Origin of the sequence: Frondihabitans australicus, assembly GCF_003634555.1 — a bacterium.
Lineage (GTDB): Bacteria > Actinomycetota > Actinomycetes > Actinomycetales > Microbacteriaceae > Frondihabitans > Frondihabitans australicus.
On record NZ_RBKS01000001.1, the window covers coordinates 1 to 113993 of the forward strand.

Annotated in this window: 103 protein-coding genes (1 of these 103 running past the window's edge); 54 read left to right on the forward strand and 49 right to left on the reverse strand. The window is 70.6% G+C overall.

Going from position 1 to position 113993, the window contains the following annotated elements:
• Positions 1-223: 223 nt before the first annotated feature.
• The 5 genes from C8E83_RS00010 to C8E83_RS00030 all read left to right on the forward strand — a co-directional run bounded on the left by C8E83_RS00010 (position 224) and on the right by C8E83_RS00030 (position 5797).
• A complete protein-coding gene (locus C8E83_RS00010; protein WP_121367845.1) occupies positions 224-1447 on the forward strand; it encodes an Nramp family divalent metal transporter in 1224 nt (407 codons plus the stop codon).
• Positions 1448-1630: 183 nt separating this feature from the next.
• Positions 1631-2122: a CarD family transcriptional regulator gene (locus C8E83_RS00015; protein WP_121367846.1), complete on the forward strand. Its 492-nt coding sequence runs from the start codon at positions 1631-1633 to the stop codon at positions 2120-2122.
• Positions 2123-2265: 143 nt separating this feature from the next.
• Positions 2266-3777, forward strand: a complete 1512-nt coding sequence (arfA, locus tag C8E83_RS00020; RefSeq protein WP_121367847.1) for an arabinosylfuranosidase ArfA — start codon at positions 2266-2268, stop codon at positions 3775-3777.
• Positions 3770-4858, forward strand: coding sequence for a LacI family DNA-binding transcriptional regulator (locus C8E83_RS00025; protein ID WP_245981294.1), 1089 nt, complete (start codon positions 3770-3772; stop codon positions 4856-4858). Before arfA ends, C8E83_RS00025 begins: the two co-directional genes overlap by 8 nt.
• Positions 4859-4879: 21 nt before the next feature.
• On the forward strand, positions 4880-5797 hold the full coding sequence (locus C8E83_RS00030) for an aldose 1-epimerase family protein (protein WP_121367849.1): 918 nt from the start codon (positions 4880-4882) through the stop codon (positions 5795-5797).
• Between the two features lie 23 nt (positions 5798-5820).
• Here the strand turns inward: C8E83_RS00030 and C8E83_RS00035 are convergent, their stop codons facing one another.
• The 3 genes from C8E83_RS00035 to C8E83_RS00045 all read right to left on the reverse strand — a co-directional run bounded on the left by C8E83_RS00035 (position 5821) and on the right by C8E83_RS00045 (position 8384).
• Positions 5821-6726 (reverse strand): LamG domain-containing protein, encoded by a 906-nt coding sequence (locus tag C8E83_RS00035; RefSeq protein WP_245981296.1) that lies wholly within the window; start codon positions 6724-6726, stop codon positions 5821-5823.
• The gene (locus tag C8E83_RS00040) at positions 6723-7565 is read right to left on the reverse strand and encodes a signal peptidase I (protein ID WP_170159797.1); all 843 of its coding nucleotides are present in this window, start codon (positions 7563-7565) and stop codon (positions 6723-6725) included. The genes C8E83_RS00035 and C8E83_RS00040 overlap by 4 nt, the downstream gene beginning before the upstream one ends.
• A 168-nt stretch (positions 7566-7733) precedes the next feature.
• On the reverse strand, positions 7734-8384 hold the full coding sequence (locus tag C8E83_RS00045; protein WP_121367851.1) for a COG1361 family protein: 651 nt from the start codon (positions 8382-8384) through the stop codon (positions 7734-7736).
• Positions 8385-8632: 248 nt separating this feature from the next.
• Here C8E83_RS00045 and C8E83_RS00050 point away from each other — a divergent pair, with 248 nt between their 5' ends.
• Positions 8633-9172 carry a MarR family winged helix-turn-helix transcriptional regulator gene (locus tag C8E83_RS00050; RefSeq protein WP_170159798.1) on the forward strand — a complete coding sequence of 180 codons (540 nt, stop codon included), beginning with the start codon at positions 8633-8635 and terminating at the stop codon, positions 9170-9172.
• 93 nt (positions 9173-9265) lie between these two features.
• Here C8E83_RS00050 and C8E83_RS00055 read toward each other — a convergent pair whose 3' ends face one another.
• Positions 9266-11701, reverse strand: coding sequence for a right-handed parallel beta-helix repeat-containing protein (locus tag C8E83_RS00055; protein ID WP_121367853.1), 2436 nt, complete (start codon positions 11699-11701; stop codon positions 9266-9268).
• Between the two features lie 223 nt (positions 11702-11924).
• On the opposite strand from C8E83_RS00055, the gene C8E83_RS00060 reads away from it, so the two are divergent.
• The gene (locus tag C8E83_RS00060) at positions 11925-13313 is read left to right on the forward strand and encodes a hypothetical protein (RefSeq protein WP_121367854.1); all 1389 of its coding nucleotides are present in this window, start codon (positions 11925-11927) and stop codon (positions 13311-13313) included.
• Here the strand turns inward: C8E83_RS00060 and C8E83_RS00065 are convergent.
• Entirely contained in the window at positions 13202-14695 is a 1494-nt protein-coding gene (locus C8E83_RS00065) for a glycosyltransferase family 39 protein (RefSeq protein WP_170159799.1), read from the reverse strand. The genes C8E83_RS00060 and C8E83_RS00065 overlap by 112 nt on opposite strands.
• Before the next feature lie 135 nt (positions 14696-14830).
• On the opposite strand from C8E83_RS00065, the gene C8E83_RS00070 reads away from it, so the two are divergent.
• The 5 genes from C8E83_RS00070 to C8E83_RS00090 all read left to right on the forward strand — a co-directional run bounded on the left by C8E83_RS00070 (position 14831) and on the right by C8E83_RS00090 (position 24450).
• Positions 14831-15496: a hypothetical protein gene (locus C8E83_RS00070; RefSeq protein ID WP_121367856.1), complete on the forward strand. Its 666-nt coding sequence runs from the start codon at positions 14831-14833 to the stop codon at positions 15494-15496.
• A 170-nt stretch (positions 15497-15666) separates the two neighbouring features.
• Entirely contained in the window at positions 15667-20901 is a 5235-nt protein-coding gene (locus C8E83_RS00075) for a beta strand repeat-containing protein (protein WP_121367857.1), read from the forward strand.
• Entirely contained in the window at positions 20898-21956 is a 1059-nt protein-coding gene (locus tag C8E83_RS00080) for a glycosyltransferase family protein (RefSeq protein ID WP_121367858.1), read from the forward strand. The genes C8E83_RS00075 and C8E83_RS00080 overlap by 4 nt, the downstream gene beginning before the upstream one ends.
• The gene (locus tag C8E83_RS00085) at positions 21953-23422 is read left to right on the forward strand and encodes a lipopolysaccharide biosynthesis protein (protein WP_245981298.1); all 1470 of its coding nucleotides are present in this window, start codon (positions 21953-21955) and stop codon (positions 23420-23422) included. Before C8E83_RS00080 ends, C8E83_RS00085 begins: the two co-directional genes overlap by 4 nt.
• Positions 23419-24450 carry a glycosyltransferase family 4 protein gene (locus C8E83_RS00090; protein ID WP_121367859.1) on the forward strand — a complete coding sequence of 344 codons (1032 nt, stop codon included), beginning with the start codon at positions 23419-23421 and terminating at the stop codon, positions 24448-24450. Before C8E83_RS00085 ends, C8E83_RS00090 begins: the two co-directional genes overlap by 4 nt.
• 38 nt (positions 24451-24488) lie before the next feature.
• Here the strand turns inward: C8E83_RS00090 and C8E83_RS00095 are convergent, their stop codons facing one another.
• Positions 24489-25409, reverse strand: coding sequence for a glycosyltransferase family 2 protein (locus tag C8E83_RS00095; RefSeq protein ID WP_121367860.1), 921 nt, complete (start codon positions 25407-25409; stop codon positions 24489-24491).
• A gap of 47 nt (positions 25410-25456) precedes the next feature.
• Here C8E83_RS00095 and C8E83_RS00100 point away from each other — a divergent pair, with 47 nt between their 5' ends.
• Complete coding sequence (locus C8E83_RS00100) at positions 25457-26431, forward strand: glycosyltransferase family 2 protein (protein WP_121367861.1); 975 nt, start codon at positions 25457-25459, stop codon at positions 26429-26431.
• 20 nt (positions 26432-26451) lie between these two features.
• Here the strand turns inward: C8E83_RS00100 and C8E83_RS00105 are convergent, their stop codons facing one another.
• The 6 genes from C8E83_RS00105 to C8E83_RS19705 form a co-directional block, all read right to left on the reverse strand.
• Positions 26452-27606 carry a glycosyltransferase family 4 protein gene (locus tag C8E83_RS00105; RefSeq protein ID WP_121367862.1) on the reverse strand — a complete coding sequence of 385 codons (1155 nt, stop codon included), beginning with the start codon at positions 27604-27606 and terminating at the stop codon, positions 26452-26454.
• 4 nt (positions 27607-27610) lie between these two features.
• Positions 27611-29014 carry a Wzz/FepE/Etk N-terminal domain-containing protein gene (locus C8E83_RS00110; protein WP_170159800.1) on the reverse strand — a complete coding sequence of 468 codons (1404 nt, stop codon included), beginning with the start codon at positions 29012-29014 and terminating at the stop codon, positions 27611-27613.
• A 137-nt stretch (positions 29015-29151) separates the two neighbouring features.
• Positions 29152-30867, reverse strand: coding sequence for a glycosyltransferase family 39 protein (locus C8E83_RS00115; RefSeq protein ID WP_121367864.1), 1716 nt, complete (start codon positions 30865-30867; stop codon positions 29152-29154).
• On the reverse strand, positions 30864-31907 hold the full coding sequence (locus tag C8E83_RS00120; protein ID WP_121367865.1) for a glycosyltransferase family 2 protein: 1044 nt from the start codon (positions 31905-31907) through the stop codon (positions 30864-30866). Before C8E83_RS00120 ends, C8E83_RS00115 begins: the two co-directional genes overlap by 4 nt.
• A 198-nt stretch (positions 31908-32105) precedes the next feature.
• Positions 32106-32912 carry a putative protein N(5)-glutamine methyltransferase gene (locus C8E83_RS19700; protein WP_342768941.1) on the reverse strand — a complete coding sequence of 269 codons (807 nt, stop codon included), beginning with the start codon at positions 32910-32912 and terminating at the stop codon, positions 32106-32108.
• Entirely contained in the window at positions 32894-33373 is a 480-nt protein-coding gene (locus C8E83_RS19705; protein WP_211331635.1) for a VOC family protein, read from the reverse strand. The genes C8E83_RS19700 and C8E83_RS19705 overlap by 19 nt, the downstream gene beginning before the upstream one ends.
• Before the next feature lie 94 nt (positions 33374-33467).
• Here C8E83_RS19705 and C8E83_RS00130 point away from each other — a divergent pair, with 94 nt between their 5' ends.
• The 7 genes from C8E83_RS00130 (at position 33468) to C8E83_RS00160 (ending at position 41673) form a co-directional block, all read left to right on the forward strand.
• Positions 33468-34493 carry an ADP-ribosylglycohydrolase family protein gene (locus C8E83_RS00130; RefSeq protein ID WP_121367867.1) on the forward strand — a complete coding sequence of 342 codons (1026 nt, stop codon included), beginning with the start codon at positions 33468-33470 and terminating at the stop codon, positions 34491-34493.
• Positions 34490-35452: a PfkB family carbohydrate kinase gene (locus tag C8E83_RS00135; RefSeq protein WP_121367868.1), complete on the forward strand. Its 963-nt coding sequence runs from the start codon at positions 34490-34492 to the stop codon at positions 35450-35452. The genes C8E83_RS00130 and C8E83_RS00135 overlap by 4 nt, the downstream gene beginning before the upstream one ends.
• Positions 35453-35472: 20 nt before the next feature.
• Positions 35473-36507 carry a LacI family DNA-binding transcriptional regulator gene (locus C8E83_RS00140; RefSeq protein ID WP_121367869.1) on the forward strand — a complete coding sequence of 345 codons (1035 nt, stop codon included), beginning with the start codon at positions 35473-35475 and terminating at the stop codon, positions 36505-36507.
• Between the two features lie 105 nt (positions 36508-36612).
• A complete protein-coding gene (locus C8E83_RS00145) occupies positions 36613-38247 on the forward strand; it encodes a xylulokinase (protein WP_121367870.1) in 1635 nt (544 codons plus the stop codon).
• Positions 38248-38298: 51 nt separating this feature from the next.
• On the forward strand, positions 38299-39060 hold the full coding sequence (locus C8E83_RS00150) for an L-ribulose-5-phosphate 4-epimerase (RefSeq protein WP_121367871.1): 762 nt from the start codon (positions 38299-38301) through the stop codon (positions 39058-39060).
• A complete protein-coding gene (araA, locus tag C8E83_RS00155) occupies positions 39057-40571 on the forward strand; it encodes an L-arabinose isomerase (protein WP_121367872.1) in 1515 nt (504 codons plus the stop codon). The genes C8E83_RS00150 and araA overlap by 4 nt, the downstream gene beginning before the upstream one ends.
• A 169-nt stretch (positions 40572-40740) precedes the next feature.
• A complete protein-coding gene (locus C8E83_RS00160) occupies positions 40741-41673 on the forward strand; it encodes a hypothetical protein (protein WP_147430032.1) in 933 nt (310 codons plus the stop codon).
• 76 nt (positions 41674-41749) lie between these two features.
• Here C8E83_RS00160 and C8E83_RS00165 read toward each other — a convergent pair whose 3' ends face one another.
• Positions 41750-42040: a hypothetical protein gene (locus C8E83_RS00165; RefSeq protein WP_121367874.1), complete on the reverse strand. Its 291-nt coding sequence runs from the start codon at positions 42038-42040 to the stop codon at positions 41750-41752.
• The gene (locus tag C8E83_RS00170) at positions 42040-43221 is read right to left on the reverse strand and encodes an inorganic phosphate transporter (protein WP_121367875.1); all 1182 of its coding nucleotides are present in this window, start codon (positions 43219-43221) and stop codon (positions 42040-42042) included. Before C8E83_RS00170 ends, C8E83_RS00165 begins: the two co-directional genes overlap by 1 nt.
• Before the next feature lie 180 nt (positions 43222-43401).
• Between C8E83_RS00170 and C8E83_RS00175 the strand changes: the two genes are divergently transcribed.
• A complete protein-coding gene (locus C8E83_RS00175; RefSeq protein WP_121367876.1) occupies positions 43402-44754 on the forward strand; it encodes a glycosyltransferase 87 family protein in 1353 nt (450 codons plus the stop codon).
• A gap of 138 nt (positions 44755-44892) precedes the next feature.
• Here C8E83_RS00175 and C8E83_RS00180 read toward each other — a convergent pair whose 3' ends face one another.
• The 5 genes from C8E83_RS00180 to C8E83_RS00200 form a co-directional block, all read right to left on the reverse strand.
• On the reverse strand, positions 44893-46215 hold the full coding sequence (locus tag C8E83_RS00180) for an O-acetylhomoserine aminocarboxypropyltransferase/cysteine synthase family protein (protein WP_121371652.1): 1323 nt from the start codon (positions 46213-46215) through the stop codon (positions 44893-44895).
• A 130-nt stretch (positions 46216-46345) separates the two neighbouring features.
• The gene (locus tag C8E83_RS00185) at positions 46346-47026 is read right to left on the reverse strand and encodes a GntR family transcriptional regulator (RefSeq protein ID WP_121367877.1); all 681 of its coding nucleotides are present in this window, start codon (positions 47024-47026) and stop codon (positions 46346-46348) included.
• Entirely contained in the window at positions 47007-47714 is a 708-nt protein-coding gene (locus C8E83_RS00190) for a GntR family transcriptional regulator (protein ID WP_121367878.1), read from the reverse strand. The genes C8E83_RS00185 and C8E83_RS00190 overlap by 20 nt, the downstream gene beginning before the upstream one ends.
• Before the next feature lie 256 nt (positions 47715-47970).
• A complete protein-coding gene (locus C8E83_RS00195; protein ID WP_121367879.1) occupies positions 47971-48648 on the reverse strand; it encodes an endonuclease/exonuclease/phosphatase family protein in 678 nt (225 codons plus the stop codon).
• 62 nt (positions 48649-48710) lie between these two features.
• Positions 48711-49334 carry a TetR/AcrR family transcriptional regulator gene (locus tag C8E83_RS00200; RefSeq protein WP_121367880.1) on the reverse strand — a complete coding sequence of 208 codons (624 nt, stop codon included), beginning with the start codon at positions 49332-49334 and terminating at the stop codon, positions 48711-48713.
• A 74-nt stretch (positions 49335-49408) separates the two neighbouring features.
• On the opposite strand from C8E83_RS00200, the gene C8E83_RS00205 reads away from it, so the two are divergent.
• A complete protein-coding gene (locus C8E83_RS00205) occupies positions 49409-50863 on the forward strand; it encodes an MFS transporter (RefSeq protein WP_121367881.1) in 1455 nt (484 codons plus the stop codon).
• 140 nt (positions 50864-51003) lie between these two features.
• Entirely contained in the window at positions 51004-51546 is a 543-nt protein-coding gene (locus tag C8E83_RS00210) for a hypothetical protein (RefSeq protein ID WP_147430033.1), read from the forward strand.
• A gap of 233 nt (positions 51547-51779) precedes the next feature.
• Here the strand turns inward: C8E83_RS00210 and C8E83_RS00215 are convergent, their stop codons facing one another.
• From C8E83_RS00215 to C8E83_RS00235, 5 genes are all read right to left on the reverse strand, one after another.
• On the reverse strand, positions 51780-52313 hold the full coding sequence (locus tag C8E83_RS00215) for a GNAT family N-acetyltransferase (RefSeq protein WP_121367883.1): 534 nt from the start codon (positions 52311-52313) through the stop codon (positions 51780-51782).
• A gap of 55 nt (positions 52314-52368) precedes the next feature.
• Positions 52369-52797 carry a hypothetical protein gene (locus C8E83_RS00220; protein ID WP_121367884.1) on the reverse strand — a complete coding sequence of 143 codons (429 nt, stop codon included), beginning with the start codon at positions 52795-52797 and terminating at the stop codon, positions 52369-52371.
• An 85-nt stretch (positions 52798-52882) separates the two neighbouring features.
• Complete coding sequence (locus C8E83_RS00225) at positions 52883-54172, reverse strand: M1 family metallopeptidase (RefSeq protein WP_121367885.1); 1290 nt, start codon at positions 54170-54172, stop codon at positions 52883-52885.
• Positions 54172-58158: a Pls/PosA family non-ribosomal peptide synthetase gene (locus C8E83_RS00230; protein WP_121367886.1), complete on the reverse strand. Its 3987-nt coding sequence runs from the start codon at positions 58156-58158 to the stop codon at positions 54172-54174. The genes C8E83_RS00225 and C8E83_RS00230 overlap by 1 nt, the downstream gene beginning before the upstream one ends.
• On the reverse strand, positions 58155-58862 hold the full coding sequence (locus tag C8E83_RS00235; protein WP_121367887.1) for a 4'-phosphopantetheinyl transferase family protein: 708 nt from the start codon (positions 58860-58862) through the stop codon (positions 58155-58157). Before C8E83_RS00235 ends, C8E83_RS00230 begins: the two co-directional genes overlap by 4 nt.
• Positions 58863-58976: 114 nt before the next feature.
• On the opposite strand from C8E83_RS00235, the gene C8E83_RS00240 reads away from it, so the two are divergent.
• Positions 58977-59549 (forward strand): DUF6518 family protein, encoded by a 573-nt coding sequence (locus tag C8E83_RS00240; protein ID WP_147430034.1) that lies wholly within the window; start codon positions 58977-58979, stop codon positions 59547-59549.
• A gap of 37 nt (positions 59550-59586) precedes the next feature.
• Positions 59587-60585, forward strand: coding sequence for a magnesium/cobalt transporter CorA (gene corA, locus C8E83_RS00245; RefSeq protein WP_121367889.1), 999 nt, complete (start codon positions 59587-59589; stop codon positions 60583-60585).
• A 69-nt stretch (positions 60586-60654) separates the two neighbouring features.
• On the opposite strand, the gene C8E83_RS00250 is transcribed toward corA, so the two are convergent.
• Complete coding sequence (locus C8E83_RS00250) at positions 60655-61596, reverse strand: ferritin-like domain-containing protein (RefSeq protein WP_121367890.1); 942 nt, start codon at positions 61594-61596, stop codon at positions 60655-60657.
• Positions 61597-61814: 218 nt separating this feature from the next.
• Between C8E83_RS00250 and C8E83_RS00255 the strand changes: the two genes are divergently transcribed.
• Positions 61815-62168: a hypothetical protein gene (locus C8E83_RS00255; protein WP_147430035.1), complete on the forward strand. Its 354-nt coding sequence runs from the start codon at positions 61815-61817 to the stop codon at positions 62166-62168.
• A 48-nt stretch (positions 62169-62216) separates the two neighbouring features.
• Here C8E83_RS00255 and C8E83_RS00260 read toward each other — a convergent pair whose 3' ends face one another.
• Positions 62217-62840 carry an HD domain-containing protein gene (locus C8E83_RS00260; RefSeq protein WP_211331636.1) on the reverse strand — a complete coding sequence of 208 codons (624 nt, stop codon included), beginning with the start codon at positions 62838-62840 and terminating at the stop codon, positions 62217-62219.
• A gap of 85 nt (positions 62841-62925) precedes the next feature.
• Positions 62926-63375: a MarR family winged helix-turn-helix transcriptional regulator gene (locus C8E83_RS00265; RefSeq protein ID WP_121367892.1), complete on the reverse strand. Its 450-nt coding sequence runs from the start codon at positions 63373-63375 to the stop codon at positions 62926-62928.
• A 77-nt stretch (positions 63376-63452) separates the two neighbouring features.
• Between C8E83_RS00265 and C8E83_RS00270 the strand changes: the two genes are divergently transcribed.
• Together C8E83_RS00270 and C8E83_RS00275 are read left to right on the forward strand one after the other, a co-directional pair.
• Positions 63453-64409: a quinone oxidoreductase family protein gene (locus C8E83_RS00270; protein WP_121367893.1), complete on the forward strand. Its 957-nt coding sequence runs from the start codon at positions 63453-63455 to the stop codon at positions 64407-64409.
• A 16-nt stretch (positions 64410-64425) separates the two neighbouring features.
• Positions 64426-64788 carry a hypothetical protein gene (locus tag C8E83_RS00275; protein ID WP_121367894.1) on the forward strand — a complete coding sequence of 121 codons (363 nt, stop codon included), beginning with the start codon at positions 64426-64428 and terminating at the stop codon, positions 64786-64788.
• Positions 64789-64807: 19 nt separating this feature from the next.
• Here the strand turns inward: C8E83_RS00275 and C8E83_RS00280 are convergent, their stop codons facing one another.
• Together C8E83_RS00280 and C8E83_RS00285 are read right to left on the reverse strand one after the other, a co-directional pair.
• Positions 64808-65098, reverse strand: coding sequence for a hypothetical protein (locus tag C8E83_RS00280; protein WP_121367895.1), 291 nt, complete (start codon positions 65096-65098; stop codon positions 64808-64810).
• 165 nt (positions 65099-65263) lie between these two features.
• Positions 65264-65956, reverse strand: coding sequence for an SDR family NAD(P)-dependent oxidoreductase (locus C8E83_RS00285; RefSeq protein WP_121367896.1), 693 nt, complete (start codon positions 65954-65956; stop codon positions 65264-65266).
• Positions 65957-66057: 101 nt separating this feature from the next.
• Between C8E83_RS00285 and C8E83_RS00290 the strand changes: the two genes are divergently transcribed.
• Positions 66058-66906, forward strand: a complete 849-nt coding sequence (locus C8E83_RS00290; protein WP_121367897.1) for a helix-turn-helix transcriptional regulator — start codon at positions 66058-66060, stop codon at positions 66904-66906.
• Here C8E83_RS00290 and C8E83_RS00295 read toward each other — a convergent pair.
• The 3 genes from C8E83_RS00295 to C8E83_RS00305 form a co-directional block, all read right to left on the reverse strand.
• A complete protein-coding gene (locus tag C8E83_RS00295) occupies positions 66903-67397 on the reverse strand; it encodes a glutathione peroxidase (protein ID WP_121367898.1) in 495 nt (164 codons plus the stop codon). The two genes, C8E83_RS00290 and C8E83_RS00295, sit on opposite strands and share 4 nt — an antisense overlap.
• A 102-nt stretch (positions 67398-67499) precedes the next feature.
• Positions 67500-68381, reverse strand: coding sequence for an ABC transporter permease (locus tag C8E83_RS00300; protein ID WP_121367899.1), 882 nt, complete (start codon positions 68379-68381; stop codon positions 67500-67502).
• Positions 68378-69361 (reverse strand): ABC transporter ATP-binding protein, encoded by a 984-nt coding sequence (locus C8E83_RS00305; RefSeq protein ID WP_121367900.1) that lies wholly within the window; start codon positions 69359-69361, stop codon positions 68378-68380. The genes C8E83_RS00300 and C8E83_RS00305 overlap by 4 nt, the downstream gene beginning before the upstream one ends.
• A gap of 203 nt (positions 69362-69564) precedes the next feature.
• Here C8E83_RS00305 and C8E83_RS00310 point away from each other — a divergent pair, with 203 nt between their 5' ends.
• Entirely contained in the window at positions 69565-70425 is an 861-nt protein-coding gene (locus C8E83_RS00310) for a hypothetical protein (RefSeq protein ID WP_147430036.1), read from the forward strand.
• Positions 70426-70695: 270 nt separating this feature from the next.
• Here C8E83_RS00310 and C8E83_RS00315 read toward each other — a convergent pair whose 3' ends face one another.
• The 5 genes from C8E83_RS00315 to C8E83_RS00335 form a co-directional block, all read right to left on the reverse strand.
• Positions 70696-72378, reverse strand: coding sequence for a class I adenylate-forming enzyme family protein (locus C8E83_RS00315; protein WP_121367902.1), 1683 nt, complete (start codon positions 72376-72378; stop codon positions 70696-70698).
• A 171-nt stretch (positions 72379-72549) separates the two neighbouring features.
• Entirely contained in the window at positions 72550-72774 is a 225-nt protein-coding gene (locus tag C8E83_RS00320; protein WP_121367903.1) for a hypothetical protein, read from the reverse strand.
• 115 nt (positions 72775-72889) lie between these two features.
• On the reverse strand, positions 72890-74188 hold the full coding sequence (locus tag C8E83_RS00325) for a M18 family aminopeptidase (protein WP_121367904.1): 1299 nt from the start codon (positions 74186-74188) through the stop codon (positions 72890-72892).
• A gap of 45 nt (positions 74189-74233) precedes the next feature.
• Entirely contained in the window at positions 74234-74533 is a 300-nt protein-coding gene (locus tag C8E83_RS00330) for a hypothetical protein (protein WP_121367905.1), read from the reverse strand.
• A gap of 138 nt (positions 74534-74671) precedes the next feature.
• Positions 74672-75469: an alpha/beta fold hydrolase gene (locus C8E83_RS00335; protein ID WP_121367906.1), complete on the reverse strand. Its 798-nt coding sequence runs from the start codon at positions 75467-75469 to the stop codon at positions 74672-74674.
• A gap of 99 nt (positions 75470-75568) precedes the next feature.
• Here C8E83_RS00335 and C8E83_RS00340 point away from each other — a divergent pair, with 99 nt between their 5' ends.
• Positions 75569-76300, forward strand: a complete 732-nt coding sequence (locus C8E83_RS00340; RefSeq protein ID WP_121367907.1) for an NAD(P)H-hydrate epimerase — start codon at positions 75569-75571, stop codon at positions 76298-76300.
• 12 nt (positions 76301-76312) lie between these two features.
• Here the strand turns inward: C8E83_RS00340 and C8E83_RS00345 are convergent, their stop codons facing one another.
• The 3 genes from C8E83_RS00345 to C8E83_RS00355 all read right to left on the reverse strand — a co-directional run bounded on the left by C8E83_RS00345 (position 76313) and on the right by C8E83_RS00355 (position 80441).
• Positions 76313-77764 (reverse strand): MFS transporter, encoded by a 1452-nt coding sequence (locus C8E83_RS00345; RefSeq protein ID WP_245981302.1) that lies wholly within the window; start codon positions 77762-77764, stop codon positions 76313-76315.
• 87 nt (positions 77765-77851) lie between these two features.
• On the reverse strand, positions 77852-79558 hold the full coding sequence (locus C8E83_RS00350; RefSeq protein WP_121367908.1) for a hypothetical protein: 1707 nt from the start codon (positions 79556-79558) through the stop codon (positions 77852-77854).
• A 157-nt stretch (positions 79559-79715) separates the two neighbouring features.
• Positions 79716-80441, reverse strand: coding sequence for a PadR family transcriptional regulator (locus C8E83_RS00355; RefSeq protein ID WP_121367909.1), 726 nt, complete (start codon positions 80439-80441; stop codon positions 79716-79718).
• A gap of 197 nt (positions 80442-80638) precedes the next feature.
• Between C8E83_RS00355 and C8E83_RS00360 the strand changes: the two genes are divergently transcribed.
• Complete coding sequence (locus C8E83_RS00360; protein WP_121367910.1) at positions 80639-81607, forward strand: alpha/beta fold hydrolase; 969 nt, start codon at positions 80639-80641, stop codon at positions 81605-81607.
• Positions 81608-81619: 12 nt separating this feature from the next.
• On the opposite strand, the gene C8E83_RS00365 is transcribed toward C8E83_RS00360, so the two are convergent.
• Positions 81620-81907: a hypothetical protein gene (locus C8E83_RS00365; RefSeq protein WP_147430037.1), complete on the reverse strand. Its 288-nt coding sequence runs from the start codon at positions 81905-81907 to the stop codon at positions 81620-81622.
• A gap of 218 nt (positions 81908-82125) precedes the next feature.
• On the opposite strand from C8E83_RS00365, the gene C8E83_RS00370 reads away from it, so the two are divergent.
• The gene (locus C8E83_RS00370; protein WP_121367912.1) at positions 82126-85464 is read left to right on the forward strand and encodes a lectin; all 3339 of its coding nucleotides are present in this window, start codon (positions 82126-82128) and stop codon (positions 85462-85464) included.
• Positions 85465-85569: 105 nt separating this feature from the next.
• Here the strand turns inward: C8E83_RS00370 and C8E83_RS00375 are convergent, their stop codons facing one another.
• Complete coding sequence (locus C8E83_RS00375; RefSeq protein WP_121367913.1) at positions 85570-86427, reverse strand: HpcH/HpaI aldolase/citrate lyase family protein; 858 nt, start codon at positions 86425-86427, stop codon at positions 85570-85572.
• Between the two features lie 220 nt (positions 86428-86647).
• On the opposite strand from C8E83_RS00375, the gene C8E83_RS00380 reads away from it, so the two are divergent.
• Positions 86648-88042 carry a hypothetical protein gene (locus C8E83_RS00380; protein ID WP_121367914.1) on the forward strand — a complete coding sequence of 465 codons (1395 nt, stop codon included), beginning with the start codon at positions 86648-86650 and terminating at the stop codon, positions 88040-88042.
• Between the two features lie 45 nt (positions 88043-88087).
• Here C8E83_RS00380 and C8E83_RS00385 read toward each other — a convergent pair whose 3' ends face one another.
• Both C8E83_RS00385 and C8E83_RS00390 read right to left on the reverse strand, forming a co-directional pair.
• Entirely contained in the window at positions 88088-88885 is a 798-nt protein-coding gene (locus C8E83_RS00385; RefSeq protein WP_121367915.1) for a hypothetical protein, read from the reverse strand.
• Positions 88882-89085, reverse strand: coding sequence for a hypothetical protein (locus tag C8E83_RS00390; RefSeq protein WP_121367916.1), 204 nt, complete (start codon positions 89083-89085; stop codon positions 88882-88884). The genes C8E83_RS00385 and C8E83_RS00390 overlap by 4 nt, the downstream gene beginning before the upstream one ends.
• A 541-nt stretch (positions 89086-89626) precedes the next feature.
• Between C8E83_RS00390 and C8E83_RS00395 the strand changes: the two genes are divergently transcribed.
• On the forward strand, positions 89627-91225 hold the full coding sequence (locus C8E83_RS00395; RefSeq protein WP_121367917.1) for a S53 family peptidase: 1599 nt from the start codon (positions 89627-89629) through the stop codon (positions 91223-91225).
• A 27-nt stretch (positions 91226-91252) separates the two neighbouring features.
• On the opposite strand, the gene C8E83_RS00400 is transcribed toward C8E83_RS00395, so the two are convergent.
• Both C8E83_RS00400 and C8E83_RS00405 read right to left on the reverse strand, forming a co-directional pair.
• Positions 91253-91744, reverse strand: a complete 492-nt coding sequence (locus C8E83_RS00400; RefSeq protein ID WP_121367918.1) for a nucleoside deaminase — start codon at positions 91742-91744, stop codon at positions 91253-91255.
• Positions 91741-93177, reverse strand: coding sequence for a purine-cytosine permease family protein (locus C8E83_RS00405; protein WP_121367919.1), 1437 nt, complete (start codon positions 93175-93177; stop codon positions 91741-91743). Before C8E83_RS00405 ends, C8E83_RS00400 begins: the two co-directional genes overlap by 4 nt.
• A 92-nt stretch (positions 93178-93269) precedes the next feature.
• Between C8E83_RS00405 and C8E83_RS00410 the strand changes: the two genes are divergently transcribed.
• A complete protein-coding gene (locus C8E83_RS00410) occupies positions 93270-94673 on the forward strand; it encodes a glucose-6-phosphate dehydrogenase (protein ID WP_121367920.1) in 1404 nt (467 codons plus the stop codon).
• 41 nt (positions 94674-94714) lie between these two features.
• Here the strand turns inward: C8E83_RS00410 and C8E83_RS00415 are convergent, their stop codons facing one another.
• The gene (locus C8E83_RS00415; RefSeq protein WP_121367921.1) at positions 94715-95518 is read right to left on the reverse strand and encodes a nucleotidyltransferase domain-containing protein; all 804 of its coding nucleotides are present in this window, start codon (positions 95516-95518) and stop codon (positions 94715-94717) included.
• A 118-nt stretch (positions 95519-95636) separates the two neighbouring features.
• Between C8E83_RS00415 and C8E83_RS00420 the strand changes: the two genes are divergently transcribed.
• The 5 genes from C8E83_RS00420 (at position 95637) to C8E83_RS19710 (ending at position 100414) form a co-directional block, all read left to right on the forward strand.
• Positions 95637-96611, forward strand: coding sequence for an alpha/beta hydrolase (locus C8E83_RS00420; protein WP_121367922.1), 975 nt, complete (start codon positions 95637-95639; stop codon positions 96609-96611).
• Between the two features lie 42 nt (positions 96612-96653).
• On the forward strand, positions 96654-97379 hold the full coding sequence (locus C8E83_RS00425) for an SDR family oxidoreductase (protein WP_121367923.1): 726 nt from the start codon (positions 96654-96656) through the stop codon (positions 97377-97379).
• 112 nt (positions 97380-97491) lie between these two features.
• Positions 97492-98115 carry a hypothetical protein gene (locus C8E83_RS00430; RefSeq protein ID WP_121367924.1) on the forward strand — a complete coding sequence of 208 codons (624 nt, stop codon included), beginning with the start codon at positions 97492-97494 and terminating at the stop codon, positions 98113-98115.
• 242 nt (positions 98116-98357) lie between these two features.
• Positions 98358-100058: a sodium:solute symporter family protein gene (locus C8E83_RS00435; protein WP_121367925.1), complete on the forward strand. Its 1701-nt coding sequence runs from the start codon at positions 98358-98360 to the stop codon at positions 100056-100058.
• An 11-nt stretch (positions 100059-100069) separates the two neighbouring features.
• On the forward strand, positions 100070-100414 hold the full coding sequence (locus C8E83_RS19710; protein WP_211331637.1) for a hypothetical protein: 345 nt from the start codon (positions 100070-100072) through the stop codon (positions 100412-100414).
• 43 nt (positions 100415-100457) lie between these two features.
• Here the strand turns inward: C8E83_RS19710 and C8E83_RS00445 are convergent, their stop codons facing one another.
• Positions 100458-101069, reverse strand: a complete 612-nt coding sequence (locus tag C8E83_RS00445) for a DNA-3-methyladenine glycosylase I (protein ID WP_121367926.1) — start codon at positions 101067-101069, stop codon at positions 100458-100460.
• 70 nt (positions 101070-101139) lie between these two features.
• Here C8E83_RS00445 and C8E83_RS00450 point away from each other — a divergent pair, with 70 nt between their 5' ends.
• From C8E83_RS00450 to C8E83_RS00465, 4 genes are all read left to right on the forward strand, one after another.
• Entirely contained in the window at positions 101140-102093 is a 954-nt protein-coding gene (locus C8E83_RS00450) for an amidohydrolase family protein (RefSeq protein ID WP_121367927.1), read from the forward strand.
• Between the two features lie 37 nt (positions 102094-102130).
• Positions 102131-103117, forward strand: coding sequence for an aldo/keto reductase (locus tag C8E83_RS00455; protein WP_121367928.1), 987 nt, complete (start codon positions 102131-102133; stop codon positions 103115-103117).
• Between the two features lies 1 nt (position 103118).
• The gene (locus C8E83_RS00460) at positions 103119-103397 is read left to right on the forward strand and encodes an acylphosphatase (protein ID WP_121367929.1); all 279 of its coding nucleotides are present in this window, start codon (positions 103119-103121) and stop codon (positions 103395-103397) included.
• 237 nt (positions 103398-103634) lie between these two features.
• Positions 103635-103928, forward strand: coding sequence for a hypothetical protein (locus tag C8E83_RS00465; RefSeq protein ID WP_121367930.1), 294 nt, complete (start codon positions 103635-103637; stop codon positions 103926-103928).
• Here the strand turns inward: C8E83_RS00465 and C8E83_RS00470 are convergent.
• Entirely contained in the window at positions 103922-104677 is a 756-nt protein-coding gene (locus C8E83_RS00470; RefSeq protein ID WP_211331638.1) for a sulfite exporter TauE/SafE family protein, read from the reverse strand. The two genes, C8E83_RS00465 and C8E83_RS00470, sit on opposite strands and share 7 nt — an antisense overlap.
• Positions 104678-104794: 117 nt before the next feature.
• Between C8E83_RS00470 and C8E83_RS00475 the strand changes: the two genes are divergently transcribed.
• From C8E83_RS00475 to C8E83_RS00515, 9 genes are all read left to right on the forward strand, one after another.
• Entirely contained in the window at positions 104795-105031 is a 237-nt protein-coding gene (locus C8E83_RS00475; protein WP_121367932.1) for a hypothetical protein, read from the forward strand.
• Positions 105032-105038: 7 nt separating this feature from the next.
• Positions 105039-106196, forward strand: coding sequence for a winged helix DNA-binding domain-containing protein (locus C8E83_RS00480; protein WP_121367933.1), 1158 nt, complete (start codon positions 105039-105041; stop codon positions 106194-106196).
• Between the two features lie 134 nt (positions 106197-106330).
• On the forward strand, positions 106331-107458 hold the full coding sequence (locus C8E83_RS00485) for an ABC transporter permease (RefSeq protein WP_121367934.1): 1128 nt from the start codon (positions 106331-106333) through the stop codon (positions 107456-107458).
• Entirely contained in the window at positions 107458-108357 is a 900-nt protein-coding gene (locus tag C8E83_RS00490; protein ID WP_121367935.1) for an ABC transporter permease, read from the forward strand. Before C8E83_RS00485 ends, C8E83_RS00490 begins: the two co-directional genes overlap by 1 nt.
• A gap of 85 nt (positions 108358-108442) precedes the next feature.
• Complete coding sequence (locus C8E83_RS00495) at positions 108443-110065, forward strand: ABC transporter substrate-binding protein (protein ID WP_121367936.1); 1623 nt, start codon at positions 108443-108445, stop codon at positions 110063-110065.
• Between the two features lie 87 nt (positions 110066-110152).
• Positions 110153-111016: an ABC transporter ATP-binding protein gene (locus C8E83_RS00500; protein ID WP_121367937.1), complete on the forward strand. Its 864-nt coding sequence runs from the start codon at positions 110153-110155 to the stop codon at positions 111014-111016.
• The gene (locus tag C8E83_RS00505; RefSeq protein ID WP_121367938.1) at positions 111013-111834 is read left to right on the forward strand and encodes an ABC transporter ATP-binding protein; all 822 of its coding nucleotides are present in this window, start codon (positions 111013-111015) and stop codon (positions 111832-111834) included. Before C8E83_RS00500 ends, C8E83_RS00505 begins: the two co-directional genes overlap by 4 nt.
• A 117-nt stretch (positions 111835-111951) precedes the next feature.
• Positions 111952-113286, forward strand: coding sequence for an NtaA/DmoA family FMN-dependent monooxygenase (locus C8E83_RS00510; protein WP_121367939.1), 1335 nt, complete (start codon positions 111952-111954; stop codon positions 113284-113286).
• Between the two features lie 26 nt (positions 113287-113312).
• Positions 113313-113993, forward strand: the 5' portion of a protein-coding gene (locus tag C8E83_RS00515) for an NtaA/DmoA family FMN-dependent monooxygenase (protein ID WP_121367940.1). Its footprint extends 654 nt past the window's final position; the window shows 681 of its 1335 coding nt (coding positions 1-681); its start codon is at positions 113313-113315; its stop codon lies beyond the right edge, outside the window.

Sequence of the window (113993 nt, forward strand, 5' to 3'; positions counted from 1 at the left end):
CGGCCAGATCCTCACCCTCTCGGCCCGTGGCTCCGACCTCCTGGCGAAGTCGCTCGAGGCGAACCACCGCGAGCTGCGCCGTCGCTTCGAGAGCTGGACGGACGAGGAGATCGACGCGCTCGCCACGGGCCTGGAGAGGTTCAACGAGGTCGGCGACGTCTGACCGTGCGCCCGTGTCGGCGGCACCCCGTACTCTGTGAGTCCCGAGCGGAACGGAGAGCGCGTGACCCTTCAGGCCGCACGTGCGCGCCCGGCGCCGCGCGTCGCCGCGCTGCTCGGCCCCGCCATCGTCGCGGGGGTCGCCTACCTCGACCCGGGCAACGTCGCCAGCAACATGACGGCGGGGGCGCTCTTCGGCTACCTGCTCGTCTGGGTCGTGCTCGCCGGAAACGCGACCGCGTGGCTCATCCAGTACCTCTCCGCGAAGCTCGGCATCGCCACCGGCGCCAGCCTGCCCGAGCTGCTCGGGCGGCGCATCGGCCGGCGGGGCGCGCGGATCGCGTTCTGGCTGCAGGCCGAGGTCGTCGCGATGGCCACCGACATCGCCGAGGTGATCGGCGGCGCCATCGCGCTGAACCTGCTGTTCGGGGTGCCGCTGCTCGTCGGCGGCATGGTGACTGGCGTCATCTCGCTCGCGCTGCTGCTCCTGCAGACCCGGGGTCGCGCTCAGTCGTTCGAACGGGTGGTGACCGGCATGGTCATCGTGATCGCTGTCGGCTTCTGCGCCGGGCTGGTCGTGGCTGGGCCCGACTGGGGGCAGGCGGCCGGCGGGCTCGTGCCGCGGTTCGAGGGGTCGCGCTCGCTGCTGCTGGCCGTGTCGATCCTCGGCGCGACGATCATGCCGCACGCCATCTACGCGCACTCGGCGCTGGCGCGCGACCGGTTCGACGGGTCTCCCGCCCCGAAGCGGCTGCTGCTGCGGGCGACCCGCATCGACGTCACGGTCGCGCTCGCCGTCGCCGGAACGGTCAACGTGGCGATCCTGCTCGTCGCCGCGGGCACGCTTCGCGGGGTGGCGGGCACCGGCACTCTGGAGGGGGCGTATGCCGCGCTCCTGAGTCATCTCGGCATCGTCGTCGCCACCCTCTTCGCCGTCGGGCTCCTGGCGTCGGGCCTCGCGTCGACATCGGTGGGGGCGTACGCCGGGTCGGAGATCATGCACGGTCTGCTGCACGTGCGCGTGCCGATCCTCTATCGCCGTCTGGTCACGCTGGTGCCCGCCCTCGTGCTGCTCGGGGTGGGCGTCGACCCCACCGCCGCGCTCGTGATCAGCCAGGTCGTCCTGTCGTTCGGCATCCCGTTCGCCCTGGTGCCGCTCGTGCTGTTCACGGCGTCGCGCCGGGTGATGGGGGAGCTGCGGAACCGCTGGTGGACCAGCGTCGTCGCCGGCGTCGCGGCGGCCGCGCTCATCGCGCTGAACGTGATCCTGCTCGTGCTCGTCGCATGATCGATTTTTGAGGTTCGCTCAGAGCGTCGGCCGCCCGAGGGGGAGCGCGGCATAATACCCCCCATTTATCGGGTAGAATGGCAAGACTGCCGAGATGATGCCCGGCATTGGTCGAAGCACTCAGGCACGAGATCACCTCGTGCCGGGCGCGAACTCTCACAACAGATCAAGAGGCACTACTAGATGATTTTCGAAGTAGGGGAGACCGTCGTGTACCCCCACCACGGCGCAGCCACCATCACCGCGGTGAAGACCCGCACCATCAAGGGCGCCGAGAAGAAATACATCACTCTGAGCGTGCACGCCAGCGACCTCGTCATCGAGCTGCCGGTCGACAACGTCGACCTGGTCGGCGTCCGTGACGTCATCGACGCCAAGGGCGTCGAGGCCGTCTTCGACGTGCTCCGCAGCGACCACGTCGAAGAGCCCGGCAACTGGTCGCGTCGCTTCAAGGCGAACACCGAGAAGATGGGCTCCGGCAGCGTCTACAGCGTCTCCGAGGTCGTGCGCGACCTCTGGCGTCGCGACCAAGACAGCGGTGTCTCCGCAGGTGAAAAGCGCATGCTGCTCAAGGCGCGCCAGGTGCTCATCTCCGAGCTCGCGCTCGCGCAGAAGTCCACCGACGAGGAGGCCTCGGCACTCCTCGACGAGGTGCTCGGCACCGTCGCGGTCTGACCCCGGTCGCACGAAGGCCCCCTCGCCCGTCTCGGGCAGGGGGCCTTCGTCGTGCGGGGCGTCGCCTCGCCCCTTGACGCGCGTGTACATCGTTGTAGAGAATCGAGCATTACAACGATGTACACGAGCCCTAAAGGAGCCCCATGACCCACGCCCGCCTCAGCCTCGACCCGTCGTTCGTGGTCGCCCCCGTCTCGCGCAAGACCTTCGGCACGTTCGTCGAGCACCTCGGTCGCTGCGTCTACGGCGGCATCCACGACCCCGGCCACCCCACCGCCGACGAGGACGGTTTCCGCGGCGATGTGATCGACTTCGTCCGCGAGCTCGGCATCTCGACGGTCCGCTACCCCGGCGGCAACTTCGTCTCCGGCTACCGGTGGGAGGACGGCATCGGCCCGGTCGCCGACCGCCCCGCGCGCAAAGACCTGGCGTGGCACTCCACCGAGCCCAACACCGTCGGCGTCGACGAGTTCATGCGCTGGGCGGCGAAGGCGGGCGTCGAGCCGATGATGGCGGTCAACCTGGGCACGAGGGGCGTGCAGGATGCCGTCGACCTCCTCGACTATACGAACGGCCGGGGCGGCTCGTTCCACTCCGACCTCCGGAAGAAGAACGGCTCCGCCGACCCCTACGGCGTGAAGATGTGGTGCCTCGGCAACGAGATGGACGGCCCGTGGCAGATCGGCCACAAGACGGCGTACGAGTACGGCCGGCTCGCCGCCGAGACCGCCCGCGCGATGCGCCTCGTCGACCCCGACCTGACCCTCGTGGCCTGCGGCTCCTCCGGCTCGAGCATGCCCACCTTCGGCACCTGGGAGCGCCAGGTGCTCGAGGAGGCCTACGACGACGTCGACCTCGTGTCGATGCACGCGTACTACTGGGAGGAGGACGGCGACCTCGCCAGCTTCCTCGCCTCGGGCGTCACGATGGACAACTTCATCGAGGACGTCGTCGCCAGCGTCGACCACGTGCGTGCCGCGAAGAAGGCGAAGAAGCGGATCAACGTCTCGTTCGACGAGTGGAACGTCTGGTACCTCACCGGCGAGGCGTCGCAGAACCCGACCGGCGACGACTGGCCGATCGCACCCGTGCTGCTCGAGGACCACTACTCCGTGGCCGACGCGGTCGTGGTCGGAGGCCTCCTCATCTCGCTCCTGCGCCACAGCGACCGCGTCGTGAGCGCCAGCCTCGCCCAGCTCGTCAACGTCATCGCGCCGATCATGACCGAGACCGGCGGCCGCTCGTGGAAGCAGACGACGTTCCACCCCTTCGCCCAGGCGTCGCGGTTCGCGACCGGCGACGTGCTGAGGGTCGAGGCCCAGTCGCCGACCCACGAGACGAAGAAGCAGGGCGACGTCGCCACCGTCGACTCCGTGGCGACGCACGATCCCGAGACCGGAGAACTCACCGTCTTCGCCATCAACCGCTCGCTCACCGACTCGGTCACGCTCGACGTCGACACGCGGGCGTTCGGCGCGATGCGCCTCGTCGAGGCGACGCAGCTGTCGAACCCCGACCCGTACCTGAAGGTCACCGTCGACACGGCCGACTCGGTGGCGCCGGTCGCGAACCCCGACACCGCCTGGAACGGCGCGGTGCTCGAGGTGACGATGCCGCCCCTGTCGTGGAACGTGGTGCGCCTGGCCCGTGCCTGAACCGGACAGCGCTGACGAGACCGGAGGCGCAGGAGCCCGCGGAATCGACCCCGTGCCTCCTGCGCCCCGCCCCGACCCCACCATGCGCGACGTCGCCGCCCGCGCCGGCGTCTCGGTGAAGACCGTCTCGAACTTCTTCAACGACTACCCGCACATGCGCCCGGAGACCCGGGCACGGATCGCCGCGGCCGTCGAGGAGCTCGACTACCGGGTGAACGCCAGCGCGCGGAGCCTCCGCGCCGGCCGCTCGGGGATGATCGCGCTGATCGTCCCCGAGCTGCAGGCGTACTTCGCCGAGCTGGCGCAGGACGTCATCGAGGCGGCCGCGCCGCACGGTCTCACGGTGCTCGTCGAGACGACGTCGGGCGACCGCGAGCGCGAGATCGAGGCCCTCGCGGGGGCCAGGCGGCAGCGGATCGACGGCGCGATCTTCGACCCCCTCGCACTCGGGCCCGACGACGTCGAGCACGTGCGCACCGGCCTGCCGCTCGTGATCATCGGCGAGCGGCAGTTCGACGGTCTCGCCGACCACGTGCTCATCGCCGACGTCGAGGTGGCTCGCACCGCCATGACCCATCTGCTCGAGACGGGCAGGCGCAGGATCCTGGTGGTCGGCTCCGCCCGCACGACCCCGTCGCACACCGCGGCCCTCCGCACCCGCGGGTGCGACCTCGCCCTCCGAGACGCCGGCCTCGAGCTCGATCCCGGGCTGATCGCCGCCGCGGTGCCCTGGACCCGCGCGGGCGGAGCCGACGCCGTGACCGAGGCGCTGGGCTCCGGGACCAGGTTCGACGCGGTGCTCGCCTTCAACGACATCCTCGCGCTGGGTGCCCAGTTCGCACTCTTCGAGGCGGGTCTGCGCGTCCCCGAGGACGTCGCCGTGGTCGGGATCGACGACACCGAGGACGCCCGCTACGCCACCCCGCAGCTCACGTCGATCTCGCCCGGCCGGGCCGAGATCGCGCGTCGGGCGGTCGACCTGCTCGTCGACCGGATAGCGTCGCCGGGGGAGCCGTTCGTCCAGGTCACGGTCGACTACGAGCTGAAAGTCCGCCGCTCCAGCAGCAGCGCCTCCTCCTGACACCACCCCGAAAGGCCCGCCATGACCACGCCTCTCTCCGGCACCCCGATCACCCTCCGCCGCGGCCGCTACGAGGCGCACGTCGCCAGCGTCGGCGCCAGCCTCCGCAGCCTCACCGTCGACGGCCGCGACCTCGTCGTGCCGTTCGAGGCCGACGAGATCCGGCCCGTGTTCCGCGGCGCGATCCTGGCCCCCTGGCCGAATCGCATCGTCGACGGCACGTACTCGTTCGACGGCGCCGAGTACCAGCTCGCCCTCACCGAGCCGTCCCGCGGCCACGCCCTCCACGGACTCCTCGCCTGGGCCGACTGGGCGGTCGTCTCCGCGACCGACGCCGAGGCCGTCCTGCGGGCCCACGTCGTGCCGAGCGACGGCTACCCGTGGCCGATCGCTGTCACGGTCACCTACGTGCTCGGCGACGACGGCCTCACGACGACCGTCGAGGCCGTCAACGAGGGGCGCGACGCAGCCCCGTGGGGCACCGCACCGCACCCGTACCTCAGCGCAGGCATCGGTCGCGTCGACGACTGGACGCTCACCCTCCCGGCGGGGAGCTATCTCGAGGTGACCGACGACCGCCTCATCGGCGTGGGCGTGAAGCCGGTCACGGAGCGGGCCGGATTCGACTTCCGTGAGGGCCACGCCATCGGCGACCTCTTCGTCGACCACTGCTTCACCGACCTGGCGCGCGACGAGACGGGCGCCGCGACGGTGACCGTGGCGTCGCCCGACGGCGCCGGAGGGCGCATGACGTTCGGCACCGAGCTGCCGTGGGTGCAGATCCACACGGCCGACCGCCCCGAGGCCGACCTGAACCGTCTGGGGCTCGCCGTCGAGCCGATGACCTGCCCGCCCGAGGCGTTCACCACCGGCGAGGACCTCGTGGTCCTCGCCCCGGGTGCGTCGCATCGCGCGAGCTGGACGATCGCCGACCTCTGAGCGAGGCGCCGCCTGGCGCCGCGTCAGCGCCCGGCGTTGTAGTGGTTCTGGATCTGCGTCGTCGTGAGCACCGTGGAGTACACCGACGCCCAGCGCAGGCTGCCGGTGTAGAAGAGGTTCGACGGCGCGTTCGGCCAGCCGGAGAGCGAGTCGTAGCCGATCCGCCAGTAGCCGGTGAAGTTCTGCGCCACCGTGTAGGTGCTGTTCGACGCGACGAGGGCGCCGTCGAGGTACAGGTTCATGCCGGTGGAGGCCGAGAAGGTCGCCACGGCCTGATGCCAGGCGCCGTCGGTCACCGCCGACGGCGACGTGATCGTCTTCGTCGCGGAGTTGTACGTGCCGAACACGAGCTTGCCGGTGGAGTCGATGTACAGGTGCCGGTCGTAGCTCCCCGAGGCGCCCGTCTGGGACGATCCGAAGCCGATCAGCTTGCCTCCTGCGACCGTGGTCTTGAACCAGATCTCGAGGCTGAACGTCTGCGGGTTGGCGAACGATGTCGCGGTCGACACGTAGCTCGTCGAGCCGTTGAGCACGTAGGCGCCGCCTGTGTCGCGGGAGCACGCGATCGGGGTCGCGGTCGACGTCGTCATCGCGCCGCGGTAGGTGCCGGGGTAGGCGCCGGAGTCGGTGTCGACCGCTGTCGTCGAGTTCGACGGCTCGTTCAGCGGCAGGGTGAAGAGGGAGGAGGCGCGATCGGCGGCGAGGGCTCCGGCGCAGGTGAAGTACGGAGCCGTCCCCGACACGTTGGACGTGTTGGTCACGCTGGCGACGTAGCCCGAGAACGAGCCCGGTGCGGCGAACAGGCCCGCAGCCAGCGCGAGCGACGCCGCCCCGGCGATCAGGAGCCCCGAGCGCCGGAACAGCCCCGCGCGCCAGAACAGCCCCGAGCGCCGCAGGAGTCCGGAGCGCCGCAGGAGGCGAGCGCTCACGCGGCGGACTCCTCGTCCGGCGTCGACGGGAGCCCGACGATGAGCGTCCAGAGCAGAGGGATCGCGCAGATGGCGCCGAACAGGATCCACTCGAGCAGGGTCAGGTGGAGCGCCGACGAGAGCGCGTAGTGGCCGGAGCCGACGGAGGCCGGCACCGTGACCGTGCCGACCTGCCCGGCGGAGAGGTTCACGCTCGAGCCGCCCTGGGCGGTCGCCGTGATCGGCAGGATCCCGGTGGAGACGATCGTCGCGCTGACCCCGGCCTTCGTGGCCTGGGTGGTGAGCACCACGAGGCCGACGAACGGTCGCAGCACGTAGACGGTGACGGACAGCAGCATCGAGAAGCCGAGGATCCGGAACGACTGCCGACGCGCCCGGTTGGCGATGAGCCGAGTGGCGAACATCACGAACGCGAACCCGACGCCGAGGATCGGCAGCCCGCGCACGAGCCAGCCGACGGCCGGGAGGATCGTCGTGGTCTCGCCGATGAGGTCCTTCTGGTGCAGCTTCCAGCCGTCGTCGGCGCCGTTGATGTCGCCGCGGGTGGAGATGCCCGAGGCGTCGATCGCCGCGATGCGGTGGGTGTACACCGAGGAGGGCTCGGTGGGCGGGTGGAACGTGATGATGTCGCCGACTCGCAGATCCTGCGCCTTCACCGGCGTCGAGAGGACGAGCGTTCCGACCGGGGCGGTGGTGCCCATGGAGGGCGTCTCGACGATGAACCAGCGGCCGCCCTGGGCGTGGAACACGAGGGCGAGGACGACGAGGGCGGTGACGAGCGAAGCCCCCGCCCAGATCAGAAGGGTCTGAACTCGGTGGCCTCGGGGGGGATCGGCCACGGGTGTCGGACCCGAATGTCCGTCGCCCGTCGAGGCGGGGGGAACCTCGAGGGTGGTGACGTCCGACATGAGTTCTGTTCTCTTCTGCCCGGGTGGGGGCTTCGGGTGGTTCGCCGGGCGGGTCCGCGGGCTGTGCGGACCCGACCGGCGAGTCTTGCGGGCCTACTGCTAGCTGTTGTAGGTCCAGGTCATCGGCTGCGAGGCCGAGAGACCCTGGTAGGTGTTGCCGGCGCTCGAGGGGAGCGTGACGGCGATCGAGAAGGTGGTCGAGGCGCCCGCGGCCTGCACCGGGAGGCTGATCGCGCCCTTGGCGGCGAACGCGGCGAGGGTGCCGGTGAAGACGCTCGACGAGGTGGTCGTGTTGGTGATCGCGACCGTCATCTGCGAGCAGAGGTCGGTGGCGGTACCGTTCAGCGCGCCGTTGGTGCCCTGCGTGCAGGCGCCGCCGGTGAGGGTGAAGGTGTTCGCCGTGACGGTGCCGGTGTTGTTGATCTTGATCGAGGTGGTGACCGTCTGGCCGGGGATCATCGTCGTCGACCCGCCGTACTTGTTGATGGTCGCGCAGGAGTACGAGTTGGTCGAGATGCCGCCGGTGCCGTCGGTCGAGTTGCACGAGACGGTGCCGGCCGCGTTCTGCTCCTGCATCACCAGGGCGCCGGAAGCGGCGGTGTTGCTGGAGTTCGTGATGCTGGCGACGAAGCCCGACAGGGTGCCGGACATCGAGACCGAGAGGAGGACCGCGCCGAGCACGCCGGTGGCGATGGCGAGGGGGGCGAAACGGAGGCGCTTGGCCTTCGCGACGTTCTGGGTGCTGGACATGCCTGATTCCTTGATGGTTGAGGTTGTGGTCTCGAGTGAGAGTCTCGATGAGTGGTTTGTGGGAGCCGGTTGATTGCTCACTTGTGAAGCTACTCAATGATGGGGATACACGGTCGTCGGCCAAAACCCCCACTAGTGGGGCAAATCCGACCCCCCTCTCTCCTGCGAATATGTACGTGGGCCACAAAGCCCGTCCGTGTTCCCCCGCACGCGTATCCCTCCCGACTTCTCTGCACCAGGAGTGCCCCGTGACCATCCCCGTTCCCGTCCCCGAACCAGCGGACGAGACGCCGACCCCTCGCGACGAGCAGCTCACCCGCGAGAGCCCCGTCGTGCAGGCCGTCGCCGCCGCCACCGCGGCCGCCGACGCCGCACACCGCCGGCTCCGCACCGTCTTCGCCGCGAGCGTCGGCCTCAGCCCGCTCGAGTTCAACGCGCTCATGCACGTCGGCGCGGTCGCCGATCTGACCCCGAAGGCGCTCGCCGCCCACCTCGACATCACCACGGGCGCCGTGACCGCCATGACCGATCGGCTGGTCGGCGCGGGCCTCGTCGAGCGCGAGCCGAACCCGAACGACCGCCGCAGCCTCCTGCTGGCCCTCACGGCCACGGGCGCGCGTGCGCGTCAGAGCATGATCGACCAGTACCACGACGCCATCGCCCGCGCGCTCGAGTCGAGCCCCGACGTGCGCATCGAGCGCCTCGTCGCGGTCCTCGACAACACCGCCTCGGCGATCGGCGAGACCTCCGACGCCATCGAGGGCACGCCCACGATCCACCCGCGCTGAGCGCATCCCGCCGCACGACGAGAGCCCCGCCGACCGAGAAGGTCGAGCGGGGCTCTGTCGTGGGCGCAGGATCGGGGAGGCCGCCCGTCAGGGCTAGAACGCCCCGATGTGCTTGAGCCCCGCGGACTGCCCGATGAGCGTCGCGATGTCGGAGGGCAGGGGCGTCGCGGTCGAGGGCGCCGCGGCGGACAGTGCCGACGTCATCTGCGAGAGCGTGAGCGCCTCGTCGGTCTGCTGGTTGACCCACGAGACCCCGGCGACCTGGTTCAGCTGCTCGGGCGATTGCACGTGGACGTAGTCGCCCGTCGTCGCCGAGGTTCCCCAGGCGACGAGCGTGGGGTTGCTCGTCGTCACGCGGCGGTTGAACATGTTGCCCGTGATGGTCACCTGCTTGTCGACCATGTCGAGACCGTAGATCTGGTAGCCGTTGCCGCTCGTCCCGAAGGCGTTGTTCTCGATCTGCACGCCCTTCGTGAGCCACGGAACCGTCGGGTCGGGGTTCGGCTGCCTGGGGTCGTGGCCGGGCACGCTGGTCTGCGCCGCGGTCCGGGAGTCCTGGGCGAGCCGGATCGCGAAGGTGGTCGCGCTGCCGAGGGAGTTGTTGATGATCCTGACGTCGCCGGTGTCGATGATGTTGATGTCGGCGCCGGAGCCGGTGACCGTGTTGTCGGCGATGAGCACCTTCTGCGAGAGCTCGATCGAGAACCCGTCGTCGGTGTTGTCGGTGGCGGTGTTGCCGGTCACGGTGACGTCGTAGCAGGACTCGTCGCACCAGAACCCGGTGGAGTCGTTCCCGTCGAAGACGTTGTCGCTGACCGTCACGCCGCGCGACCTGGTCACCTTGACCCCGCCCGAGACGGGCGCGGCCTTGAAGTGCGAGAAGTTGTTGTCGTCGATCTCCGAGTTGGTCAGTGAGAAGCCGTAGGAGGCGTTGACGCCGACGCCGAGCATGCCGGCGCGCTTCACGGTGACGTGGTCGAGAGCGCCACCGTTGTTCGACACGTTGATGCCGATGTAGGAGGTGTCGTCGATCTCGACGTTCTGCACCTTCGCTCCGGTGTTCTCGAAGCGCACCGCCCCGATGGTCGCGGCGGTGCTGGCGTAGCGCCGCACGCCGATGCCGAGGAGCGTGTCGTTGGTCGACTTGAAGTAGAGCGCCTGGCTCTGGTTCGAGATGCGGAGGTCGTGGCCCGTGGGGTCGGTGCCGATCGTGATCGTCCGGCCCGAGGGGTCGGCGTAGAAGTCGCCGGCCTTCACGTCGGTGGCCGTCGCCACCTGCGTCATCTGCGAGCCGTCGAGGAACGCCATGTCCATGCGCGCCGCGAGCGGGTCGGTCGGCGACACGTAGCGGGGGTTGTCGGCGATGCCGTCGATGGCGTTGCTCGGGAAGAAGCTCCACGGGGTGGTCCAGCCGTGTGCCGTCCTGGTCCAGCTCGTCACGGCCTGCGAGCCGTCCATCCAGACCGCCTCGTGCGGGTACGCCTGGATCGTGAGCGACTTCGACGTCGGGACGGTCACCGACTCGTTGTAGACGCCGGCCCGCATCACGATCGTCTGCCCCGAGGCCGCCGCGTCGACGGCGTGCGCCAGCGTGCGGAACGGTGAGGTGAGGCCGCCCGAGGCGGAATCGTCACCCGCAGGGGAGACGTAGAGGGCGCCGGCGGGCGGGGCGTAGTCGGTGGTGCCGATGGTCGCTGCTCCTGCGCTGGGATCGGCGTCGGTCGGCGGCGTCGAGACGACCGGCGGGCTGGTCGTCGTCGGCCCGGTCGCCGACTCGGGGTCGGCGGTGGCGGTGAAGTCGTCGACGGCGTTCTGGATCACGGGGCGGTTCGACGCGCTGGCGTACTCCCAGAAGCCGAGGTGGCCGCGCGCGGCGATCCGCGAGGATGACGAGTCGACCGTCTGGATCTGCCACCACGGGGCGGTGCCGGTGGTCCAGGCACGGCCGCGGACCGTCACCGGCGACGTGCCGGTCACCTCGTACTCGACGTGGACGCTGGCCCACGGCGCGACCGTGAACGGCAGCTTCACCGTCGCCAGGTTGCGCTCGGCCTTCTTGTTGACGCGCGAGATCGAGAGGACGGCCGTGCCGGTGCTGCCGAAGGTGAGGCGGCCGCGGTAGCGCGAGCCGTCGCTCTGGGTGCGCAGCTCGAGCGCCGTGTAGAGGCCGGCCCGCTGGTTCGGCGCGGTCACGACCGCGGACAGGTCGAGGTCGCCCGCCGTCGCGCGGCCGAGGGTCGCCGTCGCCGAGTTGCCGTGCTTGAGGTTCGAGATGATCCCGCGCCCGCCGGAGACCGAGAACCTGGCCGACCCGGCCTTCGACGTCGACCATCCGCCACCCGTGGGGGCAGTGCCCCAGCCCGACGACACCGAGCGGGCGAAGAGGTCGCTCGCGACCGTCGTGGGCGTCGCGCTCGCGAGCTGGGACGGCACGATGGCGGCCACGAGCACGCCCACCGCGAGACCGAGAGCCGGCGCGATCGTCTTGCGGAAGCGCGCGGGCCTTTGGCGGTGGGCTGGAGACTTCACACGGGGCTCGTTTCGTTGACGGCGACGACTGGTGAGGAATGCGGAGCCATGACCCCCGGAAGGGGGACACCGAAAGATTCGACAACTATAGCCCCGATATGCATTCAGCCTTCCGGATCAGCAAAAATGCAGACAGCCCCCGTCGGGGTGGGGCCCGAACGGGGTACAGCGCCAGGGCACACGGGGGCTTCGACGAATCCTCGCCTGCGCTTATGCTCGTCGGATGACCGACATCGACGAGGCTCCCCGAAGAGTCCGCGCCGGGTCCCCGACCCGCTCGCTCGTCACGGCCCGGATCCTCCGCGGCCGCGACCGGGTGATCACCGACCAGGTGGTCCGCGCGCTCGCGGCCGCCAGCGTCGTGGTGCTCGCCATGCGCATCACCCTTCCCCAGAGCGTCCTGGTCGGCTACCTCGTGGCCGCCGCGTTCTTCCCGCTCTGGCTCGGCACCGTGCGCCGGTACCGCTTCGCCCCGCTGATCCTGGCCACGGGCGCCCTGGCCGTCGTCTCGAGCCTCTGGCTGCAGATCGCAGGATCGGGCACCCGCACGGTCGACACCAGCATCGCCACGTCGACGACCGTCCTCCTCATCGGGTCGCTGCTCGGCGTCGGGCTGCTGCTCTGGGCGCGCTCCGTCCTCTCGCCGTCCTGGGTCGCGTTCTGGTTCGGGATCGGCCTGTTCCTCTCCATCGCGCCGTCGTCGAGCCTGTTCCACTCGAACCCGTGGAAGTTCGGGTTCTACTTCCCGGTCGCGATCACGTTCCTCGCGCTGGCGAGGATGACCCGGCGCTGGTGGGCCGAGGTGCTGGTGCTTCTGGCGCTGACCGGGATCTCGGCGGTGACGGATGCCCGGTCGGCGTTCGGCCTGCTCCTGCTCGCCGCCGTGCTCGTCGTGGCGCAGCTACCGTTCTTCCGCGCCGGGCACAAGGGCTCGGCGATCCTGGTCTTCGCCGGTCTCGTCGTCGTGTCGATCGTCGTGTGGGTCGTCGGCCAGGCTGCCATCCTCGGCGGCTACCTCGGGTCGGCGACGCAGGCGCGGTCGCTGGCGCAGGTGCAGGCGTCGGGCTCGCTGATCCTCGGCGGACGCCCGGAGCTCGCCGCGACGCTCGGCCTGATGCGCTCGAACCCCGGCGGGTACGGCGCGGGCGTCGCCCCCAGCTGGGCGGACATCGGCGTCGCGAAGTCGGCCCTGGCGGCGATCGGCTACGACCCCGACAACAACTACGTCGACTCGTACATGTTCGGCGGGCACTTCGAACTGCACTCCGTCTTCGGCGACCTCTGGGCCGAGGCCGGCATCGTGGGGCTGCTCTTCGTGGCGGTGACCCTGATCGCCCTGCTGTGGAGCCTCAGCCGGCGCATCGCTGACGGCACGGCCAGCGGCATATCGGTCTTCATGACGGCGACGGCCATCTGGTTCACGCTCTTCGGCCCGTGGCAGACCGACGCGCCGTACATCGTCCTCGCGATCGCGCTGGCGGCGGTGCCGCGGAGGCCTCGTCAGCGGACGAACTCGACCACGCTGTCGGAAGGCCCGCGCCAGGTCGTCGAGGCCCGGAAGCCCGCTTTCTCCAGCAGCGCGTCGTCGGCGTCCGCGCCCGACGCCGGGTAGTCGCTCGGCCGGATCACCCACACGGCCGAGAGGCCGTCGAGCCGTGACGTCGAGGACGCGAGCGGGTACGACGTGCCGCGGAGCGTCGCATCCTGCGCACCCGTCGTGCGCAGCGTGACGTCGACGAGGCCGTCGAACGCGCTCGGGTAGGCCGTGTCGATGTACCGCGTGGTGCGGCCGATCGCGGTGTCGGCCGTCGGCTCCAGCGGCGAGAAGTAGACCCCCTCGCCCGCCTTCGCGCGCGCGCCGACGAAGCCGGCCACCTGAGACCAGTCGGCGTCGCTCTTGCCGGTGGTCTGGCGCTGCGACACGTAGATGGGCACGCTGAGGCCGGCGATCGCCACCAGCGCCGTGATCCGCCCGATCTCCCAGGGGATCGCCCGCAGGCCCAGGGCGATCGCCAGGGCCACCGCCGGTGCGGCGAAGGTGAAGTACCGCGAGTTGTAGAGGGGGCTCACCGCCGCCGAGTAGCCGATGGCGATCAGGGTGGGCAGCAGGATCCAGGGCAGCGTCGCCGCGACCCCCGGCCGAGCCCCCGGCTCGCGGAGAGCCCGCAGCACCCCGGCGACCACCAGCACCCACCCGATGACGGCCATGACCACGGCCGCGACGGCCCACGCCGACGTGCCCTGGTCGCTCTGCGTGACGGGGGTCGGCGTCGCGCCGAGGAACCACTGGTTGATCAGCGCCTGCCTCGCCATGGTGGCCAGCGAGAGCGCGTTGTCGCCGAGCTGTCCCTTCTGCGAGGCGGCCTCGAGGACGACCGGCGACGCGGCGAGCGTGCCGGCGGCGGCCGCGGCCAGCCAGAGGAGGCGGACTCGCCAGCGGGTGCGCGTGAGGAGCACGGTGGCCAGGTGCGCGACGACCAGGAGGGCGACGTAGATGTTGATCGCGATGCCGAGAGCGACGAGGACGCCGTAGACCGGCCAGCGCCAGCGACCGCTGCGGAGGGCGGTCACGAGGAGGACGGTCGCCCACACCGCGATCGTCGCGCTGAGTCCGAAGGAGCGCGCCTCGATGCCCATCCAGGTGATGCGGGGGAGCACGATCGCGATGATCGCCGCCTCGACGGCGACGTCGGCGCGGCCGACGGCCACCGCCAGGACGTACACGCCCACGACGGCGCCGCCGGTGGCGAGAGCGCTCGGGATCCGCAGCGCCACCTCGGAGTAGCCGAAGACTCCCGACCAGACGTGGATGAAGAGGTAGTAGAGCGCGTGGACGGCGTCGTGGTGGCTCACCAGGGCGAACAGCTCGGGCAGCGTGCGCCGGGCCGCCGAGATGGTCGCGGCCTCGTCGGTCCAGAGCGAGACGTTCCAGGAGCCGAGGAACGCCACCACCGCACCGACCGCACCGAGGGCCGCCGCGAGTGCCCCGGACACGGGTATCGGACGTCGGCGGCGGGCGTGCGATGATGAGGAGGCCACGGTCCGGTCATGCTAACAGCAGGTGTCGCTCGGCCCGTCGCGACACCGTCAGCCAGCGCCCGAATCGCTGCGTCTCGCCAAGGAGCCGGCATGTCCGACAACTCTTCCCCCCAGCCCGCCGCCCGACGGATCACGAGGCGCGGCGTCATCGTCGTCTCGGCCATCGTGGTCGTCGTCGCCCTCGTCGTCGTCTTCCTGATCCGGTCGCTCGACCCGTCGCACGACCCTGCGCCATCGATCTCGCAGTCGGTCCTGCCGACGCCGACGCCGTCGTCCGTCTACACGCCGGCCCCGACCACGAAGGCTCCGGCGGCGACCGGGAAGGTCGTCACGCCGACGGGCACGGCCAAGCCGGGCACCCAGGCGAAGGCCGTCCCCCTCACCGCCACGGCGACCCCGGTCTCCGGCGTCCACGTCACCCTCGCGCACCTCCAGGCCGTCCAGGGCAAGGGCGACGGGGTGGGGGAGATCTCCGGACCCGCGATCCGGTTCGACGTCGTGTTCCAGAACGACACCTCGGCCGCCATCCCGCTGTCGAGCGTCGTCGTCAACGTCACCTACGGCTCGTCGAAGACGCCGGCCGACGAGCTGACCAGCAACGAGAAGCCGCTTCCCGCCTCCATCGACAAGGGCCAGTCCGGCACGGGCACCTACACGTTCACGCTGCCGGAGGCCGACCGCTCCGACGTCCAGATCACGGTCGACTACCACGTCGGGATCCCGATCACGGTCTTCTCGGGCAGCGCCCCCAGGTAGGGGGTCACGGCGTGTCCCCCTTTAGGGGGGGATGGCACCTGAGTGGGGGTCATCTATAGTCGGGGTATTGCCATGGGACCCGAAACTCATGGCGACTGTGAGCCCGACACTCACCTCGCACCCACGTGATCCCGAAAATCACGGCTTACCCGAATCTGTGAGGCACCCCCATGGGGAAAACCCTGCCGTCCCGCATCGCCGCTGGAGTCGCAGCAGCCGCTCTCGCCTTCTCCGCCCTCGTGGCGTTCTCGACGCCGGCCAACGCGGAGGGGAACCCCGCTGATCCGACGAACCCGGCGACCCCCGCCACGGTCACGGACGACGCCCTCTCGGCGCCGCAGATCGACGGCGTCGTGTGGTCGCAGAAGATCGTCGGCAACACGGTCTTCGCGGGCGGCAACTTCGCGACGGCGCGACCCGCAGGCTCCGCCTCCGGCGTCAACACCGTGCCGCGGACCGACATCCTGTCGTACAACCTCACGACGGGTGTCCTCAACACCGGCTTCGCTCCGACGCTGAACGGCCAGGTCAAGACGGTCGCCGCCTCGGCCGACGGCAGCATCATCTACATCGGCGGCACCTTCACCACGGTGAACGGCGTCGCGCGCAGCCGCCTCGCCGCGCTCAACGCCACCACCGGCGCCCTGATCACGACGTTCAATCCGTCGCCGAACTACACGGTGGCGGCCATCGCGGTCAGCGGCAGCACGGTCTACTTCGGCGGCGGCTTCACCAGCGTGGGCAAGTCGACCCGCAACCGCCTCGCGTCCGTCAACGGCACGACCGGCGCGCTGACGACCTGGGCCCCGGACGCCGAGGGCGGCGCGCCGACGGCTCTCGCGATCTCGCCGGACGGCACCAAGGTCGTCGTCGGCGGCGCCTTCACGACCCTCAACGGCTCGAGCAACCCGGGCTACGGCCTGGGCGAGGTGGACGCGACGTCGGGCGCGCTGCTTCCGTTCGCCGTCAACGGTCTGGTGCGTGACGCCGGAACCCAGTCGTCGATCCTGAGCCTCGCCTCCGACGCCGACGGCGTCTACGGCTCGGGCTACGTCTACGGCGCCGGCGGCAACCTCGAGGGCTCGTTCCGCGCCACGTGGGACGGCGGCAACATCACCTGGATCGAGGACTGCCACGGCGACACCTACTCGGTCGCGACCACGGCCGACGCCGAGTACGTCGCGGGCCACCCGCACTACTGCGGCAACATCGGCGGCTTCCCGCAGACCAGCCCGACCTGGACCTTCCACCGCGGCCTCGCGTTCTCGAAGGCCGCCACGCAGACCATCACGAACGACCCGTACGGCTACTACAACTTCGCCGGCAACCCCGCCCCGTCGCTCCAGAACTGGTTCCCCGACTTCAACGTCGGCACCTTCACCGGCCAGAGCCAGGGCCCGTGGAGCGTCGCGACCAGTGCCGACAGCAACTACGTCGTCTACGGCGGCGAGTTCACGACGATCAACGGGATCCAGCAGCAGGGCCTCGTCCGCTTCGCGGTGAAGTCGATCGCGCCGAACAAGATGGGCCCGAAGAACTCGGGCGCCAACTTCGTGCCGAGCCTCGTCTCGACCCAGGCCGGGAGCGTCCGCGTCTCCTGGACCGCGAACTGGGACCCGGACTCGACCAACCTCACCTACAACGTCTACCGCAACGGCGACCTGACGAAGCCGGTGTACACGACGACCCAGGCCTCCAACGTCTACACGACGCCGCAGATGGGCTTCGTCGACACCGGGCTGACACCGGGTGCCACGGTGAGCTACCGGATCCGGGCGACCGACTCCGACGGCAACACCGTGATCGGTGACGGCGTCAACATCACCGTCTCCAACGCGAACCCGTCGGCCTACTCGCAGACCGTCGCCGCCCAGGGCGCGACCGACTACTGGCCGCTCAACGAGGCCAGCGGCACCACCGTCTACGACAACGCGGGCTTCAACGACCAGGTCGCAGGATCCGGGGTCACCCGCGGTGCCGCCGGCTCCTCGTCCGACGGGACCACCGCGTCGACCTTCGACGGCTCCACCTCCGGCTACTCCGCCGAGCAGGGCTCGCCGACGACCGGCCCGCAGACCTTCACCGAGGAGGCGTGGTTCAAGACCACGACAACCGCAGGAGGCGTGATCCTCACCTTCGGCGACCAGAACACGCAGCTGTCGAGCAACTACGACCGCCGCATCTACATGACCACCGACGGCAAGATCAACTTCGGCGTCTACGACGGCAACGCCGAGGTGCTGCAGTCGGCCGGCGCGCTGAACGACGGCAAGTGGCACCAGGTGGTGGGCTCGCTGAGCTCGGCCGGCATGGCGCTGTACGTCGACGGCAAGAAGGTCACGACGAACGCCAACGTCACGACGGCCCAGAACTACAAGGGCTACTGGCGCATCGGAGGCGACTCCGCCTGGAGCGGCGCGAACTTCTTCGCCGGCTCGATCGACAACGTGTCGATCTACCCGACCCCGCTCACCGCGGCGCAGGTCAACAGCCAGTACGTGGCCGCCGGCTACCCGTCGCAGCTGAACTCGTCGCCGAGCGACGCCTACGGCTCGCAGGTGTTCACCGACAGCCCCGTGGTCTACTACCGCCTCGGCGATGCGGCCGGTTCGACCTCCGCGGCCGACTCCAGCCTCACCAACACCCCCGGTGTGGTGTCGGGCGGCGTCACGTTCGGTCAGCCGGGCGCGATCTCGGGCACCTCGAACACGGCGGCGGCGTTCGACGGATCGAGCGGCCAGGTGGCTTCGGCGCAGTCGTTCAACGACCCCGAGGTCTACACCGAGGAGGCGTGGTTCAAGACGACCACGACCACCGGCGGCAAGATCATCGGCTTCGGCAACGCCCAGACCGGACAGTCGTCGAACTACGACCGCCACATCTACATGCAGGACAATGGCCAGCTGGTGTTCGGCGTGTGGACGGGCTCGGCCCAGACGATCACGACCCCGGGCGCGTACAACGACGGCAACTGGCACTACGTCGCCGCGTCGCAGTCCTCGGCCGGCCTCGCGCTCTACGTCGACGGCAACCTCGTCGGCACGAACCCGACCACCCAGGCGCAGGCGTACTCCGGCTACTGGAAGATCGGCGGAGACACGACGTGGGGCTCCACGAGCGCCTACTTCAAGGGCACCATCGACGAGGCCGCGGTCTACGACCACGCTCTGTCGGCCTCGGCGATCGCCGCTCACTACGCGCTCGGCACGGGCTCGTCGACGAACAAGGCCCCGACGGCCTCGTTCACGAGCACCGCGGCGAACCTCAAGGAGTCGTTCGACGCCTCGGCCTCGACCGACCCCGACGGCACGATCGCCTCGTACGCCTGGAACTTCGGTGACGGATCCACCGGCACCGGCGTGAGCCCGACGCACACGTATGCCTCTGCAGGCACGTACACGGTGACGCTCACGGTGACCGACAACTCCGGCGCGACCGGGACGGCGACCAACCAGGTCACCGTGGCGGCTCCGGTGAACCAGGCGCCCACCGCCTCGTTCACGTCGAGCATGAACAACCTCCAGGTCGCCTTCGACGGCACCGGCTCGTCCGACCCCGACGGCACCGTGGCCTCCTACGCGTGGAACTTCGGCGACGGCTCGACCGGCACCGGCTCGACGGTCAACCACACGTATGCCTCTGCGGGCACGTACAGCGTCAAGCTGACCGTGACCGACAACCAGGGCGCGACCGGCACGGCCACCTCGAGCGTGACGGTCGTGGCACCGCACGTGAACCAGCCGCCGAGCGCCGTGATCACGGCCTCGACGACGGGCCTCAAGGTGTCGGTCGACGGAACCGGCTCGTCGGATCCTGACGGCACCGTGGCCTCGTACGCCTGGAACTTCGGCGACGGCTCGACGGCCACCGGCTCGACGAGCTCGCACACCTACCTGGCGGGCGGCACCTACACGGTGACGCTCACGGTGACCGACAACTCGGGTGCGACCGGCACGGCCACGCAGTCCGTGACCGTCGCGGCCCCGAACCAGGCTCCGGTGGCGAGCATGACGCTCGGTGCGAACGCGCTCACGCTGACCGCCGACGGCTCGGCGTCGCAGGATCCGGACGGCACGATCGCGGCCTACAGCTGGAACTTCGGCGACAACACGGCAGCCGCGACCACGAAGACGGCGACGCACACCTACGCCGCCGCAGGCACGTACACGGTGACGCTGACGGTCACCGACAACCAGGGCGCGACGGGCACCTCGTCGCAGACCGTGACGGTCTCGAAGGCGCCGAACGTGCTGCCGACGGCCTCGTTCACGCAGTCGGCGTCGAACCTGAAGGTCTCGGTCGACGGCACCTCGTCGACCGACCCCGACGGCACCGTGCAGTCGTACAGCTGGAACTTCGGCGACGGAACCGCCGCGGTGACCGGCGCCACGGCGACGCACACCTACGCGTCGGCGGGCACCTACAAGATCACCCTCACGGTGACCGACAACGACGGCGGCCAGGGCTCCTCGTCGCAGAACGCGACCGTGACGGCTCCGGCGAACCAGCCGCCCGTGGCCTCGTTCACGACGACGGCGTCCGGTCTCGCGCTGAGCGCCGACGGCTCGGGTTCGACCGACCCCGACGGCACGGTGGCCTCGTACTCCTGGAACTTCGGTGACGGGACGGCGGCGGTGACCGGCAAGACGGCCAACCACACCTACGCGGCGGGCGGCACCTACACGGTGTCCCTCACAGTGACGGACAACGGCGGAGCCACCAACACGGCGACCCAGTCGGTCACGGTGACTGCGCCGGCGGCCCAGGCCTTCGACCTCGACTCGTTCTCCAGGACGGTGTCGAACGGCTGGGGCACGGCCGACGTGGGCGGCGCCTGGACGCCGACCGGATCCGCGAGCGTCCTCTCGGTCGCGAACGGCGCCGGCGTGATCGCCACCACCAAGGCGGGTGCGACCAACGGCGTGCAGCTGATGGGCACGACGTCGACGAGCACCGACCTGCGGGCGCAGTTCACGCTCGACAAGGCGGCCTCCGGCGGCGGCACGTATGTGTACATCTCCGGTCGACGCGTCGACTCGAACAACGAGTACCGTGCCACGCTCCGCTTCTCGAACAGCGGCCAGGGCGTCCTCTCGCTCACGGCCATCTCGGGCGGCACCGCGACGAACCTCGGCAGCCAGGTCGTCATGCCGGGCACCATCACGGCAGGATCGAGCGTCAGCTTCCGGATGCAGGTCTCGGGCACCGGCACGACGTCGATCAAGCTCAAGGCGTGGCTCACCGGCACGACCGAGCCGAGCGGCTGGAACATCAGCCTCACGGACTCGACGCCGTCGCTGCAGAAGGCCGGCGGCATCGCGATCCAGAGCTACGTCTCGGCCAGCGCCACCACGGTGCCGCAGAACCTCTCGGTCCAGCAGCTGAGCGCACTCCCGGTCCAGTGACCGACACGGGGTCCCCGGGTCGGGGCGGCGGGAGGAGGCTGGTCGTCCAGCAGTCCTTCCCGCGGCCCCGGCCCACCACGAACCCCTACCTCCGGCTCCTCGGCGACGCGATCGCCCGGCAGCCGGGGGTGGGGGTCCTCCCGTTCTCCTGGCGGTCGGCGCTCCTGGGGCGCTACGACGTCTTCCACGTGCACTGGCCCGAGATCCTGGTGCAGGGGGCGAGCCCCGTGAAGACGGCCGTGCGCCAGCTGCTCACCCTGGCGCTCGTGGTGCGGCTCGCCGCCACCCGGACGCCCGTGGTGCGGACGCTGCACAACGTGGAGGCGCACGAGGGGCTGAGCCGGCCCCGTCGGCTCCTGCTCGGTCTGCTGGATCGCCGCACGACTCTCGTGATCCGCCTGACCGACAGCACGCCGGTGCCTCCCGGGGTGCTCAGCGAGACGATCCCGCACGGCCACTACCGCGACTGGTATCCGCGCCCGGACGGCTCGGAGCGCCAGGCGGGTCACGTCGCCTACTTCGGCCTGATCCGGCCGTACAAGGGCGTCGAGGATCTCGTCTCGGTGTTCCGCGAGCTGCCCGGCGACGTCAGCCTCACGGCGGCCGGCAAGCCGTCGAGCGACGAGCTCCGCGACGAGCTGCGCCGGCTCGCCGACGGCGACGACCGCATCGACCTGGACCTGCGCTACCTCGACGACGACGCCCTCGCGAGGACGGTCGGACGCGCCGAGCTCGTCGTGCTGCCCCACCGCAGCATGCACAACTCGGGCAGCGTGCTGGCCGCGCTCTCGCTGGATCGGCCGGTGCTCGTCCCCGCGACCGAGATCAACACCCGGCTAGCCGAGGAGGTCGGGCCGGAGTGGGTCTACGAGTACGATGACACCCTGCGCGCCAGCGACATCGAGCGCGCGCTCGAGGGGGCCTCCCGCCTCACCGGCGACGACCGACCCGACCTCTCCGGTCGCGAGTGGGACGACGCAGGCAGGCGGCACGTCGAGGCGTACCGGCGGGCGATCAGCGCGATGACGACGAGGCGGGGAGGGCGGTCAGCGTGAGCCAGACCACCGAGCACGCCCCGGCGACCGGCTCCGTCGCCGTCGCAGGGGAGCACCGGCGTCACCGAGGCGGCCGCCCGGCCGGCGGCGCGATGAGGGCCGTCGGCTCGACCGCGGTGACGAAGGTCTTCGTCATGGCGATCTCCGGCATCCTCGGCATCATCACGAGCCGCCTGATCATCGCCCACTTCGGCACGGCCGCCTACGCGCAGTACGGCCTCCTCTCGACGTTCCCGACCCTCCTGCCGTTCGCCGACCTCGGCATCGCCGCCGTGGTGATCAACGCGGTCGCCGCCTCCGACGAGCCGCGCCGCGACGAGATGGTCAAGCGGACCATCGTGACGGCGTTCCGGATCCTCCTCGCCTCCGGCGGCATCATGGTGATCGTCGCCCTGGTGCTCACCGCGTTCGACCTCTGGCCGCTCCTGCTGGGCGAGGGCCTCCTGCCGGGCGGCAACCTCGCGGCCGGCCTCTGCCTCGCGGTCTTCGGCGTCGTGGTGCCGCTGACCGTCGGCCAGCGCGTTCTCGTGGGCCTCAAGAAGACCACGACGCAGGTCGCGAGCCAGGCGGTCGTCGCGCCGTTCATGCTCCTGTGCATCGGCGTCTTCGTCATGTTCATGATCCCGGCGGGCACCTACCTCGCCGTGGCGTCGTACGTCGCGAACAGCCTGGTCTCGGTGATCTGCATGATCGTCGCTGCCCGCACCCTGCGCCCCCAGATCGGCCAGGCCGTCCGGATGATCCGGCACGTCCGCTCGTACGAGAGCGTCCCCGCGATCGGCCTCGCCTGGCCGATGCTCGTGCAGATGGTCGCCCTGCCGGTCGCGATGCAGACCGACCGGCTGCTGCTCAGCCACGTGTCGGGCGACGTGCAGCTGGCCCAGTACAACCTCGCCTCACAGCTCTTCGGCATCGTCCTGCAGACCATCGCCGCCGCCGGGGTCGCCCTGTGGCCGGTCTATGCGAAGGCCCGGGCGCAGGGCCGGGTCGAGTCGCCCACGAAGCCGACGCTGTGGTTCCTGCTCGGAGGCCTGGTCGTCGGCGGGTGCCTCGCGCTCGTCTCGCCGTGGCTGGTCGAGTTCGTCTCGAGCGGCAAGATCCACCTGCCCGTGCTGCTCGTCGTCTCGTTCGTCGTGTTCGTGGCGCTGCAGGCCTGCAAGTACCCGATCGGCATGTACATGACCGACAAGGGCGGTCTCGTCTTCCAGGTCGTGCCGATCCTGCTCATGGTGCCGCTGAACCTCGGCGTCTCGTGGCTGCTCATCGCTCCGTTCGGCGCCGCCGGCCCGGTCATCGGCTCGGCCCTGTCGGTCGCCGCCTGCCAGGTCGGGCCGAACTTCTGGTACGTCTCGCGCGACCTGAAGCGCCGCCGGGCCGCTCAGGCCGCAGGAGCCGCCGCACCGCCGTCCGCTGACGAGGCCCGCGAGGCCGAGTCCGACTTCCTCGCCGACCAGACGGAGACGTGACCGTGCTCGAAGTGCTCTTCCCCGAGGGACGCGACGTCGCCGGCTGGGCCGAGCGCCATGGCCGTGGCGAGACCCCGGGCCTGTGGCCCTACGGTCTCGACGGACTCCGCGCCCTCGACCCCGACGCCCGGATCGCCGAGCTCGCGAAGCCGACCCGCTTCGAGGCGGCGCGCGCCCGCCTCCTGCCCGGCCGCAGGCCGAAACTCGGGTCGGCGGCCACGGCGGAGGTCGGCATCACCTGGGACGAGAACACCGGCCGTCTCATGGCGCTGACGCGCCCGCACGAGCGCATGTACACCGGAGTGATCTGGGTGACCGATCTGGTCGCGCGCGGGCGTGACACGGGCAGGATGCGCGAGATCCTGCGCGAGATGGACGGCCTGTGGGTGATCTCCCGCGGCCAGCTGGAGCCGCTGCGCGACTTCGTCGGCGACGACGGGCCGCCGATCGCGTACTTCCGGTTCGGCGTGGACGCCGACTTCTTCCCGTACCGCCCGTACCCGACCCAGCCCCTGGTCGTGAGCGTCGGCGGCGACCGCGACCGCGACGCCGCGACGCTGTTCGCGGCGCTCGAGCAGGTGCACGAGAGCGTGCCCGAGGCCCGGATCGTCGTGCAGACCACGTCGACGCTCACGGCTCCTCGCGGCGTCGAGACGGTCGCGCACCTGAGCCATCGGGAGCTCGCCGACCTCTACGCCGAGGCGTCCGTCGTCGCGATCGCGACCGGGCAGAACCTCCACGCGTCGGGCATGACGGTGAGCCTGGAGGCGATGGCCACGGGGCGCCCCGTGGTCATGACGCGCACGCCCGGCATCGAGGACTACGTCGACCACGGCAGCACCGGTCTTCTCGTGCCGGTCGGTGACGCGGAGGCGCTCAGCGAGGGCGTCGTGCGCCTCCTCGGCGACCCGCGGCTGGCCGAGGCCTACGGTCGCGCCGGCCGTGCCGAGGTCGAGGAGTGGGGCACGACGCGGGCGATGGTCGAGCGGATGGGGGCGTTCCTCGGGCTCACCGAGGACGCGCGGTAGCCTGCTCGCCGCGGCTGCGGGACGCGGCGCGGCGGCGGCTAGGGACGAGCGCGGCGGCGCAGCTCCTGCGCCGCGATGCCTCGGCCCTCGAGGACGGCCCGGAGACCCACCAGCAGTGTGCCGGGCGACGTGACGAACTGCCGGCGACCGCCCTGCAGCAGCACCTCCCACGCCACGCGCGGGGTGAGGCGCCGCCAGGCGACGAGAGTCGGCGTGTCGAGGTGCCGCGCGGCGAAGAGCAGCCGGTTGCGGATGTTGTAGCGGTAGTACGTCGCGGACTTCGCCTCGCCCGCCCCGTGCGCCCCGGCGGATCCCTGCGTGCCGCCCTGCGCGTGCACGGCGGTGGCCTCCTCGACGACCCGCAGCGCGCCTCCTGCGGCCCTGACGCGGTGGCTGAGGTCGACGTCCTCCCAGTAGAGGAAGTACCCCTCGTCGAACCCGCCTGTCACCTCCCAGAGCTCGCGCGAGAGCATGAGGCAGGCGCCGCTGAGCCACTCCTCGACCTCGGCGCCGTCGAGGCGCCGCCGCCGCGAGCGGATCCGGCCGTCGGCGAGGTACAGGTCGCTGCCCGCGAACCACACGGAGCCGTCAGGCCGCAGGATCCGAGGCGCCGCCAGAGTGAGCGCCTCCTCGTCCACCACCGCCGCCAGGCCCTCGACCGAGGCTTGGTCGACAGTGGCGTCGGGGTTCAGCAGCAGCAGGCGGTCGGCCCCGTCGTCGAGCGCTCGTGCGACGCCGAGGTTCATGCCGCCGCCGAAGCCGGTGTTCGAGTCGGGCAGCACGGTGGCCCAGCCCTCGCCGGCGGCCAGCGCGACGAGCAGGGCGCGCTCGGCGTCGTCCGTGCGGTTGTCGACGACGACGACGGAGAGGTGGGGTGCGCTGCGGGTGAGCGGCGCGAGATTCTCCCGCAGCAGAGCGGCGGAGCCGTAGCTCACGACGACGACGGTGACCGGTCTCATCCGCGAAGCCCTCCCGAGAGACGCTCAGGTACGGAAGAATCGTGAGCATGACCCGCGCCACGCTCACCATCGCCGTGCTGACCTACCGTCGACCCGACGACCTCGGCGCGGTGCTGCCGCTGCTGGCCTCGCAGGCCGTGGCGGCGGCTGCGGCGGACTACGACACCCGTGTGCTCGTCGTCGACAACGATCCCGGCGCCTCGGCGCGCGACCAGGTGGCGGCGTTCGCGGCCACCGCCGAGGCGGCCACCGCCGGGTCGACCCCGGCCGGCGCGACCGTGGCGTACGCCCACGAGCCCGAGCCCGGCATCGCCGCCGCCCGCAACCGCGCGCTCGAGGCCAGCGCCGAGAGCGACCTGCTCGTCTTCATCGACGACGACGAGCGGCCGAGCGACAAGTGGCTGGTCACCCTCCTCGACGCGTTCGAGATCGAGGGGCCGGCCGCCGTCGTGGGCCCGGTCGTCTCCGACTACTCGGTCGAGCCCGACCCGTGGATCGTGGCCGGCCGCTTCTTCGACCGCCGCCGACTGCCCACCGGCACCGAGGTCGACGTCGCCGCGACGAACAACCTGCTGCTCGACCTGCGCCTGATGCGGAGCTGGGGGCTGGAGTTCGAGCGGTCCCTCGGCACGATCGGCCGCAGCGACACCGTGTTCACCCGCTCGATCGTCCGCCACGGAGGCCGCATGATCTGGTGCGACGAGGCCGTCGTCACCGACGTCGTGCCACCGCACCGCCTGACCCGACAGTGGGTCGTGCAGCGCGCCTTCTCGAGCGGCAACGGCTGGAGCCTCACGTCGCTGCTCCTCGCGCCCGGCCGGGGCCTCCGCCTGCCGCTGCGACTCCGCCTCACCGGCAAGGGTCTCGTGCGTCTCGCCGGCGGCGGCGCGCGGGTCGTGGTCGGGTCCGTCGCCCGCTCGATGGGCCAGCGCGCCCGGGGCGTCCGCACCATCGCCCGCGGCGCCGGCATGGTCTCGGGCGCGTGGGGGCACCGCTACCAGGAGTACCGCCGCAGCGCCTGAGCCTGCAGCGCGTGTACGCGTCACGACGCCACCGGCTCTCGCACCCGCTCGAACAGGAAGTCGTCGGCGAGCAGCCGGGCGTCGACCGGGGGCAGCGTCGCGAGCACCTCGGCCCGCGACGGTCCGCCCTCCAGGGAGGCGACGATCGCGGCGGCCAGGGCCTCGGGCGAGGTGGCGGGCTCGCTGATCCTGTGCCCCGACTCTCTCAGCCACGACGCCAGGCCGGTCTCGTCGGTCGCCACCACGCGGCAGCCGTGCGAGAGCGCCTCGACGATCGGCAGCCCGATCTGCTCGCGCCACGTGGGCGACGGCTGCGACGGCAGGGCGAGCACGGCCGTGCGGGCGAGCTGCTCGTGGATCACCCGGCGCGCAGGATCGACGAGAACCTCGATCGATCCGTCGCCCGCCGCGACCTCGCGCATCTCGCCCTCGAGCGGCCCCTTGCCGAGCACCAGCAGCGTCGCGCCGGGCACCCGCTCGCGGACGAGCGGCCAGGCCGCGAGGAGCACACGCACGCCCTTCCGCTCCATGAGTGCGCCGAGGAAGGTGACGCCCAGCGGCCTCTGCTCCGCCTCGGGTGCCGTCACCGGATGGGGCGTCGAGAGCGCCAGGATCGTCGACACCTCGGCGCGCGGGGGTCGCCCGAGCACCTCGCCGTACACGTCGCGCGCGGCCGGGGTGCCGAACACCACCCGATCGACCCGGGCCCAGACGCGCCGTGCGACGACACGGTCGAGTGCTCGCCGGAGCCTCGTGCGCAGACCCCGGAGGCCTCCGCGCCGCGGGCCCTGCCGGAACGGGTCGGTGTTGCCGATGCAGTACGTCACCACCTGCGCGCGCCCGCGCCGGAGCACCCCGCGCAGCGAGAGCGCCGCGAGGGCCCACGCCGTCGAAGGCAGGCTCGAGAGCATGAGGGGCTCGTTGATCTCGATCCTGCGGACGGGGGAGCGCAGGAGCAGCAGGGCGCTCTTCAGGCCGCTCGCCTGCACCAGGTCGAGTCCGCGGGCGGCGTCCTCGTCGAAGTCGTAGCGCCGCACACCGTAGAGGATCGTCGCCGGGCTCAGCTCGTGCGCGCGCTCGAGGTGAGCGGTGCGGAGGGTCTGGTACAGGCGGACGTCGGGCAGCGTGCGCCCGACGCGGGCGGGCGCCGGGGGCGCTCCGCTCGACGTCGGCATGCGGCTACTTCGCGTCGGTGCCCGTGACGGGGACCGGTCCGGTCGCCGGTGCGGCCGAGGTCGACGGCGCGGTCGCCGGGTGAGCGGTCGCGGCGTGCTCCTCGCGCGAGGGCGCCTTGACGTCGACCAGGACGACCCCGAGCACCGACGCCTGGACGGCGTGGATGGTCTCGATCGCGCGGACGAGCTGCGCCCGGCGCGTGCGGCGTGCCGAGGCGGCGATGAGCGCGCCCTCGGTCTGGTGGACGAGCGTGACCGAGTCGGCCGCCGAGAGGATGGCGGGCGAGACCACGACGACGAGGTCGTAGCCGTTCTTCGCGGCGTCGAGAGCCTTGCCCAGGCCGCTGGAGCCGAGGATGAACGCGGGGTTCGACTGCGCCTGGCCGGCGACCAGCACGTCGACGCCGCCGGTCCACTCCTGGATCGCGTCTTCCAGCTTCGCGCCGCCGATGACGTCGCTGAGGCCGCGGGGGCTGGTGACGCCGGTGGCGGCGCCGACCTGGGGCGACCGGAGGTCGGCGTCGATCACGAGGACCGCCTTGCCGCGCTCGGCCGTGGCCAGGGCGAGGTTGAGGGCGAGGTCGGCCGCGTCGTGCCCGCCGAGCGGCGAGGCGACGAGGACCGACTCGAGGCTGCCGGCGACGCCCGTGTACTGCAGGGTGGCGCCGACGAGGCGGAAGTCCTCGGCACGGGCGCTCGCCGGCGACTTGACCAGCGACAGTCCGGCGGCCTCGGAGGGTGCGCGGCGGATCGTGCCGACGACGGGCGCCTCGAGCACGCGGTCGAGGTCGTGGCGGCTGCGGATCCGGGTGTCGACGAGCGCGCGGATGATGGCGACGATGACGCCGACGGCGAGACCGATGATCAGCGCCGTGATGTCGATGAGGTGGCGGTTGGGCGAGCGCGGGCCGGCCGGGGTCTGCGCGGGCTGCACGACCGAGAGGGCCACGGGCTCGGTGCCGGCCTTCGTCGACGGGCTGAGCTTGGGGGCGACGACGCTCAGCGAGTGGGCCACGGCGTTCGCGATCGACGCGGAGCCGCGGGCGGTGGAGTCGGAGACGGTGATCTCGACGAAGACGGTGTTCGTCGGGCTCGTCGACGAGATGCTGCGCGCGAGCTTCGTCGGAGTCGTCGAGAGACCGAGCTCGTCGATCACCGGGTCGAGGACCCGGGCCGTCGTGGCCAGCTCGGCGTACGAGGAGACGAGCGCGTGCGTGTACGTCGACCCCTGGGCGAGCTGGTCGATCGTCGAGCCCTCGGCCACCGAGACGAAGACCTTGCTGGTCGACTGGTAGACGTCGGGCTTCCCGTGGCCGTAGCCGTAGCCGGCGGCCAGGCCGACGAGGCCGAGCACCACGACGACGATCCAGCTCTTGCGGATCGCGGTCCAGTAATCGCGAGGGTCCATGAAATCGCTCCCCAATCCATGTCGATGGGGCCTCGTGCTGGCGATCGGGATTTCGGGCTCCCGGGCCATCTCACGCAGAGGTCTCCCGAGAGCCTGACTAGCGAATCCCGCTCATCTTACGGCAGTGGCGGGAGTGCTCACGAGGCTCTTTCTGCTCTCACCGCGTCGGCAGGTGCCCCCAAAAGAGGGGACACATCGGGGGACGTCTCGTCGCGGCGGCGAAAGCGCTCCGCGAGCGATCGCATCGACACGCCCGCGAGCACCACGAAGAAGGGCACGTAGAGGTACACGTAGCGCGAGCGACCCTCGAACAGCATGAGGAAGACGATGAGGCCCAGGATCGCGACACGCATCGCGACCGACGCGTCCCCGAACAGTCTCCGATCGCGGCGGAGCACGAGGGGCGCGGCGCCCAGAAGCAGCACCAGGGTCCACATCGCCTGCCACAGGTCGACGAGCGCCGGGTGGAGAGCGCCCGAGGGGCCGTAGACCGCCTGGGCGTCCTTCCCGAGCGAGTCGGTCACGATGAACGGCAGGTTGAGCTCGCCTCCTTCCTGCCACTGGTAGAAGGTGCCGTCGCCGAGGAACCTGGCGGTCTTCTCGGCCAGGAACCCGGCGTACCTGACGGGGCCCTGCGCGGCCACGTTCGAGGCGTAGCCCTGAAGGCCCTCGGCGAACTTGCCGGCCTCGGTCGGGATCGCGCGGGTGACGGCGACGTCATGGGCGTCGTAGCCGCCGGTGCCGTGCGATCCCATCTTGAGGAAGTGCGTGAGCGGGAACTGCGTCGTGTCGTGCGCCAGCGAGAACGGGACCGTGCCGGAGCGATCGAGCACCGCGCCGATGCCGACGTGCGCCACTCCCAGCACGACGAGCGCCGCGACGATCGACGCGACCGGAGGCAGCAGCGCCCGAGCGCCCGCGCGCCGCAGCGGCACCCGGATCAGCACGACGAGAGCGACGGCGACGACCGCGAAGACGGTCGTCGGCTTGATCTCGTACCCGACGGCCGTCACGAGTCCGATCCCGCCCCACCAGAGCAGCCGGGCGCGCGTCGTCCCGGCGGAGTCGGCCCTGAGGAACAGGTAGATCACGAGGATCGGGAAGACCAGCCCCAGCGTGTCGGAGTACACCGTTCCGATCCACGGCGACAGGACCACGAGCACGGCGGTCGGCAGCAGGGTGAAGATCGCCACCTGGCGTCCTGCGACCCGACGCGCCACGGTGAAGGTGAGGAGCACGCCGCACGCGAGCACGGCGGCGTTCGCCGCGACGGCGAGGGCGTAGAAGAGCGCCGGCGGCCCCGAGATGTGAGCGATCGCCTTGACGAGGGCGAACGACTTCCAGAGCGAGAAGGTGAGGAAGACGTTGTTCGGGTACATCGAGAAGTAGCGCACCTCCTCGCCGTTCAGGCCGTGGCCCGCGGTGAGGTTGATGGCGGCGCCGAACACGACCCCGGCGTCGAATCCCGGGCTCCTGAGCGTGAGCATGCCGATGACCAGCAGGATCGCGAAGGCCGCGACCACGACACCCGCCACGGCCAGCCCGTTCGCCCGGCGAGACCGGCGCGCGAACCGGCGGTCGACGACACCCGCCCAGAGGTAGGCGAACGGCAGCGCGGCCGCCAGCACCACCGCCGTGATCGTCACGGCGATCATCGAGTAGCGGCGCGGGCCGAACCAGGGGTCGAGGACGAGGTTCGCCACCACGGCGGCGAGCACGACGGCCAGGACGAGCGACACGACGACGAAGGCGCCGCGGGGGCGCCGCTGTGACCCGTCGACGGTGGCGGAAGGCGTGGGGTCGGGATCCTGCGTCCCGGAGCCATCGACGGTGACGGCGGTGTCGGCGGTCACTGCGTGGCTGCGGTTCGGTCGTCGGCGGAGGCCGGCGTGCCCACGGGGGCGACGCTGGTCGCCTGCGGGGCCGACGCTGCGGCGGCGATCGGCGTCACGAGCGCGACGGGAGAGGGGCGCTCGTCGCGGAGGGCGTAGAGGGGGCGCTGCTGCACCTGCCGGTAGATCCGGCCGACGTAGCCGCCGAGGATCCCCAGCATGATCAGCTGCAGGCCGCCCATGAGCAGGATCGACAGGACGATGAACGCCCAGCCCGCGACGACCACCTGTGGCACGAACAGCTTCATGACCAGCACGTAGACGATGCCGACGACGCTGAACGCGGCGGCGACGAAGCCGATGCGCGAGATGATCTTGAGCGGAAACGTCGAGAAGCCCATGATCCCGTCGGTGGCGAAGGTGATCATCTTGCCGAGCGGGTACCCGGACTCGCCCGAGTGGCGCTCGTCGCGGTCGAACTGCACGGCGGTCTGGTCGAAGCCGATGAAGCTCACCATGCCGCGGAGGAAGCGGTCGCGCTCCTTGTACTTGGACAGTTCGTCGACCACGCGCCGGTCGAGGAGGCGGAAGTCACCCGTGTTCGCCGGGATGTCGACCTCCGACATGTAGCGGAGGCCCTTGTAGAAGGCCGCGGCGGTCGCCTTCTTGAACGGGGTGTCCTTCCGCGACCGACGCTGCGCGTAGACGACGTCCCAGCCCTCCTCCCACTTGGCGAGGAGGTCGATCGAGACCCGCGGGGGATCCTGCAGGTCGGAGTCCATGATGATCACGGCGTCGCCGGTCGACGCGTCGAGCCCCGCCGTCACCGCGATCTGGTGGCCGTAGTTCCGGGCGAAGTCGAGGACTTTCACCCGCGGGTCGTCGGCGGCCAGCGCGCGGAGCTTCGCCAGCGAGTCGTCGCGCGAGCCGTCGTTGACGAAGATCAGCTCGATCTCGTAGGGGAGGCCGCGCACGACCTCGTCGACCGTGCGGTAGAGCAGGTCGATGTTGCCGGTCTCGTTGTAGATCGGGAAGACGTAGGAGACTCGTGATCCGCGCATCGCTGCATGTCCTGGGGTAAGCGAAGGGACCGCGTGCCGTACGCGGTACCGTCGGCGATCGCTCGGGTCCACCGCGGTTTCGGGTCGGGGCAGACTCGTCGGGCACGATCGACGATGGCTCATTTACGCAGTCTCGGGGCCCGCTGTCAAGGGCTTGTGTGCACGCTGCGCAGCCGTCTCGTCACGCCGGCGCCCCGGTCATCGCCGGCGGAGCGCCCCGGTCACGACGGTCGCGTCGAGATCGTCGTCGCGCACGACCCTCGCCGCGAACCCGTTCGCCTCCAGATGCGCGACGGTCGTCGCCGACTGGCGCTCGCTCGTCTCGATGGCGAGCACGCCCTCCGATCGCAGCCATTCCGGCGCCGTCTCGGCGATCCGGCGCTGCAGCTCGGTGCCCGTGGGGCCGCCGTCGAGGGCGTGGTTCGGTTCGTGCTCGCGGGCCTCGGCGGGCATGAAGGCGATCTCGCCGGTGGGCACGTAGGGTGCGTTCGCCACGACGACGTCGAGCCGGCCGCGCCACTCGGGCGGCAGCGCGTCGAACAGGTCGCCGGTGAAGACGTGGCCTGCGTCGCGGACGTTCGTGCGGGCGTCGGCGGTGGCGCGCTCGTCGAGGTCGGCGGCGAGCACCCGCGCTCTCGGACGTGCGGCCTCGATCGCCGCGGCGACGGCGCCGGCCCCGCAGCAGAGGTCGAGCACGGCGGCGTCGGTCGCACGGTCGGCGAGTGCCGTTGCCGCCAGGGCGACCTCGACCAAGAGGCCCGTGCGCTGCCGCGGCACGAACACCCCCGGCGCCACGTTCACCCGCAGCCCCCGGAACTCGGCCCAGCCCACGATCACCTCGAGCGGCTCACCGGCCTCGCGACGGCGCAGGCGCGCCTCCAGGGCGGCCTCGTCGGGGTCGTCGGCGAGCAGGATCCGCGCCTCGTCTTCTGCGAACACGCAGCCGGCCGCCCGGAGGCGTGCGACGACCTCGTCGACGGGAGCGTTCAGGATCCTGCGCCCGATGCCGCGACAGCGGCCTCCACGGCCGACTCGAGGTCGGCGATGACGATCTTCGTCATGCCCATCATCGCCTGCATCGCGGCCTGGGCGACGACCGGATCGGAGTCGCCCATCAGCTCGGGCAGGCGCGTCGGCACGATCTGCCACGCCATGCCGAACCGGTCGAACAGCCAGCCGCACTGGCTCTCGCGGCCGTCGCCGGCGGTGAGGGAGTCCCAGTAGTGGTCGACCTCGGCCTGGTCGGCGCACGAGACCATGAACGACACCGACTCGTGGAACGGCACCTCGTAGCCGTTGATCAGAGTCCAGGTCTGGCCGCCCATCTCGAGCGTCGCCGCCAGGAGCTTCCCGTCGGGGTAGCGGCTGCGATCGGTCACGATCGCATCCGGGAAGATGCCGCAGTAGTAGTCGAGCGCCTCTTCGGCACGGTCGCCGTAGAGGAGGGCTGGGGAGATCTTCGACATGGTCACCTCGCTGGTCGCGGTCGTCGCCCGCCGCGTCGAGCGAGCCCGGGGACATCCTCGTCCGCCGTGAAGGCAACGATGCCACGATGGGAGCATGACCGGCGACCCCGTCCTCACCGATCGCGCCACCGCCTGCCTCACCGGGCTGGCGATCGGTGACGCCCTCGGCATGCCGACCCAGTCGATGTCGCGCGGCATGATCCTCCGCGACCACGGCCGCATCACCGATTTCGTCGACGCCGGCCCGCACCAGCGGATCGCCGCCGGCATGACCGCGGGCAGCGTCACCGACGACACCGAGCAGGCCCTCCTGCTCGCCCGGCTGATCGTGGACGGCCACGGTGTCGTCGACCCGCTGGAGTTCGCCGACCGCCTCGTCGAGTGGGAGCGCGGCATGCAGGCCCGCGGCTCCCTCGACCTGCTCGGCCCGTCGACGAAGGCCGCCGTGCAGAAGATCCTCGACGGCGTGCCCGCCTCCGAGGCCGGGAAGACCGGCACGACCAATGGCGCCGCCATGCGCATCGCACCCGTCGGCATCGCCACGCCCGTCCACGACCTCGAGGCCCTCGTCGACGCGGTGGAGGAGGCCAGCGCGGTCACCCACAACACGGGCCTCGGCATCGCGGGAGCATCGGCCGTCGCCGCCGCGATCAGCGCGGGGCTCGACGGCGCGGGGGTCGAGGAGGCTCTCGACGCGGCCACCGACGCCGCCGCGATCGGGGCGACCCGCGGCTCCTGGGTCGTCGGTGGGAACGTCGCCGCCCGGATCGCCTGGGCTCGGGCGTTTCTCGCCGGAATCCCTGCCGACGAGCGCCTCGGCGCCGTCTACGACGTGATCGGCACGTCGGTCGCCTCGCAGGAGTCGGTGGTCGCCGCGCTCGCCCTCGTCTCGATCGAGCAGGAGCCGTGGGTCACCCTGGGCGACGCCGCCTCCGTCGGCGGCGACACCGACACGATCGGGGCGATGGCCGGCGCCGTGCTGGGGGCGATCCACGGGTCGTCCGTCTGGCCGGGTGCCGCCGTCGACACCGTGACCCGGGTGAACGCCCTCGACCTCGCGCCGCTCGTCGACGGTCTGCTCGTGATCCGCGGGAGGCGGGCCGGGCGGGGGCTGTCGTGAGTCGGCTCATCCACGTCGGCAACGCGATCGTCGACGTCGCCCTGACCGTGTCGGGACTGCCCGAGCGCGGAGGGGACGTGATCGCCTCGGCGACCTCGCTCACCGCGGGCGGGGCGGTCAACACCCTCGTCGCCGCCGCCCGCGACGGGCTGCCCGCAGTTCACGCCGGGGTCCGCGGCACCGGGCCCTTCGCCGACGTCGTCGCGGCGGCCCTCGAGACGGCCGGCGTCGAGGCGATCGGGCCCGTCGCTCGCGATGTCGACACGGGCTTCTCGATCGTTCTCGTCGAGCCGTCGGCCGAACGGACCTTCGTCACGAGCGTCGGCGCGGAGGCTCGGCTCAGCCAGCCCGACCTCGCGCAGGTCGAGGTCGAGGCGGGCGACGTGATCGTCGTCACGGGCTACGCCCTGCAGCACTCGGGCGTCGCGATCGCGTCGTGGCTGTCGACCGTCCCCGTCGAGGCGACCGTCGTCGTCGACCCGTCGCCGATCGTCGCCACCCTCGACCCCGGCACGCTCGCGGCCGTGCTCGCGCGCGCCGACGTGCTCACGGCCAACGCGCGCGAGGCACGGCTGATGGTCGGCGGGGGAGCGGGCGCCGGTGCCGCGGGCGACGCCGTCGCCCTCGCCGCTCTGTTGCGTCCTTGCGCCGCCGCGCTCGTCCGCGACGGCGTCGACGGGTGCTGGGTCGCCGTGGCGCCCGGCGTGCCCGATGCCACCGACGTGCCTCGCGCGGCCGAGCGCGCCGCGCACCACGTGCCCGGCTTCGCCGTGACCGCCGTCGACACCACGGGCGCCGGCGACGCCCACTGCGGCGTGCTCTGCGCAGCCCTCTCGCGCGCCGAGCCGCTCGTCGACGCCGTCCGCCGCGCGAACGCGGCCGCCGCGCTCGCCGTGACCCGTCGCGGCCCCGCCACGTCGCCCGCCTCCGCCGAGATCGACGCGCTCCTCGCCGCCTAGGGGCCCTCTAGAGTGAACGCGTGGCGAACATCTTCGACGTGGCCCAGGAGGCGGGGGTCTCCCACCAGACGGTCTCCCGTGTCGTCAACGGCGATCCCAACGTCCGCCCCGCCACCAGGCAGCGCGTCGACGACGCCATCGCCAAGCTCAACTACCGCCCCAGCGCCGCCGCCCGGGCCCTCGCCAGCCGCAAGACGCGGGCCCTCGGCCTCATCTCCACCGGCGGGCCCCTGTTCGGCCCCTCGAGCATCATGCAGGGCTTCGACGGCGCCGCCCGCGAGGCCGGCTACCAGGTCTCGATCGCCTCGATCAACCGGCCCGAGACCGTCGCGCTGCGCGAGAGCATGCGCTCCGCCGTCGACGCGCTGCTCGGCCAGAACGTCGAGGCGATCGTGCTCATCGCCCCCGACTCGCGCGCCATCGACGCCATCGGCGAGCTCGCCGTGCCGGTGCCGCTCGTCACCGCCGACGCCGGCGACCACGCCGGCCTCGTGTCGGTCTCGCTCGATCAGTTCTCCGGGGCCGTGCTGGCCGCCGAGCACCTCGCATCGCTCGGCCATCGGGCGATCCTGCATGTCGCCGGCCCCTCCGACTGGAACGACGCGGTCGAGCGCGAACGCGGATTCCAGGCCGCGGCCCAGCGCCTCGGGCTCGCGCCGCTGCCGAGCGTCCGCGGCGACTGGAGCCCCGAGTCCGGCTACCGGCTCGGAGCGGACCTCGCCGACCGGGTCGAGGCCGGCGAGCTGACGGCGATCTTCTCGTCGAACGACCAGATGGCCCTCGGACTCCTTCACGCGTTCGCCGAGCGCGGCGTGCGCGTGCCCGAGCAGGTGAGCATCGTCGGCTTCGACGACGTTCCCGAGGCGGCGCACTTCTACCCGCCGCTCACGACGGTGCGCCAGGACTTCGGCGCACTCGGCCGGCAGATCATGCGCACGGTCGAGGCGCAGCTCGCGGGCCCGTCCGCCGAGCCCGCGGCGTCGGCTCCGCCGGAATCGGATCCGACCGCGCCGCAGCTGGTCGTGCGCGCGTCGACCGCCTCCGCGCCGCGCTGACCCGATTCCGGACTTCTCGACGCCACCTCCCCGGCAGCGCGGCCCTCGCGCCCGTGGTCCTTCCTGTGCAAGAATGTGAGCGCTCACAAAGATTGGATCCGCTCAATGACGAACACCGATCCGGCCTCCACAGCCTCACCCGGCGGCTCCACCGCGCGCCTCATCGCCGACGGGCGCGCGACCCTCGGCATCGAGCTCGGCTCGACCCGCATCAAGGCCTGCCTCATCGACGACTCGTTCGAGACCGTCGCGTCGGGTTCCTTCGAGTGGGAGAACGAGAACGTCGACGGCGTGTGGACCTACGGTCTCGACACCGCGATCGAGGGCCTCCAAGCCGCCTACGCCGACCTCGTCGCCGACGTGCAGAAGCGCTACGACACCACACCGACGAGCTTCGCCGCCATCGGCATCTCGGCCATGATGCACGGCTACCTCGCCACCGACGCAGCGGGCGAGCTCCTGGTGCCCTTCCGCACCTGGCGCAACTCGTCGACCGGTGTCGCGGCCGCCGAGCTCACCGAGGCCCTCGACTTCAACATCCCGCTCCGCTGGTCGATCGCCCACCTCGTCCAGGCCGCGATCGACCGGGAGGAGCACGTGCCGCGCGTCGCATCGGTCACCACTCTCGGCGGCTGGGTCCATCGCGCTCTCACCGGGCGGGATGTGCTCGGCGTCGGCGATGCGTCGGGCGTGTTCCCGATCGATCCTGCGACCCGCGACTACGACGAGCGCATGCTCGACATCGCGCAGCAGCACCTGGCCGAGCACGCCCCCGCGCCGACCCTGCGCGAGGTGCTGCCCGAGGTGCTCGAGGCCGGTGCGGACGCAGGATCGCTGACGCCCGACGGCGCGAAGCTGCTCGACCCCTCCGGCCGCCTCAAGCCCGGCATCCCGTTCTGCCCTCCCGAGGGCGACGCGGGCACCGGCATGGTCGCGACGAACTCCGTCGCGCAGCGCACCGGCAACGTGTCGGTCGGCACCAGCATCTTCGCCATGATCGTGCTCGCCGAACCGCTGAAGACCGTGCACCAGGAGCTCGACGTCGTCACCACCCCCACCGGCGACGCCGTCGCGATGGTCCACTGCAACAACGGGGCGAGCGAGATCGGCGCCTGGGCGCGGGTCTTCTCGCAGTTCGCCGCCGCCCTCCCCGGGGCCGGCGAGGTCGACCAGGACGCCGTCTTCCAGACACTCCTCGACGAGGCGCTCACCGCCGACGCCGACGCGGGAGGGTTGCTGTCGTTCAACTACCTGGCCGGCGAGCCCGTGACGGGGGTCGAGGAGGGGCGTCCTCTGCTCCTGCGCACCCCGACCAGCAGGTTCACGCTCGGCAATCTCGTGCGCTCGGAGGTCGACGCCGCCTTCGCCACGCTCGCGATCGGCATGGAGGCGCTCGCCGACGAGGAGGTCGAGGTCGACCGGCTGCTCGCGCACGGTGGGCTGTTCCGCACGCCGGGCGCGGCCCAGCAGCTGCTGGCCGCCGCCCTGAAGACGCCGATCTCGGTGCAGGCCACCGCCAGTGAGGGCGGGGCCTGGGGCGTCGCCGTGCTCGCCGCCTACCTGGCCGCGGCTTCCGAGAAGAGCCTGGCCGAGTTCCTCGACGACAACGTGTTCGCAGGAGCCGAGGCGGTCACCGAGACCCCCGACCCCACCGCCGTCGCCGGCTTCGAGTCGTACCTCGCGCGGTTCCGCGCGGCCCTGCCCCTGCAGGGTGCGGCCGCGGCCGCCACCCCCGCCTGACGAACGGGCCGCCGCCCGGCGCGCCCCCACCTTCGAGAGAGAAGCACCACGATGACGACAGGATCCTGGACCCCCGAGGTCGAGGCCGCGATCGCCTCCACCCGCGAGCAGGTCGCCTCGCTGCACGCAGAGCTGACCCGCTACGGCCTGGTCGTCTGGACCGGCGGCAACGTGTCCGGCCGCGTGCCCGGCGCCGACCTGTTCGTGATCAAGCCCTCCGGCGTCTCGTACGACGAGCTGACGCCGTCGAACCAGATCCTCTGCGACCTCGACGGCAACGTCATCGCCGGGACGCCCGGCAGCGAGCGCTCGCCGTCGTCCGACACGGCGGCGCACGCCTACGTGTATCGCAACATGCCCCAGGTCGGCGGCGTCGTGCACACGCACTCGACGTACGCGACCGCGTGGGCCGCCCGCGGCGAGGCGATCCCGTGCGTGATCACCGCGATGGCGGACGAGTTCGGCGGCGAGATCCCTGTCGGGCCGTTCGCGATCATCGGCGACGACTCGATCGGGCGCGGCGTCGTCGCGACCCTCGACGGGCACCGCTCCCGGGCCGTGCTCATGCAGAACCACGGCGTCTTCACGATCGGTCGTGATGCGCGTGACGCGGTGAAGGCCGCCGTCATGGCCGAGGACGTCGCCCGGACGGTCCACATCTCGCGCCAGCTGGGGGCGCCTCTCCCCATCGCCGAGGAGAGCATCGACGCCCTCTTCGATCGCTACCAGAACGTCTATGGGCAGAGCGAAGCTCTGCCCCGAAGCAGCAGCGCACACGGCGCCGCCGCGCCGGCCCGAAAGGAAGTCCAATGACACTGAAGACGACGCTTGATCACTACGAAATCTGGTTCCTCACCGGATCGCAGGGCCTCTACGGCCCCGAGACCCTGGAGCAGGTCGCAGCCCAGTCGAAGGTCATCGCCGACGCCCTCGAGGAGGACGACGACATCCCGGTGAAGCTCGTCTGGAAGCCGGTGCTCACCGATTCCGACTCGATCCGGGCGACGATGCTCGAGGCGAACTCGCGCGACGACGTCATCGGCGTCACCGCGTGGATGCACACCTTCAGCCCCGCCAAGATGTGGATCAAGGGCCTCGACGCGCTGCAGAAGCCGCTGCTGCACTTCCACACCCAGGCGAACGTCGAGCTGCCCTGGGGCGAGATCGACTTCGACTTCATGAACCTCAACCAGGCCGCGCACGGCGACCGCGAGTTCGGCTACATCCAGTCGCGCCTCGGCGTCGCCCGCAAGACCGTCGTCGGCCACTTCTCCGACCCGCGCGTCGTCGCGCAGATCGCCACGTGGATGAGGGCGGCAGCAGGATGGGCGGCCACCCGCTCGCTGAAACTCGCCCGTTTCGGCGACAACATGCGCAACGTCGCCGTCACCGAGGGCGACAAGACCGAGGCCGAGCACGTGTTCGGCGTCTCGGTGAACACGTGGGGCGTGAACGAGCTGGCCGCCGCGGTCGAATCCGCGAGCGACGCCGACATCGACGCCCTCGTGCAGGTGTACCTCGACTCCTACGACGTCGTCCCCTCACTCCGACCGGGAGGGGACCGTCATCAGTCGCTCCGCGACGGCGCCGCGATCGAGCTGGGCCTGCGCTCGTTCCTCGAGGCCGGCGACTTCGGCGCGTTCACGACCAACTTCGAAGACCTCGGCGCGCTCAAGCAGCTTCCCGGCCTCGCCGTGCAGCGGCTCATGGCCGAGGGCTACGGCTTCGGCGCGGAGGGCGACTGGAAGACGGCGATCCTGGTGCGGGCCGCCAACGTCATGGGTGCGGGCCTGCCCGGCGGCGCGTCGCTCATGGAGGACTACACCTACGACCTCACGCCAGGCGCCGAGAAGATCCTCGGGGCCCACATGCTCGAGGTGTCGCCGACGCTGACCTCGGCCCGGCCGACACTCGAGATCCACGAGCTCGGGATCGGCGGAAAAGACGATCCCGTGAGGCTCGTGTTCACCGCGGATCCTGGGCCCGCCGTGGTCGTCGCCCTGAGCGACATGCGCGACCGGTTCCGGCTCACCGTGAACGTCGTCGACGTCGTGCCGCCGACGGCCGACCTGCCGAAGCTGCCCGTCGGCCGCGCCGTGTGGGAGCCCCGCCCGTCGTTCGCCGTCTCGGCCGAGGCCTGGCTGACCGCAGGAGCCGCGCACCACACGGTCATGTCGACCGCCGTCGGCCTCGAGGCGTTCGAGGACTTCGCGCTGATGGCCGGCACCGAGCTGCTGATCATCGACGAGAACACCGGCCTCCGCGAGTTCCGGCGCGAGGTGCAGTGGAACGCCGCCTACTACCGGCTGGCCCGGGGCCTCTAGCCCCCTGCGACAAAACGCGACACCTGCGACGCCTCAGCGCGTCGCGGGTGTCGCGTTTTGTCGCGACGACGGGGAGTGAGCCCTCCACATCCACTCGCCTCGCCACGTTGTCCACAGTGTGCACGTCGGCCACTGCGGCCGCGAGCCGCCGCGCTGTCACGCTCGGCGCATGACTGGACGAGAACTGCCGACCCTGATCCGTGCCGCCTCCTACCCCGCCGGAAGCACCGAGAGACGTCGTCTCGAGCGCCGTGCACGCGACGGAGGTCTCGTGCCCGTGCGTCACGGCGTCTTCGTCGCGACCGACGCCTGGGGACGTCTCGACGCCGACCAGCAATACCTGCTCCGCGTTCGCGCCGCCGCGCTCAAGGTCGAACCCCGTCACGTCGCTTCACATGCCTCTGCCCTCGCCGTTCACGGCCTGACGTCGCTTCACGCTTGGCCGCGTGCGGTGCACCTGACCGATCCCGACGGCGGTCGTGGTCAGAGCCGCACGGGTCTGGTGAAACACGCGGGTCCGCTGGACGAGACCGAGATCGAGAGCATCGACGGCATCCGGGTGACGTCGCCGATGCGGACGTGCCTGGACCTCGCTGTGACGGCTCCGTTCGAGATCACTGTCGCCTCGGTCGATCAGTACCTCCGGTCCGAACGGATTTCGCACGGCCAGCTCATGGCCGCATTCGAGCGCAGTCCGATCGATCGAGGCCGCGCCCTTGCAGAGCGCGCACTCCGCTTTGCCAACGACCTCTCCGACTCAGCGGGCGAATCGTGGTGCCGTTGCATCTTGCACGACCTCGGCGCACCCACGCCGATCCAGCAGAAGGAGTTCCGCGACGCCCGAGGGCGCATCGCGTTCGTCGACCTCTGGTTCGAGTCGTGCGGGGTGATCGTCGAGTTCGACGGCGACCAGAAGTACTTCCAGCCTCGCTTCGCCAAGGGCCGGACGGTGAGCGAGATCATCGTCGACGAGCGCAAACGGGAGCGACGGCTCCTGGCCCTGCCGGAGGTGCGCGATGTCGTCCGCGTCGAGTGGAAGAACTTGCTTCAGCCGTGGCAGTTGCGTGTCATGGCAACCGACGCGGGCATACCTCTCGGCTAGCGCGACAAAACGCGACACCTGCGACGAGGTGGAACGTCGCAGGTGTCGCGTTTTGTCGCGGAGGGGGAAGACCGACCTACTGGTGGAACTGCGGGATCAGCAGGTACAGCGCGTAGAGCACCGCGAGCCCGGCCACTCCGATGCACGCCCAGCCGCCGAACGTGCGGCCCGCGGGCCGCCCCGCTGCCGACGTCGCGTGCCCCTTGCCCGCCGCGGCGCCCGCGCCGAGCGTGGCCACGGTCTCCTCCGTCTCGCCGTTCGACAGCAGGCGCAGGCCCACCGAGTACAGCACCACCACGGCGGCGGTCGCAGCCAATGCCACGAGGAACACCACCACGAACACGCCCCAGTCCACTCCGAGGAACATCAGGCCACCGTCCCTTCAACTGAGGTCGAGCCCGAGCTACCGGGGCCGGCGCCGACGCCGGCCAGGGCGGGCTCAGGAGCCGCGACATCCGCCGACGTGATGGGCTTCCTCCGCGCGAGAGCGTAGAACGTGACGCCGCCCGCGGCGAGCAGCACGGCGACGATGATGAGGCCGACCGTCGAGGTCGACGCGATGAACGCGGCGACGCCTCCGACGAGGGCGGCGGCGGGCAGCGTGACCACCCAGCCGGTGGCGATCCTGCCGACCACGTTCCAGTGGACGACGGCGAGGCGCTTGCCCAGGCCCGCGCCGATGACGGAGCCGCTGGTCACCTGCGTGGTCGAGAGCGCGAAGCCGAGGTGCGACGAGATGAGGATGGTGGCCGCCGACGACGTCTCGGCCGCGAATCCCTGGGGCGACTGCACATCGGTGATGTTCTTGCCGACGGTCTTCATGATGCGCCAGCCGCCGACGTAGGTGCCGGCGCCGATCGCGAGCCCGCAGGCGAGGATCACCCAGAGCTGCACGCCCGATCCTGATGCCTGGTACTTGGCGGCGATCAGGGTGAGGGTGATGACGCCCATCGTCTTCTGCGCGTCGTTGGTGCCGTGCGCGAGCGAGACGAGCGACGCCGAGATGGTCTGGCCGTGTCGGAATCCGGCCTCCGACCCCTTGGCGCGGGCGTTCTTCGTGATGCGATAGGCGGCGTAGGTGGCCAGCAGCGCGACGGCACCGGCGACGAACGGCGACACGACGGCGGGCACCACGATCTTCGACAGCACGACGCCGAAGTCGACCGAGTTGAAGCCTGCGCCGATGATCGCCGCGCCGATCAGGCCGCCGAACAGGGCGTGCGTCGACGACGACGGCAGGCCGAGGTACCAGGTGGCGAGGTTCCAGAGGACGGCGCCGCAGAGGCCCGCGAAGATCATGGTCGGCGTGATCTCGATGCCACCCGGACCCTCCCGGATGATGCCGTTCGAGATCGTCGAGGCGACGGCGGTCGAGATGAACGCGCCGACGAGGTTCAGCACGGCCGAGATGAGCACCGCCTGACGCGGCTTCAGCGCCCCGGTCGCGACCGAGGTCGCCATCGCGTTCGCGGTGTCGTGGAACCCGTTCGTGAAGTCGAAGACCAGGGCGACGACGATCACGAGGGTGACGGTGATGAGCACGGCCATGGGCGAACCCCTTCCGGTGTGAGCCCGGCAGACGCCCGGCCTGGCCGCGACGCTAACCGTGTCCCGTGAACGGGGGGTGAATCATCCTCGGGTCGGTCAGGGCCAGGGCGCAGGATCCGACGTGGTCGGCGTCGAGCGACCTCATTCGATGCATCCGGTCAGATTGTCTATGCTCGTTCCGTGCTCGTCCGTTCCTCCCGTCGCTCCGACCGGTCGACGCGCGGCCGAGAGTCGGGCGCCGTGTCGACCTACGTCCGCGAGCGCCCCGACCGGACGACCGTGGCGCTCTGGGGGATCATGATCCTCACACACGTCGTCATCTTCGTCGCCGTTCTGCCCGCCATGCTGGCCGGCCAGTACGTCGGCGACATCAACGTCTACAGCAACTGGGCGACCGATGCGCTCTCCGGGCACGGGTGGCCCGTGTTCGCGCACGACTGGGTGTATCCGGCGGGCGCACTGCTGCCGGTGATGCTGCCGAAGGTGTTCGGGGCGTGGGCCTACGAGATCGTCTGGTTCGTCATGATCCTGGCGGCCAACTCGTTCGCGCTCTGGGGCCTGATCCGCTGGGGCCGGAAGCTCCGCGATCAGACGGCCGCCATCTTCTGGGTGGCCACGGTCGCGATCCTGTCGCCGGTCGCTCTGCTGCGCCTCGAGGGGTTCACCGCGCCGGCCGTCATCTTCGGTCTCCTCTTCCTCGCCACACGCCCCAAGCTCGCGGGCGCTCTCCTGGCCGCCGCCACCTGGATCAAGGTCTGGCCGGCGGCCGTTCTCGTCTCTGTCGTGGTGGTGTCGACGAAGCGCTGGGTCGTGGTCGTGATGGGCTTCGCGGTCACGGCCGTCGTGACGCTCGTCGTGTGGCTCGGGGGCGGGATCCACCACCTCACGAGCTTCGTCAACGCGCAGAACGGCCGCGCGCTCCAGATCGAGGCGACGCTGTCGACGCCGTGGCTGTGGATGGCCGTGTTCCACGTGCCGGGCGCGCACCACATCCACGATACGGCCCTCGTCACCGAGGAGATCACGGGGCCGGGCGACCAGTGGATGATCCAGAACGCCACGTGGCTCCTGCTCGTGGTGATGGCGGCGATCATCGTGCTGCTCGTCACGGCCACGCTGAGACTGTCGCGCCTCACTCACCCGATGGGCAAGGAGGTCGACCTCGTGCTCGTCGGCGCTCTCAGCCTCGCCAGCGCCTTCATCGTCTTCAACAAGGTCGGCTCGCCGCAGTACATGCTGTGGCTCACGCCGATCGTCGCCGTCGGGCTCGTCGTCCGGCCGCCGGACTGGAAGGTCCCGGCGATCCTCATGGTCGCCATCGGGGTGCTCACGACACTCGTGTTCCCGTGCTTCTACAACTCGCTGCTCGACCTCAACCCGCTGCTGGCGCTCGTGCTCGGCGCGCGCAACCTGCTGCTCATCGTCGTGCTCGGGTGGTCGATCTCGAAGCTCGGGCAGGCGGCGTTCGTGCGGCACGCGATCCCGCTGGGCACGCGGCCGCTCGGTGCGGCGATCCGCAGCACGAGCTACTGAGGCCGGGTCCGCCGCGCTACAAAGCTGCGTCCCGACGTCCCCGCGTCCGCGACAAAAAGCGACACCTGCGACGTGTCAGGGCGTCGCAAGTGTCGCGTTTTGTCGCAGGGACCCGGACGTGAACACACGCAAGCCGCGCTACACCGCCGCGACGGGCCGCGCGAAGCCGGCGGCCTCCACGGCCGCGAACGCCTGCTCGAGGTCGCGCCGCAGGTCACGCACGCTCTCGAGGCCGACGGAGAGCCGCACGGTGCCCTGCGTGATGCCGCGCGACAAGCGCTCGGCGTCGGTGAGGTGACCGTGGATCGTCGAGGCCGTGTGGATGGCGAGCGTGCGGACGTCGCCGAGGTGGGTCATGCGGCTGATGAGCCGGAGCGAGTCGATGAACACCTCGGCGGCCGGGCGACCGCCTGCGAACTCGAAGGTGACCACGGCGCCCTGGCCGCGGGGGAGGTACTTCTGCGCGCGGGCGTAGTAGGGGCTGGCGACGAGGCCGGGGTAGTCGACGGTGGCGACCTGCTCCTGGTGCTCGAGCCACTGCGCGATCTCGAGCGCGTTCGAGACGTGGCGGTCCATGCGCAGAGAGAGCGTCTCGATGCCCTGCAGGAGCAGGAACGCGCTCGTCGCGGGCAGCGTGGGGCCGTAGTCGAGGGCCATCACCGTGCGGAGATACGTGAGGAACGCGAACTGCCCGTAGCGCTCGACGAACGACGGGACGCCGTGGTCGTTCGGAAGCGCGATCTGCGGGAAGCGCGACGCGGAGCCCTGCCAGTCGAAGGTGCCGCTGTCGATGACGACGCCGCCTAGGACGGCGCCGTGGCCGGAGAGCCACTTCGAGGTCGAGTGGATGACGATGTCGGCGCCGTGCTCGATCGGGCGGCAGAGGTACGGGGTGGCGACGGTGTTGTCGACGACGAGCGGCACGCCGTGCTCGTGCGCGAACGCGGCGACGCGGGCGAGGTCGACGACGTCGTTCTTCGGGTTCGGGATCGTCTCGGTGAATACCGCGCGGGTCGTCGGCCGGAAGGCGCGGCGCCAGACGTCGTCGGGGGAGTCGGCGGGGATGAGCTCGACCTCGATGCCCTGGCGCGACAGGCTCCTGGCGAAGAGCGTCTTGGTGCCCTCGTAGAGGCTGGCGGTGGCGAGAACGTGGTCGCCGGTGGAGGCCAGGGCCGACAGAGTCAGCGCGATCGCGGCCGTGCCGCTCGCCGTGAGGAGCGCACCGGCGCCCCCGTCGAGGTCGGCCAGCCTTCGCGCCACGGAGGCGTTGGTGGGATTGTCGGTGCGGGCGTAGGCACCGCGGTCGCTCTCGCCGCTGAAGCGCGCCTCGCCGTCCGCGAACGAGTCGAAGACGAACCCCGCCGACTGGTACACCGGCGTCATTCGCGCCCCGAAATCGCTGTCGAGTCGGGCGCCGGCGTGGATCTGACGGGTCTCGAAGTCGAGCTCGGGGGTGGACATGGGGCGGTTCTCGCGATTCTGGAGGAGCACGGGGTGCTGGCGGTGGTGCGTGGCGCATTCCGGCTGTCGGCCGGGTTCAGACGAGGCTAACCGAGTCGGGCACGGTCGTCATGCACCCCGTCACACGCGTTCACGCGACGGCGCGCAGCCGATCGTGGAAGAGTTCGAGCGGCCCGTCGTAGAACGCGGCCAGCCGGGTGGCCGCGGCGTCGGCGTCGCACCGCAGCACGGCCTCGACGACGTCGAGCATGCCGGCGTCCATCTCGCGCGCGGGCATGAGGTGGGCGAACTGCCCGAGCACGCGCTGCAGAGTGGGCCGCAGCCGCTGAAGGGTCTTGTCAAGGGGTGCGTTCTTCGTCGAGTCGACGAAGACCTGGAAGAAGCCGATCTCGGCCCGCCCGGTGAAGACCGGCTCGGGGTCGATCGTGTCGCGATCGCCGAGGTGCTCCGACCAGTCGCGCATGCGCTCGAGGAGGTCCTCGGTGATGAGCGGCGTGCCGTAGCGGGCGGCGAAGACGTAGAGGGCTCTCGCGGTGTCCTGCGCCTCCAGGTAGCGACGCAGGTCGATCTCGGTGACGCGCGTGTACAGGTTCGGCACCGCTTCGACGAGGCCGACGTGGGCCAGGCGCAGGATCGCGGTCCGCACGGTCGCGCGCGAGAGTCCGAGCGACTGTGCCAGCTCCAGGTCGTGGATCCGCTGCCCGCCGGCGAGGTAGCCGCGCACGATGTCGTCTCGGAGACGGTCGAACACGTCGTCCGTCAGGAGCCGGCGCTGCGGCAGCTCGACCTTCTCACCGTCCGGGATCGGCATCGGGCACCTTCCCCTCGGAGTAGATGCGGTCGGCGTAGCCGTCGGTCATCCGTGCGATGAACGCCGTCATCGGTCCGCCGAGGAACCCGCGGATCTCCGCCTCGAACCCGTCGGCGTCGTTCCGGGCGCAGCGGTCGATGATCACGGTGAAGAAGTCGGCGATCGGCGCGGCCTCCATCCACCCCTTGTACGTGTTGACGCCGAGCTGCAGGAGCGGAGCGTGGATCGCGATGCTCTCGAGCAGCACCTGGTTGGGGCAGTGACGCAGGATTGCGGCCATGAAGTGGTCGACGGGCGTCGGGCCCGGTGGGAAGTCGCGCGGATCCATGACCCGCATGTCGTCGCGGATGCTCTCGAGCAGGGGCAGCTCGTCGGCGGGGAAGGAGCGCACGCCCCAGTTCAGCCCGCGACTGACCAGCGCCGCCCACACCGCGGTGCTCTCGGCGTACAGCCGCGGCGAGATCGTCGCGACGCGGGTGTAGCGGTTCGGCGCCATCTCGACCAGCCCGATGTCGGCGAGTGTGCCGAGGGCCTCGCGGATGGGGGCGCGGCTCGTGCCGAGCCAGGCGATCAGCTCGTCGTCGCGGAGGCGGGTGCCCGGCTTCAAGGTGCCGTCGAGGATCGCCTGGGTGATCTCGTTCAGGACCCGCTCGCGAAGCAGGGTGCGCTCAGAGGTGCCCGTGGCCACTCAGCCAGCACTCCCCGTCGTATACCGCTCTTCGCACATCTTCCGAACGTACACGTATACGACGCCGACTGGCCGGAAAACGAACCCCGTAAAAAGAGGAAAGGCGGGAGTCTCTTACCCGAATAAAAGAGCTCCCGCCACCGCCGGATCAGTGGCGTAGTCAAAATAGTAATCAGATCACCACGCCGGAGCAAGTCGCCGAGAAACATTCTTGCCGGTACGTTATCGACGGGTGTCGTTCGGCTGCTCCTGCGATCTAGGCGACGCTCGCAAGCAGCAGGATCGGCCGGTGGTCGGACTTCCCCTGCGGCAGTGACAGCACGCTGCCGATCGACATGCCCATGGTCGTGGCGAAGTCGAAGTGGCCGCTGAAGCCGGTGCGCGAGTACGTGGGCTCCTCCGTGATCGAGAGCTCGTAGCCGCTCTTGAGCAGGTGGCGCCGAAGCCCCTGCCGGAACCACGGGTAGTTGAAGTCGCCCACCATGACGGTCGGCACGCCGTTCGCGAGCTCGCTCAGCTTCTGGTGCGCCAGCCCGATCTGCTTGCGCCGGAGCGAGTTCGTGGCCGTCAGCGGCGCGGCGTGGAAGTCGGCGACGATCAGCTCGTGGCCCGTGGCGAGGTCGCGCAGGCGGGCGGCGAGCAGGCGCTCGTGGGCGGGCTGCATGACGCGGTCGTGCATCGACTTCATCAGGGCGTAGAGGCTGGTGCCGAGCAGTTCGAAGCGGTCGGTGCGGTAGTAGAGGGCCAGGCCCAGCCGGTTCGTCTTCGTCGACGCGGCGAGCCTCAGGCCCAGGATCTCGTCGGGGATGTCGGTGCTGTCGCACTCCTGCAGGCAGAGGACGTCCATCGCGTGGGTGTCGACGAGGTCCGACAGCTCTCCGATGGCGAGGTGCTCGCGGAGGTTGTAGCTGACGATTCGAAGATCCGAGTCCATCCCTTCATTCTGGCCCGGGGGCTCTTGAGGGCTTCCAGCGAATATCCGAATTCACGAGAACGTCACACGCGGCGTGCCGACGGCCCTGCCACGTCGAGCACTTCGCGGCACTTCTCGCCGAAGGCGGCCAGCATCAGCTCGTCGGCGTCGGCCGACTTCCCGAACGTGCGAGGCAGCTCGATGCCGAGCAGCACGCTCAGCAGCATCCCGTAGCCGAGGAACTCGCTCACCTGCGCCGGCTCGAAGTGCGCCTCGTCGCGCAGAAAGCGGTAGATCGACACGAAACCCTCGCGGGCGGCGTCGCCGATGACGGGGTCGTTTCCCGAGACGAACGCCTGGAGGAGTGTGCGGTGCACGCCGGCCCGATCGACGAGGTCGATGTAGGCGGCGCCGAGGCGCTTCTCGAGGATCGTGCCGTCGCCCGGGTCGGGCAGAGCGGCGCGGAATCGCTCGAGCAGCGCCCCGAGCGCGCCGTTCATCACCTCGAGGAAGAGCTTCTGCTTGGTGCCGAACATGCGCACGACGTACGGCTGGCTGATGCCCGCGGCCTGTGCCACCTGGTCGGTCGTGGCGCCCGCGTAGCCGTTCTCGCCGAAGACCACCGTCGCGGCGGCGAGGATCTGCTCACGCCGATCCGCAGCGCTGAGTCGTCCCGTCGTGCCGCTCGGAAGATCCGTCGAAGTCATGCTTGACAGGTTATCAGCCGATTACTTAGTGTCTAGTAATCATCCGATTACAACCGATTTCAGGAGCCGCGAAAATGTCCGCCACGACAACGTCACGCCGCATCCCGACCTGGCTCGCGATCCTCGCCGCCAGCCTCCCCATGTTCATGGCGACCCTCGACAACCTCGTCGTCACGAGCGCCCTCCCGGTCATCCACGAGAAGCTCGGCTCGTCCGTCGAGAGCCTGCAGTGGATCACCAACGCCTACACGCTCGCCTTCGCGTCGCTCATGCTCCTCGCGGTCAGCCTCGGCGACCGCCTCGGGCGTCGCCACCTGTTCCTCGCCGGCCTCGTCATCTTCACCGGCGCCTCCGCCTTCGCGGCGCTGAGCACCACGACGACGGCCCTCATCGTCGCCCGCGCGCTCGAGGGTGTCGGCGCCGCGGCGATCATGCCGCTCTCGCTCACCCTCCTCGTCGGCTCGGTCAGCGCCAAGGCCCGCCCGATGGCGATCGGCATCTGGGGCGGCGTCTCCGGTCTCGGTGTCGCGCTCGGCCCCCTCATCGGCGGCGCGGTCGTCGAGGGCTGGAGCTGGGAGTCGATCTTCTGGCTGAACGTGCCCGTCGGCATCATCGCCATCCCGCTGGCCCTGCGGGCGCTCCCGAACAGCCTCGGCGACCGGGTGCGGGCGGACTTCCTCGGCGTCGTCCTCGTCGGCCTCGGCGTCGTGGGCGTCGTCTTCGGCATCGTCCGCGGCAACGACAAGGGCTGGTCGAGCGCTCAGGTGCTCGCGTCGCTCATCGCGGGCGGCGTGCTGCTGATCCTGTTCATCTGGCGCGAGTCGCGCGTCAGCGCCCCGCTGCTGCCGCTCCGGTTCTTCCGCGACCGCAGCTTCACGGTGGCGAACGCCGTGGCGATGACCTTCACGTTCGGGTCGTTCGGGTCGGTGTTCATCCTGATCCAGTTCCTGCAGGTGGTGCAGGGCAAGTCGCCGCTGGCCGCCGGCGTCGAGACGATGCCGTGGACCCTCGCGCCCATGGTCATCGCGCCGCTCACCGGCTTCATCGTGCCGCGCATCGGCACCAGGGTCGTGATCGTCGCCGGCATGGTGTTCCTCTCGGCCGGCCTGTTCGAGCTCGCCCTGACCATGACGGCGACCGTGTCGTTCGCCGTGATGCTGCCCGGTTTCATCCTGGCCGGCATCGGCATGGGCATGGCGTTCGCGCCGCTCTCGACGGCCGTGCTGGTGAACATGCGCGAGCAGGATCACGCGAAGGCCTCGGGCACCAACTCGACCCTCCGCGAGATCGGCGTCGCCCTCGGAATCGCCGTGCTGACCGCGGTCTTCACCGGCGCCGGCGGGCAGCTGACGCCGACCGGCTACGTGCACGCGGCGATCCCCGCCGTGATCGTCGGCGCGAGCGTCGTGGCGGGCTCCGCGCTGCTGGCGCTGATCCTGCCCTCGGGTCGGGTGCTCCGGTCGGCGGCTCCGGATTCCGCGACCCTCGTCGCCGGCGAGTCGCCCCTGGAGCCCGTCGCCGCGCACTAGCGGAGCTCGAGCGGCTCGCCCTCGTCCGAGGGGGCGAGCCGCTTCTGCATCCACGCCTTGCGAATATGCATATCGGCCCTACGCTCGCGAGGTGGGCTGCTGTGAGAACAGCTTTGCCCGCCACAAGCAAAGGAGCCAGCGTGAACACACCATTCCGTGGAGCAGCCCTCGCGGCCTTGGCGACAGCCGCGATCATCGCGGCGACACTGACAGTCGCCACGCCTCAGGCGCAGGCGTCCGAAGCCCCTCAGTCGGACACGACCGTGAGCCCGTCGATCACGCAGAGCCAATTCGACCAGGCGCTCGTCGAAGCGCGTGAACAGGGATTGATCGAGCGTCAAGGTATCAACGGCGATGGAGATCTCTCGACCACCGTCGATGCGGGTCAGGGAATCAAGCTCGATTTCGTCGAACCCCGGGGCTCTCGACTTGCTGCGGGCAGCGACGGTTACGGGGCCTGCGTGGCCCTGAACAACTTCGACCAGGACGCCGTGATCTCGGGCGGACTCTTCGGCGTCTCTGCGGGGCTGTGCGTGGTCAGCGCTGGTGTGTTCTGCGTGGTGGCGGGCGCCATCCTCACTGCTGCCGGTCTTGCACTGTCTGCGAACAACAATCAGAAGTGCTCGGGTGGGCGCTCTCTACGGGTCTATCCGTTCAGCGGGCACAAGCCGCGATGCGCGTGAGAGCGGGTGGAACCATGCGTGTCGTACGAAGTCCTTGGTTCGCCGCGGTGGTCGCCCTTGTAGCCATCACGACGGGCGTGGCTGTCGCGAATGCGTCGAGCGCCGAGTCCGTGCGGGTGGCCGGGCGAATCATGATCGGCGTCGCATCGTTCTTGGGTGCGGTTTTCGTGGGCATCCCCGTGAGGCGCCGCCGTTCTTCTCGGTAGGAGCCAGCGGGCGCGGCCGCACGCCGATCAGCGGAGCTCGAGCGGCTCGCCCTCGTCAGCGGGGGCGAGCCGCTTCTGCATCCACGCCGTGGTGTGCCAGGCTCCGAGCTTCCAGCCGACGTCGGGGTAGGTCGCAACGGTCTCGAACCCGAAGGAGCGATGCAGCCCCACGCTCGCGTCGTTCGGCAGCGTCATGCAGGCCATGGCGATGCGGAACCCACGGCGCAGGAGCAGCGGGAAGAGCGCCTCGTAAAGAGCCCGGCCGCCGCCGCGCCCGCCCGCGGCGGGATGCAGGTACACGCTCACCTCGGTCGCCCACCGGTACGCCGCCCGCTTGGCGAACGGCCCCGCGTAGGCGTAGCCGATGACGCCCCGGTCGGGATCGTCGAGCACGAGCCAGGCGTGGGCGGCCTGGGCGTCGATGATCCTGGTCGCCATCTCGGCGGCCGTCGGTGCGACCTCCTCGAAGGTGATCGCGGTGCCGGTGACGTACGGCTCGTAGATGGCGGCGCAGGCCGCCGCGTCGTCAGGTGTCGCGTCGCGGACGGTGAAGTCGGCCATGCCAGCAGTCTGGCATGGCCGACGGGTGTGGGCGAGGCCCCTCAGGCGGTGCCTTCTAGCTCGCCGCGCCCGGGCCGTGGGGGAGTGCGTACGCCGTGGCGACGCCGACGACGCCGTCCTTCTCGGCGGTGACGGTGACGGTGCCCGCGGCGCCGATCTTCATGCCGCCGAGTTCGACGCTCCAGGACCCGCCGAGGGCGTCCGTGCTCGCCGAGGCGACCGTCGAGCCGATGATCCCGCCGTCGGCGTCGAGGACGGTGATGATCGTGCCGGGCGCGGCCGAGCCGACGAGGTTCGCCGTGCGCTTCACGAAATCCGGGTTGACCCCGACGATGCGGAAGGCCGGCGCGTCGGCGGAGGGCGCGACGACGGCCTGGCTCGCCGCGGCGGTGGCCGCCGGGGCCAGCGCGACGCCCGCTCCGACAGCGGAGGCGGCGATGAGGAGGGTCGCGCCGAGGCGCGAGGGGAAGGTTACAGAACGCATGATTCTCCATTCGTGCGAGAGGCTTTCTCTCCCCTCGAACTTAGCGAGAATACGAATGCAAAATATTACAATTCGTGGCCAAGGCTCAGAGCGCGGGCAGCGGCCTCCGCGTCAGCCAGTCGTCGAACAGGGCGGGGAGCTCGCGGATTCCGGAGACCTCGACGCACAGTCCGACGAAGTCCTCCGTCGTCACCACGCCGTGGCGATGCCTGGCCGTCCACTCGCGGAGAACGCGGAAGAAGGCGTCGTCGCCGATCCGCGCTCGCAGAGCCGCGAGCGTCAACGCCCCGCGCTTGTAGACGCGGTCGTCGAACATCGCGCGCGCCCCGGGGTCGCCGACGATGATGTCCTGCGGCAGACCCTTGAGGCGCGCGTGCGTCTCGGCGGCGAGACGTGCGGCCGAGGTGCGGCCGGAGGCCTCCGACCAGACCCACTCGGAGTAGCAGGCGAAGCCCTCGTTGAGCCAGATCTCGCTCCAGGAGGCGACGCCGACGCTGTTGCCGAACCACTGGTGCGCCAGCTCGTGGGCGACGAGCCGCTCGGCGGCGTCGTGGCCGTCGGCGTGGTTCGCGCCGAAGATCGCCATGCCCTGGGCCTCGAGCGGGATCTCGAGGTCGTCCTCGGTCACGACCACCGAGTACGACGGGAACGGGTAGGGCCCGTAGGCGTCCTCGAAGCAGGCCATCATCTCGCCGACGCGGCCGAAGTCGTGGGCGATGCGCGACCGCAGGGCGGGCGGCCCGGCGAGCACGCCGGGGACCTCGGCGAAGGTCGCGGGGACGAGCTCGTAGCGGCCGATCTGGACGGTCGCGAGGTAGGTCGACGTCGGCTCCTGCTGCTCGTAGACCCACGTGGTGCGGCCGGAGCGCGTGCGCCTCGAGGCGAGCGTGCCGTTGCAGACCACGGCGTACGACTGCTCGGTCGAGATCGCGATGCGGTACGACGCCTTGTCGGCGGGGTCGTCGTTGCAGGGGAACCAGGTGGGGGCGCCGGACGGCTGCGAGGCGACGATGACGCCGTCGGTGAGCTCTTCCCAACCGAGAGCACCCCAGGTCGACGAGCGCGGGGCGGGGGAGCCGCCGTACTCGATCGTGGCGACGAACTCCTCGCCGGCCTCGATCGCGCTCGCCGGCGTCACGACGAGCTTCGCCGCGGACTGCGTGAACCGTGCGGCCTTCGTGCCGTCGACGCGCACCTTCGAGGCGCGCAGGCGGACCAGGTCGAGGCTGAATCGCTGCAGGTCGGCGAGTGCGCGCAGGCGGATCGTGGCGGTGCCGTCGAGCCGGTTCGTCGCCACGCGGTACGTGAGGTCGAGGTCGTACGCGAGCGCCGTGTAGCCGTCGTTGCCGGAGTCGGGGAGGTAGGCGACCGCCATCAGGAGCTGGCCACCGAGTGGTAGTCAGCGAACCGCACCTCGCGCCACGGCCCGATCGGGTTGCCCGACCAGCGGCTGCCCACGGGGACGCCCTCACCGCGCATGACGAGCGAGGCGGGGCCGACGGTGGCGTGGGCGCCGATCTCGGCGGCGGGCAGCACGACGCTGTGGGGACCGAGGGTGGCGCCCGCGTCGAGGGTGACGGTGTCCATGCTCATGATTCGATCATGAAACAGGTGCGTCTGCACGACGCAGCCCCGGTTGACGGCCGAACCATCCCCGAGACGCACCAGGTCGGCCTCGGGCAGCCAGTAGCTGTCGGTCCAGACGCCCTTGCCGATCGAGGCGCCGAGCGAGCGGAGCCACCACACGAGCGCGGGGGTGCCGGCCGCGGGCTGCGCGAACCACGGGGCGGCGCACAGCTCGACGAAGACGTCGGCGACCTCGCTGCGCCAGACGAAGCTCGACCACAGCGGCTTCTCGGAGACCTTGATCCGGCCGATGAGGGCCCACTTCGCCGCGGTCGCGACGAGAGCGGCCACGGCGCCGACGGCGAGCATGACGGCTCCGGAGACGAGGATCGTCCAGCCTGCGCCGATCTGGCCGACGAGCCAGAACAGGGCGAAGAAGAGCGTGAGCCCGATCAGGCAGGTGACGAACACCGGCACGATGCGGCCGAGCTCCCAGAGGATCCTGGCGAGACGGATCGCCGTGGGCGGGTGGAACGTGCGCGCGTCGTCGGTGACGGCGACGGTGCGCCGCAGCCGCACGGCGGGCGAGCCGAGCCACGACGACCCCGCCTTCGACTTCTTCGGCGCGGCGCTCAGCACGGCGACGAGGCCGTCGCGCGGAACCTTGTGCCCCGGCCCGGTCATGCCCGAGTTGCCGAGGAACGCGCGCTCGCCGATCTCCGCCTCGGCCACGCGCAGCCAGCCGCCGCCGAGCTCGTACGAGGCGACCATGGTGTCGTCCGCCAGGAACGCCCCGTCGCGGATCGTCGTCATGGCAGGCAGCAGGAGCACGGTCGACGCCTCGACGTCACGCCCCACCCGAGCTCCCAGCATGCGCAGCCACACGGCCGTGAACAGTCCCGAGTACAGCGGGAACAGGAAGGTCCGCGCGAGGTCGAGAAGCCGCTCGGTGCTCCACACCTGCCAGCCCACCCGGGATCGCACGGCGAACGTCCCCTCGCGCACGCCGATGCCGAGCAGGCGCACGAAGAGCACGACGAGCACCGCAGCGGTGAAGCCGGCGAGCAGCGTCGCGGGCACGAGCCACGCGAGCGCCCGCAGGTACGCCTCGCCGAGCGTCGCCGAGCCCTGCACGCCGAGGGCGATGACGGCGGCGCCGCCGGCCAGCGACGCCACGGGCAGCAGGGAGAGCAGGATCGACGACACCCCGTACAGCGCCAGCCACCCGCGATGCGATCCTGGCCGGTCGGACGGCCACCACGCGCGGTTCTTGCCGACCCGGGCGGCGGGCGAGCCTGCCCACTCCTGGCCGGAGGGGACGCGGCCGAAGACGGCCGAGCCGGGTGCGACCGAGGCGTTCTTCCCGATCCTGGTGCCGGGCAGGAGCGTGGAGCGCATGCCGACTGTCGAGCCCGCGCCGATCCGGACGGCGCCGATTCGCACGGTGTCGCCGTCGATCCAGTAGCCCGACAGGTCGACTTCGGGCTCGATCGAGGCGCCGCGCCCGATGCGCAGCATGCCTGTGACCGGCGGGATCGCGTGCAGGTCGACGTCGGCCGCGATGCGGGCTCCGAGGGCGCGGGCGTAGTAGCTGATCCACGGCGCTCCCGCGAGGCCGACGGCGCCGATCTGGTGGGCGACCTGCTCGGCGAGCCACAGGCGCAGGTGCACGCCGCCGCCGCGCGGGTAGTCGCCGGCCTTCACGCCGCCGACGAGCGCGCGGGCGAAGAGCACCGAGATGGCCATGCGCCCGAACGGGGTGACGAAGACGATCAGCAGGATCGCGAGGAGCCACGGGTTCGCCGCCGGGAGAGCATCGAACGCGCGGCTGTGCGATCCTGCGCTCCAGTGCAGCACCGACGAGGCCGTGAGCGCGTAGGTGACCCAGCGCACCCCGCTCAGGATGTGGAGGGGCAGGCCGAGGAGGGTCTGCAGCCACTGCATCCGCACCGGCGTCGGCGTCGAGCGGTGGTAGTCGTCGTTCGGCACGGCCTGCGTACCGACACGGGCGGCGAGGGCGTCCGACATGGCGCCGAGCCGCGGGTGGGAGTAGATCTCGGCGACGGTGAACTCGGGGTCGCGCGCGCGGATCCGGGCGACGAGCTGGGCGGCCGCGAGCGAGCCCCCGCCGAGGTCGAAGAAGTTCGCGTCGGCGTCGTCGACGGGCAGGCCCAGCACGGCCTGCCAGTCGGCGGCGAGGATCAGCTCGTCCGGGCTCATGCCGGTGTCGTCGGGCCCGACGGAGGTGGGCGGCAGCGGCCACGGCAGCGCGTCGCGGTCGATCTTGCCGCTCGTCTTCGTCGGCAGGTCGCCCTCGACGAGGGCGAGCAGGGGCACGAGGGCCGCGGGGAGCTCCTCGCGGAGGCGGGTGAGAGCGGCGTTGCGGTCGAAGGCACTCGGATCCTGCACCGCGAGGTAGCCCACGATGACCTGGTTGCCGGCGTCGGTCTTCCGCACGGCGGCCGCGGCCCCGCCGACCCCGTCGAGGGCGAGCAGCGCCGCCTCGATCTCGCCGAGCTCGATGCGCCGGCCGCCGACCTTCACCTGGTCGTCGGCGCGGCCCTGGAAGACGAGGCCGTCGCGCTCGAAACGCACCAGGTCGCCGGATCGGTAGGCGCGCTGCCACCCCAGCTGCTCGTGCGGCGCGTACTTCTCGGCGTCCTTCGCCGGGTCGAGGTAGCGCGCGAGACCCACGCCGCCGATGATGAGCTCGCCGACCTCGCCCTCCCCGACGGGCTCGCCGGTGGTGACGTCGACGACGGCGGCGTCCCAGCCGTCGAGCGGGAGCCCGATGCGGACCAGCTCGCCGGCCTGCACGAGCGAACCGGTGGTGACGACGGTCGCCTCGGTGGGGCCGTACGTGTTCCAGACCTCGCGGCCCTCGCCGGTGACCCGGTCGACCGTCTCGGGAGGCAGCGCCTCGCCGCCGAAGATGAGCAGGCGGACGCTCTCGAGCGCCTCGATCGGCCAGAGCCCCACGAGGGTCGGCACGGTCGAGACGACGGTGATGTCGTGCAGGACGAGCCAGGGGCCGAGGTCGGCTCCGGTGCGGACGAGGCTTCGGGGCGCAGGCACGAGGCAGGCTCCTGAGCGCCAGGCCAGCCACATCTCCTCGCAGGAGGCGTCGAAGGCCACGCTGAGCCCCGCGAGCACGCGATCGCCCGGGCCGAGCGGATCGATGCCGGGGGAGCGGAGGAAGAGGCGCGACTCGGCGTCGGCGAACGCGGCGGCCGAGCGGTGGCTCGCGGCGACGCCCTTCGGGGTGCCGGTCGAGCCCGAGGTGAAGATGATCCAGGCGTCGTCGTCCGGGAGGGGCGCAGTGGGCGTCGCCGCCGCGGCTCCGGTGGCCCGGCTCGGGTGGGGTGCGACGGGCTGGAAGATGCCGGTCTCGGCTCCTGCCGCATCGCGGTAGAGCCCCCTGGCGCCGATGATGCCGACGACGTTCGCCTCGCCGAAGACGAGGTCGGCGCGCTCCTGCGGGTCGTCCGCGTCGACCGGGACGTACGCGGCTCCCGCGGTCAGCACGGCCAGGATCGCGATGTACAGCCACCGGTCGCCCGACGGCATCCGCACGCCGACCTTGTCGCCCCGTCGCACGCCGGCCGCCGTGAGCGAGGCCGCCGCCGCACGCACGCGCACGGCGAGCTCGCGGTAGCTGAGGGCGCCGTCCTCGTCCTCGAGCGCCGACGCCTCCGGGTATGCCTCCACGGTCGAGCGCAGCACGTCGACGAGGGTGCGCGTCTCGGGAGCACGCTCGGAGCCGAGCAGAAGGCCGGGGGTGTGCACGTCGGTCATGAAGCGCCTTCCGGTCGGGATGAGAGCGCCCGTACCTTACCGGTCGCCGGTGGCGCGCCGGTGAACCACGATGCCGGGGCCGTCACGGCGACCGCCCCCACGAGGCGACCTGCCAGGGCGACGGGCAGGTCGAGGTCGCGCAGGATCCCGGCCCGCACGGCCTCGGCGACACTCACCTCCGCCATCGGCCGGGTCAGACCCTCGCCGGTGGCCTTGAGCAGGGCCTCTTTGCGCACCCACGTGGCGAGGAGGTCGTCTCCGCTCTCGCCGGGCGCCAGGACCCCGTCGCGGAGCGGGGCGAGTGCCGCCGGCTCCTGCGCCCCGCGCTCTTCGATGTCGACGCCGCACGGCACAGGGCCCAGCGCGATGGCCGCGAAGGCTCCGCTGCGACTGAGGCTGAACTCGACGCCGTCGGCCTGCGGCTTGCCGTGGGGGCCGCCGCAGGCGAGGCAGGCAGCGCGCAGGATCCGCACGTCGCCCGGCGCCACGCCCACGGCGTCGCCCAGCAGCCGCCGCAGCACGCGGTGCGCCTCGATGTAGCGGCGGCGGTCGACGGGGCTGCGCAGACGGCCTGCGCGCTCGCGTTCGGCGGCGTCGAGAGTGCTCGCCGCGGCGCTCGCGGCGGCGTAAGTGTCGGTTCCTACGGAATCGGGTGCGAGCGCGTCGAGGTCGACGACGTGCACCGTGATGTCCGCGAGCCCCATGCGCTCGACGCTATCGCCGATTCCGGATCTGCCGACGCAACCCCACCGCGGGATGACGCGGTCCACTCTCGAGGACGACGCGTCCGGGCCCCAGCTCACCGTAGAGTGGCCTGCGTGAACAGAAGTGAGATATTCCAGGGGAACGACTCTCGTGCGGGCGCGATCGGCCGCGGCGCCGTCGCAGTCCTCATGGCGGTCGGCGGCGGCCTCGTGATCGGCGGCCTGTCGAGCCCGGGCCAGCAGTACCTTCCCGAGTCGGTCGGCTCGATCGCCAACTCGGTGGGCGGCTGGAGCATGTTCACGTTCCTGCTGGTCTGGCTGTCGCGGGCCCGCCCCGTCCTGGGTGCGATCCTCGGCGTGGCCGCCTTCGAGGCGATGCTCGAGGGCTACGCGATCGTCAGCGAGTGGCGCGGGTTCTACTACTCGGCGCCGTTCTCGAGCATGTGGGTGATCCCGGGAATCCTGGCGGGACTCGTCCTCGGCTTCGGGGCGGCGACCGTCCGCCACACCCGGCGACCGCTGGGCCGCTGGCTCTCGGTCGTGCCGCTCAGCCTCGTGCTCGTCGTCGAGGGCGCCTACGGCCTGCTCGTCATCTCCGACACCACCAGCCCGGTCTACTGGACGATCGAGGTCGTCGCCGGCGCTGTGTTCCTGGCGCTCGCCGTGTGGCGACGACGGCGCGCCTGACCACTTCCGTTCACCTCCGGGCGGCACGATGTGCCGCATGCCTCTCATCGACAACGGCGTGTATGTCGCCGGCCGGCGAATCGAGGACCCCCGCAGCCTCGACGCCACCTACGCGCTCATGCGGGAGCACGACGGCATGGGCTGGATCGGCCTCTATCGCCCGAGCCCCGACGAGGTGCGCAGCGTCGCGCGCGAGTTCGATCTGCACCCCCTCGCCGTCGAGGACGCCCTGCTCGGCCATCAGCGCTCGAAGCTCGAGCGCTACGACGAGATCCTCTTCGCCGTCCTGCGACCCGCCCGGTACGTCGACAGCGAGGAGACCGTGGAGTTCGGCGAGCTCCACATCTTCCTCGGGCCGGAGTTCGTGGTGACGATCCGCCATGCGGAGTCGCCCGACCTCATGCAGGTGCGCAAGCGCATGGAGGCGAACCCGACGCTCCTGGCGCAGGGGCCCGAGGCGGTGCTGTACGCGATCCTCGACCAGGTCGTCGACGAGTACGAGCCCGTCATCGCCGGCCTCGAGAACGACATCGACGAGATCGAGAACGACCTCTTCACGGTCGAGTCGATCGGGCTCTCGGAGCGCATCTACAACCTCTCGCGCGAGGTCATCAACTTCCAGCGCGCGGTCGTGCCGCTCGTGAAGATGCTCGACAACCTCCAGCGCGGAAGCGACAAGTACGGCGTCGACGTCGAGCTGCAGCGCGGTCTCCGCGACGTCCAGGACCACACCCTGCTCATCGCCGAGCGGGTCGCGTCGTTCCGGCAGATCCTCGACAACGCACTCACCGTGCACGCGACGATCGTCACGCGCCGGCAGACCGACCAGAGCATCCAGCAGAACGAGGAGGTGAAGAAGATCTCGTCCTGGGCCGCGATCCTCTTCACCCCGACGCTCATCGCCTCGATCTACGGCATGAACTTCGTGCACATGCCCGAACTGGAGTGGGCGTTCGGGTACCCGTTCGCGCTCGGGCTCATGCTCGCCCTAGGGATCGTGCTGTACGCGGTCTTCAAGAAGCGGAAGTGGCTGTGATCGCACGGCGACAGTGGTGCCCCCGACCGGCCGGGACGGCCGGGAGCACCACGCTTCGAGCGGGAGCCGCTAGGCGGTCGGGCTCGACGGCGACCCGGACGTGTTGATCGTGCCGTTCACGCCGTTCGGGTAGAAGCCGCCCTTCGTGGCCGCGTTCGGCGTGAGGTAGACGATGTTCAGCACGCGCGGCGCCGTCCGGCCGAAGGCGACGCTGTTCGCGTCGGTCGGCACGAGGTTCGTCGTCGGCCCGTCGGCGACGCCCTGGTCGTCGTCGGTCGGCCCGTCCAGGCTGTCGCGGGCGCTCGAAATCGCGTCGGCCTGGTGATACAGGTCCTCCGCAACGATCCGGTCGCGGATGATGCCCGCGTGGTACGCCTCCACCGCCAGGATTCCGGCGGCCGCCCCGAGGTACGTCTTGTTCGTGATGAGCGGCGCGGCGCCCTTGTAGGCGGTCACCCCGACGTCCTCGAACAGGAACGCCCCCAGCAGGAAGTTGTCGTCGCTCGCGAACGGGTCGAATGTCTGCCCAGCCTTGATGAGCCCGGCGGCGGTGGCGGCCGCGTTGAAGCTCGACTGCAGGTCGATCGACGGCCGCGCCACCTTCGCCGAGCCCAGCGCGGAGCGCAGGAACGCCACGTGAGCCTTCTCGTCATTGGCGATCTCGGTCGCGATCCGCTGGATCGTGAGCGACTTGAACGGCACGGCGTGACCGCCGACCACACCGCCGAGCTTTCCCGAGCCGTCCGTCATGTTCGACGCGAGGCCGGTGCCCGTGACGGCGTGCAGGTAGAACTCCGCCTCCAGGTATTCGAGGTTGAGCGCGAAGTTGAGGATCGCGCCGTCGGTGATCGCCCCCGTCGAGCTGTCGGCGTGGGCGGGAGCCGCGGCGGCGAGGGTGGCGACGCCGACCCCTGCTCCGGCGATGCCCGCGGCGGTGAGGAACCGCCTCCGGTCGAGCGGGTTCTCGGCGCTCCTGCCGATGGCATTGCTGATGAAACGCTTGTCGAACATCGTTGTCCCTTTCTGGGCGCAGTGCGGAGCATGCCACGGTGGGTGTGACCGGTCGCCCCCAGATAGCGATCGTCCGTGCGACGGGGTGCATGGACCCCGTCTGGGGGACAAGCTAGACCCCTTTTCGACCCACCGATACCCCCTGTCCGGCGAACGTCCGGGGTCGGCCGTGGCGCGGCGGGCACCGCGCGGTGCTGAGACGAGAGCATGATGTTCCTGTGCTTCACGACTTGATGACCCCAGAGAAGAACGTCCAGCGGATCATGTGGACCGGCACCGCCTGGTTCATCGGCGCGGCGGCGACGACTGCCGTCTTCCTCGCGGTGATGCTGTCGTCGGGCTGGCGTCCCGGAATCCTGCCGCCCTTCCTCGGCTTCGTGTGGTGGTTCGGCTCGGTGCTGACGGCGCTCGCCATCGGGCTCATCGGCTGGTCGGGCTGCCCGATCCTCGAGGTGAACGTGCCCATCGCCGACCGCAACAAGACCCGCACCATGCAGGTCGGCACGCTCTTCTACATCGTCGGCGGCGTCCTCTGCGTCTTCGCCGTCATGCAGGGCCCGGTCGCGCACTAGACGCCGCAGCGCAAGGCACAGGCCAAGGCCCAGGGCGCAGGAGCAGCGTTACGCGCCCTCGGGCCGCACGCCCGCCGCGCTCGCCCAGTACGCCGCCCCCGCCGCCGGCCCGCCCGCGTCGTGGAGTCGGCGGGCCTGGGACGCCGGCTTCCGCCGGGCCTGCGCCGCGATGAGCCCGGTGAAGCGGTCGCCGAAGTCGAGCCGCGGCGCTCGCCGGAGGACGTCGGCGACCAGCGTGGGGGCCCAGCCGTCGGCTCCTGCGCCCCGCACGTCGAACGACGTCGCGACCTCGAGCAGGTGACCTTCGGGGTCGTCGGCCGGGTCGACGGACGGCAGCATGTGCCGCTGGATCACCTCGCGCACGCGCTCGCGCCGGTCGGCGGGCCAGCCGGCCCCGGCGGCGAAGACCCAGCCGACGGCGCCGCCGGCGTCCTCGAACGGCTGGTCGTGCGAGTCGAAGAGCGGCACGACGCCGAGGTCGTGCAGCATCGAGCTCACGAACAGGAGCTCGGCGTCGTAGTCCAGCCCGAGGGCGTCGGCCCGCGCGACGCCCCAGGCGTACGACCGCAGGCAGTGGTTCACGAGGCCCGGGTCGGCCATCGCCCGCACGGTCTCGAGCGCGAGGGCGGCGGTGGGGGTGGGCGGGGCCAGGAGGGCGTCGGCGGTGCTCATGCGCCCACGGTACGGACGAGGCCGGGTGCGGGGCGAGTGGCTGTCTGCCGTGGTGCGTCGAGATCCTGCCAGTGTCGCCTCGGCGTCAGCGACGCCGGGGCACGCCTCGCGTGACTCGCACGAGTGCCGCGTGGTCGACCTCGCTCGACCCCGAGAGGAGGTCGCCGACGCCTGCCTCGTACGCCGCCTCGAGTGTCGCGCCGACGCGTCGGCCTTCGTCGGTGAGGGCGACGGTCGTGCTGCGGGCGTCGTGGAGCGAGGGGGCGCGCCGCACGAGGCCGCGCTTCTCGGCGCGGTCGACGAGGCCGGTGACGCTCGATCGGTCGAGGCCGAGCCGGTCGGCGAGGTCGGCCATGGTCGGCTCGCGGTCGCGCAGGATCCCCAGCACGCGCAGCTGCGTCACGGAGAGGTTCTCGGTCGCCGAGACGCGAGTCAGCACCTCGAGCACGGCGAACGAGAGCTGCGCGGCCGCGTCGACCACGCTGAGCTCCTGCGGCTCGTCGGGTCGCGTGCGCCCGGGTTCGACCTGTGTCATTCCTCCACCCTACTTGACATGGTTGGTGTCGCCAACTATATAGTTGGTGACACAAACTACTTGTCGAAGGGAACACCATGAAGGCAGCACTCGTCACCTCGTTCGCCGAGCCGCCCCGCTATGCCGACGTGCCCGAGCCGGTTCCGGTCGCAGGAGCCGGCGACGTGCTCGTCGAGGTCCTCGCCTCGGGCCTCCACCCGCGCATCCGCTCCCAGGCCGACGGCTCGCACTACACCTCCGGCGACGCTCTGCCGCTCGTCCCCGGACTCGACGGCGTCGGGCGCACGCCCGACGGCCGCCTCGCGTACTTCGTGCTGGGCGACACCCCGCTCGGGGCGATGGCCGAGAAGACTCTGGTCGACCCGCGGCGCATGATCCCGCTGCCCGACGACGCCGACCCGGTGCTCATCGCCGCCGCCATGAACCCGGCCATGTCGTCGTGGGTGGCTTTCCGCCGCAGAGTGACGTTCGAGCCGGGCATGTCGGTGCTGATCCTGGGCGCGACCGGATCGGCCGGGCAGCTCGCCGTGCAGATCGCCCGGCACCTCGGCGCCCGCGACATCGTGGCCGCCGGCCGCGGGCAGGAGAGGCTCGACGCCCTCCGGCCACTCGGCGCGACCGCCACGATCGACCTCGCCGCCGCCCCCGACGCCGTCGCCGCCGAGATCTCGGCGAAGGCCGCCGAGGTCGACGTGGTGATCGACTACCTCTGGGGCGAGCCGGCGCAGAACGCGATCATGCCGCTGCTGCTCGGGCGGGCCGACCGGAGCCGGCTGGTCGAGTGGGTGCAGATCGGATCGGTCGCAGGAGCCGACATCGCGCTTGGGTCGGCAGCCCTCCGCCAGGCGAACATCCGGTTCCTCGGCTCGGGGCAGGGCTCCAACTCGGCCGCCGGCATCGTGGCGGAGCTGCCCTCCCTCGTCGCCGAGCTCGTCGCCGGCACGTTCACCATCGACGCGGACGGCGTGCCTCTCGCCGAGGTCACGCGGGTGTGGCAGGAGCCGGCGACGCGGCGCGTGGTGCTCCTCCCGTAGCGCCTAGGCTGTCGGGGTGCTGACACGCCGAGACGCCGCCCTCCGGCTCGACATCCCTCTCGAGATGGCCGCCCGCCACGGGATCCCCGGCCGGCTCACCGAGGCCGAGCTCGAGGCGATCGAGCAGGATCCGCCCGCGTGGCTGGTGCAATCACGGGCGAACCGCACCTCGTCGAAGAAGGTCTGGGTGTCCCTGTCGTGCGTGGTCTGCGGCTTCAGCGAGACCGCGAGGCCGAAGAAGTGGTGGCCCGAGTGGACCTGGCTGGTCTGCGACTACCACGACCCCGCGCAGGCACCGGATCCCGAGGACGGGTTCGCGCGGCGCGAGGTCGAGGGGATCGGCAGCCGGCTCGTCGCGCTGGTCGACGAGCGGCCGTAGCCGACCGGAAGCCGGGGCGTCAGCCCTTCTTGTCGGCCTTCTCCGCCTTCTCGGCGGCCTTGCGGGCCTGGATGGCGTCGCGCTCGTGGGCGAGCGACTCCATCGTGGCCGGGTCGAGGAAGTCGATGAACGGGTTCGTCTGACCCGTGCGAGCCTCGACGATGTTCGCGTAGGCGGCGGCGGCCTGGCGGAGATCCGCTGCGGCGCGCCCGGCCTTCTTGAGCGGCACGGGCTTCAGCCCGACGATCTGAGCGTGCTTCTCGAGCGCCTTCGTCAGATCGTGCAGGGCGGTATCGATTTTCTTCGTCACAGGGGTCATTGTGCCGTAGCAAGGTAAACACGCAAGCCGGGCGCCCTGCGCCCGGCGCTCCCTTGGGCTCGGCGGCGCCGCCCCGCCAGCGGAGATGCGGCTTCGCCGTATCTCATCCGCTTGGGGCGACACCGCCGGGCCGGCTCGCTTCGCTCGCGATGACCGTCAGAAGGGAGCGACGCCGTTCCGGTCGACGAACTTTCCTGATTCGCCGTCAACACCCGCAGTCGCCAACCCCACGATCGCATCCGTCCCCTCGGTCACGGTCTGGTGCCCCGAGTTGCCGTTGAGGTCGGTCGCCGTGTATCCCGGGTCGGCGGCGTTGATGCGCAGCCACGGGAGCGCCTTGGCGTACTGCACCGTCATCATGGTGAGCGCCGACTTCGACGAGCAGTAGGTCGGTGCGATCACCGTCGACTCCACGCGGGAGGTGTCGTGCACCTCGGCGAACGATCCGAGGCCGCTGGTGACGTTCACCACGGTCGGGGCCGCCGACTCCTGCAGCGTGGGCAGGAAGGCGCGGATCATGCGCGCGGCGCCGAACACGTTCACCGCGTACACCTCCTCGAAGTCCGCCGCCTCGAGGTCGGCGGCGTCGCGGTGCGGTCCGGTGATGCCGGCGTTGTTCACGAGCACGTCGAGGCCGCCCGCGGCGGTGACGGTCGTGACGGCCGCGTCCACCGACTCCTGCGACGTGACGTCGAGCTGCACGAACGAGGCGCCGAGCTCGTCGGCGGCCTTCTGGCCGCGCTCGGCGTCGCGGGCGCCGATCCACACGGTGTGCCCGGCCTCGATCAGGCGGCGGGCGGTTTCGTAGCCGAGGCCCTTGTTGGCCCCGGTGATGAGTGTCGTTGTCATGGGTCAAGACTGCGCGCTCGGCATAGGATGCGCGTGGCTCGGCTCAGCGTACGGACCGGCAGTACCACCCCCGATCCTGCGCCCGGGGTCAGACTGGATGGATGCAGACGGAGCGCGCGGGGCTCGGCCCCCTTCTGAAGGCCTGGCGCGAGAGACTGTCGCCGGCCGACGTCGGACTGCCCTCGGGCGGCAACCGCCGGGCCGTGGGCCTCCGCCGCGAGGAGCTCGCGGCGCTCGCGGGCCTCAGCGTGGACTACGTCGTGCGGCTCGAGCAGGGCCGTGCGACGAACCCGTCGGAGCAGGTCGTGGCGTCGCTCGCCCGGGCCCTCCAGCTCGGCGACCTCGAGCGGGAGCATCTGTACGTGCTGGCGCACCTGCTGCCGCCGTCGCCGGGGCGGGTGTCGAGGCACATCCCGGCGGGGGTGCAGCGGCTCGTCGCCCGGCTCGGCGAGACGCCGATCGCCGTCTTCACGGCCTCCTGGGACCTCGTCACCTGGAGCCCGCTCTGGGCAGCGCTGCTGGGCGACCCGTCGGGCCTCGCCGAGCGAGACCGGAACCTGCTGCGGATGCGCTTCTCGGGGCGCATGATGGGCAACCCCGTGCGCTCCGGCCGCGACCCGAAGCTCTTCGAGAGCGCGCTCGTCTCCGACCTGCGTTGCATCGCCGCCCGCTACCCCGATGACCCGGGTGTGCGGTCGCTGATCGCCGACCTCCTGGAGACGAGCGAGGGCTTCGCCGCCCTCTGGCGGGGCGGCGCCGTCGGAGAGCACGTTTCCGAGCGCAAGACGGTCGAGAACCCGCTCGTCGGCGAGGTCGAGCTCGACTGCGACGTGTTCACGGTGCCGGGAGCGGACCTCAGGATCGTGGCGTACACCGTCGCGGCGGGCACGCCCGAGGCCGAGAAGCTCGACTTCCTGAGGGTCAGCGCGCTCGCCGCCCTCCGGAGCTAGGCGGCCGCGGGGAGGTTCTGCTCGACCAGGGCCACGAACTCGGGCGTCGCGGGCGACTCCTGCGGGCGGACGCGAGCGATGATCTGGCCACCGGGCGCGACGAGGTACTTCTCGAAGTTCCACGCCACGTCGCCCGAGTCGCCCTGCGAGTCGACGGTCTCGGTGAGCACGTCGTAGACCGGGTGGCGGTTCTCGCCGTTGACCTCGATCTTCGCGAAGACGGGGAAGTCGACGCCGTAGGTCGCGACGCAGAACTCCTGGATCTCCTCGTTGGAGCCGGGCTCCTGGCCGTTGAACTGGTTGCAGGGGAACCCGACCACCTGGAGGCCCTGGTCGCGGTAGGTCTCCTGCAGCTTCTGCAGGTCGCCGTACTGGGGTGTGAGGCCACAGCGGCTGGCGACGTTCACCACGAGCAGGAGCTTGTCGTCGTAGGCGCCGAGGGTCGTGGTGTCGCCGGTTGCGGTCTCGACCGGGATGTCGTAGAGGCTCATATCCAAATCGTACGTCCGACAGGTGTCGTGTGCTGGGCTGGGGGCGAACGCACAGGCGGGGCCGGGCGAACGCCCGACCCCGCCTGTCGCGTGATGTCCGTCCTACACGTCGCGGCGCTTGACGAGAATCAGCGCGATGATGCCCGTGAGCACGACCCAGCCGATCACGACGAGGAAGCCCTGCGTCTGGTCGAGCGTGATGAGGCCGTCCTTGACGCTGGCCGTGCCCGAGCCGTAGCCGAACATCTTCGACCCGGCCTCGGAGGGCAGGAACGCCTGCACGTTGCTCGCCCACTTCGCCTGCGTGATCGAGACGATGATGTTCATCACGATGTCGGCGACGAAGAGCAGGCCGATGCCGGCGGCGATTCCGCCCGCGCTCGAGCGGACGATCAGGCCGAGGAAGAACGAGATGAGGCCGGCGAGGGCGAGGAACCCGGCTCCGGCCACCAGAGACAGCCAGAAGGTGCCGTCTGACCAGTCGATCGAGATGTTCGACGAGTTCGACAGCAGAGGCGTCGCGACGACGGTCGCGAGGATCAGCGAGACGAACCCGACGACGAAGGTCACCACACCGAAGACGATCGCCTTCGAGAAGACGGCGCCGAGGCGGCGGGGGTCGCCGGTGAAGGTCGACTTGACCATGCCCGTGGCGTACTCGCCCGTGATCACCAGGGCGCCGAGCACGGCGGCGATGAGCACAGTGAAGTTGATGCCCAGCGTCACGACTGTGGTCGCGCCGGCCATGCCGGCGCTCGCTGCGGCTGCCCCGCCGGGTCCCCGTGCGTCGCGGCCACCGAGCCCGACGTTCGCGATGAGCGCGGCGAACCCGACGTTCAGCAGCAGGATCAGCGCGTAGCACCAGAACGTCGACCGGAGCGAGCGCAGCTTGATCCATTCGGAGCGCAGGAGCCCGCCGAACGTCAGCCGCGAGAGGTTGGCGTGGCCGCGAGCGGCTTGGGGAGCGAGAGTGGCGGTGCTCATCGGGCGACCTCCTCGGTCTGACGGGCGGACTCGGGTGCGACGGGCGCGGTGGCGCCGCCGGCGAACGCGGCGGCCGCGCTCGTGTCGCGGTACTCCACTTCGTCCTGGGTGAGGGACATGTAGGCGTCCTCGAGCGAGCCGGCCAGCGGTGTAAGCTCGTGCAGCACGACACCGGCGCCCGCGGCGAGCTCGCCGATGCGCGACGACGGCATGCCGTGCACCTCGAGAAGGTCGGCGGCGGTGCCGGTGACGGTCACACCGGCCGACGTGAGCAGCCCGGTGAGCTGCCCGGCCTGCGGGGTGCGCACGCGCACGCCGTCACCCTGGGCGCGAGCCAGGATCGTCTCGACGGACTCGTCGGCGATCACGCGGCCGCGACCGAGCACGATGATGTGGTCGGCGGTCTGCGCCATCTCGCTCATGAGGTGCGACGAGAGGAAGACCGTGCGACCCTCCTTCGCCAGGTGGCGCGCGAGGTTTCGTACCCAGACGACGCCCTCGGGGTCGAGGCCGTTGACGGGCTCGTCGAGGATCAGCGTCGCCGGGTCGCCGAGCAGAGCGGCGGCGATGCCGAGGCGCTGCCCCATGCCGAGTGAGAAGCCGCCGACGCGCTTCTTCGCGACGGTCTCGAGTCCGGTGAGGGCGATGACCTCCTGCACCCGCTTCTTGCCGATGCCGTGGGTCGCGCCCATGGCGAGCAGGTGGTCGTAGGCGCTGCGGCCGCGGTGCACGGCCTTGGCGTCGAGCAGCACGCCGACCTCGCGCAGGGGTGCGCGGTGCTCGGAGTAGTGCTTGCCGTTGACGGTGACGTCGCCCGAGGTGGCGCGGTCGAGTCCGACGATGAGGCGCATCGTCGTCGACTTTCCGGCGCCGTTCGGGCCGAGGAAGCCGGTGACGAGACCGGGCTTGACGTCGAACGAGACGTGGTCGAGGGCGGTGCGTTCGCCGTAGCGCTTGGTGAGGTTGTCCGCGTGGATCATGTTGTGGGCTCCATGCAGACGACGCTACGAGCGTGCCCCGGCTCCTGCGTCATGCCTGGGTACCACGGGCGTCGTCTCGCGGGAGTCAGTTCTGGCTTGCGGTCACTCTCTCCAGATGGTTGGCTGTCCGGTGTGTGGAATGAGACACATGGATTCGCAAGGGAGATTTCATGATGAAGTGGAAGATCGCTGTCACGGCCATCGTGCTCGTGTCGATGTCAGGGAGTGGCACGGCCGCCGCTGCAGCGCCGGCAGCATCGGCGGTGACGACTCGGGCGGTATCCGCTCTGTCCCAGGCGGGCGTGAACCTGGGCAGCGTCGCCGGGGTCACAACTCGCGACGGACGTTCTGAAACAACGGGCGCTCAGATCACCAGTGGCGGAGCCCTCGCCGCGCCGCCCGCGTCGGGCGGCTCGCGTGAAGCTTCGTTAGGAGTGCAGCCCGAGGCCGTGAGGAACGAGAGCCGAATCGTCTCCGGGTCGCTCGCGATATTCGACCGTCACGATTCGGCCGTCGCCATGAGCGCCGAAAATCGAGCCGGCTATTCGATCCTCTACGACAGCGGTGCGCCGACCGACTACCGCTACGACGTCACGCTCGACGGGAGGCCGGCCCACCTGACCCTCGCGGCCGGCGGCGCCGTCGCGATCTCGAATTCTGACGGAATCGTCGTCGACGTGTTCCAGCCGCCGTGGGCGCGGGATGCCCATGGCGTCGAAGTTGCGACCCGGTACCGGATCGATGGCGGGACGCTCGTGCAGGAGGTTGATCACGCGGGCGCCACGTACCCCGTCGTCGCGGACCCGCGGCTGGCATGCGACCTCGTCTTCTGCACCCTCGAGCTGACCCGAGCCGAAACAAAGAAACTCGCGAACAACGCGCTCGGTGTCAACGGTGTGTGCGCGATCATGGGACCCGTGGCTCCGGTCTGCGCCGTAGTCGTCACGGGCATGTGGGTCCAGGCCAAGATCGCCGTCGGGCGTGGTCAGTGCGTCGGCGTTCGAGGTGTGCGCGCCCCCGTCATCACGGGCATCCATGCCGTCTACACGACGTGCTACGCATGACGCGCACACCCGATCGAACCGCTCGGCGCGTACTCACCGGCGCGAGTGTCGCGACCGCAGTGGGCGGAGTCGCCGCCTTTCTCTGGGGCTCGCCCGTCACGGGTTACGTCGTCTTCGGCGCAGCCATCTCTCTCATCGCCGTCCGCATCGTGATCGACAGGCGATCACGCCGACGCCGGCGACGGGAATGAGGTCCGCGAGGGGCGGGCATACCCGGAGGCGGCCGACCGAACCGCGAGACGACCGCGCTGGCCGCGCTGGCCGCAGGAGCTACCGGGCCGGCCTCACGAAGCGGCCGTCGGCGTGGTCGCGGGCCGACTGGCCCTGCATCACGAAGTGCTGCTTCTTGCCCGTCGCGGTGTAGGGCAGCTCCTTCACGAACGCGTAGAGCCGCGGGCGCTTGAAGTCGGCGAGGTCGATCGACGCCCGGCAGAACGCCTCGAGCTCGTCGGCCGCGGCCTGCTCGTCGCCGAGGGCGCCGTCCTTCCGGACCACGTACGCCACGACGAGCTGACCCCACTCCTGGTCGGGGAGCCCGCAGACGATCGAGTCGGCGACGCCCTCGTGCGCCGCGAGGGTCTCCTCGACCTGCACCGGGTGGACGTTCTCGCCGCCGGAGATGATCATGTCGTCCTTCCGGCCGACGACGGTGATCACCTCGTCTTCGTTCCAGGTCGCGAGGTCGCCGGCGTAGAACCAGCCGTCGCGGAACTTCTTCGCGTCTTCCGCCGGGTTGTTCCGGTAGGTGTAGCCCGACTTGATCGAGCGGACGGCGACCTCGCCGATCTCCTTGCCGTCCTTCGCCACCTGGTCGGACGGGTCGCCGAGACCCGTGCCTCGCACGGCGACGATGACGACGTCGTCGTCGATCGAGGCTCGGCCCGCGGCGCCGGCGTAGGTCGTGAGCTCGTCGCCGGGCAGGAACGTGTTCCAGAACGCCTCGGTCGTGCCGTAGCCGTTCGAGATGTTCGGCGTGAGCACCTTCTGGTACCGCAGCGCGGCGTTCCGCTCGAACGGGGCGCCCATCGTCACGATGCCCTTGAGCGTCGACAGGTCGCGGTGGTGGGCCTCCTGCTCGTCGGCGAGGCGCTCGAGGTTGGTGGGAGCGCCGATCACGTACGTCACGCCCTCGTTCTGCACGAGGTCGAGCACGAGGCCCGCGTCGAACCGGGGCAGTGTGACCGCCTCCGCACCCATGTAGAACACCGTGTTCGGCCCGGCGCAGTACGTGCCGCCGCGGTGGAACCACGGCGACATGTTCATCGTCTTGTCCTTCGGCGTGAGCGACATGTTGATGATCACGTCGTGCGCCGTGAGCACCTCGTTGAGGCTGGTCAGCGGCACGGCCTTCGGGCGGCCGGTGGTTCCAGACGTGTACAGGCGCGTCGTCTCGTCCCAGGTCGAGCCGTCCTTCGGCGCGGTGAACGAGGGGCCCTCAGGATCGAGGAGCTCGGCGAATCCGATCGCCCCCTCGACGGCCGAATGGTCTTCGGGCCCCACGGCCACGAGCACCGGCGGGCGGTGCTCGGCCAGCTCGAGCGCGTTCGCGATGATCGAGGCGTCGGCGGCCTCGAAGAGGAAGACGACGGGCTTCGAGTCGTCGAGGATGAAGGCGGTCTCGCCGGCCGCGAGGCGGAAGTTCATCGGCGAGCCGACGGCCCTGATGCCCTGCGTGGCGACGTAGAGGAAGGCGAACTCGGGCCGGTTCATCAGCTGGTAGCAGACCACGTCGCCCGTGCCCACCCCGCGCTTCGCGAGACCCGAGGCGAGCTGGCCGGTGACCTCGCCGAGCTCGCGGTAGGTCCAGCTCCGGCCCGTCTCGGAGTCGGTGAGGGCCGTGCGGGTCGCGTAGCGGTGGATGTTCCGCTCGACGCCGGTGGCGTACGTGTAGTGGTTCTCGAAGACGCCCCGGAAGACGGTGGCGTCGTAGTCGCTGTTGGCACTTCCGGTCACTGGTGGTACCCCTCTGTCTTTTCAGCCGCGCCCTCGCTTGCCGCGCGCCTGTCGCACTGTGCCCGCCACCCAGCGTGGCGGTCCCCCCGCGCCCGTAGACGGGCACGTCTTCCGGAGACTACTGGAATCGGCCATGAATCCGCATCAGCCGTCGTCGGGCTGTGGAGAGCGTCAGACGGCGCGGTCGTCCGAGGAGCGCGACTCGTCGTCGTCGCTCTCGAGGAAGTCGGCGTAGGACGGCCCTGGATCCTGCGCCCTGACCGTCGGCCGTCGCACGACGGGCTCTGCCGCGACCCGAAGGCCGTCGCGCCCGCGCGCGGGGGGAGTGCGCCGCGGGCCCAGGCGCTCGACGCGCGCCGGAGGCACGCCGGGGTCGCTCTCGTATCGGCTGCTCACGGGCGTCGGCCTGTCGGTCGGCGGTGCATGCGACGACTATCTCAGAGCCCGCCCCCGAGCGCCAGGGTCTTCGAGCCCTGGCTCGTGGTGTCTGTCGGGTCGCAGGAGCCCGGCCTCAGGCCGGCGCGAAGAAGGCCGCGGCGGCCAGCGACAGCGCCTCGGGGTCGCGAGAGCCGATCAGCTCGCGCGCCGAGTGCATCGAGAGCAGCCCGGGGCCGACGTCGATGGTCCGGATGCCGAGGCGTGTGGCCGACAGCGGCCCGATCGTCGACCCGCACGGCATCGCGTTGTTCGAGACGAAGGTCTGGAACCCGACGCCCGCCTGCTCGCACGCGCGGGCGAACTCGGCGGTGCCGACGCCGTCGGTCGCGTACCGCTGCTTGGCGTTGATCTTGAGCAGCGGCCCCCGGTTGGCGACGGGCTGGTTGGCGGGGTCGTGCCGCTCGGGGTAGTTCGGGTGCACGAGGTGCCCGGCGTCGCTCGACAGCAGCCAGGAGCCGGCGAACGCCCTCGCCCGATCGCTCGCGTCGCCGCCGAGCCCCGCCGTGATCCGCGTGAGCACGTCGTCGAGGAACGGTCCGCTGGCGCCCGAGGTGCTGGCCGAGCCGACCTCCTCGTGGTCGAACGCCGCGAGCACGGCGATGCTGCTCGCGGAGTCGAGGGCCTCGGCCGTGGCGATGAGCGCCGCGAGGCCGGCGTGGACGCTGGTGAGGTTGTCCATGCGGCCGCTGGCGAAGAACTCCTCCTCGAAGCCGAGGAGCGCGGGTGCCGCCGTGTCGGCGACGAGCACGTCGTGCCCGGCCACCTCGTCGGCGTCGACGCCCGCCACACCGGCCAGCGCGGCCAGAATGTCGTCCCCGCGGCGGGGTGCACCGGCGGGGTCGGTGAGCCCGACGATCGGGTGGAGGTGCCGCTGCGGGTCGAGGGCGAGGCCGTCGTTGACGCCTCGGTCGAGGTGGATCGCGAGCTGCGGGATCCTGAGCACTGGCCCCGTCCGCACGAGATGGACGGCGCCGTCGCGGGTGACGAGGCGGCCGGCGAACTCGAGGTCTCGGTCGAGCCACGAGTTGTAGAGGGGGCCGCCGTAGACCTCGACGCCGGCCTGCTGCCAGCCGAGGCTGCCGGTGTCGGGGTTCGGCTTGAGCTTGAATGACGGGGAGTCGGTGTGAGCGCCGACGATGCGGAACGGCGTCGTGGCCGTGGCGCTCTCGGGCTGCACCCACGCGATGATCGCCCCGTCGCGCACCACGAAGCGTCGCCCCGGCGTCTCGGGCCAGGCGTCGTGCTCGCGGAGACGGGTGAAGCCCGCCGCCTCGAGCCGCCGGGCCGCCTCGGCCGAGGCATGGTACGACGAGGGCGAGGCCTGCACGAAGGCGGCGAAGTCGGAGAGGTGGGCGTGGTCTGCGAGGCTCATCCCCTCCATCGTGCCACCCCGGTGATGCGAGGGCGCGCGAGCGGGTCAGCCGACGATGCGGAGTGCGGGGCGCGCCTGCCCGGCGATGCCGACGAACTCGGTGCGGACGGCGTTGAGGCTGGCGCAGTAGGCACGCGGCCTCGAGTCGTCGGCGAAGGCGACCTCGTAGATGCCCGCGATGCGCGAGAGCCGACCCAGGAACGCGTCGGGGGACGCAGGATCCAGCCGCCGGTCGTAGATCGACCACCGGTCGCGCCCGGTGCAGAAGAAGTGGACCTCGCTCTCGGACGTGATCGGGCCGAGGACGCCCTCGGGGCGCTCGACGATCGTGAGTCGCGTGGTCATGCGCGAACGCTACGCCGCGACTCTTAACGGTTCCGAAACGACACCTGAAGGCCAGCCCAGCCCTCTCTGCGACACAACGCGACACCTGCGACGTGCTGAGACGTCGCGGGTGTCGCGTTTTGTCGCGAGGGGGCAGCCTCAGGCGACGAGCGACTCCTGGAAGGTCCGGATGAGGTCGGTGACGTCGTCGACCGGCAGCAGCGACGACGCGTGATCCTGCCCGATCAGCTCGAAGAAGCTGCCGCGCGCCATGCGCCGTGCGGCCTCCTGCGACTGCCGGTAGCGGTCGGGGTCGTCGGTGCCGGCCAGCAGGAGCGTGGGGACCGTGATCGCGGCGGCCCCGTCGATGCCCAGCGGGGCCGCCGACTCGATCCCCTCGAAGTAGGCCTCGAGCGCGACCGGGTCGTTCTGCCGGAACGCCAGCGCCGTCGCCGGGTCGATCTCACGGCCGCGGTGGTCGCCCCAACGGCGGATGAACTCCTCCATGCCGCCCGTCTCGAGAGCCTCGCGCCAGGTGGGGAAGAACGTGGTGGCGATCCTGTCGGTCATCGCCTCGAACGAGCCGCCGATGGTCGTGAGGGTCAGGAGGCGAGAGGGTATGCCGGCCGCGATCCGCAGACCGATGCGGGCCCCGATCGAGTAGCCGACGTAGTGCGCAGCGGTGGCCCCGACCTCGTCGAGGACCCCGAGGACGTCGCCGATGAAGAGCGGCGGCTGGTAGGCCTCGGGGGCGTGCGGCTTGCCGCTGCGGCCGTGCCCACGCAGGTCGAGCGCGATCACGGTGAAGTCGCGCTCGAGGTCGCGGATGTACCCGAGGCCGCGCCAGGTGCCCTTCGACAGACCGGAGCCGTGCACCAGGATCAGAGGGTCGCCCGACCCGGAGACCTCGTACGCGATCTCCGTGCCGTCCAGGCCGTTCTGCACCGTGCCTCTCATGTGCCCAGTCTCTTCATAGGCCCAGTCTGGCAGTCGGCTGGGCGCCGTCGCCAACGGCGCCGTCGAGCGCGGCAGCACGAGCGGGGCCACACTGACGTCATGAAGGGCTACACCTCCGACCAGATCCGCGCCGCCGAGAAACCGCTGCTCGACGCGGGCGAGCCGCTCATGCTCCGTGCCGCCGCCGCGCTCGCCGACGAGGTCGAGCGGGTCCTCGCCGATCGCGGCCCGATGCTCGGTCGCGAGCGCCAGGTCGTGCTCGTGCTGGCGGGGTCGGGCGACAACGGCGGCGACGCGCTGTACGCGGCCGCGACGCTGGCCGAGGCCGGGCACGACGTCCGGGTGCTCACGACGGGGTCGCGCGTGCACGAGGCGGCGCTCGCGGCGGCCGAAGCGGCGGGCGCCGACGCGTCGAACCGCGAGGCGGAGCCGGGAACCGCGGCGTTCGACGAAGTCGTGGAGGGGATCGACGTGATCGTCGACGGGATCCTCGGGATCGGGCGGGTCTCGGATCCTGCGCTCCGCGGTCGAGGCCGGGCCGTGGCCGCGGCGCTCAGGCCCAGGGTGCTCATGCGGATGATGGGTGCGCCGAGCGTGGTGGCGGTCGACGTGCCGTCGGGCATCGGCGTCGACGACGGCTCGGTTCCCGCGGGCCCCGACGGCGATGCCGTGGTGCTGCCGGCGCTCGTCACGGTGACGTTCGGGGCCGCGAAGGCCGGGCTGCTGATCGCGCCTGCGGCGGGCCTGGCGGGCAGGATCCGAGTCGTCGACCTCGGCCTCGACCTCGAAGGCGCCGAGCCCGCCGTCACCACCCCCGACGCCCAGGCGTGACGGCGGCCTCGACTACCTCTTGACGAGGGAGAGCGGTTCGGTGATCGCCTCGAGGCTCTTGCGCTCGGCGTCGACGCCGAGGACGAACGCGATGACGCCGCCGAGGATCATGACGCCTGCACCGAGGAAGTAGCCGATGGTGAGCGGTCCGCGCGACGAGCCGTCGCCGACCAGGGCGCCGAACAGCGACGGAGCGATGGCGCCGACGATCTGGCCGATGGCGAAGAAGTACGAGATGACCTGGCTGCGCATCTCGAGCGGAAAGATCTCCGACACCGTGAGGTAGGCGCTCGAGGCGCCGGCCGAGGCGAAGAAGAACGCCACGCACCAGAAGATCGTCTGCGTCGTCGCGTTGAGCACGCCGGCCTGGAACAGGACCGCCGAGACGGCCAGCACGATGCCCGCGAGGAGGTAGGTCGCGAAGATCATCTTGCGGCGGCCGATCGTGTCGAACAGCCGACCGAGCACGAGCGGGCCGATCAGGTTGCCGATCGCGAAGGGGAAGAAGTAGTACTGCGTCGACGACGAGCTCGTGTGGTAGAAGTTCTCGAGCACCAGGGCGTACGAGAAGAAGATCGCGTTGTAGAGGAAAGACTGCGTGATCATCATCGCCAGGCCGGTGACGGTGCGCTTGGGATACTTCAGCCACAGCACGCGCCAGATCTGCCGGAACGGGATGCTGTCGGTGCGCTTCACCTCGATCGCCTGCGAGTCGTCGACGGGTTCGAGCGTTCCGCCCTCGGACTGCACCCGCGCCTCGATCTCGGCGACGGTGTCTTCGGCGCGCTGCTCGTAGCCGTGCGTCATGTACCAGCGAGGGCTCTCCGGGATGTTCCGGCGCAGCCAGATGATGCCGATACCGATGACCGGGCCGATGAAGAACGCGAGGCGCCATCCGACGTTCACCGCGAAGAGCGAGTGGTTCAGGAAGAAGATGTTCGCCACGGCGCCGAGTGCCGCGCCGCCCCAGTACGTGCCGTTCACGGCGATGTCGACGTGGCCGCGGTACTTCGAGGGGATCAGCTCGTCGATGGCCGAGTTGATCGCGGCGTACTCGCCGCCGATGCCCATGCCGGCGATGAAGCGGAAGACGAACAGGAACCACACCGCGGGCGAGAGACCGGCGACGCCCGAGCCGACGAGGTAGATGACCAGGGTCAGGATGAAGAGGCGCTTTCGTCCGAGCCGGTCGGAGAGCCGACCGAAGATGATCGCGCCGAAGACCTGCCCGATGAGGTAGGTCGTGCCGAGGTTGCCGATGAGCCCCGACGACATGTGGAACTCCTGCGCGAACCCGTTCGACGCCACGATCTCGATCTCGAGACCGTCCAGCACCCACGAGATCCCGAGGCCCAGAATGACCGTCCAGTGGAACCTCGTCCACGGCAGCCGGTCCATCCTCGCCGGCACGAGGCTCCTGATCGGCCCGTCGGTGACTCCCGACGTCGTCGTCGCAGTCGACATGTCCTACCCTCCCTGAAAACCCGCCCGGCCCGAAAGGCCGAACTGAACGGTCTGCACGGCCGCACAGAGGGGGACGGTAGTCCTCCGCTACAGGTGACGCTCGGCGATCTTCTCGCGCGCGGTGAGGGCGATGCGCGAGGTGAGGATCTCGGCCCCTGCCGTCCCCTCGTAGTCGAGGATCGTGTACTGGCCGCAGGTGACGGTCTGCACGGGCTTGCCGAAGACCTGCGACGGGGCGACGGGGAAGTGGCTGTGCGAGTCGACCACGAGGTACGACACCTCCTGGCCGGTGAAGTCGGACGCGTTGTCGAGCCAGAGCGTCGCGTTGTAGTCGCCCGTGATCTGGACGATCTTCACCGTCGGGTCGCCGTAGGTCTTCAGCGCCCGCATGGTCCAGTAGCGGCCTGCGCCGGTGAGGTCGCGACCGGCGATCCAGTTCGACAGGCAGGTGGCGGGGGCGTACGCCTGCGTCGACGGGGCGGTGGCGATGACCCGCACGGCGGTGACGCTCAGCCCGCTCGCGATCAGGGTCAGCGAGACCGCCGAGGCGAGCAGGATCCGACGGCTCGGCCACCGCAGGCGCACCCCGGTCAGCTGCGGCACCCGTTCGAGCGCGTACGAGGCGAGCACGACGAACGCCGCCGCCGGCGCGAAGAAGAGCGGCATGAGGTAGCGCGTCGCGGTCGTGCCGAGCACGACCGCGGCGATCGCGGTCACGACGATCGAGCAGGCCGAGATCACGAGCGCGAGAGTGACCCGGGTCGGCCAGCGCCGGGCGACCGCGAGGATCGCGACGACGAGCGTGCCCGTGACGGCCACCACGAGCACCGACATCTCGATCGCGCCCTGCCACGTGCTCGCGGTCTGGAAGTAGTCCTTCACGTAGTACCGAACCGACACCGCCATGCGGTCGATGCGGAGGTAGTGCGTGATCTCGATCGAGATGTACTTCGCCATCGGGATGCGCGCGAGGTACCCGATCACGGCCGCGCCGAGGGCGGCGGCGCCGAGCTCGACGGCCCGTCGAGGGCGCAGCAGACTGCGCCGGAGCAGGATGACTGCCGCCAGCGCGATCGGCGCCGACGCCCACATCGCGAACAGCGGGTTCGAGAAGGTGGCGAGCGCCGAGAGCGCGACCAGCCCGGCTCCTGCGACCCGACGCCGTCGCCGGGTCGTGCCGGTCGCGGCGACGACGGCCAGGGGGATCGCGGCGATCAGCGAGAGGGTCGTGCCGTAGTAGTACGTCGTCGTCAGAAACAGCGTGACGAGCTCGAGGGTCGCCCGCTGGTCGGTGTGCTCGAGCAGGCTGCACACGACGAGCGCCGCGATCGGCGCGAGCGCGATGGCGATCTTCGTGCGGCGGGCGAACGCGGGTGCCACGACCCCGGTGAGCGCGCGCAGGAGCAGGTACAGCAGCACCAGGGTCACGACCGCGTTGGCCATGAGGTCGGCGTGCACCCCCGGCACGACCGCCGCGATGCCGAGGTAGATCGGGATCTCGGGGAACACGAAGAGCACCGACGACATCGCCCACCGCATCGCCTGGCCCTCCTGGATCGAGCGCTCGACGAGGGGCATGAGCACCGAGTCGCCGTTGTAGAAGAACACCGTCGAGCGGGCCGAGAGGACGAGGTGCGCGAGGGCGCCGAGGCCCAGGGCGGCGGCGAGCAGGATGCCGGAGAGCTCGAGGAGGACGGCCCTGCGGCGGCTCCTGCGACCCGGCCGGTGCGTCTCGCCGACCGCGGGGCGGTCGGCGGCGGTGGTCAGGGAGGATGTCGGCAGCTGGTCGAGCACGTCTCCGACACTGCCCGGTCGCTCCTCAGACAGTCTTAAGAACCGGTGTCGCCCAGATAACGGCTGTCGAAGAAGTCGCTGTACGCGCGGTGTCGGCCGACCGGAACGCAGAAGGCCCCGCCCGACCGGACTCGAGCGGGGCCGTGGTGCGGTGAAGCTAGTCGGCGAGGATCGTGTACAGCGCGCGCCGCAGCTCGTCGATCTTCGCCGTGGCCTCGGAGCGCTGCTCGGCGGTCGCGTCGAAGTGGAACTGCTTGAGGACGCCGGCGAGCTTCATCGCGGAGACGATGAACTCGTCGTGGCGGCCGGGCTCGACGGTGGCGTCGCCCCAGGCCGTCGCGATCTCGTCGGAGTGTTCGGCGACGTAGGCGCGACCGGCCTCGGTCAGGTCGAAGGTCGACTGGCGGCCTTCGCCCGACTCGACGATGAGGTCTTCGTCGACGAGCTGCGCGAGCGTCGGGTAGACCGAGCCGGGGCTCGGCTTCCACGAGCCGTCGGTGCGCTCGGCGATGGCCTTCATGAGGCCGTAGCCGTTCGCCGGGGCCTCGTTCAGCAGCGACAGGATCGCGAGACGCACGTCGCCCTTACGGGCACGCCCGCGGCCGCCCCGCGGCCCGAAACCGGGGCCGAAGCCGCCGAAGCCGGGACCGCCGAAGCCGCCGAAACCGGCGGCGCCGGGGCCGAAGCCGCCGCCGAAGCCGGGCCCGCGACCGCGGCCCATGGCGCGGCCGAAGCGCTCGGCACCGCGGCCGAACCGCTCGGCACCGGCGGCGAAGCGCTCGGCGCCCGAGAAGTCGGGGCGGTGGTCGTGGTGTGCGCGCTCGCCGGGGTGGCCGCCGAAGCGCGGGTTGTCAGGGAAGGAGAAGTTCTGTCGGGTACCCATGAGGTACTCCTTTCGGTTGTCGTTCGAGTTGTGGGGGCGGCGGGCTCGGAGCCGAGTGCTGGGTCGGGCTGTCAGGCCGGGCCGCTCGCGCCGGTGTTCGATCCGGCGATAGGTCAAAGATATATCGTGATAGTTCGTTAAGTCAACACTCGACCCGAAAAATCTTTTCGCCGGGCGTGAGCGGGCAGACTGGAGCGATGGCAGGCGATCCCGCGACCGACGTCGACGTGTCTCGAGTCGAGAGCGAGGACTCCCGCGTCTACGTCCGCGTCTCGACCATCGGCAAGTCGGGCACCCGCCCGTTCGTGCTCGTGCCCGGCATCGGCGTGGCCAGCAACTACTTCGAGCGCCTCGCGCCCAATCTCAACGAGTTCGGGCCGGTGCACGCACTCGACCTGCCCGGCTTCGCCGGCGTGCCGCACCCCGACCAGGCGATGAGCATCCGCGAGTACGCCGATCTCGTGGGCCGCGCGATCGACGAGCTCGGCCTCGACGACCCGGTCGTCGTCGGCCACTCGATGGGAACGCAGGTCGTCGTCGACCTGGTCGCCCGTCGACCCGAGCTGACGACCTGTGTGCTCATCGGGCCGGTGATCAACCCCGCGGAGCGCAGCGTCGGGCTGCAGGGCATTCGCTTCCTGCAGGCGGCGATGCACGAGCCCGGCCGCGTGAAGCTGCTGGCCATGAGCGCCTACCTGTTCTGCGGCCCGAAGTGGTTCTCGCGGATCCTGCCGAAGATGATGCGGTTCCCGATCGAACGCGCGCTGCCCCACGTGAAGGCCGACACGCTCGTGATCCGGGGCGAGTTCGACGCGGTGGCGCCCCGCGACTGGGTGCGGAGATGCGGCGAGCTGCTGCCGTCGTCGCGCCTCTGGGAGATCCCCGGGGCCGCGCACTCGGTCATGCACGCCCACGCCGAAGAGGTGGCGAAGCTCTGCGTCGAGCACGCGCGGCAGCCGCTGGAGTACGACGAGGAGGGCACGCTGCGCGAGTTCGTGCACGACGACGGCGGCGACCGCCACGCGAGCACTCCCGCCTCGCTGTTCGGGTCGATCCGCGGCCGGCTCGTCGAGGCGCTCGGCATGATGCGCGAAGACGACCGGCTCATCGAGCAGGGAAAGACCGAGCACGCCGAGGCGTCGCAGGAGGCGCACGGCGGCGATTGACTCGCTGCGCCCCTACTGCTCGAGGCCGAGCAGCAGCGGGATCAGGAGCCCCGCGATCCACACCGCGATGAAGATGGCGGCGCCGAAGAAGATCAGCATGCCGCGGCGCCGCGACGGCGTGCCTGGCCCGGCACCCCAGAGCGAGGCGCGCTGCACGATCGTGTGCGCCTCGAAGACGATCTTGGCGACGTCGCGGTCGGACCGGTCGAGCTTGCCGTCGAGGTCGAGGGCGACGATCTTCTCGGCCTCGGGCAGGGTCATCCGCGTGTGATTCCTGCGGGGACGACCGGTGCGGGGCATGCCTCCAGCGTGGCACGGATCGGCTGTGCGATCGATGCTTCTGCTCGTCGTCGAGGGGCGGTGGCGGCCGGCCCGCCGACGAGCCGGAAAACGAAACTCTGGCAAAGCCCTTTACACGGGCCATGAATCGTCGCAAGATCGTGGCAACCACAAAAGACAACGTTGTCTGCCCGCATTCGGGGGGTTTGACAACGCTGTCACCATCGAAAGGCTGATCAATGGCAGTTCGACCCAGACGGATCGCGCTCGGCGCCTCCGTCGCCGTCATCGCGGCGGGTGTCTTCGTTCCGGGGGTGGCCGCGCAGGCGGCGACGCCCTACGTGGCCTCTCCCGCCTCTCTCGTCGACCCGATCATCGGCACCTCCGGTGCGGTCGACGACTTCCCCGGGGCAGACGTGCCCTTCGGCATGGTGCAGTGGAGCCCCGACACCCCGTCGCGGCCCTCCGGCGGCGGCTACGAGTACAACGACAAGACCGTCACGGGGTTCAGCCTGACGCACATCTCGGGGCCGGGGTGCGCCGCGTCGGGTGACGTGCCGATCCTGCCGACCTCGGGGGCTCTCGGCTCGAACCCGGGCGCCGCGACCCTGCCCCTCGACCACTCGGCCGAGACCGCGCAGGCCGGCTACTACAAGCTCGCCGCGTCGGGGATCACGACCGAGCTGACGACGTCGCTGCACACCGGATCGGCGCGCTTCACCTTCCCGAAGAACGACCAGTCGAACCTCACCTTCAAGCTCTCCGACTCGGCCGCGGGATCGTCGAGCACCCGCTTCCAGGTGATCAGTCCCACCGAGGTGCAGGGCTCGGTCACGAGCGGCAACTTCTGCGGCGCGACCGACAAGTACACCGTGAACTTCGACATGGTGTTCGACCAGCCGATCACCGGCTACGGCACGTACCAGAACTCGACGGTGCAGCAGGGCGCGAAGTCGCTCGACATCACCAAGAACCTCGCCCCGCGGGTGAAGCAGCAGGCCACCCTGCAGCCGAAGTCGTCGAACGGGGTCGCGCAGTCGCGCCCCGACGTGTCGGGCAAGGCGACTCCGAGCGCAGGAGCCGCGACACCGAAGCAGAACGCGGTCGTCTCTCCGCCCGTCTCCGGCGCCGACGGAGCGTACGTCTCGTTCGACACCTCCTCGAACCAGCAGGTCCAGGCGAACGTCGGAATCTCGTACGTGTCGACGGCCAACGCGAAGAAGAACCGTGTGGCGGAGGACCCGTCGTTCGCCTTCGACGCCCAGCACACCGCCGCCACGAAGTCGTGGAACGACATGCTGTCGAAGATCCAGATCGGCGGGGGTGACACCACCGCGCAGAAGACCTTCTACACGGCGATGTATCACGCGCTCCTGCACCCCAACGTGTTCAGCGACGTCAACGGCCAGTACGAGGGCTTCGACAACGTGGTGCACACGGCCGCCAAGGGTCACGCCGAGTACGCGAACTACTCGGGCTGGGACATCTACCGCAGCCAGGTGCAGCTCGCTGCGATGGTGGCGCCGCAGCAGACCAGTGACTCGATCAGGTCGATGCTGAACCAGTACGACCAGACCGGTCAGCTGCCGAAGTGGGCGCTGAACAACGGCGAGTCGTACGTCATGGTCGGCGACCCGTCGGATGCGATCATCGCCGACGCGTATGCCTTCGGTGCGACGGACTTCAACACCGCCGCCGCCCTGAAGGACATGGAGACCGAGGCCACCACGCCGAACAACGTGCGACCCGGCCTCACCGACTACCTCGACACCGGGTACCTGCCCCTCGACGGCACGTACAGCTGCTGCAACTACTACGGCGCCGTGTCGACGCAGCAGGAGTACAACACCGCCGACCACGCCATCTCGACCTTCGCGGCCGCGCTCGGCAAGAAGTCGGTCGCGCAGACATACGCCGCCCGATCGAACAACTGGGAGAACGTCTTCAACCCCGCGTCGAACTACCTCGAGCCGAAGCTCGAGTCCGGCGCCTACGCGGCCGGATTCACGCCGACCTCGTCGAACGGGTTCGTCGAGGGCTCGAGCGCGCAGTACACGCCGATGGAGCCGTTCGACATCAAGGGTCTCTCCGAGGCCGCCGGCGGGAACGCCGCGTGGATCGCGAAGCTCGACTCTCTGACGTCGACCATCAAGAACCCGACCGCCGCCAACGCCGACTTCGGCAACGAGCCGTCGATCGAGATCCCCTGGGAGTACGACTACGTCGGCGCTCCGTACCGCACGCAGGAGGTGGTGCGTCAGATCCAGCAGCAGATCTTCACGAACCAGCCCGCCGGCATCGCGGGCAACGACGACCTCGGCACGATGAGCGCCTGGTACGTGTGGAGCGCCCTCGGGTTCTACCCGGAGACGCCCGGCACGACCGACCTGGCGCTCGGCAGCCCGGTCTTCGCGAAGGCCGCGATCCACCTGCCCAGCGGCAAGACGCTCACGATCACCGGCAACGGCGCCTCGGTGTCGAACCCGTACGTGCAGTCGATGACGTCGGCGGCGACGGGGGCCAAGGCCGCGTCGTGGTCGCACGCCTACCTGCAGCCGGGCCTCATCACGTCGGGTGGCACGGTGAACTTCACGCTCGGCTCCACGCCGAACACGTCGTTCGCCTCGGCCGCGGCCGATGCTCCGCCGTCCGACACGACCGGGCTCTCGACGGCCCTCGGCTTCGCGAAGCAGAGCGTCGTCGTGACCCAGCCGGGAACCCCGGCGACCGTGACGATCGGCGCGCGCAACCTCACCGCGAAGGCGCAGACCGTCTCGTGGACGGGCGCTGGCGGCACAGGAGTCACGGTCGGCCCGACCTCGGGCTCGCTCGTGCTGAAGAAGAGCGCCGACGGCACCGCACAGGTGTCGGTGAACGCGCCGACGACCGAGGGCCGCTACGACGCGACCTTCTCGTTCCGCGACGCCACCGGCAACCCGCTGCCGAAGGTCGTCGTCGAGATCGACGTCGCCAAGCCCGGCTCGCTCTGGCCGTATTACAACGACCAGGGCGTTGCGTCCGACGGAGCCTCGACCTCGGGCAGCTTCGACGGCGAAGGCTGGTCGTACTCTCAGCAGGCGCTCGCAGCGGCGGGCGTCACGGCCGGGGGCACGGTCACGTCGAACGGGCTGAGCTACACCTTCCCGACCCCGACGACCGACGGCTTGGACAACATCCAGGCCGGCGGGCAGACGGTGCCGCTCGCAGGAGCAGCGGGAGCCACGCGCTTCGGGATCCTCGGCGCCGCCGCCAACGGCAACCCGGGGTCGGAGGGCACCTTCGTGATCACGTACACCGACGGGTCGACGCAGAGCATCACGATGGGACTCACCGACTGGACGCTCAACGGAGGCGGTGCCACGACACCGGCCGACGGCAACACGATCGCGGCGACCACGCCGTACCGTGACACCTCGTCGGGCGGCCGCGACACGGTCAACGCCTACCTGTTCACCGCCGACGCGGCGCTGCAGGCGGGCAAGACGGTGCAGAGCGTCACGCTGCCGTCGACCGTGACCAACGGATCGCTGCACGTGTTCGCGTTCGCGGTCGGCACACCGGCCGCTGCGGCGAACTAGCCTCCCCGCGACAAAACGCGACAGCTGCGACGTCCTCAGGCGTCGCAGCTGTCGCTTTTTGTCGCGCGGGGCGAGCGGCCGGGTCGGACTGGCGGCCGGGCCGGGCTAGCTGGGCTGGATGCCGAACGCGGTGGCGAGGCGCTCGATCTTCTGCGCGCGGCCGAGGCGGGGCAGGTCGGAGCCGTCGCGGATCACGCGGCCGCGCGCCTCGAAGTCCGCGAGGAAGTCGCGGGCCCAGGCGGTGTCCGACGGCGTGGGCGAGATGACCTCGTTGATGACGGGCAGCTGGTCGGTGTCGAGGCAGAGCTTGCCGGTGAGGCCCAGATTCACGGCGATCGTCGACTGCTCGCGGAGCACCCCGTGGCTGGTGCCCACGGTCGGGCCGTCGATCGGGCCGGGGAGGTTCCCGATCCTGGACGCGATGACGAGGCGTGAGCGCGGGTAGGCCATCGCCATGTCGTCGGCGCTGGTGCCGGTGTCGCGCCGGTAGTCGCCGGAGCCGAAGGCGAGGCGGAATGCACCGCGGGCGCTGGCGATCGAGGGGGAGATCTCGATGCCGAGGGCGGACTCGACGAGGGGGAGCACCCGCTGCACGCCGTGGAGGCGGTCGAAGGTCTCCGAGACGTGCTCTGCTGCCTCGGTCTTGGCCAGCATGACGCCGAGCAGGCCGGGGAGGCCGACGAGGGCGTCGACGTCGTCCGACCAGAAGTCGCTGGAGCGGTCGTTGATGCGCACCCACGCTTGACCGCCCGACTCGAGCCACTTCACGACACCCTCGCGGGCCGCGGGCTTTGCCTTGGGGTCGACGGCGTCCTCGATGTCCAGCACGATCTGGTCGGCGCGCGAGCGGCTGGCGGTGTCGAACGTGTCGGGCCGGTTGCCGTTGACCAGGAGCCACGAGCGAGCGATCTCGGCGTCGGGGCGCGGTCGCTGCGTCGCCGCTGGGCTGTCGGTGGTGGTCATGTGCCCTCGTGCTCGTTCGTCGTCGATCGGTCGGCCTCAAGGGTAGCGGGCTGCCTCGACGGGCGTCGCGAGGTCACTCGACGGCGAGTGGTCGCGGCTCCTGCGCGGAGGTCGGGGAGGGGCGACGTTCGTGCATTCGCGCCGGATTGCGGCGGGGGAGCCCGGATCTGCCCTCGTCCGGGGGTACTCTCTCGCGCGAGACCGACCAGGAGGAGCCACCATGACGGACCCGAACACCGCTCACGGCGCGGTCAACCCCGCGTCGCCCACCCAGGTCGTCGACGACGACGCGCCGACCTCGGCCCCGACGCCCGCGCCCGACGACGCGGCACCCGTCCGCGCCTGGAGCGTCACGCGCGACGGCGATGCGGCGCCCGCTGCCGAGCCCATCGACGCTGAGCCCGCCGAGCCCGACGCACCCGCGGCCGAGGATGCGCCCGCGGCCGAAGCGCCCGCCGCCGAGGCGACCGCGCCCGAAGCACCTGCCGCCGAGGCTCCTGCGCCCGCGGCAGCGACCACCGCCGCGCCCGCAGCCGCCGAGCGCCCCGTGCCCCCGCTCTCGCCGCCGGCGTCGAGCCCGGTCGCGCCCGGAGCCCCCCGCGACGACAGCGTCCTCCGCGAGGCCGAGGCGGCCCGTGCCGGCGAGGCCGCCCCCGCGACGGCAGCCTCCCCGGCGGCACCAGTCGCCGCCGGCTCCGCGCCCACCTCGGCGACCACTCTCGGCGCCGACGAGGACGACCTCGACGACACCCGCCTGTCGGCCCCCAACGGCGCACGCTCGTCGACGGCCGCCTGGACCCCTCCGCCCGCTCCGGCGTCGCCCGCCGAGTTCCCCGCACCGACCGTGTCGACCCCCACGCCCTACGCGCCGTCCTCCGGCGAGACCGGCCAGACGGAGGCGATCCGCCCGCCGATGACGAGCACGACGCCGATCCAGAGCCTCGGCACGAGCCCGGCCGAGCGCCTCGGCTTCGAAGGCATCGCGGGCTCCGACGAGGGCTTCACCCCCGAGGAGCTCGCCCAGCGACGCGCCTTCCGCGACGAGCTCACGATCCGCCAGAAGCAGGAGTTCGCCGGCATCAACTTCGGCGCCGGCTTCTTCGGCTGGCTCGCCGCGACCGGTCTCGCCGGCATCCTCTACGTGATCGCGGGAGCCATCGCCTACGCCTCGGGCCTGGCCCAGGCCACGGTGATCACCGGAAAGACCGACACGGTCAAGTCGCTCGGCTCGGCCTTCGACACGCACACCCTGCAGATCACCGGTCTGGTCGTCGTGCTGGTGGTCCTCTTCCTCTCCTACTTCGTCGGCGGCTTCGTCGCCAGTCGTATGGCCCGGTTCTCCGGCCTCAAGCAGGGCCTCGCCGTGTGGCTGTGGGGAATCCTCGTCTCGATCATCGTCGGCGTGGTCGGCGTCGTCCTGGCCAGCCAGTCGACGACCGTCACCGCGTTCCAGTCGAAGAACGGCACGTTCGACTTCACCGGCCTGCTCGAGCCGACGTTCCTCATCGGCGCGGGCCTCGTGATCGTCCTGTCGATCGGCGGGGCGCTCCTCGGCGGTCTGGCCGGTCAGAGCTTCCACCGCAAGGTCGACCGCTTCGGCGTCGAGGACATCTAGGCCGTCCTCAGGCCAGGCATCGCGGCGCAGGAGCCGGCGGCACGCCTACACGAGGTAGGTGACGCTCGCCGGCGCCTCCAGCCCCGCCAGGAGGTGCACGAACGTCTGCCAGACGTCGTCGAAGAGCACCTCGCGCACGATGTGCTGCTCGTAGGCGGACGAGAGCAGCGCCTCGTCGACGGCGGGGAGCTCGGGGTGCAGGTCGACCGAGACGATCTCGTCGCCGGCCCTCTCGGTGATCCTGCGGCCCAGGAGCCTGCCCGTCGAGCGCTCCGTGACCAGCATCTCGTCGGTCGAGGGGCGGCTCGGCAGGATCCGGGGCTCGGACACGTCGACCACGCCGAACGGCGTGCTCGCGCTCGGCCCGGCGACCCGGGTGCCGATGACGGCCGAGACGACGTGGCTGTGCTCGGGCACCTCGTCGGGGAGGCTCGTGTCGAGGCCGGCGGACGCATCGCGGACGGCCCGCTCGGCAGAGGCTCGGATGCGGTCGCGGTGCTGGTGGAGGAGGACGGCGACGTCGCGCATCCAGGTCTCGAGGCGGTGGAGCTCGTCGTCGTCGAACGGGGCCGCTGCTCCTGCGCCCGGAGGGAACGTGCGGGCGGTGAACGTGCCGATCTCGGGCAGGTTCTCCCACTCGAGGAGGAGTCGCGAGAACGCGCCGAGCCTCGGCATGAGCAGGAGGCGGCTGGACCGCGCCGTCGCCTGGAAGTGCAGGTCGGGCTCGACGAGGAGACCGTCGATGTCGACGGCGGCGCCGAACGCGCGGTCGGGCAGGACGAGGCCGACGGTCAGTCCGCGGAAGAGGGGGACGGGCGCGCGCCGACCGGACACGGTGGTCACTTCCGCACCAGTGTCGGGAACACGAAGACGGCGAAGACGAGGAACGCGGCCATGACGCAGAACACGATCCACGTGCTTCGCGGCAGGGTCGTCTGCCCTTCGGCCTCGCGCCTCGAGAGTCGCCGGTGGCGCGTCACCGCCTGCAGTGCCACCACGGCGATGATGGCGACCGCGAGCAGGGCGATGATCAGGATTTCCACGGCGTCCAGTGTGACACCTCGGCGGGCGGGCTCGTGACCGTCGTCGCTCGCCCGCGGCCTCGCCCGCCCCGTCGCCCTCGGGTGAGCGGCGGCTTGCGGCTATTCATCCGTTCCCACGGCGCAACTTCGCTACTGTGAGAGGGCGTCCGGCTGGTTACCGGGCGCCCAGCGTCGATGACGACGGGCAGACCGTCGTTCTCCTGATCCGAGCGTCGAGACGCCCGCCAGCTCTCGCCGCCGACATGCCCTCGGCTCCGGCCGGGGGCATGTCCTCGTTCTCCGGGCGCCATCGTCATCACGGCGCCGTTGCACGCCCGTGACCTTTTTCCGAGCGGACTCTTGGCTTCGGGTGGTTCCGCTGAGCACGCGCTAGGAGTAAACCGAAAGAGTCTCGCGTAACGGGATCAGGTACACGAGCCTGGCGGGGCGGGCCGGCCGGCGGGTCGCCCGCCCCGCTTTCGTGCTCCTGGGTCACGCTCGAGCGTCCGGGTATTCTGTCGGTGGCTCGGAGTCTGTCGGTGGCGCGGAGTAGAGAAGAGCCATGACAGATTCGACGGGCCCCCTCGACCACCTCGAACTCGTTCCCCTGGCGGGAAGCGAGAAGCCGGCCGCACCGGGCGTGCAGCCGGCCGCGACCTCCCTCGGCGACGACGCCACGGTGCCCGCGACCCTCGTGCTGCGGCGGGCGAACCCCGTCGACACGGCGACCGCGTTGCAGGCCCCGGTCGACCGCGACGCCTACGTTCGCGACCACGGCGCGACCCAGGCCGACGTCGACCTCGTCACCTCCACCCTCGAGAGCCTCGGTCTCACCGTCGTCGACTCCGACGCACCGTCGAGGCGCGTCCGCGTCGAAGGGCCGGCGTCGGTCATCTCGCGTGTGTTCGGCACGTCGCTCGAAGCGGTCACCTCGCTGGCGCCGACGCGGGGCGGCGAGACGGCCCCCGGCGCCGACGCGCCCCGCGTCGAGCACCGTCAGCGGTCCGGCGGCCTCAGCGTACCCAAGCAGCTCGACGGCGTCGTCACGGCCGTGCTCGGCCTCGACGACCGGCCCCAGGCGCGGGCGCAGTTCCGCGTCGCGCGAGCCGAGGCTCAGAGCGTGAGCTACACCCCGGTCGAGCTCGGCGAGGCCTATCGATTCCCGGCCGGCACCGACGGCACGGGGCAGACGATCGCCATCGTCGAGCTCGGCGGCGGCTACGAGCAGTCCGACCTCGACACCTACTTCACGCAGCTCGGCGTCGGCAGCCCGGCCGTGTCGGCCGTCGGGGTCGACGGGGCGAAGAACGTCCCTGGGCAGGATCCCAGTGGCGCCGACGGCGAAGTGCTCCTCGACATCGAGGTCGTCGGGGCACTCGCCCCGAAAGCGTCGATCGTGGTCTACTTCGCGCCGAACACCGACGCCGGCTTCGTCGACGCCATCTCGCAGGCAGCGCACGCGACTCCCGCGCCGACGACCATGAGCATCAGCTGGGGTCAGAGCGAGGACGCCTGGACGGCGCAGGCGCGCACGGCGCTCGACGACGCCCTGGTGGACGCCGCGGCGCTCGGGGTCACGGTCACGGCGGCGGCCGGCGACAACGGCTCGAGCGACGGTGCGACGGATGGCAAGAACCACGTCGACTTCCCCGCCTCGAGCCCGCACCTCCTGGCGTGCGGCGGCACGAGCCTGCAGGCGTCGGGCGACACGATCTCGAGCGAGACGGTCTGGAACGACGGTGCCGGTCGCGGCGCGACCGGTGGCGGGGTGAGCGACGCGTATCCGCTGCCGAGCTGGCAGCAGAGCGCCGGTGTCCCGGTGGCCCCGGCGAGCGGTGGGGGCCGTGGAGTGCCCGATGTGGCAGGCAATGCCGATCCTGCGACCGGCTACCGCGTGCTCGTCGACGGCACCGCGACCGTGATCGGCGGCACGAGCGCAGTTGCGCCGCTCTGGGCGGCCCTCGTCGCCCGTCTCGCCCAGTCGGTCGGGTCACCGCTGGGGCTGATCCAGCCGAAGATCTATGCGGCGGGCGCGTCGGGTGCGTTCCGCGACATCACGTCGGGCGACAACGGCGCGTTCAAGGCCGGCACGGGGTGGGACGCCTGCACGGGGCTCGGGTCGCCCGACGGCGAGGCCCTGCTTCAGGCGCTGAAGGCCTGACTTCCCGCGGCGTGCCTGAGTGCGCCGCTACTCTTCGCCGATGTCTTCGTTCCAGAGGGCGTGGTTCTCGGCGATGAAGGTGCCCATGACCTCGATGAGGGCCGGGTCGGCGAGTGTCGTCACGGCGACGCCATTCTCTTCCAGCCAGTCCTGACCGCCCCGGAAGTTCTCGGCCTCGCCGACGACGACACGGCCGATGCCGAACTGGCGGACGAGCCCCGAGCAGTACCAGCACGGCGACAGCGTGGTGACCATCGTCGTGCGCCGGTAGCTCGTCTGGCGGCCCGCGGCGAGGAACGCGCTGGTTTCGCCGTGCAGCGCCGGGTTGTCGCCCTGCACGCGCATGTTGTGGCCGGAGCCGAGGAGGCGACCGTCGTCGTCGAACAGGGCCGCGCCGATCGGGATGCCGCCCTCGGCCAGCGACTTCAGGGCCTCGGCGCGGGCGACCTCGAGCTTGTCGGCGTCGGTGGCGTACACGAGCCCGTCGCCGGGTGTCCCGCCGTCGTCGAAGGCGGTCATGCGACGTCGTCCGCCGCGTCGATGCCGACCGGCACCCCGCCGTCGGTGCCGTGCGTGCCGCCGCTGAGGGGAGCGCCGAGGGCGGGCCGGAAGGCCTTGAAGAGCACGAAGTAGAGGATCGCGGCGAGCACGAAGCCGACGAGCGCCGTGATGTCGCCGACGCCGGTGTGCTTCGAGATCGGGCCGGTGTAGAAGGTCTCGTCGCAGAACAGCCAGATCGAGACGAACGCGGCGACGACGAACGCGATGATGCCCGCCGGGTTCAGGTAGCGGCGGTGGTCGGGCAGGAGCTCGGCGATCGACGTGCCGCGGCGGAGGTACCGATCGGTGAGCACGACGCCGAGCCACGGCGCGATCCAGTAGGCGATCACCAGGAGGAAGTTGTTGTACTTCGTACCGGCGTCGGCGAGTGCGCTCCACGCGATGAAGAAGCCGATGACGCCGAACCCGAGGGCGACGATCGCTCGTCGCAGGCTGAACGGGATCCTGATGCCCGCGGCGAGGAACGACATCGCGCCCGAGTAGATGTTCAGCGCGTTGGCGGCGATGGCGCCGATGGCGATGGCGATCAGCGTGAGGTCTTTGACGGCGGTGGGCATCGTCGACACGAAGGCACCCGTGGGGTCGCTGTCGCTCATCGCGATCGTCGCCGACGCGGCGCCCGCGAACATGAGCACCGTGCAGGAGACGAAGTTGCCGAGCCCCGCGGCCCAGGCGATCGAGGCGCGACGGGTGGAGGCCGGAAGGTAGCGCGAGTAGTCGGAGGCGTACGGGTTCCAGCCGCAGGCGTAGCCGAACGCCGCCGCGGCCGTCGCCGTGAAGCCGCCGAAGCTGAAGCCGCCTCCCTTGGGGGTGAAGCCGAGGTGCGCGTGCGAGACGATCACGACCGTCGCGATGAGGAAGATGATGCCGAGGGCGATCGCGGCGTAGCGCTCGAACGTCTGCACCAGGTCGTGGCCGATGAACGCCACGCCCACCTCGATCACGACGACGATGAGAAGCGACAGGACCGTCGGCATCCCGGTCAGCGTGGTGAGCGCGAATGCGCCCGACACCGAGTTCACGGCGAACCAGCCGAGACCCGCCATGACGGTGTTGATGCCGGCCGGCAGGATGTTGCCGAAGAAGCCGAAGGCCGTGCGGCTGATCACGAACTGGGCGAGGCCCTCACGCGGACCCCAGGTCGACAGGACTCCCTGCGTGATGGCGCCGAGCGCGTTGCCGAGGGCGAGGGCGGCGACGGCCTGCCAGAAGCTCAGCCCGAAGATGATGCCGAGCACGCCGACGAACACCGTCGCGAACTCGAGGTTGGGCGACGACCACGTCGCGAACAGCTGCCACGGCGACCCGTGGCGGCGTTCGGCGGGGATCGCTTCGATTCCGCCCGATTCGATGGCGGCGGGGCGGTAACGGGGAGCATCGACGATGGCCATGGCCACCAGGCTAGTGCCGTCTGCGCACTCTGCAAGAAACGGCCTGACGGCCGCTGGGCGCGAGCAGGATCCGGAGGACTAGCGTCCAGATCATGGCCACCTCGAAGACGTCGTCCCTGCTGATCCTCGGAGCCTCGGGCGACCTCGCCGCCCGCCTCCTCATGCCCGGCCTCGCCGGTCTCCTCGCCCACGAACCCGACCGCCGCGTCCAGCTGATCGGCGCCGGCGTCGAAGACCTGACGGACGCGCAGTGGAAGGCCCGGGTGAAGGAGTCGTTCGCGAGCGTCAAAGCGAAGGGGCCGGCCGTGCAGGCCACGCTGCGCTCGACGAAGTACATCAAGGCCGACGTGACGGCGAAGGACGACCTGCAGAAGCTCGTGGACGCGTGCACCTCGGATCCTGCGATCTATTTCGCCCTGCCTCCCGCGATCACCGAGCTCGCCTGCGGTCAGCTGCAGAAGATGGAGCTGCCGCCTGCGACGAGCCTCGCTCTCGAGAAGCCGTTCGGCACCGACGAGCGCAGCGCCAAGAAGCTCAACACGCTGCTGCTGAAGATCGTGCCGGAGAACCGGATCCACCGGGTCGACCACTTCCTCGGCCGCTCCACCGTGCTCAACCTGCTCGGCCTCCGCTTCGCCAACCGCCTGATCGAGCCGATGCTGTCGAACCGCGACGTCGAGAACATCGAGATCGTCTACGACGAGCAGCTCGGCCTGGAGAATCGCGCGCGGTACTACGACCACGCCGGTGCGCTCGTCGACATGATCCAGAGCCACCTGCTGCAGGTGCTCGCGGTACTCGTGATGGAGGCGCCGGCGACGCTCAGCGCGCAGGACGTCCGGGACCAGAAGCAGCTGGCGTTGAGGGCCATGCGCATCTGGGACGACGACCCCGCGAGCAGTCGCCGCGCCCGCTACACCGGCGGCACGATCAACGGTCGCAAGCTGCCCGCCTACGTGAAGGAGGACGGCGTCGACCCGTCGCTCGGCACCGAGACGCTGGCCGAGGTCGTCGTCGAGGTGCGCAACATGCGGTGGGCCGGCGTGCCGATCATGCTGCGCTCCGGCAAGGCGCTCGGCGACTACCGCCGCGAGATCGTCGTGACGTTCAAGGCCCCGACGCACGTGCCGCCGGAGTTCCACACGCTCAAGGAGCCCGACCGCCTCAGGATCCTGATCGACCCCGACGAGATGTTCCTCGAACTCAACGTCAACGGCCCCGGCGACCCCCTCGTCATCGACCGGGCGGCGCTCGAGGCGGTCTTCAACCCCGGCGACCTCCCGGCCTACGGCGAGGTGCTGCAGGGCATCCTCGACGGCGACGCCGCGCTCTCGGTGCGCGGCGACGCCGCGGTCGAGGGCTGGCGCATCGTCGCCCCGGTGCTCGCCGCGTGGCGCAAGAACGAGGTGCCGCTGGACGACTATCGCGCAGGATCAGCGGGCCCGGCCTCGTGGCCGAAGGGTCTGGCCGAGGCCGCCCCCGCCCAGAAGCGGTGACGGCGCAGAAGCGGTGACGGCGCAGAAGCGGTAGGTGCCCGCTATCCGAACCGCTCCACGGTCTCGCGGAAGTACGCGTCCGCCAGCGCCCGCTTCTCGCCGGGGTCGCGCGGCTCGGCGTGCTCGTACAGCTGAGTAGCCCGAGCGAACTGCTCCTCGATGAAGCGCAGGATCGCGGGCGGCGGAGTCCCGGTGCCCATCTCACGCGTGACGCGCTTCACGGCGAGGAGCTCTTCGGTCTCGCGAACGACGTCGGTGGGCGGGTCGCACTCGGCGAGCAGGGTCGCCAGCTCCATCGGCGCGACCGCCGACGACGCGTTGACGTCGAGCCAGCGGAGCGCCGCGGCGGCCCGGAGCGCGTAGAAGGTCCGCTTGAGCTTCACCGGGCCGTCGGCATCCGGCCACTGGTTCCGGCCCGAGTGGAGGTAGTGGCGGCCCGTCAGGGCTCGGTCGGCCACCGCCTCGGCGAGCTCCAGGAGCCCGTCGCGGAACCCCGCGTCGCCCCGGTACACGATCGGCGACCGCAGCCACTCGACGACGACGGCGTTCCCTCGCGTGAGCAGCTCCACCGCCTTGGCGAGGTCCCAGCCGTTCACGTCGAACACCTCGTCCAGCGGCGTCTCGATGACGTCGCGGGGCCGCCAGAGCGAGAGGTAGTCGTCGCGGGGCCGGACATAGAGGAATCGGCAGTCGTAGTCGCTGTCGGGCGACGGGAACCCCCACGCCCGGCTGCCGCTCTCGATGGCCCAGACGACCGACACGCCGTGGTCGCGGCCGACGCCGTCGAGACGGGCGTCGATCTCGGCGACGACGAGGGGATCGAGTTCGGCCGGGACATTCCGCATCCTGCGACCGTACCCGACGTTCGGCCGATTCCGAACGAAAGGGTCTGGCATCGACGGCGGCGCAGGTCGATCATGGGGGCAGGCCGCGACGACGCGGCCCCGACCAACGGAGGTCTCCATGGCAACGACGCCCGCCGCGCACGCGGCCCCGCCCTTCGACTCGGAGCTCGAGCCGATCCTCCAGCAGCTGAAGGACACCCTGCCGTCGAGCATCACCCCCGAGATGATCCCGCTGATCCGGCAGGCGCCCGAGCCGACGGTCGCGGAGCTCATCGGCGATCGTGCCCTCACTCATCGCGAGGTGGTGGTCCCCGGGCCCGACGGCGCGCCCGACATCACCCTCTCGGCCTTCGCCCGCGACGACCATCGAGCGGGCGGCCCGGGAATCTTCCACATCCACGGCGGCGGCATGATCATCGGAAGCCGCTTCTCGGGCGTGAGCGCGATGTTCGACTGGGTGGAGTCGCTCGACGCGGTGTGCGTGTCGGTCGAGTATCGCCTGGCCCCGGAACACCCCGATCCTGCGCCCGTCGACGACTGCTACGCGGGGCTGTGCTGGGCGTCCGAGCACGCCGACGAGCTGGGATTCGACGCGGGCAGGATGCTCGTGGCCGGGGCCAGCGCCGGGGGAGGCCTCGCCGCGGGAGTCACCCTGCGCGCCCGAGACGAGGGCGGGCCGCGCCTCGCCGGCTCCCTCCTGATCTACCCCATGCTCGACGACCGCAACGAGACCGTGTCGAGCCAGCAGATCGCAGGGATCGGCGTCTGGGACCGCGCCAGCAACGACACCGGCTGGGACGCCCTGCTCGGCGACCGGCGACGCACCGACGCCGTCTCGATCTACGCCGCACCCGCTCGGGCGACCGACCTGTCGGGGCTGCCGCCGACGTTCATCGACGTGGGGACGGCCGAGGTGTTCCGCGACGAGGACGTCGCGTACGCGTCGCAGATCTGGGCCGACGGCGGCGACTGCGAGCTGCACGTGTGGCCGGGCGGGTTCCACGGGTTCGACCTCATGGCGCCCGAGTCCGACCTCGCGAGGCGGATGGTCGCGGTGCGGTCGGCCTGGGTGACGCGTGTGCTGACCCGCTGACCGAGAGGGCGGTGGCGGGCGTTCGGTCACCAGAATGGAGGCATGACCTCTGATGCCCCCGCCACCCGCCCGACCGCCCTCGTGACCGGAGCCACCCGTGGCATCGGCCGCGCCATCGCCCTCGACCTGGGCCGCACTCACCACGTCATCCTCGGCGGCCGCGACCAGACCGTGCTCGATTCGCTCGCCGCCGAGCTGCCGTCGGCGTCGACGTGGGCGGCCGACATCGCGACCGGGCCCTACGACGGCTTCCTGTCGTCGCTCCCTGTCGGGGACAACGGCGAGCGTCGCCTCGACGTCGTCGTGCACTCGGCGGGTGTGGTCGCGGGCCTGCCGCTGGGAGAGACCCCGATCGACGAGTGGCGACGCGTCTTCGAGGTCAACGTCTTCGCGGTGGCCGAGGTCACGCGCCTCGCGCTGCCGGCCCTGCGCCGAGCCGCGGGCACCGTCGTGCTGATCAACAGCGGCGCGGGGTTCTCGTCGAGCGCGTCGGGCACCGTCTACGCGGGCAGCAAGTTCGCCCTCCGCGCCCTCGCCGACGGACTGCGAGAGGAGGAGCGCGGCAACGGCGTGCGGGTCAGCTCGGTGCACCCGGGCCGCGTCGACACCGACATGCAGCACGAGAACGTCGCCTTCGAGGGCGGCACCTACGACGCCGACCTGTACCTCGCCCCACAGGACATCGCCGACGCCGTCCGGCTCGTCGTCGACCTGCCCCACAACGCGGTCGCTGAGACGGTGAGCGTGCGCCCCCTGCGTCGCTCCTGAGATTTTCGATATTGAGTCTTGCGCGATATTTCACATACATGCATACTTGAGATGTGAAATACGCAGGTTCACATCAGTGAGGCCCTGCTCCCGACCAGAAGGACCCCATCTCATGAAGCTCATCTCCAAGATCGCCATCTCGGCCGGCATCGCCGGTATCGCCGCGCTCGCCGTCGTCGCTCCCGCGAACGCCGCAACGAGCCAGCCCATCGAGGACACCATCGGCACGATCGCTCCCGGCACGTCCGGCGACATCGGCTTCTACTATTCGAACGGCGACGCGACCGCCAACACCGGCAACGTCACGATCGTGCTCACGGCGCCCACCAACGCCACGTTCAACCAGAACGAGGTCTGGGGTATGGACTTCCCCGGCGGCGAGAGCTCGGGTAGCTCGCGCCCCGTCCTGACCGGCTGCACGCTGAACGGGACCTCCACCCAGATGACCTGCACCGGCAACCTGACCGTCATGGCGCCGGTGGGCGGCAAGCAGAGCACCCTCCAGCTGACCGCGAACGTCGCCGTCGCGGCTGACACCGCTGCCGAGACCACGTTCAACAACGGTTCCGCCGTTATCACCGGTGGTGGCGGCATCACGGGCGGCACCGTCTCGCTGGGCTACAAGACGCCGGCCGAGGCCGAGACCCCCGTCATCGCTCCGGTGATCGGCGCGGGCGCGCTCGCCGCTGCGGGCATCGCCGGTGGCGTCGCCCTGCTGCGCCGCAAGCGCGCCTAAGCAGCACTGAATCCGCCGCCGGCGGGTCGACTTCGGTCGACTCGCCGGCGGCTTTCGCGTACCCCGTTATCCGGTATGCGAACACCGTAGGAGCACGCCGATCCGCGCCATGACAGCGCTGTCAGGGCGCAAAGGTACAGCACTCCGATTCGATGTGCCTAATCGCCATCAGACGTGTAACGTCCCCCGACGGCCCGGAAGCCACAGCTCCCGGCCTCCCGACGACGACGTTCAGGAGACGTATGCATCCCCCCGCCTCGAGCCTCGCGCTCGCCACCGATGTCAGCATCAGGCTCAGCCTGAGCTGGGTCGACTACCTCATGCTCATCGTGTACTTCGCGATGGTCATCTCGATCGGCTTCATCGCGCGGCGCCGCGTCCGCACGAGCATGGACTTCTTCCTGTCGGGCCGTTCGATGCCGGCGTGGATCACGGGCCTGGCGTTCGTCTCGGCGAACCTCGGTGCGACCGAGATCCTCGGCATGGCGGCCAACGGTGCCCAGATCGGCATCTCGACGCTGCACTACTACCTCGTCGGCGCCGTGCCCGCGATGGTGTTCCTCGGCCTCGTGATGATGCCCTTCTACTACGGCTCGAAGGTGCGGAGCGTCCCGGAGTTCATGCTTCGGCGCTTCGGCAAGGCGCCGCACGCCGTCAACGCCGTCGCGTTCGCCGTGTCGAACGTGCTGATCGCGGGCATCAACCTCTACGCGATGGCGATCGTGATCGAGGCGATGCTCGGCTGGCCCGAGTGGGTCGCGATCATCGTCTCCGCCGCGTTCGTGCTCATCTACATCACGCTCGGCGGCCTCTCGAGCGCCATCTACAACGAGGTCGCGCAGTTCTTCGTCATCATCGCCGGCCTCGTGCCGCTGACGATCGTCGGCCTCCACCGCGTCGGCGGCTGGAGCGGCCTCAAGAGCGCCTTCGCGAAGACCGACTCGGTGCAGCACCTGTCGGCCTGGGCGGGCACGGCGATCGGCCACGTCTCGAACCCGATCGGCGCCAACTGGCTCGCCATCGTGCTCGGCCTCGGCTTCGTGCTCGGCTTCGGCTACTGGACCACCAATTTCACCGAGGTGCAGCGCGCCTTCAGCGCGAAGAACATGTCGGCCGCACGGCGCACGCCTCTCGTCGCTGCGTTCCCGAAGCTCTTCATCCCGTTCATCGTCGTCGTGCCGGGCCTCATCGGCGCCGCCGTGCTCGGCAACCAGCTCGCCGCGACCAGCGACGCCACGCACCTGTCGTACAACGACGTGATCCCGAAGCTGATCCAGATGTACCTGCCGGAGGGTGTCCTGGGAGTGGCGGTCACCGGGCTCCTGGCGTCGTTCATGGCCGGTATGGCGGCCAACGTGTCGAGCTTCAACACGGTCTTCACCTACGACATCTGGCAGCGCTACATCAAGCCGAAGATGAGCGACGAGCACTACCTGCGCGTCGGCCGCTGGGTCACCGTGATCGGCGTGCTGATCGGCATCGCGACCGCGTTCATCGCGGCCGGCGCCGGCAACATCATGACCTACATGCAGACGCTGTTCTCGTTCTTCAACGCACCGCTGTTCGCCGTGTTCATCCTCGGCCTGCTCTGGAAGCGGATGACGCCGGTCGCCGCCCTCTGGTCGTACCTCGCGGGCATCGCCGCGCCGACGATCGTGTGGATCTCGTACCTCAACGACCCGTCGCTCTTCGCCACCGGCACCGCCGAGACGCTCTACGGCGCGATCATCTCGTTCGTCACGGTGATCGTCGTCGGCGTGATCCTCTCGGCGTTCACGAAGCCGAAGGACGTCAAGGACCTGAAGGGCCTCGTCTACGGCGTCGGCAAGATCGACATGTCGATGGACTCGGTCGTCGGCGACACCGCCTGGTATCGCTCGCCCGTCCTGCTCGGCACGGTCGCCCTGATCCTGTGCGTCGTCCTCTACCTGCCGTTCCTCTAGAAAGGGCCGCCATGACTGACAACTCGAAGAACGACGCAGGAGCCGCGACGAGCGCCGACGAGCGCGCCGCGATGGTCCGCTCGACCCGTCGCTGGGACCTCCGGCGCCTCCTCGGCGGCCTGTTCGCCTTCTACGGCATCATCTGCGTGATCCTCGGGATCGTGCACAGCTCGTCCGACCTGCACAAGACCGGTGGCATCGCCATCAACCTGTGGGCGGGCATCGGCATGATCGTCGCGGCGATCGCCTTCCTCGTCTGGGATCGGCTCGCGCCGGTGCCCGAGGAGGACATCGTCGGCAGCCTCGAGGCGCAGGATCACGAGAAGGCCGTCGGCGAGGGCCGCGCCGCCGGCTAGCCCCGCACCCCGCGGGCCGGGTCGGCCGGCCCGAGCCCGCGGGCTAGGCCCAGACCCCCGACGACCCTCGTCGGTGGCTGTCGACGAGGTGGGTGTCGACGATGCCGATCGCCTCCATCAGGGCGAACATCGTCGTCGGCCCGACGAAGCGGAAGCCCTTGGCCTTCAGGGCCTTCGAGAGGGCCTTCGACTCGTCGCTCTGCGTCGGGATGTCGGCGAACGTTCGCGGCTCGTACGTCGCCTCGGGCCGGAACGACCACACGAAGTCGCCCAGCCCGCCCTCCGGCCGCAGGTCGAGGGTGGCCTGGGCGTTCGTGATGGCGGCGTCGATCTTCAGCCGATTGCGCACGATGCCGGCGTCGGCCATGAGGCGCGCGCGGTCGTCGTCGCCGTAGCGGGCGACTTTCTCGGGGTCGAAGTCGTCGAACGCGGCCCGGAACGCCGGCCTCTTACGGAGGATCGTCGCCCACGACAGCCCCGACTGGAACGCCTCGAGCGTGAGCCGCTCGTACACGCCGCGCTCGTCTCGAACCGGCATGCCCCACTCGGTGTCGTAGTAACTCTGCATCAGCGGGTCGGTGGCCGCCCAGACCGGGCGCGCCAGCCCGTCGGCACCCAGGACGACGGCCGACGACCGTACTTCTTGATCGCTCACGGGTGAAGCCTAGTTTTCACCTCCGACAAAGGATTTGACCAGGATGCCGCGCGACCGCTTCACTGGTGACATGATCGCGCCGCAGCTTCGCGGGGCCGACGTGCGGACGACGATGTCCAGCGCGGCCGCCACCCGCATCGACCTGCACCAGCACCTCCTGCCGCCCGTGTTCCTCGACGTCCTCAGGTCGCGCCAGGTGCTGCCCTACGTCCGCGACGAGTGGACCCTCTACACCGAGGGCGAGTCGCCCTACTCGCTCAATCCGACGGCCCACGACGTCGAGCGCCGGCGGCAGCAGGAGCAGGCGGAGGGCAAGGGCGAGGTGCTCCTGTCGCTGCCCGGCAACCTCCGCATCGAAGACCTCCCGTTCGACGAGGCGTCCGTGCTCGTCGACGCCTGGCACCGGTCGGCGCTCGATCTCGGGGATCCGTTCCGAGTGTGGGCGGCGACCCCGATCACGCGCTTCGACCTCGACGGCCTCGCCGACGTCCTGAGCGACGACCGCGTCGTCGGTCTGCAGCTGCCGGCGTCGTCGCTCGCGACCACCGACGACGTCGCGCGCCTCGAGCCGGTGCTCGGGCTGGTCGAGGTCTTCGGCAAGCCCGTCCTCGTCCACCCCCGGCACGTCGTCGCGGCTCCTCGCAGCGGAGTGGCCACGGCCGACTCGATCCCGCGGGCCGAGCAGCTCAAGGCGGCCTGGCTCAGCTGGCAGGAGCTCGGCCGAGCCCAGCACCCGAGCCTGCGCATCGCCTTCATCGCCCTCGCGGGGCTGGCTCCGCTCGCCCAGGCGGCCTCCCAGCCGCGCGGCCAGAAGCCCAAGGCCGACCCCAACGTCTTCTACGAGACGAGCGCCTACGACGAGCGCGCGATCGACGCCATGGCGAGGCTCGTGGGCGGCGCATCGCTCGTCCACGGCTCGGACCGCCCCTTCCGGCAACCGCGCGACTACGCGCTCGGCGCCGCGCTCAACCACGCGGTCTTCTCCTCGAACCCGCGAACCCTCCTCACCGGCCAGACCTCCTAGCGGCGTCCCGGGCGCCGTTCGGCGTAGCGTGAGCGCCATGAAGCACACCACTCTCGGAGGCGTCGACGGCGGCCTCGACGTCGGCCGCATCGGCCTCGGCTGCATGGGCATGTCGGCGTTCTACACCGGCCACACCACCGACGACGCCGAGTCGATCCGCGTCATCCACCGCGCCATCGACCTCGGCGTCACGCTGTTCGACACGGCGGACATGTACGGGCCCTTCACGAACGAGCAGCTGCTGGGGCGGGCGCTCCAGGGGAAGCGCGATCAGGTGGTGGTGGCGACGAAGTTCGGCAATGTCACCGATCCTGCGCGAAGGTCCACCCGACCCATCGACGGCCGGCCCGAGTACGTCGCCACGAGCGTCGACGGCTCGCTGCAGCGCCTCGGCATCGACTACATCGACCTCTACTACCAGCACCGCGTCGACACCCGCGTGCCGATCGAGGACACCGTCGGGGCGATGGCCGAGCTCGTGGCCGCCGGCAAGGTCCGGCACCTCGGCCTGTCCGAGGCTGCGCCTGAGACGATCCGCCGGGCTCACGCCGTGCACCCGATCACGGCGCTGCAGACGGAGTACTCGCTGTGGAGTCGCGATCCTGAGGCCGAGATCCTCCCGACCGTGCGTGAGCTCGGCATTGGATTCGTGCCCTACTCGCCGCTCGGCCGCGGGTTCCTCACCGGTCGGATCCGGTCGGTCGACGACCTCGCCGACGACGACTTCCGGCGCTTCAACCCGCGGTTCCAGGGCGACAACCTCGAGGCGAACATCGCGATCGTCGAGGCCGTCGACCAGGTCGCCGCCGAGGTGTCGGCCACTGCGGGGCAGGTCGCGCTCGCCTGGCTGCTCGCCCAGGGCGAGGGCATCGTGCCGATCCCAGGCACGAAGCGGATGCCGTACCTCGAAGAGAACGTCGCCTCGGACGCGGTCGCGCTCAACGACGAGCAGGTCGCCCGGCTCGACGCCATCGCGGCCCCGCAGGGCGACCGCTACCCCGACATGTCGACGGTGAACAAGTAGGGTGCCGGTCGTCGAGCGGCGCCGCTTCGTCGTCAGCGGCGTCGTCCAGGGCGTCGGGTTTCGCTGGGCGACGCGCGTCGAGGCCGCGCGCCTGGGTCTCGTCGGCTATGCGCGCAATCTCGTCGACGGCACGGTCGAGATCGAGGCGGAGGGCGGGGCGCAGGAGCTGGCGGAACTCGCCTCGTGGCTCGACGCCGGCGGCCCTCCCTCCGCCCGCGTCACGAGTGTCGACGCCGCCGTGGTGCCGCCACGCGGCGGCTCGGCGTTCGACGCCCGCTAGACCCGTTCCACCGCCCGCCTCGCCCCGCCGCCGCCTCGCCCCGCCCTGCGCCGCCCCACACCAAATTTCGGACACAACTCCATGCCCTTCGTTGGAGCTGTGTCCGGATTTTGGGTGGCGGGCGGCCGGACACCCGAAATCCGGACAGAACTCCAACGATTCCGTTGGTGTTGTGTCCGAAATTCGGGTTTGAGGGACGGCGCGCGATGCCTGACGCCGGCACCCTAAAGTGGGCGCATGCTGATGCGGGTGTGGGCGTGGATCTCGGCGGGGCTCGGGCTGGCGATCATGGTGATGACGTACATCGACGGCGCGATCGTGGGCGTCTGGGCCGATGAGCATCAGACCGCGGCCGAGACTTATCCCGACGACGTCCTGCCCTTCTTCGTCGCGGGCATCGGCTTCGTCCTGCTCGTCGGCGGGCACGCCGTCGCACTCGCCGGTGGCCGCCGCGCGACCCCGGCGCCTGGCTACGAGCGTCACCCCGGCCGATCCGCGACGCGAGACCCGCGGGGCGCCGGTCGTCAGTAGGCGCGCCCGGCCAGGTACGCCGCGAGCACCACGCCGCAGACCGCGATCGCCGGCCGCAGCACCCGCGACGGCACTCGCCGCGCCACCGACGGACCGATCAACCCGCCGACGAGCGCGCCGACGCCGAGCGGCCACACGGCCCGCCAGACGACCGACCCGAGCAGCGTGAACAGCACGGCGGGCCCGATGTCGGCGGCCAGGAGGATCACGTTCTTGAGCGAGTTCGCCCGGAACAGGCGCGGCTCGGTGGTGAGGAGGAGCAGGGCGATCATGAGGATCCCCGATCCTGCGCCGAAGTAGCCGTTGTACGCGGCCACCCCCGCGCCCGCGACCCTGACCGCCGTCGGGCTGAGGCGGCTGTCGCGGCGGGCCTGCCACCGGGTGATCGCTGGCTGCAGCAGCAGGATCACCGACCCCGCCAGCACGAGGAAGGGCACGACGCGGTCGAACACCCCGCCCGGCGTCACCACGAGCAGCACGGCGCCGCCGAACGAGAACAGCACGATCGGGGGCATCCAGCGGCGGAGGGTGGGGGAGTGGCCGTCGAGGTCGGGCTTCGCGCGGAGCGCCGAGCCCGCGCCGGAGCCGAGGAGGGCGAGCGTCGAGGTGATGTTCGCGGTGAGCGGCGGGATTCCGACGGCGAGCAGGGCGGGGTAGGCGACGAGCGAGGTGATGCCGCCGGCCGTGCCGATGACGCCCGCGACGATGCCGGCGCCGAGGAGGAAGAGCTCGAAGGTCCAGCCGTGCACGCCCCCAGCCTTCCACATGCTCGGCGCGGGCTCGGCGCCCCTCTGACGGGAGGGCGCGCGAGGCGTGTGTGGCGGTTACCCTGGTCGCTCAGAGCAATCGCACTCGAGGGGGAATTCATGCTGGTAGACCTCGGCGGATGGTCGCACTTCGTCATCCTGGGAGTGGTGCTGGCGGTCTTCGTCGTCTCGCTCGTGATGGTCTGGCAGTCCGCCGGCCGGGGCACCGTCGAGCGGGTCGTGTGGACCGCGCTCATCGTCTTCATCCCTGTCGTCGGGATCCTCGCCTGGCAGGGCAACTTCTGGATCGGCCTCGCCATGAAGCGTCTGAACCGCCCGCGAGGCAACGCGAGCTGATGCCGTCGTGACCGGCGGGCACGTGGGCATCCGAGACGTCGCACGCCGACGACTGGTCGCGCAAGGCATCGCACGCGACCCGAGCGACGCGGACGACCCCGCGCCGACGCTCGCCGAGGTCGCGGCGTCGCAGCTCGCCACGCAGGCGCAGGACCTCCCCGGCGCGAAGTGGGCTCTCGGCCTCCGTGCCCGCGCCACCGAGGTCGAGGTCGACGCGGCGCTCGCCGACGGCACTGTCGTCCGCACCTGGCCCGCCCGCGGCACCCTCATGATCACGGCCCGCGCCGACGTCCGCTGGCTCACCGAGCTCCTCGCCCCGCGAGCGTTCGGAGCGGCCGCGAGCGTGTGGCGCCGCGACGGCCTGACGCCCGACGACTTCGTGCGGGCGTCCGACATCGCACGTGCCGAGCTCCGGGGCCGGTCGCTGGCGCGCGACGCCCTGCTCGAGGTCTGGCGCGCGAACGGCATCGAGACGACGAAGAACCGCGGCTCCCACCTGCTCCGCCAGCTCGCCGGCGAGGCGCTCATCGTCTTCGGCCCGCCGACGACGAACCCGAAGACCGGTGCCGCCGTCCAGACCTTCGCCCTGCTGGCCGACCACGCCCCCGAGGCCGAGCCGCGCGACCGCGACGACGCCCTGCGCGAGCTCGCCGTCCGCTACTTCACCGGCCACGGGCCGGCCACCGTCCGCGACCTCGCCTGGTGGAGCGGCCTCACCATCGCCGACTGCCGCCGTGCGGTCGATCTCGCGGGCGACGCGCTTGCCCGGTGCGACGTCACGGGCCAGGAACCAGGGCCGCAGGATCGGGAGGCCCTCCTCACGAGCGCCGCTCACCCGCCGAGCATCGCCGAGCCCGGCGACGTCCGGATCCTGCCACCCTTCGACGAGCTTCTCGTGGGCTACGCGGATCGCGCCGCGCACCTCGACGAGGGCGACTTCGCCAAGGTGGTGCCGGCGTCGAACGGGCTGTTCCGGCCGGTCGTCACCGTCGATGGTCGGGTGGTCGGCACGTGGCGCCGAACCCTCGTGAAGAACGACGCGGTCGATGTCGCGGTGGAGACGTTCCGGCCCCTCGATGCGGCGGTCGAGGCGGCGATCGACGCCCGTGTCGACGAGTACGCGCGCTTCGCGGCGAGGTCGCGTTATGAGGCGGCTTCCGGTTGACCGGTCGCGTTACCCACCGGGGTAACGGCCTCTGACCTGGGCTTTTCTATTGTGAACGGAAGGTTACAGGTCGCGCAATTGAAGAGTTACCTGCGCTGACGATTTCGGAAATACGCACAGGTCAGGCTTTCGGCATGACCCTGAGAGAGCCCGACACGATCGACGAGACCCGCGCCGAGGCCGAGCGTCTCGCCGCTCTCGACACGGCGATCACGCCGCGTCGACGCTCCATCTCGGCGAACCTCTGGTTCGTCCGCCCCATCGTGCTCACGATCATCAACCTGTTCGTGTTCGTGCTGATCGCGTTCTTCCTCGTGAAGCTGATCCCCGGCAACCCGCTCGTCTCGGCGTCGGGCGGCCGGCTCTCGGGCAAGGCGCTCGAGAAGGCGATGGCCACCTACGGCCTGAACGACCCGTGGTACGTGCAGCTCGGCACCTACCTGAAGCAGCTCGCTCACTTCGACCTCGGCACGTCGATCGCGTCGGGCCGCCCCGTGGCTCAGGACTTCGCCACCCGGATCCCGTCCACCCTCGAGTTCGTGCTCTTCGGCCTGCTGTTCGCCTGCCTGTTCTCGCTCGCGGTGTCGTACTTCATCGTCACTCACCGCCAGAACCGCGTCTCGAAGATCCTCGCCTCCTACGCCCGCTCGGCCGGCGCCCTGCCCGAGTACGTCATCGGCATCGCGTTCCTCTTCATCTTCTACGCCGAGCTGCACTGGGCTCCCGCCCCGTCGGGCCGTCTCGACCCGATCCTGATCCAGCCGAAGCAGGTCACCGGCTTCCCGATGCTCGACTCGATCATCGCGGGCAACACGGCCGACCTGCAGTCGTACGCGGCGCACCTCGTGCTGCCGGTCATCGTCATGGTGCTCGCCGACTCGCCGATCCTGATCAAGATGCTCATCCTCAGCCTCGACGACGCCATCGACGACCCCGCCACCAAGTTCCGTGTGGCCTCAGGAGCCAGCCGACGCACCGTCCTCCTGAGCGTCTACCGGCGTGCGGCCCCGAGCGCGGTGGCCACCCTCGGCATGCTCTTCGGAATCCTGATCGGCGGCGCGGTCGTGCTGGAGTCGCTGTTCAGCCTCGGCGGCCTCGGGCAGTACGCCGTCGACGCGGTGAACTCGTCGGACGTCTTCGCGCTCCGGTCGTTCCTGGTGGTCGTCGCCGCGATGTGTCTCGCCATCTACCTGATCACGGACATCGTCACGATGCTCCTCGACTCCAGGCGCCGCACCGGCGTCGCCGGGAAGGACGCCTGATGTCGCTCGACACCCCCGTCGCCGTCACCACCGACGAGCCGCTGCTCCAGGCGCCCACCGCCACGCGACCGAGGAAGGAGAGCCGGGCGGGCTTCTACTGGCGCCTCGTGCCGTTCGCCATCGTGATCCTGCTGGCCATCATCGGCCCGCTCCTCGCCAACCACCCGGCGACGAGCGTCGTCGGCGACCAGTCGGTCGCCCCGAGCGGCAAGTTCTGGTTCGGCACCGACGCCAACGGCCTCGACGTCTACTCGCGCGTCATGACGGCGTTCCGCCTCGACGTGATCATCGCCCTCAGCGTCACGGTGATCGCGACCGTCGGCGCCATGGCGATCGGCCTCGTCTCGGGCATGTACCAGTCGAACCGCTCGGCGCTCGGCCTCCTCGCCCGGCTGCTCGGCCGTGCCGTCGACCTGGTGCAGTCGATCCCGGTCATGATCGCCGGCCTCGTGCTCGTGTCGTTCTTCGGCCGCAACGCCGTGGTCATCACGCTCACGCTCGGAATCGTGCTCATCCCGTTCCAGGCGCGCCTCATGCGCACCGAGGTGCTGCGGACGCGCACCGACGGGTACGTCGACGCGGCGCGCATGTCGGGGGAGTCGGAGTTCCGCCTGCTCCTGCGCCATGTGCTGCCCAACTCGTTCCGGCCGACCCTCGAGAACACGTCGTCGATCTTCGCGATGGGCATCATCTTCTGCGCCGCCCTCGGGTTCCTCGGCGTCGGCATCCCGACGCCCGCCGCCGAGTGGGGCACCATGCTCGCGGCCGGCGCTCCGGACGCCGCGGTCGGCCGCTGGTGGTCGGTCGCCTTCCCCGCCGCCGCGCTCGCCTTCTCGGTCTGGGCCTCGTCGGTCGTCGTCGCCGCGTTCGTCGGCCGCGGTCGCCGCCGGAGCCGCTGACGCCGGCGCCGACGCCGACGCGCCAGTCCCACTGATCCTGCTCCACTCCCTCCTCCCTCCCCGCACCCACAGGAGTACTACCCACATGACAAAACGCACCAGGCTCCTCGCCATCGTGGCCGTCGCCGCGGCCGGCGCTCTCGGCCTCGCCGGCTGCAGCTCCGGCTCGAGCTCGTCGTCGTCGAGCAGCACCTTCGTCGAGGTCACCGCGGCCCAGCCGCAGAGCTTCTCGTACGAGACCAGCGCCACCGGCTACGAGGCGGCCGAGTTCTTCATGAACACCGGCGCCACCCTGATCCGCAACAAGTACGTGGCGGGCACCGGCGGCCAGTCGGCTCACGAGGACTACAACGACTTCACCGGCGTGCTCGCGAAGAGCTACGACGTCTCGTCGGACGGCCTCACCTACACGTTCCACCTCGACACGAAGGCGCGCAGCAACTACGGCGACAAGCTGACCGCCGACGACGTCATCTGGACCATGCAGCGCAAGTTCGCCGTCTCGACCTCGATCGTGCCCTTCATCAGCGCCCCGTTCATCACCTCGGCGACGCAGTTCAAGAAGGTCGACGACTCGACCGTCACCCTGACGGTGGCGAAGGCCAGCTACGGCTACACGGCGCTGTCGCTGCTCGCGAACGTCGGCTACAACATCTACGACGCCGACGTGCTCAAGAAGCACACCACCTCGTCGGACCCCTGGGCCGTCAAGTGGTCGGGCACCCACGCCAACTTCGGCTTCGGCGCGTACAAGCTCACCAGCTACACGCCCGGTGAGCAGATGGTCTACGACGCGAACCCGTACTACCCGCTCGGCGAGCCCAAGGTGAAGCGCATCGTGCAGCGCGAGGTGGCCGACGCCGGTCAGCGCTCGAACCTCGTCAAGTCGGGCGACGCGCAGATCGCCACGCAGCTCCGCCCGGCCGACCAGATCTCGCTGCAGAAGTCGAAGTCCGCGCAGATCTTCACCGTGCCGACCAACGCCTACGTCTACATGCCGCTGCTCACCTCGAAGGGCACCTTCAAGGACGTCAACGTGCGCAAGGCCCTGGCCTACGCGATCCCCTACGACAAGATCAACAGCAACGTCTACCACGGCCGCGCCACGTCGATCTCGACGATCCTGTCGGACAAGGACCCCGGCTTCGACGGCGACGGCCTCACCGCCAACTCGACCGACATCGCGAAGGCGAAGTCGATCCTGTCGGCCGCCGGCTACACCTCTCCGGTCAAGTTCACGCTGACGGTCAACAACTCGGTGCCCGACCTCATGGAGGCGGCCGTCCAGATCCAGACCGCCGTCAAGGCCGCAGGATTCGACGTCACCATCAACGCCGTGAACTCCGCCGCGTTCCAGACCGGTCTCGCCGACAAGTCCTTCGAGGCGTCGATCCAGCGCGACTACGCGGTCGTCCAGTCGCCGCCCTACGTGCTGTCGCTCTTCTACACGCCGAAGTCGGTCATCAACTGGCCCGACTTCACCAGCTCCGAGCTGATGAGCGACATCGCCGCGGGCAACGCAGCCGGTGACCCCACGGGTGCCGCCGCCGGCAAGGAGTGGAACGCCGCGCAGAAGGTGCTCCAGAGCCAGATGCCGACGATCTACATCAACTACGTCCAGCCGCTGAACGCCTTCGCCACCAACGTGAAGGGCTACGTGTTCCGGTCGGACAACGTCATCGACTACTCGCAGCTCAGCCTGAAGTAGTCCGCACCACCCCGGGCCGGCGGTGCTGATCCGCCGCCGGCCCGGCCCCTTCCACTTCTGTCACAGCCGTCTCAGCCGGAGGACCCCATGCCAGACACCACCGACACCGCCCCCGTCCTGCGGGTCCGCGACCTGTCCGTCACCTACGGCACCAACGTCGCCGTCAAGCACGCGAACCTCGAGGTGCGCCCCGGTGAGCGCGTGGCGATCGTGGGAGAGTCAGGATCCGGCAAGACCAGCCTCGGCAACGCCATCGCGGGCTTCCTCGACCTCGACGCCGGCCGCGTCGACGTCGACACCCTCGAGCTGCAGGGCACCGCGCTCGACCGCTCGGGGAGGGGCGCACCGCGCATCCCGCGACGCACTCCCGGCCTGTCGATGATCTTCCAGGACGCCATGTCGTCGCTCGACCCGGTCTGGACGATCGGCAGCCAGCTCACGGCCGTGCTCCGCGAGACCGAGAACGTGTCGCGGGCGCAGGCCAAGAAGGACGCCCTCGAGTGGCTGCGCCGGGTCGGAATCACCGACCCCGAGCGGGTCATGCACGCCAAGCCGGGCGAGCTGTCGGGCGGCATGCGCCAGCGCGTCATGATGGCCATCGCGCTGTCGTCGAAGCCGGCGCTCCTCATCGCCGACGAGCCGACGAGCGCCCTGGACGCCTCTCTCGCCGTCGGCGCGATGAAGCTGATGGTCGAACTCGCCGAGCGCGAGGGCACGGCCGTGCTGATGATCACCCACGACATCGAGCTGTGCCGCAAGTTCACCGACTTCGTGATCGTGATGTACCACGGCGAGATCGTCGAGCAGATCTCCTCCAGTGAATTGAGTAACGCCAAAGACCCGTACACGCGCGGGCTCCTCGAGTGCGTGCCGACGCTCGCCTCCGCCCGGCTCGACGAGCTGCCCACGCTCGAGTCCGTCCGCGCCCGCCTCGAAGGGACCGCAGCATGAGCGCCTCCACCCCCACCACCGCGACCGGCTCGACCGCCGTGGCCCGCGGCGTCCGCATCGAGGCGCACGAGGTCCGCAAGAGCTACGGCCGCAAGACCGCCGTCGAGGGCGTCTCGTTCGTCCTCGCGCCGGGTGAGCGCGTCGGCATCGTCGGCGAGTCGGGATCCGGCAAGTCGACGATGGCGAAGATCATCACCGGCCTCGAGAAGTCGTCCGCCGGCAGCATCACCGTCGACGGCCGCGAGCTGAACGACCTCATGTCGTCGCGTCAGGGTCAGCTCGAGTACCGCCGCCGAGTGCAGCTGGTGGCCCAGGACACCACCTCGACCTTCGACCCCCGGCACAGGATCCGAGAGTCCCTCCGAATCCCGGCACAGATCCTCGGCGGCCACGACGTCGCCGGGGCCGACGCCGCCATCGCCGAGATCACCGCCGAGCTCGGCATCGAGCCCGCCTGGGTCGACCGCTACCCCGGTGAGCTCTCCGGCGGCCAGCGTCAGCGCATGTCGATCGCCCGGGCCCTCATCGTCCGGCCCGACCTCGTCGTCTGCGACGAGGCGGTCTCCGCCCTCGACGTGTCGGTCCAGGGCGTCGTGCTCAACCTGTTGAAGCGCTATTCCGTCGAGCACGGCGCAGGCCTCATGTTCGTCTCGCACGGCCTGCCCGCCACGGCGTTCATCACACGGGAGCTCGTCGTTATGAACGCCGGCCGGGTCGTCGAGACGGGCCGCACTCTCGAGCTCCTGGAACGCCCCTCCCACCCCTACACGCAGAAGCTCGTCGGCGCCTACGAGGACGCCGACGAGACCGCCGCCTGAGTCCTCCCCACCACCGCACCCTCCCCACCGGCGCCCGCACGGCGACGTCGGCACGGCACCCCCATGCCTCGGCCGACACGCGCGCGGCGCACCAGCACCACCAGAGAAAGGCTCCACATGTTCCACCTCGGATGGTTCCTCGGCTCCGGATTCGGAATCCAGCCCTGGAGCGCCACGAACGGCGACGGCCCCTGGGCCGGCAGCAACGTCCACGACTGGATGAAGCCCGACATCTACATCGACCTCGCCAAGAACCTCGAGCGCGCAGGATTCGACTACATCCTCATCGAGGACACCGCGATGGTCGAGGACTCGTACCAGCAGTCGGCCGAGACGTCGCTGCGCCGCGGGTTCATGGCGCCCAAGAACGACCCGATGCCGCTCGTGCCGCTGATGACCCGCGCGACGAATCACATCGGCGTGATCCCCACCGTCTCGACCATCCAGTACCCGCCGTACCTCGCGGCCCGCCTGTACACGACGCTCGACCACCTGACCAAGGGGCGCGTCGGCATGAACGTCGTCACCAGTGTCACCGACCGCGTAGCGCAGAACTTCGGCTACGACCGCCACCTCGACCACGACGAGCGCTACACGATGGCGATGGAGTGGATCGACGTCGTCAAGCAGCTGCAGGGGTCGTGGGAGGAGGGCGCCGTCGTCGCCGATCCCGAGGCCGGAATCTACGCCGACCACACGAAGGTGCACCCCATCGACTTCGAGGGCGAGTACTTCAAGTCGCGCGGGCCGCTCAACACGATCCCCGGCCCGCAGCGCCTCGTGCCCGTCTGCTCGGCCGGCTCGTCGATGCCCGGTCGCCGCCTCGCGGCCCGGTACGACGACACGATGATCGCCCAGCTGCCCGACGGCCCCTCGGCGCGGAAGTACCGCGACGACATGCGCGCCCTCGTCGCCGAGGAGGGCCGCAACCCCGACGACGTGAAGTTCATGTTCATCGCGACGCCGACGATCGCCGCCACCGACGCGGAGGCCGTCGAGAAGGCGGCCGCGGCCAAGGAGTGGAAGAAGTCCGACAAGGCGGTCGAGTACAACCTCTGGAACATGTCGTACACCTCCGGCGGTCGCATCGACTTCGGCGGCATCGACCCCGACACCAAGGTCAAGGACATCGACCTGTCGAAGCAGAACGGCGAGCACACCTCGATCGCCAACCTCTTCGGCGGCCGGGAGGAGCAGACGCTCCGCGAGGTCGTGTCGACGTCGTTCCAGATCGGCGACATGGGCCTCGTCGGCTCGCCCGACACCGTGGCCGCCAAGATGGGCGACCTGATGGACGAGATCGGCGGCGACGGGTTCCTCTTCTACCTGCCGACCACCCGCTACAACATGGCGATGGTCGCCGACGGCCTCGCCCCCGCCCTGAAGCGCCGCGGCCTCACCCGCGAGAGCTACACCGGCGGCACCCTCCGCGACAACCTTCTGCAGTTCTGACCGCCCTCGATCACAGGAGTACCACCATGTTCCATCTCGCCTGGTTCCTCGGCGACGGCTACGGCATCCACCCGTGGAGCACCACCAACGGCGACGGCCCCTGGGTCGGCTCGAACGCCTTCGACTGGACCGACCCCGACATCTACATCGACATGGCGACGAGCCTCGAGCGCGCAGGATTCGACTACATCCTGATCGAGGACACCGCGATGGTCGAGGACAGCTACAACGGCTCGGCCGACACGTCGCTGCGCCGAGGCTTCATGGCCCCGAAGAGCGACCCCATGCCGCTCGTGCCGATCATGACGCAGGCCACGAAGCACATCGGCGTGATCCCGACGGTGTCGACGATCCAGTACCCGCCGTACCTCGCGGCTCGCCTCTACACGACGCTCGACCACCTCACCGGAGGCCGCGTCGGCATGAACGTCGTCACGAGCGTCACCGACCGCGTCGCGCAGAACTACGGCTACGACAAGCACCTCGACCACGACGAGCGCTACGCCATGGCGATGGAGTGGACCGACGTCGTGCTCCAGCTGCAGGACTCGTGGAAGGACGGCGCCGTCATCGCCGACCCCGAGTCGGGCGTCTACGCCGACCACACGAAGGTGCAGCCGATCGACTTCGAGGGCAAGTACTTCAAGTCGCGCGGCCCGCTCAACACGATCCCCGGCCCCCAGCGCCAGCCTCCGATCTGCTCCGCA

Excerpts from the sequence above, each read along its gene's own strand:
- C8E83_RS00015 (WP_121367846.1), top strand. The coding sequence starts at position 1,631 with ATGATTTTCGAAGTAGGGGAGACCGTCGTGTACCCCCACCACGGCGCA.
- arfA (WP_121367847.1), top strand. The coding sequence starts at position 2,266 with ATGACCCACGCCCGCCTCAGCCTCGACCCGTCGTTCGTGGTCGCCCCC.
- C8E83_RS00030 (WP_121367849.1), top strand. The coding sequence starts at position 4,880 with ATGACCACGCCTCTCTCCGGCACCCCGATCACCCTCCGCCGCGGCCGC.
- C8E83_RS00045 (WP_121367851.1), bottom strand. The coding sequence starts at position 8,384 with ATGTCCAGCACCCAGAACGTCGCGAAGGCCAAGCGCCTCCGTTTCGCC.
- C8E83_RS00060 (WP_121367854.1), top strand. The coding sequence starts at position 11,925 with ATGACCGACATCGACGAGGCTCCCCGAAGAGTCCGCGCCGGGTCCCCG.
- C8E83_RS00070 (WP_121367856.1), top strand. The coding sequence starts at position 14,831 with ATGTCCGACAACTCTTCCCCCCAGCCCGCCGCCCGACGGATCACGAGG.
- C8E83_RS00075 (WP_121367857.1), top strand. The coding sequence starts at position 15,667 with ATGGGGAAAACCCTGCCGTCCCGCATCGCCGCTGGAGTCGCAGCAGCC.
- C8E83_RS00095 (WP_121367860.1), bottom strand. The coding sequence starts at position 25,409 with ATGAGACCGGTCACCGTCGTCGTCGTGAGCTACGGCTCCGCCGCTCTG.
- C8E83_RS00100 (WP_121367861.1), top strand. The coding sequence starts at position 25,457 with ATGACCCGCGCCACGCTCACCATCGCCGTGCTGACCTACCGTCGACCC.
- C8E83_RS00105 (WP_121367862.1), bottom strand. The coding sequence starts at position 27,606 with ATGCCGACGTCGAGCGGAGCGCCCCCGGCGCCCGCCCGCGTCGGGCGC.
- C8E83_RS00110 (WP_170159800.1), bottom strand. The coding sequence starts at position 29,014 with ATGGACCCTCGCGATTACTGGACCGCGATCCGCAAGAGCTGGATCGTC.
- C8E83_RS00120 (WP_121367865.1), bottom strand. The coding sequence starts at position 31,907 with ATGCGCGGATCACGAGTCTCCTACGTCTTCCCGATCTACAACGAGACC.
- C8E83_RS19705 (WP_211331635.1), bottom strand. The coding sequence starts at position 33,373 with ATGTCGAAGATCTCCCCAGCCCTCCTCTACGGCGACCGTGCCGAAGAG.
- C8E83_RS00130 (WP_121367867.1), top strand. The coding sequence starts at position 33,468 with ATGACCGGCGACCCCGTCCTCACCGATCGCGCCACCGCCTGCCTCACC.
- C8E83_RS00145 (WP_121367870.1), top strand. The coding sequence starts at position 36,613 with ATGACGAACACCGATCCGGCCTCCACAGCCTCACCCGGCGGCTCCACC.
- C8E83_RS00150 (WP_121367871.1), top strand. The coding sequence starts at position 38,299 with ATGACGACAGGATCCTGGACCCCCGAGGTCGAGGCCGCGATCGCCTCC.
- araA (WP_121367872.1), top strand. The coding sequence starts at position 39,057 with ATGACACTGAAGACGACGCTTGATCACTACGAAATCTGGTTCCTCACC.
- C8E83_RS00160 (WP_147430032.1), top strand. The coding sequence starts at position 40,741 with ATGACTGGACGAGAACTGCCGACCCTGATCCGTGCCGCCTCCTACCCC.
- C8E83_RS00165 (WP_121367874.1), bottom strand. The coding sequence starts at position 42,040 with ATGTTCCTCGGAGTGGACTGGGGCGTGTTCGTGGTGGTGTTCCTCGTG.
- C8E83_RS00170 (WP_121367875.1), bottom strand. The coding sequence starts at position 43,221 with ATGGCCGTGCTCATCACCGTCACCCTCGTGATCGTCGTCGCCCTGGTC.
- C8E83_RS00180 (WP_121371652.1), bottom strand. The coding sequence starts at position 46,215 with ATGTCCACCCCCGAGCTCGACTTCGAGACCCGTCAGATCCACGCCGGC.
- C8E83_RS00185 (WP_121367877.1), bottom strand. The coding sequence starts at position 47,026 with ATGCCGATCCCGGACGGTGAGAAGGTCGAGCTGCCGCAGCGCCGGCTC.
- C8E83_RS00195 (WP_121367879.1), bottom strand. The coding sequence starts at position 48,648 with ATGGACTCGGATCTTCGAATCGTCAGCTACAACCTCCGCGAGCACCTC.
- C8E83_RS00200 (WP_121367880.1), bottom strand. The coding sequence starts at position 49,334 with ATGACTTCGACGGATCTTCCGAGCGGCACGACGGGACGACTCAGCGCT.
- C8E83_RS00205 (WP_121367881.1), top strand. The coding sequence starts at position 49,409 with ATGTCCGCCACGACAACGTCACGCCGCATCCCGACCTGGCTCGCGATC.
- C8E83_RS00215 (WP_121367883.1), bottom strand. The coding sequence starts at position 52,313 with ATGGCCGACTTCACCGTCCGCGACGCGACACCTGACGACGCGGCGGCC.
- C8E83_RS00220 (WP_121367884.1), bottom strand. The coding sequence starts at position 52,797 with ATGCGTTCTGTAACCTTCCCCTCGCGCCTCGGCGCGACCCTCCTCATC.
- C8E83_RS00225 (WP_121367885.1), bottom strand. The coding sequence starts at position 54,172 with ATGGCGGTCGCCTACCTCCCCGACTCCGGCAACGACGGCTACACGGCG.
- C8E83_RS00230 (WP_121367886.1), bottom strand. The coding sequence starts at position 58,158 with ATGACCGACGTGCACACCCCCGGCCTTCTGCTCGGCTCCGAGCGTGCT.
- C8E83_RS00235 (WP_121367887.1), bottom strand. The coding sequence starts at position 58,862 with ATGGGGCTCGCGGACATCACGGTGCACGTCGTCGACCTCGACGCGCTC.
- corA (WP_121367889.1), top strand. The coding sequence starts at position 59,587 with ATGCCTCTCATCGACAACGGCGTGTATGTCGCCGGCCGGCGAATCGAG.
- C8E83_RS00250 (WP_121367890.1), bottom strand. The coding sequence starts at position 61,596 with ATGTTCGACAAGCGTTTCATCAGCAATGCCATCGGCAGGAGCGCCGAG.
- C8E83_RS00260 (WP_211331636.1), bottom strand. The coding sequence starts at position 62,840 with ATGAGCACCGCCGACGCCCTCCTGGCCCCGCCCACCCCCACCGCCGCC.
- C8E83_RS00265 (WP_121367892.1), bottom strand. The coding sequence starts at position 63,375 with ATGACACAGGTCGAACCCGGGCGCACGCGACCCGACGAGCCGCAGGAG.
- C8E83_RS00270 (WP_121367893.1), top strand. The coding sequence starts at position 63,453 with ATGAAGGCAGCACTCGTCACCTCGTTCGCCGAGCCGCCCCGCTATGCC.
- C8E83_RS00285 (WP_121367896.1), bottom strand. The coding sequence starts at position 65,956 with ATGACAACGACACTCATCACCGGGGCCAACAAGGGCCTCGGCTACGAA.
- C8E83_RS00290 (WP_121367897.1), top strand. The coding sequence starts at position 66,058 with ATGCAGACGGAGCGCGCGGGGCTCGGCCCCCTTCTGAAGGCCTGGCGC.
- C8E83_RS00295 (WP_121367898.1), bottom strand. The coding sequence starts at position 67,397 with ATGAGCCTCTACGACATCCCGGTCGAGACCGCAACCGGCGACACCACG.
- C8E83_RS00300 (WP_121367899.1), bottom strand. The coding sequence starts at position 68,381 with ATGAGCACCGCCACTCTCGCTCCCCAAGCCGCTCGCGGCCACGCCAAC.
- C8E83_RS00305 (WP_121367900.1), bottom strand. The coding sequence starts at position 69,361 with ATGATCCACGCGGACAACCTCACCAAGCGCTACGGCGAACGCACCGCC.
- C8E83_RS00325 (WP_121367904.1), bottom strand. The coding sequence starts at position 74,188 with ATGAGCCTCGCAGACCACGCCCACCTCTCCGACTTCGCCGCCTTCGTG.
- C8E83_RS00330 (WP_121367905.1), bottom strand. The coding sequence starts at position 74,533 with ATGACCACGCGACTCACGATCGTCGAGCGCCCCGAGGGCGTCCTCGGC.
- C8E83_RS00335 (WP_121367906.1), bottom strand. The coding sequence starts at position 75,469 with ATGAGAGGCACGGTGCAGAACGGCCTGGACGGCACGGAGATCGCGTAC.
- C8E83_RS00340 (WP_121367907.1), top strand. The coding sequence starts at position 75,569 with ATGAAGGGCTACACCTCCGACCAGATCCGCGCCGCCGAGAAACCGCTG.
- C8E83_RS00345 (WP_245981302.1), bottom strand. The coding sequence starts at position 77,764 with ATGTCGACTGCGACGACGACGTCGGGAGTCACCGACGGGCCGATCAGG.
- C8E83_RS00355 (WP_121367909.1), bottom strand. The coding sequence starts at position 80,441 with ATGGGTACCCGACAGAACTTCTCCTTCCCTGACAACCCGCGCTTCGGC.
- C8E83_RS00360 (WP_121367910.1), top strand. The coding sequence starts at position 80,639 with ATGGCAGGCGATCCCGCGACCGACGTCGACGTGTCTCGAGTCGAGAGC.
- C8E83_RS00365 (WP_147430037.1), bottom strand. The coding sequence starts at position 81,907 with ATGCCCCGCACCGGTCGTCCCCGCAGGAATCACACGCGGATGACCCTG.
- C8E83_RS00370 (WP_121367912.1), top strand. The coding sequence starts at position 82,126 with ATGGCAGTTCGACCCAGACGGATCGCGCTCGGCGCCTCCGTCGCCGTC.
- C8E83_RS00375 (WP_121367913.1), bottom strand. The coding sequence starts at position 86,427 with ATGACCACCACCGACAGCCCAGCGGCGACGCAGCGACCGCGCCCCGAC.
- C8E83_RS00380 (WP_121367914.1), top strand. The coding sequence starts at position 86,648 with ATGACGGACCCGAACACCGCTCACGGCGCGGTCAACCCCGCGTCGCCC.
- C8E83_RS00395 (WP_121367917.1), top strand. The coding sequence starts at position 89,627 with ATGACAGATTCGACGGGCCCCCTCGACCACCTCGAACTCGTTCCCCTG.
- C8E83_RS00400 (WP_121367918.1), bottom strand. The coding sequence starts at position 91,744 with ATGACCGCCTTCGACGACGGCGGGACACCCGGCGACGGGCTCGTGTAC.
- C8E83_RS00405 (WP_121367919.1), bottom strand. The coding sequence starts at position 93,177 with ATGGCCATCGTCGATGCTCCCCGTTACCGCCCCGCCGCCATCGAATCG.
- C8E83_RS00410 (WP_121367920.1), top strand. The coding sequence starts at position 93,270 with ATGGCCACCTCGAAGACGTCGTCCCTGCTGATCCTCGGAGCCTCGGGC.
- C8E83_RS00415 (WP_121367921.1), bottom strand. The coding sequence starts at position 95,518 with ATGCGGAATGTCCCGGCCGAACTCGATCCCCTCGTCGTCGCCGAGATC.
- C8E83_RS00420 (WP_121367922.1), top strand. The coding sequence starts at position 95,637 with ATGGCAACGACGCCCGCCGCGCACGCGGCCCCGCCCTTCGACTCGGAG.
- C8E83_RS00425 (WP_121367923.1), top strand. The coding sequence starts at position 96,654 with ATGACCTCTGATGCCCCCGCCACCCGCCCGACCGCCCTCGTGACCGGA.
- C8E83_RS00430 (WP_121367924.1), top strand. The coding sequence starts at position 97,492 with ATGAAGCTCATCTCCAAGATCGCCATCTCGGCCGGCATCGCCGGTATC.
- C8E83_RS00435 (WP_121367925.1), top strand. The coding sequence starts at position 98,358 with ATGCATCCCCCCGCCTCGAGCCTCGCGCTCGCCACCGATGTCAGCATC.
- C8E83_RS19710 (WP_211331637.1), top strand. The coding sequence starts at position 100,070 with ATGACTGACAACTCGAAGAACGACGCAGGAGCCGCGACGAGCGCCGAC.
- C8E83_RS00450 (WP_121367927.1), top strand. The coding sequence starts at position 101,140 with ATGATCGCGCCGCAGCTTCGCGGGGCCGACGTGCGGACGACGATGTCC.
- C8E83_RS00455 (WP_121367928.1), top strand. The coding sequence starts at position 102,131 with ATGAAGCACACCACTCTCGGAGGCGTCGACGGCGGCCTCGACGTCGGC.
- C8E83_RS00465 (WP_121367930.1), top strand. The coding sequence starts at position 103,635 with ATGCTGATGCGGGTGTGGGCGTGGATCTCGGCGGGGCTCGGGCTGGCG.
- C8E83_RS00475 (WP_121367932.1), top strand. The coding sequence starts at position 104,795 with ATGCTGGTAGACCTCGGCGGATGGTCGCACTTCGTCATCCTGGGAGTG.
- C8E83_RS00485 (WP_121367934.1), top strand. The coding sequence starts at position 106,331 with ATGACCCTGAGAGAGCCCGACACGATCGACGAGACCCGCGCCGAGGCC.
- C8E83_RS00490 (WP_121367935.1), top strand. The coding sequence starts at position 107,458 with ATGTCGCTCGACACCCCCGTCGCCGTCACCACCGACGAGCCGCTGCTC.
- C8E83_RS00495 (WP_121367936.1), top strand. The coding sequence starts at position 108,443 with ATGACAAAACGCACCAGGCTCCTCGCCATCGTGGCCGTCGCCGCGGCC.
- C8E83_RS00500 (WP_121367937.1), top strand. The coding sequence starts at position 110,153 with ATGCCAGACACCACCGACACCGCCCCCGTCCTGCGGGTCCGCGACCTG.
- C8E83_RS00505 (WP_121367938.1), top strand. The coding sequence starts at position 111,013 with ATGAGCGCCTCCACCCCCACCACCGCGACCGGCTCGACCGCCGTGGCC.
- C8E83_RS00510 (WP_121367939.1), top strand. The coding sequence starts at position 111,952 with ATGTTCCACCTCGGATGGTTCCTCGGCTCCGGATTCGGAATCCAGCCC.